General features: G+C 66.8%; 108 protein-coding genes, 2 tRNA genes and 1 pseudogene (2 of these 111 cut by a window edge). 47 read left to right on the top strand and 64 right to left on the bottom strand.

Translation table 11 applies throughout. The features are described from left to right. The 6 genes in view from glp to IG196_RS10230 are tightly spaced (at most 16 nt apart) and all read right to left on the bottom strand, a layout consistent with a single transcriptional unit that may run on beyond the window. Positions 1-69 carry the beginning of a gephyrin-like molybdotransferase Glp gene (gene glp / locus IG196_RS10255; RefSeq protein ID WP_192196048.1) on the bottom strand. 1,221 nt of this gene lie to the left of the window's left edge, so 69 of the gene's 1,290 nt are visible here — the first part of the coding sequence; the start codon lies at positions 67-69; the stop codon falls past the left edge of the window. Beyond that, positions 62-607 carry a molybdopterin-guanine dinucleotide biosynthesis protein B gene (mobB, locus tag IG196_RS10250; RefSeq protein WP_192196047.1) on the bottom strand — a complete coding sequence of 182 codons (546 nt, stop codon included), beginning with the start codon at positions 605-607 and terminating at the stop codon, positions 62-64. Before mobB ends, glp begins: the two co-directional genes overlap by 8 nt. Before the next feature lie 16 nt (positions 608-623). Beyond that, positions 624-2,039, bottom strand: coding sequence for a threonine synthase (gene thrC, locus IG196_RS10245; RefSeq protein WP_192196046.1), 1,416 nt, complete (start codon positions 2,037-2,039; stop codon positions 624-626). Beyond that, on the bottom strand, positions 2,036-3,358 hold the full coding sequence (locus IG196_RS10240) for a homoserine dehydrogenase (protein WP_101492244.1): 1,323 nt from the start codon (positions 3,356-3,358) through the stop codon (positions 2,036-2,038). The genes thrC and IG196_RS10240 overlap by 4 nt, the downstream gene beginning before the upstream one ends. A gap of 14 nt (positions 3,359-3,372) precedes the next feature. Next, positions 3,373-4,410 carry a DUF1176 domain-containing protein gene (locus IG196_RS10235; protein WP_192196045.1) on the bottom strand — a complete coding sequence of 346 codons (1,038 nt, stop codon included), beginning with the start codon at positions 4,408-4,410 and terminating at the stop codon, positions 3,373-3,375. Further along, entirely contained in the window at positions 4,407-5,639 is a 1,233-nt protein-coding gene (locus IG196_RS10230; RefSeq protein WP_101492242.1) for a pyridoxal phosphate-dependent aminotransferase, read from the bottom strand. Before IG196_RS10230 ends, IG196_RS10235 begins: the two co-directional genes overlap by 4 nt. A 100-nt stretch (positions 5,640-5,739) precedes the next feature. Between IG196_RS10230 and IG196_RS10225 the strand changes: the two genes are divergently transcribed. The 8 genes from IG196_RS10225 to IG196_RS10190 all read left to right on the top strand — a co-directional run bounded on the left by IG196_RS10225 (position 5,740) and on the right by IG196_RS10190 (position 11,455). Continuing rightward, positions 5,740-6,123 carry an Mth938-like domain-containing protein gene (locus IG196_RS10225; protein WP_101492241.1) on the top strand — a complete coding sequence of 128 codons (384 nt, stop codon included), beginning with the start codon at positions 5,740-5,742 and terminating at the stop codon, positions 6,121-6,123. Between the two features lie 144 nt (positions 6,124-6,267). Beyond that, complete coding sequence (locus tag IG196_RS10220; RefSeq protein WP_056583127.1) at positions 6,268-6,744, top strand: peroxiredoxin; 477 nt, start codon at positions 6,268-6,270, stop codon at positions 6,742-6,744. Positions 6,745-6,958: 214 nt separating this feature from the next. Continuing rightward, the gene (locus IG196_RS10215) at positions 6,959-8,761 is read left to right on the top strand and encodes a PhoH family protein (protein WP_101492240.1); all 1,803 of its coding nucleotides are present in this window, start codon (positions 6,959-6,961) and stop codon (positions 8,759-8,761) included. Positions 8,762-8,921: 160 nt separating this feature from the next. Beyond that, the gene (locus IG196_RS10210) at positions 8,922-9,293 is read left to right on the top strand and encodes a VOC family protein (RefSeq protein WP_192196044.1); all 372 of its coding nucleotides are present in this window, start codon (positions 8,922-8,924) and stop codon (positions 9,291-9,293) included. Positions 9,294-9,299: 6 nt separating this feature from the next. Next, entirely contained in the window at positions 9,300-9,749 is a 450-nt protein-coding gene (locus IG196_RS10205) for an EVE domain-containing protein (RefSeq protein ID WP_192196043.1), read from the top strand. 43 nt (positions 9,750-9,792) lie between these two features. Beyond that, positions 9,793-10,242, top strand: coding sequence for a GyrI-like domain-containing protein (locus IG196_RS10200; RefSeq protein WP_192196042.1), 450 nt, complete (start codon positions 9,793-9,795; stop codon positions 10,240-10,242). Further along, positions 10,239-10,706 carry an MGMT family protein gene (locus tag IG196_RS10195; RefSeq protein ID WP_192196041.1) on the top strand — a complete coding sequence of 156 codons (468 nt, stop codon included), beginning with the start codon at positions 10,239-10,241 and terminating at the stop codon, positions 10,704-10,706. Before IG196_RS10200 ends, IG196_RS10195 begins: the two co-directional genes overlap by 4 nt. Further along, positions 10,706-11,455 (top strand): helix-turn-helix transcriptional regulator, encoded by a 750-nt coding sequence (locus IG196_RS10190; RefSeq protein WP_192196040.1) that lies wholly within the window; start codon positions 10,706-10,708, stop codon positions 11,453-11,455. The genes IG196_RS10195 and IG196_RS10190 overlap by 1 nt, the downstream gene beginning before the upstream one ends. A 19-nt stretch (positions 11,456-11,474) precedes the next feature. Here IG196_RS10190 and dnaB read toward each other — a convergent pair whose 3' ends face one another. From dnaB to ppsA, 7 genes are all read right to left on the bottom strand, one after another. Beyond that, a complete protein-coding gene (dnaB, locus tag IG196_RS10185) occupies positions 11,475-12,881 on the bottom strand; it encodes a replicative DNA helicase (protein ID WP_192196039.1) in 1,407 nt (468 codons plus the stop codon). 172 nt (positions 12,882-13,053) lie between these two features. Beyond that, the gene (gene rplI, locus IG196_RS10180; protein ID WP_101492233.1) at positions 13,054-13,506 is read right to left on the bottom strand and encodes a 50S ribosomal protein L9; all 453 of its coding nucleotides are present in this window, start codon (positions 13,504-13,506) and stop codon (positions 13,054-13,056) included. 15 nt (positions 13,507-13,521) lie between these two features. After that, positions 13,522-13,803 (bottom strand): 30S ribosomal protein S18, encoded by a 282-nt coding sequence (rpsR, locus tag IG196_RS10175; RefSeq protein WP_007830781.1) that lies wholly within the window; start codon positions 13,801-13,803, stop codon positions 13,522-13,524. A gap of 21 nt (positions 13,804-13,824) precedes the next feature. Beyond that, a complete protein-coding gene (gene priB, locus IG196_RS10170; protein ID WP_062473014.1) occupies positions 13,825-14,139 on the bottom strand; it encodes a primosomal replication protein N in 315 nt (104 codons plus the stop codon). A 4-nt stretch (positions 14,140-14,143) separates the two neighbouring features. Continuing rightward, positions 14,144-14,518, bottom strand: a complete 375-nt coding sequence (gene rpsF / locus IG196_RS10165; RefSeq protein ID WP_062473016.1) for a 30S ribosomal protein S6 — start codon at positions 14,516-14,518, stop codon at positions 14,144-14,146. Positions 14,519-14,634: 116 nt separating this feature from the next. Then, positions 14,635-15,084 carry a hypothetical protein gene (locus IG196_RS10160; protein ID WP_192196038.1) on the bottom strand — a complete coding sequence of 150 codons (450 nt, stop codon included), beginning with the start codon at positions 15,082-15,084 and terminating at the stop codon, positions 14,635-14,637. A 195-nt stretch (positions 15,085-15,279) separates the two neighbouring features. Beyond that, positions 15,280-17,676 (bottom strand): phosphoenolpyruvate synthase, encoded by a 2,397-nt coding sequence (gene ppsA, locus IG196_RS10155; protein WP_101492230.1) that lies wholly within the window; start codon positions 17,674-17,676, stop codon positions 15,280-15,282. A 193-nt stretch (positions 17,677-17,869) separates the two neighbouring features. Between ppsA and IG196_RS10150 the strand changes: the two genes are divergently transcribed. Further along, positions 17,870-18,691, top strand: a complete 822-nt coding sequence (locus IG196_RS10150; RefSeq protein WP_056583104.1) for a pyruvate, water dikinase regulatory protein — start codon at positions 17,870-17,872, stop codon at positions 18,689-18,691. A gap of 82 nt (positions 18,692-18,773) precedes the next feature. Here the strand turns inward: IG196_RS10150 and ahpF are convergent, their stop codons facing one another. Both ahpF and ahpC read right to left on the bottom strand, forming a co-directional pair. Further along, on the bottom strand, positions 18,774-20,330 hold the full coding sequence (ahpF, locus tag IG196_RS10145; RefSeq protein ID WP_192196037.1) for an alkyl hydroperoxide reductase subunit F: 1,557 nt from the start codon (positions 20,328-20,330) through the stop codon (positions 18,774-18,776). Between the two features lie 88 nt (positions 20,331-20,418). Next, on the bottom strand, positions 20,419-20,982 hold the full coding sequence (gene ahpC, locus IG196_RS10140) for an alkyl hydroperoxide reductase subunit C (protein WP_062473036.1): 564 nt from the start codon (positions 20,980-20,982) through the stop codon (positions 20,419-20,421). A 259-nt stretch (positions 20,983-21,241) separates the two neighbouring features. Between ahpC and bfr the strand changes: the two genes are divergently transcribed. From bfr to hemP, 13 genes are all read left to right on the top strand, one after another. Continuing rightward, positions 21,242-21,718: a bacterioferritin gene (bfr, locus tag IG196_RS10135; protein ID WP_062473038.1), complete on the top strand. Its 477-nt coding sequence runs from the start codon at positions 21,242-21,244 to the stop codon at positions 21,716-21,718. A gap of 131 nt (positions 21,719-21,849) precedes the next feature. Beyond that, positions 21,850-22,497, top strand: a complete 648-nt coding sequence (locus IG196_RS10130) for a PepSY-associated TM helix domain-containing protein (protein ID WP_192196036.1) — start codon at positions 21,850-21,852, stop codon at positions 22,495-22,497. A 62-nt stretch (positions 22,498-22,559) separates the two neighbouring features. Continuing rightward, entirely contained in the window at positions 22,560-23,093 is a 534-nt protein-coding gene (locus IG196_RS10125) for a DUF2271 domain-containing protein (protein WP_101492228.1), read from the top strand. Positions 23,094-23,143: 50 nt separating this feature from the next. Next, entirely contained in the window at positions 23,144-23,953 is an 810-nt protein-coding gene (locus IG196_RS10120; protein WP_225616999.1) for a DUF4198 domain-containing protein, read from the top strand. 32 nt (positions 23,954-23,985) lie between these two features. Beyond that, positions 23,986-24,996 carry an FAD:protein FMN transferase gene (locus IG196_RS10115; RefSeq protein WP_192196035.1) on the top strand — a complete coding sequence of 337 codons (1,011 nt, stop codon included), beginning with the start codon at positions 23,986-23,988 and terminating at the stop codon, positions 24,994-24,996. Further along, complete coding sequence (locus IG196_RS10110; protein WP_192196034.1) at positions 24,993-26,357, top strand: sulfite reductase subunit alpha; 1,365 nt, start codon at positions 24,993-24,995, stop codon at positions 26,355-26,357. The genes IG196_RS10115 and IG196_RS10110 overlap by 4 nt, the downstream gene beginning before the upstream one ends. A 237-nt stretch (positions 26,358-26,594) precedes the next feature. After that, positions 26,595-28,973 (top strand): catecholate siderophore receptor Fiu, encoded by a 2,379-nt coding sequence (locus IG196_RS10105; protein ID WP_192196033.1) that lies wholly within the window; start codon positions 26,595-26,597, stop codon positions 28,971-28,973. A gap of 103 nt (positions 28,974-29,076) precedes the next feature. Continuing rightward, positions 29,077-29,757, top strand: coding sequence for a Fe2+-dependent dioxygenase (locus IG196_RS10100; protein WP_192196978.1), 681 nt, complete (start codon positions 29,077-29,079; stop codon positions 29,755-29,757). 111 nt (positions 29,758-29,868) lie between these two features. Further along, complete coding sequence (locus tag IG196_RS10095; protein WP_062473051.1) at positions 29,869-30,141, top strand: bacterioferritin-associated ferredoxin; 273 nt, start codon at positions 29,869-29,871, stop codon at positions 30,139-30,141. A 104-nt stretch (positions 30,142-30,245) separates the two neighbouring features. Further along, positions 30,246-30,935 (top strand): energy transducer TonB, encoded by a 690-nt coding sequence (locus IG196_RS10090; protein WP_412556388.1) that lies wholly within the window; start codon positions 30,246-30,248, stop codon positions 30,933-30,935. Positions 30,936-30,957: 22 nt separating this feature from the next. Further along, on the top strand, positions 30,958-31,674 hold the full coding sequence (locus tag IG196_RS10085; protein ID WP_192196032.1) for a MotA/TolQ/ExbB proton channel family protein: 717 nt from the start codon (positions 30,958-30,960) through the stop codon (positions 31,672-31,674). Positions 31,675-31,682: 8 nt separating this feature from the next. Further along, a complete protein-coding gene (locus IG196_RS10080; RefSeq protein ID WP_192196031.1) occupies positions 31,683-32,096 on the top strand; it encodes an ExbD/TolR family protein in 414 nt (137 codons plus the stop codon). Positions 32,097-32,199: 103 nt separating this feature from the next. Next, positions 32,200-32,412, top strand: a complete 213-nt coding sequence (hemP, locus tag IG196_RS10075) for a hemin uptake protein HemP (protein WP_099796208.1) — start codon at positions 32,200-32,202, stop codon at positions 32,410-32,412. A 184-nt stretch (positions 32,413-32,596) separates the two neighbouring features. On the opposite strand, the gene IG196_RS10070 is transcribed toward hemP, so the two are convergent. After that, positions 32,597-33,004: a GlcG/HbpS family heme-binding protein gene (locus tag IG196_RS10070; protein ID WP_099796207.1), complete on the bottom strand. Its 408-nt coding sequence runs from the start codon at positions 33,002-33,004 to the stop codon at positions 32,597-32,599. Between the two features lie 171 nt (positions 33,005-33,175). On the opposite strand from IG196_RS10070, the gene IG196_RS10065 reads away from it, so the two are divergent. Further along, positions 33,176-33,877, top strand: coding sequence for a Bax inhibitor-1/YccA family protein (locus tag IG196_RS10065; RefSeq protein WP_192196030.1), 702 nt, complete (start codon positions 33,176-33,178; stop codon positions 33,875-33,877). A 46-nt stretch (positions 33,878-33,923) separates the two neighbouring features. On the opposite strand, the gene rlmD is transcribed toward IG196_RS10065, so the two are convergent. The 5 genes from rlmD to surE form a co-directional block, all read right to left on the bottom strand. Further along, positions 33,924-35,360, bottom strand: coding sequence for a 23S rRNA (uracil(1939)-C(5))-methyltransferase RlmD (rlmD, locus tag IG196_RS10060; protein WP_192196029.1), 1,437 nt, complete (start codon positions 35,358-35,360; stop codon positions 33,924-33,926). A 67-nt stretch (positions 35,361-35,427) separates the two neighbouring features. Further along, positions 35,428-36,501: a sigma-70 family RNA polymerase sigma factor gene (locus IG196_RS10055; RefSeq protein ID WP_192196028.1), complete on the bottom strand. Its 1,074-nt coding sequence runs from the start codon at positions 36,499-36,501 to the stop codon at positions 35,428-35,430. Between the two features lie 4 nt (positions 36,502-36,505). Continuing rightward, on the bottom strand, positions 36,506-37,414 hold the full coding sequence (locus IG196_RS10050) for a peptidoglycan DD-metalloendopeptidase family protein (protein ID WP_192196027.1): 909 nt from the start codon (positions 37,412-37,414) through the stop codon (positions 36,506-36,508). A gap of 11 nt (positions 37,415-37,425) precedes the next feature. Beyond that, positions 37,426-38,202 carry a protein-L-isoaspartate(D-aspartate) O-methyltransferase gene (locus IG196_RS10045; RefSeq protein WP_192196026.1) on the bottom strand — a complete coding sequence of 259 codons (777 nt, stop codon included), beginning with the start codon at positions 38,200-38,202 and terminating at the stop codon, positions 37,426-37,428. 4 nt (positions 38,203-38,206) lie between these two features. Continuing rightward, positions 38,207-38,965 (bottom strand): 5'/3'-nucleotidase SurE, encoded by a 759-nt coding sequence (gene surE, locus IG196_RS10040; RefSeq protein ID WP_192196025.1) that lies wholly within the window; start codon positions 38,963-38,965, stop codon positions 38,207-38,209. Between the two features lie 128 nt (positions 38,966-39,093). Here surE and IG196_RS10035 point away from each other — a divergent pair, with 128 nt between their 5' ends. After that, a complete protein-coding gene (locus tag IG196_RS10035; protein WP_192196024.1) occupies positions 39,094-40,080 on the top strand; it encodes an NADPH:quinone oxidoreductase family protein in 987 nt (328 codons plus the stop codon). A 97-nt stretch (positions 40,081-40,177) separates the two neighbouring features. Here IG196_RS10035 and IG196_RS10030 read toward each other — a convergent pair whose 3' ends face one another. Together IG196_RS10030 and IG196_RS10025 are read right to left on the bottom strand one after the other, a co-directional pair. Beyond that, positions 40,178-40,525: an H-NS family nucleoid-associated regulatory protein gene (locus IG196_RS10030; protein ID WP_056583066.1), complete on the bottom strand. Its 348-nt coding sequence runs from the start codon at positions 40,523-40,525 to the stop codon at positions 40,178-40,180. Positions 40,526-40,810: 285 nt separating this feature from the next. Next, a tRNA-His gene (locus IG196_RS10025) sits at positions 40,811-40,886 on the bottom strand. A 279-nt stretch (positions 40,887-41,165) separates the two neighbouring features. Between IG196_RS10025 and IG196_RS10020 the strand changes: the two genes are divergently transcribed. Next, positions 41,166-41,414 carry a GlsB/YeaQ/YmgE family stress response membrane protein gene (locus IG196_RS10020; protein ID WP_180839016.1) on the top strand — a complete coding sequence of 83 codons (249 nt, stop codon included), beginning with the start codon at positions 41,166-41,168 and terminating at the stop codon, positions 41,412-41,414. Between the two features lie 93 nt (positions 41,415-41,507). After that, positions 41,508-41,840, top strand: a complete 333-nt coding sequence (locus tag IG196_RS10015) for a hypothetical protein (protein WP_192196023.1) — start codon at positions 41,508-41,510, stop codon at positions 41,838-41,840. A 6-nt stretch (positions 41,841-41,846) separates the two neighbouring features. Here IG196_RS10015 and IG196_RS10010 read toward each other — a convergent pair whose 3' ends face one another. The 6 genes from IG196_RS10010 to IG196_RS09985 form a co-directional block, all read right to left on the bottom strand. After that, the gene (locus tag IG196_RS10010; RefSeq protein ID WP_192196022.1) at positions 41,847-42,521 is read right to left on the bottom strand and encodes a histidine phosphatase family protein; all 675 of its coding nucleotides are present in this window, start codon (positions 42,519-42,521) and stop codon (positions 41,847-41,849) included. Between the two features lie 109 nt (positions 42,522-42,630). Beyond that, complete coding sequence (locus IG196_RS10005) at positions 42,631-44,550, bottom strand: SurA N-terminal domain-containing protein (RefSeq protein WP_192196021.1); 1,920 nt, start codon at positions 44,548-44,550, stop codon at positions 42,631-42,633. Positions 44,551-44,625: 75 nt separating this feature from the next. Further along, a tRNA-Val gene (locus IG196_RS10000) sits at positions 44,626-44,701 on the bottom strand. A gap of 29 nt (positions 44,702-44,730) precedes the next feature. After that, positions 44,731-45,003, bottom strand: a complete 273-nt coding sequence (locus IG196_RS09995; RefSeq protein ID WP_099796196.1) for an HU family DNA-binding protein — start codon at positions 45,001-45,003, stop codon at positions 44,731-44,733. A gap of 212 nt (positions 45,004-45,215) precedes the next feature. Further along, positions 45,216-46,301, bottom strand: coding sequence for a tartrate dehydrogenase (locus tag IG196_RS09990; protein WP_192196020.1), 1,086 nt, complete (start codon positions 46,299-46,301; stop codon positions 45,216-45,218). Beyond that, entirely contained in the window at positions 46,298-47,209 is a 912-nt protein-coding gene (locus IG196_RS09985; RefSeq protein WP_192196019.1) for an alpha/beta fold hydrolase, read from the bottom strand. The genes IG196_RS09990 and IG196_RS09985 overlap by 4 nt, the downstream gene beginning before the upstream one ends. 70 nt (positions 47,210-47,279) lie before the next feature. Between IG196_RS09985 and IG196_RS09980 the strand changes: the two genes are divergently transcribed. Beyond that, complete coding sequence (locus tag IG196_RS09980) at positions 47,280-48,242, top strand: LysR family transcriptional regulator (RefSeq protein WP_225616998.1); 963 nt, start codon at positions 47,280-47,282, stop codon at positions 48,240-48,242. 18 nt (positions 48,243-48,260) lie between these two features. Here the strand turns inward: IG196_RS09980 and IG196_RS09975 are convergent, their stop codons facing one another. The 3 genes from IG196_RS09975 to uvrC are packed head-to-tail and all read right to left on the bottom strand — an operon-like array spanning position 48,261 to position 51,742. Next, entirely contained in the window at positions 48,261-49,148 is an 888-nt protein-coding gene (locus IG196_RS09975; protein ID WP_192196018.1) for a DMT family transporter, read from the bottom strand. Next, positions 49,145-49,711, bottom strand: coding sequence for a CDP-diacylglycerol--glycerol-3-phosphate 3-phosphatidyltransferase (pgsA, locus tag IG196_RS09970; protein WP_101492206.1), 567 nt, complete (start codon positions 49,709-49,711; stop codon positions 49,145-49,147). Before pgsA ends, IG196_RS09975 begins: the two co-directional genes overlap by 4 nt. A gap of 57 nt (positions 49,712-49,768) precedes the next feature. Further along, positions 49,769-51,742, bottom strand: coding sequence for an excinuclease ABC subunit UvrC (uvrC, locus tag IG196_RS09965; RefSeq protein WP_192196017.1), 1,974 nt, complete (start codon positions 51,740-51,742; stop codon positions 49,769-49,771). A 161-nt stretch (positions 51,743-51,903) separates the two neighbouring features. Between uvrC and ggt the strand changes: the two genes are divergently transcribed. Beyond that, positions 51,904-53,955, top strand: a complete 2,052-nt coding sequence (gene ggt, locus IG196_RS09960) for a gamma-glutamyltransferase (RefSeq protein WP_225616997.1) — start codon at positions 51,904-51,906, stop codon at positions 53,953-53,955. Positions 53,956-54,019: 64 nt separating this feature from the next. Here ggt and IG196_RS09955 read toward each other — a convergent pair whose 3' ends face one another. Continuing rightward, positions 54,020-55,468, bottom strand: coding sequence for a M20/M25/M40 family metallo-hydrolase (locus IG196_RS09955; RefSeq protein WP_192196016.1), 1,449 nt, complete (start codon positions 55,466-55,468; stop codon positions 54,020-54,022). Positions 55,469-55,572: 104 nt separating this feature from the next. Between IG196_RS09955 and earP the strand changes: the two genes are divergently transcribed. The 3 genes from earP to IG196_RS09940 all read left to right on the top strand — a co-directional run bounded on the left by earP (position 55,573) and on the right by IG196_RS09940 (position 58,348). Beyond that, entirely contained in the window at positions 55,573-56,658 is a 1,086-nt protein-coding gene (gene earP / locus IG196_RS09950; protein ID WP_192196015.1) for an elongation factor P maturation arginine rhamnosyltransferase EarP, read from the top strand. 153 nt (positions 56,659-56,811) lie between these two features. After that, the gene (gene efp / locus IG196_RS09945) at positions 56,812-57,366 is read left to right on the top strand and encodes an elongation factor P (protein ID WP_093011949.1); all 555 of its coding nucleotides are present in this window, start codon (positions 56,812-56,814) and stop codon (positions 57,364-57,366) included. 118 nt (positions 57,367-57,484) lie between these two features. Next, positions 57,485-58,348, top strand: a complete 864-nt coding sequence (locus IG196_RS09940) for a TIGR00730 family Rossman fold protein (protein WP_192196014.1) — start codon at positions 57,485-57,487, stop codon at positions 58,346-58,348. A gap of 15 nt (positions 58,349-58,363) precedes the next feature. Here the strand turns inward: IG196_RS09940 and IG196_RS09935 are convergent, their stop codons facing one another. The 8 genes from IG196_RS09935 to pncB all read right to left on the bottom strand — a co-directional run bounded on the left by IG196_RS09935 (position 58,364) and on the right by pncB (position 67,526). Beyond that, complete coding sequence (locus tag IG196_RS09935; protein WP_192196013.1) at positions 58,364-59,014, bottom strand: TetR/AcrR family transcriptional regulator; 651 nt, start codon at positions 59,012-59,014, stop codon at positions 58,364-58,366. Between the two features lie 2 nt (positions 59,015-59,016). Next, complete coding sequence (locus IG196_RS09930; protein WP_192196012.1) at positions 59,017-59,475, bottom strand: hypothetical protein; 459 nt, start codon at positions 59,473-59,475, stop codon at positions 59,017-59,019. Between the two features lie 89 nt (positions 59,476-59,564). After that, positions 59,565-61,103 (bottom strand): DHA2 family efflux MFS transporter permease subunit, encoded by a 1,539-nt coding sequence (locus IG196_RS09925; protein WP_192196011.1) that lies wholly within the window; start codon positions 61,101-61,103, stop codon positions 59,565-59,567. A gap of 130 nt (positions 61,104-61,233) precedes the next feature. Then, a complete protein-coding gene (locus IG196_RS09920; RefSeq protein WP_192196010.1) occupies positions 61,234-62,397 on the bottom strand; it encodes an MFS transporter in 1,164 nt (387 codons plus the stop codon). Continuing rightward, the gene (locus IG196_RS09915) at positions 62,394-63,770 is read right to left on the bottom strand and encodes a DNA recombination protein RmuC (RefSeq protein WP_192196974.1); all 1,377 of its coding nucleotides are present in this window, start codon (positions 63,768-63,770) and stop codon (positions 62,394-62,396) included. The genes IG196_RS09920 and IG196_RS09915 overlap by 4 nt, the downstream gene beginning before the upstream one ends. Positions 63,771-63,812: 42 nt before the next feature. Next, the gene (locus IG196_RS09910; protein ID WP_192196009.1) at positions 63,813-64,805 is read right to left on the bottom strand and encodes a 2-hydroxyacid dehydrogenase; all 993 of its coding nucleotides are present in this window, start codon (positions 64,803-64,805) and stop codon (positions 63,813-63,815) included. A gap of 38 nt (positions 64,806-64,843) precedes the next feature. Further along, entirely contained in the window at positions 64,844-66,256 is a 1,413-nt protein-coding gene (locus IG196_RS09905; RefSeq protein ID WP_192196008.1) for a sodium:proton antiporter, read from the bottom strand. 49 nt (positions 66,257-66,305) lie between these two features. Then, positions 66,306-67,526, bottom strand: coding sequence for a nicotinate phosphoribosyltransferase (pncB, locus tag IG196_RS09900; protein WP_192196007.1), 1,221 nt, complete (start codon positions 67,524-67,526; stop codon positions 66,306-66,308). A gap of 185 nt (positions 67,527-67,711) precedes the next feature. On the opposite strand from pncB, the gene IG196_RS09895 reads away from it, so the two are divergent. Then, positions 67,712-67,945 carry a CsbD family protein gene (locus tag IG196_RS09895; RefSeq protein ID WP_101492195.1) on the top strand — a complete coding sequence of 78 codons (234 nt, stop codon included), beginning with the start codon at positions 67,712-67,714 and terminating at the stop codon, positions 67,943-67,945. 59 nt (positions 67,946-68,004) lie between these two features. After that, the gene (locus IG196_RS09890; RefSeq protein WP_192196006.1) at positions 68,005-68,415 is read left to right on the top strand and encodes a hypothetical protein; all 411 of its coding nucleotides are present in this window, start codon (positions 68,005-68,007) and stop codon (positions 68,413-68,415) included. Positions 68,416-68,470: 55 nt separating this feature from the next. Here the strand turns inward: IG196_RS09890 and IG196_RS09885 are convergent, their stop codons facing one another. Together IG196_RS09885 and IG196_RS09880 are read right to left on the bottom strand one after the other, a co-directional pair. Further along, the gene (locus tag IG196_RS09885; RefSeq protein WP_192196005.1) at positions 68,471-68,923 is read right to left on the bottom strand and encodes an acyl-CoA thioesterase; all 453 of its coding nucleotides are present in this window, start codon (positions 68,921-68,923) and stop codon (positions 68,471-68,473) included. Then, on the bottom strand, positions 68,920-69,846 hold the full coding sequence (locus tag IG196_RS09880) for a histone deacetylase (RefSeq protein WP_192196004.1): 927 nt from the start codon (positions 69,844-69,846) through the stop codon (positions 68,920-68,922). The genes IG196_RS09885 and IG196_RS09880 overlap by 4 nt, the downstream gene beginning before the upstream one ends. Positions 69,847-70,030: 184 nt before the next feature. On the opposite strand from IG196_RS09880, the gene IG196_RS09875 reads away from it, so the two are divergent. Further along, positions 70,031-70,582, top strand: a complete 552-nt coding sequence (locus tag IG196_RS09875) for a phasin family protein (RefSeq protein WP_095950673.1) — start codon at positions 70,031-70,033, stop codon at positions 70,580-70,582. Between the two features lie 129 nt (positions 70,583-70,711). Further along, positions 70,712-71,470 (top strand): 3-hydroxyacyl-CoA dehydrogenase, encoded by a 759-nt coding sequence (locus IG196_RS09870; protein ID WP_153285111.1) that lies wholly within the window; start codon positions 70,712-70,714, stop codon positions 71,468-71,470. Here IG196_RS09870 and IG196_RS09865 read toward each other — a convergent pair. Continuing rightward, a complete protein-coding gene (locus tag IG196_RS09865; RefSeq protein ID WP_192196003.1) occupies positions 71,418-72,365 on the bottom strand; it encodes a YihY/virulence factor BrkB family protein in 948 nt (315 codons plus the stop codon). The genes IG196_RS09870 and IG196_RS09865 overlap by 53 nt on opposite strands. A gap of 74 nt (positions 72,366-72,439) precedes the next feature. Here IG196_RS09865 and dnaG point away from each other — a divergent pair, with 74 nt between their 5' ends. From dnaG to IG196_RS09845, 4 genes are all read left to right on the top strand, one after another. Further along, entirely contained in the window at positions 72,440-74,467 is a 2,028-nt protein-coding gene (gene dnaG, locus IG196_RS09860; RefSeq protein ID WP_099796172.1) for a DNA primase, read from the top strand. Between the two features lie 296 nt (positions 74,468-74,763). Next, positions 74,764-77,130 (top strand): RNA polymerase sigma factor RpoD, encoded by a 2,367-nt coding sequence (rpoD, locus tag IG196_RS09855; RefSeq protein WP_101492150.1) that lies wholly within the window; start codon positions 74,764-74,766, stop codon positions 77,128-77,130. Between the two features lie 108 nt (positions 77,131-77,238). Next, the gene (locus IG196_RS09850; protein WP_101492149.1) at positions 77,239-78,477 is read left to right on the top strand and encodes a multidrug effflux MFS transporter; all 1,239 of its coding nucleotides are present in this window, start codon (positions 77,239-77,241) and stop codon (positions 78,475-78,477) included. A gap of 12 nt (positions 78,478-78,489) precedes the next feature. Continuing rightward, positions 78,490-79,617: an HPP family protein gene (locus tag IG196_RS09845; RefSeq protein WP_192196002.1), complete on the top strand. Its 1,128-nt coding sequence runs from the start codon at positions 78,490-78,492 to the stop codon at positions 79,615-79,617. Positions 79,618-79,759: 142 nt separating this feature from the next. On the opposite strand, the gene IG196_RS09840 is transcribed toward IG196_RS09845, so the two are convergent. From IG196_RS09840 to IG196_RS09830, 3 genes are read right to left on the bottom strand one after another with little or no spacing between them, the layout of a single operon-like run. After that, positions 79,760-80,746 carry a tripartite tricarboxylate transporter substrate binding protein gene (locus IG196_RS09840; protein ID WP_192196001.1) on the bottom strand — a complete coding sequence of 329 codons (987 nt, stop codon included), beginning with the start codon at positions 80,744-80,746 and terminating at the stop codon, positions 79,760-79,762. 34 nt (positions 80,747-80,780) lie between these two features. Further along, positions 80,781-81,980 carry a CaiB/BaiF CoA transferase family protein gene (locus IG196_RS09835; RefSeq protein ID WP_192196000.1) on the bottom strand — a complete coding sequence of 400 codons (1,200 nt, stop codon included), beginning with the start codon at positions 81,978-81,980 and terminating at the stop codon, positions 80,781-80,783. Continuing rightward, entirely contained in the window at positions 81,977-82,924 is a 948-nt protein-coding gene (locus IG196_RS09830; protein ID WP_192195999.1) for a hydroxymethylglutaryl-CoA lyase, read from the bottom strand. The genes IG196_RS09835 and IG196_RS09830 overlap by 4 nt, the downstream gene beginning before the upstream one ends. 99 nt (positions 82,925-83,023) lie before the next feature. Here IG196_RS09830 and IG196_RS09825 point away from each other — a divergent pair, with 99 nt between their 5' ends. The 3 genes and pseudogenes from IG196_RS09825 to IG196_RS09815 all read left to right on the top strand — a co-directional run bounded on the left by IG196_RS09825 (position 83,024) and on the right by IG196_RS09815 (position 85,678). After that, the gene (locus tag IG196_RS09825; RefSeq protein ID WP_192195998.1) at positions 83,024-83,941 is read left to right on the top strand and encodes a LysR family transcriptional regulator; all 918 of its coding nucleotides are present in this window, start codon (positions 83,024-83,026) and stop codon (positions 83,939-83,941) included. Between the two features lie 121 nt (positions 83,942-84,062). Next, positions 84,063-84,956, top strand: a pseudogene (locus tag IG196_RS09820) (MBL fold metallo-hydrolase); the annotation flags it as partial. Next, entirely contained in the window at positions 84,950-85,678 is a 729-nt protein-coding gene (locus IG196_RS09815) for a DsbA family protein (RefSeq protein ID WP_225616996.1), read from the top strand. The pseudogene IG196_RS09820 and the gene IG196_RS09815, both read left to right, overlap by 7 nt. On the opposite strand, the gene IG196_RS09810 is transcribed toward IG196_RS09815, so the two are convergent. From IG196_RS09810 to IG196_RS09765, 10 genes are all read right to left on the bottom strand, one after another. After that, on the bottom strand, positions 85,675-85,974 hold the full coding sequence (locus IG196_RS09810) for a putative quinol monooxygenase (protein ID WP_192195996.1): 300 nt from the start codon (positions 85,972-85,974) through the stop codon (positions 85,675-85,677). The two genes, IG196_RS09815 and IG196_RS09810, sit on opposite strands and share 4 nt — an antisense overlap. 128 nt (positions 85,975-86,102) lie before the next feature. Beyond that, positions 86,103-87,806: a tannase/feruloyl esterase family alpha/beta hydrolase gene (locus tag IG196_RS09805; protein WP_192195995.1), complete on the bottom strand. Its 1,704-nt coding sequence runs from the start codon at positions 87,804-87,806 to the stop codon at positions 86,103-86,105. Positions 87,807-87,843: 37 nt separating this feature from the next. After that, entirely contained in the window at positions 87,844-88,551 is a 708-nt protein-coding gene (locus IG196_RS09800; protein ID WP_099796161.1) for an ABC transporter ATP-binding protein, read from the bottom strand. Beyond that, the gene (locus tag IG196_RS09795; protein WP_192195994.1) at positions 88,544-89,305 is read right to left on the bottom strand and encodes an ABC transporter ATP-binding protein; all 762 of its coding nucleotides are present in this window, start codon (positions 89,303-89,305) and stop codon (positions 88,544-88,546) included. The genes IG196_RS09800 and IG196_RS09795 overlap by 8 nt, the downstream gene beginning before the upstream one ends. Further along, positions 89,302-90,297, bottom strand: coding sequence for a branched-chain amino acid ABC transporter permease (locus IG196_RS09790; protein ID WP_192195993.1), 996 nt, complete (start codon positions 90,295-90,297; stop codon positions 89,302-89,304). The genes IG196_RS09795 and IG196_RS09790 overlap by 4 nt, the downstream gene beginning before the upstream one ends. A gap of 1 nt (position 90,298) precedes the next feature. Continuing rightward, on the bottom strand, positions 90,299-91,171 hold the full coding sequence (locus IG196_RS09785; protein ID WP_192195992.1) for a branched-chain amino acid ABC transporter permease: 873 nt from the start codon (positions 91,169-91,171) through the stop codon (positions 90,299-90,301). Positions 91,172-91,508: 337 nt separating this feature from the next. Beyond that, positions 91,509-92,693: an ABC transporter substrate-binding protein gene (locus IG196_RS09780; protein WP_192195991.1), complete on the bottom strand. Its 1,185-nt coding sequence runs from the start codon at positions 92,691-92,693 to the stop codon at positions 91,509-91,511. A 155-nt stretch (positions 92,694-92,848) separates the two neighbouring features. Continuing rightward, on the bottom strand, positions 92,849-93,838 hold the full coding sequence (locus IG196_RS09775) for a PDR/VanB family oxidoreductase (RefSeq protein WP_192195990.1): 990 nt from the start codon (positions 93,836-93,838) through the stop codon (positions 92,849-92,851). A gap of 42 nt (positions 93,839-93,880) precedes the next feature. Then, positions 93,881-94,654, bottom strand: coding sequence for a GntR family transcriptional regulator (locus tag IG196_RS09770; protein WP_153285130.1), 774 nt, complete (start codon positions 94,652-94,654; stop codon positions 93,881-93,883). Continuing rightward, positions 94,654-95,763 carry an aromatic ring-hydroxylating dioxygenase subunit alpha gene (locus IG196_RS09765; protein ID WP_192195989.1) on the bottom strand — a complete coding sequence of 370 codons (1,110 nt, stop codon included), beginning with the start codon at positions 95,761-95,763 and terminating at the stop codon, positions 94,654-94,656. Before IG196_RS09765 ends, IG196_RS09770 begins: the two co-directional genes overlap by 1 nt. Positions 95,764-95,908: 145 nt before the next feature. Between IG196_RS09765 and IG196_RS09760 the strand changes: the two genes are divergently transcribed. The 4 genes from IG196_RS09760 (at position 95,909) to IG196_RS09745 (ending at position 101,508) form a co-directional block, all read left to right on the top strand. After that, the gene (locus IG196_RS09760) at positions 95,909-97,030 is read left to right on the top strand and encodes a 5-methyltetrahydropteroyltriglutamate--homocysteine S-methyltransferase (RefSeq protein ID WP_192195988.1); all 1,122 of its coding nucleotides are present in this window, start codon (positions 95,909-95,911) and stop codon (positions 97,028-97,030) included. Between the two features lie 27 nt (positions 97,031-97,057). Further along, the gene (locus IG196_RS09755; protein WP_192195987.1) at positions 97,058-97,726 is read left to right on the top strand and encodes a glutathione S-transferase family protein; all 669 of its coding nucleotides are present in this window, start codon (positions 97,058-97,060) and stop codon (positions 97,724-97,726) included. Between the two features lie 26 nt (positions 97,727-97,752). Then, a complete protein-coding gene (locus IG196_RS09750) occupies positions 97,753-99,132 on the top strand; it encodes a phospholipase D-like domain-containing protein (protein WP_192195986.1) in 1,380 nt (459 codons plus the stop codon). A 612-nt stretch (positions 99,133-99,744) separates the two neighbouring features. Next, positions 99,745-101,508 carry an Ig-like domain-containing protein gene (locus IG196_RS09745; RefSeq protein ID WP_192195985.1) on the top strand — a complete coding sequence of 588 codons (1,764 nt, stop codon included), beginning with the start codon at positions 99,745-99,747 and terminating at the stop codon, positions 101,506-101,508. A gap of 13 nt (positions 101,509-101,521) precedes the next feature. On the opposite strand, the gene IG196_RS09740 is transcribed toward IG196_RS09745, so the two are convergent. After that, positions 101,522-102,580, bottom strand: a complete 1,059-nt coding sequence (locus tag IG196_RS09740) for an ROK family protein (RefSeq protein ID WP_192195984.1) — start codon at positions 102,578-102,580, stop codon at positions 101,522-101,524. A 110-nt stretch (positions 102,581-102,690) separates the two neighbouring features. On the opposite strand from IG196_RS09740, the gene IG196_RS09735 reads away from it, so the two are divergent. Continuing rightward, on the top strand, positions 102,691-104,229 hold the full coding sequence (locus tag IG196_RS09735; protein ID WP_192195983.1) for a glycine betaine ABC transporter substrate-binding protein: 1,539 nt from the start codon (positions 102,691-102,693) through the stop codon (positions 104,227-104,229). Between the two features lie 315 nt (positions 104,230-104,544). On the opposite strand, the gene IG196_RS09730 is transcribed toward IG196_RS09735, so the two are convergent. The 6 genes in view from IG196_RS09730 to kdgD are tightly spaced (at most 55 nt apart) and all read right to left on the bottom strand, a layout consistent with a single transcriptional unit that may run on beyond the window. After that, positions 104,545-105,981, bottom strand: a complete 1,437-nt coding sequence (locus tag IG196_RS09730; protein ID WP_192195982.1) for an aldehyde dehydrogenase family protein — start codon at positions 105,979-105,981, stop codon at positions 104,545-104,547. A gap of 53 nt (positions 105,982-106,034) precedes the next feature. Next, entirely contained in the window at positions 106,035-107,132 is a 1,098-nt protein-coding gene (locus IG196_RS09725; protein ID WP_192195981.1) for an SMP-30/gluconolactonase/LRE family protein, read from the bottom strand. Positions 107,133-107,181: 49 nt separating this feature from the next. Then, positions 107,182-108,543, bottom strand: coding sequence for a glucarate dehydratase (gene gudD, locus IG196_RS09720; RefSeq protein WP_192195980.1), 1,362 nt, complete (start codon positions 108,541-108,543; stop codon positions 107,182-107,184). A gap of 16 nt (positions 108,544-108,559) precedes the next feature. Continuing rightward, positions 108,560-109,546, bottom strand: a complete 987-nt coding sequence (locus IG196_RS09715; protein ID WP_192195979.1) for a Bug family tripartite tricarboxylate transporter substrate binding protein — start codon at positions 109,544-109,546, stop codon at positions 108,560-108,562. A 14-nt stretch (positions 109,547-109,560) separates the two neighbouring features. Continuing rightward, the gene (locus IG196_RS09710; protein WP_192195978.1) at positions 109,561-110,022 is read right to left on the bottom strand and encodes a nuclear transport factor 2 family protein; all 462 of its coding nucleotides are present in this window, start codon (positions 110,020-110,022) and stop codon (positions 109,561-109,563) included. A 55-nt stretch (positions 110,023-110,077) separates the two neighbouring features. Further along, on the bottom strand, positions 110,078-110,657 hold the 3' portion of the coding sequence (kdgD, locus tag IG196_RS09705; RefSeq protein WP_192195977.1) for a 5-dehydro-4-deoxyglucarate dehydratase. It continues 332 nt past the right edge of the window; the window shows 580 of its 912 coding nt (coding positions 333-912); the start codon falls outside the window, past its right edge; the stop codon is at positions 110,078-110,080.

Raw genomic sequence — 110,657 nt, 5'->3', positions numbered from 1 at the left:
TTCATCAAGCGGCATCAGCGGCGGGCGCGAGGACGAGGCGGCGAAGGGAATGGGAGAAGAGTCAGCCATGGTGTTCGGGGTTGTAGTCGAAGCGTTCGCCGCTGTCGATCAACCACGCCGCAATGGCCTCGGCGTCGTTGAGGTCGAGCACCGGGCGCACCGTCGGCTCAGGCAGGCCGGCCGGCGCATCGGTGGCGATGGCGGTGACGAAAGGGTCGTCGATGTACAGCGCGGAGCGCGGCGCCTCGCCGTCGCCGCTCGGGCGCCAGACCTCGATCTTGTGCACGTCGCTGTGCCGGAAGCCCTCGACCAGCACCCAGTCGACCGCCGGGTGCAACTCGGCGAGCAGCTGATGCACCGTGAGATCGGCGGGCACCTCGAACTCGCGCATCAGCGCGAGCCGCTGGTCGGACGCCACGACCACCTCGAAGGCCCCGGCCTGCCGGTGGCGCCAAGTGTCCTTTCCGGCATGGTCGATGTCGAAGCGGTGGTGCGCGTGCTTCACCACAGACACGCGCAGGCCGCGCTGCTTCAGCACGGGAATCAGGCGCTCCACCAGCGTGGTCTTGCCTGCGCCGGAGTAACCGGCGAAGCCGACGACCTTCATGCCGTGGCCGCCCGCGTCAGTCGCAGTGCTCGGCGATGTAGGCCTTGACGGCCTCGGCATCGGCCGGCAGCTGGACCACGCGCTTGGGCAAGGCTTCGATGCCTTCGAACTTCTTCGGGCGTGCGGGCTCCTCGCCCAGCGCCTCGACCACCGTGGCCGCGAACTTGATCGGCAGTGCGGTTTCGAGCACCACCATCGGCACGCCGGGTACCCGTTGCTCGCGCGCGGCCTTCAGGCCGTCGGCGGTGTGCGGGTCGATCAGCGTGGCGAAGCGCTTCTCGGTGTCGCGGATCATCGCGAGCCGGTCGGCATGCGTGCTGCGGCCGCTGCGGAAGCCAAAGCGCTCGGCCGCCTGCTGGAACGCCGGATCAGCGCTCAGGTCGAAGCTGCCGCGCAGGCCCAGGTCGTCCACGAACAGCTGGCGCAGGCGAGCCGCATCGCGACCGACCAGGTCGAACACGAAGCGCTCGAAGTTGCTGGCCTTGCTGATGTCCATCGACGGGCTCGAGGTTTCGTGCGTGTCGACCGCCGCGCGCACGCGGTACACGCCGGTGCGGAAGAACTCGTCGAGCACGTCGTTCTCGTTGGTGGCGACCACCAACGTCTGGATCGGCAGGCCCATCATGCGTGCCACGTGGCCCGCGCAGACGTTGCCGAAGTTGCCCGAGGGCACGGTGAAGCTCACGGGCTTGTCGTTGCTCGCCGTGGCCTGGAAGTAGCCCGCGAAGTAGTAGACGACCTGCGCCAGCAGGCGCGCCCAGTTGATCGAGTTGACCGTGCCGATGCGGTACTTGCGCTTGAAGCCCAGGTCGTTCGACACCGCCTTGACGATGTCCTGGCAGTCGTCGAACACGCCGGTGATGGCGATGTTGTGGATGTTCTCGTCTTGCAGGCTGAACATCTGCGCCTGCTGGAACGGGCTCATGCGGCCGTCGGGCGAGGTCATGAAGACGCGCACGCCCTTCTTGCCGCGCATGGCGTACTCGGCCGCACTGCCGGTGTCGCCGCTGGTCGCGCCCAGGATGTTGAGCTCGGCGCCGCGGCGGGCCAGTTCGTACTCGAACAGGTTGCCCAGCAGCTGCATCGCCATGTCCTTGAAGGCCAGCGTGGGGCCGTTGGACAGGGCTTCGAGGTACACGCCGTCTTCGAGCTCGCGCAGCGGCACGATCTCGTCGGAGCCGAACACTTCGGCCGTGTAGGTCTTCGCGCAGATCGCCTTCAGGTCGGCTGCGGGAATGTCGTCGATGTACAGCGAGAGGATCTCGAAGGCCAGCTCGTTGTACGGCAGCGTGCGCCATTTGGCGAGCGTGGCGGTGTCGACCTGCGGGTACGTCTCGGGCAGGTACAGGCCGCCATCGGGCGCGAGGCCTTCGAGGAGGATTTCGCAGAAGCGCTTGCGGTCGGGGTGGCCGCGGGTGCTCAGGTAGTTCACTTCAACTCTTCCTTGCGGATGCGCACGATGGGTTCGAGCACGGTCGGCAGCGCCTGCAGCTCGGCCATGACGTCGTCGACGGTGCCTTCGCGCGCGTCGTGCGTGAGGATGATGAGGTCGGTCTGCGTGGAGCCTTCACCGCCCACTTCGTCGGCTTCGCGCTGCAGCACGGCGTCGATGCTGATGCCGGCGGTGGCCAGCAGGCCCGTCACCTTGGCGAGCACGCCGGCCTGGTCGGCCACGCGCAGGCGCAGGTAGTAGCTGGTGACGACTTCCGACATCGGCAGCACCTTCAGGTCGCTCATGGCATCGGGGTGGAAGGCCAGGTGCGGCACGCGGTGTGCGGCGTCGGCGGTGTGCAGGCGGGTGATGTCGACGAGGTCGGCAATGACGGCGCTGGCGGTCGGCTCGCTGCCGGCGCCCTTGCCGTAGTACAGCGTGGTGCCGACGGCGTCGCCGTGCACGACCACGGCGTTCATGGCGCCTTCGACATTCGCCAGCAGGCGCTTGGACGGCACGAGCGACGGGTGCACGCGCAGCTCGATGCCCTGGGCGGTGCGCTTGGTGATGCCCAGCAGCTTGATGCGGTAGCCGAGTTGTTCGGCGTACTTGATGTCTTGTGCGGCGAGCTTGGTGATGCCCTCGACGTGCGCCTTGTCGAACTGCACGGGGATGCCGAAGGCGATGGCGCTCATCAGCGTGACCTTGTGCGCGGCGTCGACGCCTTCGATGTCGAAGGTCGGGTCGGCTTCGGCGTAGCCCAGCCGCTGGGCTTCCTTCAGCACGGTGGCGAAATCGAGGCCCTTGTCGCGCATCTCGGACAGGATGAAGTTGGTCGTGCCGTTGATGATGCCGGCCAGCCACTGGATGCTGTTGGCGGTGAGGCCTTCGCGCAGCGCCTTGATGATCGGGATGCCGCCGGCCACCGCGGCCTCGAAGGCCACCATCACGCCCTTGGCGTGCGCGGCGGCGAAGATCTCGGTGCCGTGCACGGCGAGCAGTGCCTTGTTGGCTGTGACCACGTGCTTGCCGGCCGCGATGGCTTCGAGCACGAGCTGCTTGGCGATGCCGTAGCCGCCGATGAGCTCGATGACGATGTCGATGTCGGGGTTGGCGATGACTTCGCGCGCATCGGCGACCACGGTCACGCCTTCACCGGCCACTTCGCGAGCACGGGCGGTGTCGAGGTCGGCCACCATGGTGATCTCGATGCCGCGGCCGGCGCGGCGCTTGATTTCTTCCTGGTTGCGCTGGAGCACCTTGAAGGTGCCGCTGCCGACCGTGCCTGCGCCGAGCAGGCCTACTTGGATGGATTTCATGGGAGGGGTCGCGTTCATGGTTTGGAGGAGGTGAGGGGCGGTGCTGCGGCGTCCACGAGGCGGCTGACGTAGCGCGGCAGGCTCCAGGCGCCGCCTGCGAAGCCGCGGCACATGCCGTCGCCGGACGCGCCGGTGCGCACGAAGGTCGTGCCGTTGAAGTGCCAGGTTTCGCTCGACCAGCAGTCGCCGATGCCGCGGCCTTTCATGGCCGAGGTGACGCTGGCATCGCTGTCGTCGAAGTCGCCGTTCGCCTCGAGGGACACCGGCGCGTAGGGCGGCTTGTCGTTGGCGATCCAGAGCAGGCTCGAATAGTTGTACGCGCCCATGCCGCAGCCCATGGACAGCAGCACCTTGCTGCCGCTCAGGCGGACGATTTCGAGCGACTTGGCGCTGAAGTCCGTGCTGTTGTTGCACTGTTCCTTCACTGCGGCGATGTCGAGCGACGGAAAGATGCGTGCGGGCAGCGCGGCGTCGCCGGGCTTTGCCTTGGGCGGCTTGACGACATTGACGACGGGCATGGGCACTGGCGGCAGCACGGAAGATTCGGCCTTGGTGCCCTTGCGCACCAACGCGCCCGGGGTGCCGACGCGCCCCTGCGTTTCGTCCATTTTCAGCAGCACGGCGTTGAGGCCGGCGAGCGACAGCGTCCACTTCTTGCCGCCGTTGGCCGTGACGGTGGCGTCGTCGCTCTTGAGCAGCTCGGGCAGCACGGCGCGGATCTGGCCCTCGTCGAAGCTGGCGGTTCCCGCGTCGAGGCCGGACAGGGCCGCCTTGCCGACCTTGAAGCGCAGCAGCCCCTTGGCACCGCCGTCATCGCCGATCTGCAGCTGGATGTCGAGGGCCGTGTTCGGCCCCGCCACGCGAGTGATCAGCATCGACACCTGCTGGTGTTCCCCGCCGTCCGCCTGGTAGCCGGCGGCGCGGCAGGTGCGCGTGTTGTCGCAGACCAGCTCCCAGTCGTTGTGCGAGAACGAGACCAGCTCTTTCTTCCCGGCCGCGCCGACAGACAGTGCGCCCAGCAACAGCGCGACAGCGACGCAGGCGGATTTCATGGTCCCGTCTTGCGACGCAACCGGTACTGCTCCAGGAACTTGGCGATGCGATTGATGGCCTCGCGCAAGTCGTCTTCGTGGGGCAGGAACACGATGCGGAAGTGGTCCGGCGTGGCCCAGTTGAAGCCGGTGCCCTGCACCAGCATCACGCGGGTTTCTTTCAGCAGCTCGAGGAAGAACTGGCGGTCGTCCGCGATCGGATAGACCTCGGGGTCGAGCTTGGGAAACATGTAGAGCGCGGCGCTGGGCTTGACGCAGCTCACGCCCGGAATGGCGGTGATCAGTTCGTAGGCCAGGTCGCGCTGGCGACGCAGGCGGCCACCCTCGCACACGAGGTCGTTGATGCTCTGGTAACCGCCGAGCGCCGTCTGGATCGCCCACTGGCCCGGCACGTTGGCGCACAGGCGCATGTTCGAGAGCATGTTCAGGCCCTCGATGTAGTCCTGTGCGCTGCGCTTGTCGCCCGACACCACGAGCCAGCCGGCGCGGTAGCCGCACGAGCGGTAGCTCTTGGAGAGCGAATTGAAGGTCAGCGTGAGCACGTCGGTCGACAGGCTGGCGATGGCGGTGTGCTTGACACCGTCGTACAGCACCTTGTCGTAGACCTCGTCGGCGAAGATGACGAGGCCGTGCTCGCGGGCGATCTCGACGAGGCTCTTGAGCAGGTCGTCGGAATAGAGCGCGCCGGTCGGATTGTTCGGGTTGATGACCACGATGCCCTTGGTGCGCGGCGTGATCTTGGCGCGGATGTCGGCCAGGTTCGGCATCCAGCCGTTGTCCTCGTCGCACAGGTAGTGCACCGGCGTGCCGCCCGACAGGCTCGTGGAGGCGGTCCACAGCGGGTAGTCGGGGGCCGGCAGCAGCAGCTCGTCGCCGTCGTTGAGCAGCGCGTTGGTCGACATGGCGATCAGCTCGCTGGCGCCGTTGCCCAGGTAGATGTCATCGAGCGTGACGCCCGCGATGCCCTGCTTCTGGGTCTCGTGCATCACGGCCTTGCGCGCCGCGAAAACACCCTTGCTGTCCGAGTAACCCGCCGAGGTCGGCAGGTTGCGGATCATGTCCTGCTGGATCTCCTCAGGCGCATCGAACCCGAACACGGCCAGATTGCCGATGTTGAGCTTGATGATCTTCTGGCCTTCTTCCTCCATCTGCTTGGCGGCGTCCATGATGGGACCGCGGATGTCATAGAGGACGTTGGCCAGCTTGGCCGATTTCTTGAGCTGCTTCAAAGGGGCCCTCCCGGGCGGGTTTACTCGAAGGTCAAAGGCCCTTGCGGGCCTCGTGTCACTAGGGAAAACCTATAATTTGACCACAGTTCCCAGTGCCCCGATGAAGCTCCAGCCCGACAAATCCGACGCCCAGACCCTCACCGCACACGGCCCCGGCTGGGTCGCGATCAACAACGAAAAGGTGGAGGGCAGTGTCGTCGTGGGTTCGCGTGGCGAACGCTTTGTCTGGGATTGCACGCGTTTCGACGAGCTAGGCCCCGAACATTTCGCGCAATTGGCCTCTTTGGGCGCCGAATTGGTTATTTTCGGCAGCGGAACCCGCATCCGATTTCCCCAGCCCGCATGGCTGCAGCCCCTGATGGCGCAACGCACCGGCGTGGAGACCATGGACACCCCAGCGGCCTGCCGAACCTACAACATCCTGGCCGGCGAAGGCCGGCACGTGATCGCCGCCCTGCTCGTCGAGAGCCCGGCGGGTGGCTGAGGGAGGGGTTTTCGAGGTAAAATACCGGGTTGCGAACCGGCCAGCTACCCAGAGTTAGCAACGACCAATCCTCCGTTCATCGAGCAAGCCCGAAAAAGGCTGAGAGGGCTCGGAGAACGGAATCTAACGGAGAAAACAAGTTTCATGGCGATCGTTGTCAACAAACCCATTCCTGAATTCGACGCCAACGCCACGGGCGGCCTGAAGGTCTCGAATACCTCGCACCTCGGCCACGTGCTGGTCATGTATTTTTACCCGAAAGATAACACTCCGGGTTGCACGACCGAAGCGATGCAGTTTCGCGATCACTACAAAGACTTCGAAAAAGCAGGTGCCACCGTCTTCGGCGTGTCGCGCGACAACATGAAGTCGCACGACGAATTCAAGGCCAAGCTCGAACTCCCGTTCGAACTGATTGCCGACACCGAAGAAAAAATGTGCCACATGTTCGGCGTGGTCAAGAACAAGATCATGTACGGCAAGAAGGTCAAGGGCATCGAGCGCAGCACCTTCCTGATCGGCGCCGATGGCATCCTGAAGGCCGAATGGCGCGGACTCAAGGTCCCGGGCCATGTCGAAGACGTGCTCAAGGCTGTCAAGGCGCTCAAGAAGGCGGCCTGATCGCGCTGCAGGGCACCGGGCGTGCGCTTTTGCGTCAAGTCGTGGGAATTGCCCCACGCGGTACGCAAAGAGCCTCCGGTGCGTCTTTCGCGGTGTGCATAATGGCTTCATGCCGTTGAGCTCCACGACCGCATCCACCGAACGAAGCCGCCTGGGTTTACAGGCGGCTTTTTCGTTTTCCGGTTCCCCCCTTTTCTTGCGAGCGACCTGACCCATGCCATTGCCTCCCGCCCCCACGAAACGCGCCGCATTGCTCTCGCCGGATGCGATCGATGCACCCGCCCGCTCCTCGCACAGAAGCTCGCGCCGCTCCGGCGACGCGCGCGACGACGCTCCCGCCAAGAGCGGGCCGCAGCCGCTGGAGCTGTTCGACAACCTCGGCACCGAAGGCGGCGGCGATGCGCCGGCCGCGCGTCCGGCACGCCGATCGAAAACGAAGGCTGCGCCCGCCCCGGCGCCCACGTCGGCACCGGTGAGCGCACCGCAGCAGCAACCACAGCCCGCAATGGTGCAGGTCGAGACGCGCGTGCCCACGCCGCCGCCCGCCGCCGTCGCACCTGTCGCGTCGCTCCATAGCCCGGCGCGCCCCAAGCGCAAGTCGACCGGTCCGGCCAAGCTGTTCGTGCTCGACACGAACGTGCTGCTGCACGACCCGATGTGCTTGTTCCGCTTCGAGGAGCACGACATCTTCCTGCCGATGATCGTGCTGGAAGAGCTCGACGGCCACAAAAAAGGCACAACCGAAGTCGCACGCAACGGCCGCCAGACCAGCCGCACGCTCGATGCGTTGGCCGGTGCGCAGGACGCCGACATCGACAAGGGCCTGAAGCTCGACACCACCGGCCATCGCGAGGCCGGCGGCCGACTGTTCTTCCAGACCGCGCCGCTCGACTATTCGCTGCCGGTCAGCCTGCCCCAGGGCAAGGCCGACAACCAGATCCTGGGCGTGGTCCAGGCTCTGCGCGACGAATACGCGAAAGACCGCCCGGGCAAGGCGAAGCAGGAAGTGGTGCTGGTGTCCAAGGACATCAACATGCGCGTCAAGGCGCGCGCGCTGGGCCTGGCCACCGACGACTACCAGAACGACAAGACGCTGGAAGACGGCGACCTGCTCTACGCCGGTTCGCTCGCGCTCCCACCCGACTTCTGGACTCGCCAGAGCAAGACCGTCGAAAGCTGGCAGAGCGGAAGCAACACCTTCTACCGAATCAGCGGTCCGATCGTGCCCAACCTGTACATCAACCAGTTCGTCTTCTTCGAGGCGCCGGGCGAGCCGAGCATGTACGCGCGCGTCACCGAAATTCGCGACAAGACCGCGGTGCTCAAGACGCTCAAGGACTACAGCTCGGGCAAGAACGCCGTGTGGGGCGTGAACACGCGCAACCGCGAGCAGAACTTCGCGATGAACCTGTTGATGGACCCGGAGATCGACTTCGTCACACTGACCGGCACGGCCGGCACCGGCAAGACCCTGATGGCGCTGGCCTCGGGCCTCACGCAGGTGCTCGACGACCGCCGCTACACCGAGATCATCATGACCCGCGCCACGGTGAGCGTCGGTGAAGACATCGGCTTCCTGCCCGGCACCGAGGAAGAAAAGATGGGCCCCTGGATGGGCGCGCTCGACGACAACCTCGAGTTCCTGGCCAAGGGCGATGGCGGCGGTGCCGGCGAGTGGGGCCGCGCGGCCACCAACGAGCTGATCCGCAGCCGCATCAAGGTCAAGAGCATGAACTTCATGCGCGGACGCACCTTCCTGAACAAGTACGTGATCATCGACGAGGCACAGAACCTCACACCCAAGCAGATGAAGACGCTGATCACCCGCGCCGGCCCCGGCACGAAGATCATCTGCATGGGCAACCTCGCGCAGATCGACACGCCCTACCTCACCGAAGGCTCCTCGGGCCTGACCTTCGCGGTCGACAAGTTCAAGGGCTGGCCGCACGGCGGGCACATCACGCTAGCGCGCGGCGAACGCTCACGTCTGGCCGATTTCGCAAGCGACGTGCTCTAAGTTCATCGGCCCCGGCCAACACCAGCCCGCGCATGCTCCTGGAGCATCGCGGGCTTTTTTTTTCGTCCGCCATGACAGGCTACTGACAAGACGTTGTCAGGAGGCGGCTCGCACCATGCAGGCTCCTTCCAACGCAACAACGAACGAAAGCGAGCACCTCATGACAACCACCGCCATCACCTGGTTCGAGATTCCCGTCGCCGACCTGGACCGCGCCCAGGCCTTCTACGAAACCGTGCTCGCGCGCAAGCTGCGCCGCGAGGACTTCGGCGGCAACCCCTTGGTCGTGTTCCCCTACGACGAGCCCGCCACCGGCGGCGCGCTGAAGCCCGGTGCCAACACCAGCGCGCAGGCCGGCAGCGGCATCCGCGTCTACCTCGACTGCACCGGCATCGATGCCGTGCTCTCGCGCGTCGCGGCGGCCGGTGGACAGATCGTGGCGCCCAAGTCGGCGCTGCCGCCCGGCATGGGCTTCATCGCCCACCTGCGCGACACCGAAGGCAACGAAGTCGGCCTGCACGCCCCGGCCTGAGACACCATGGCACAACGCAACTGGATTGCGGTCGCCAGCGCCGAGCATGCCCGGCGCGGGCGGGACCACCGGCCGCTCGGGTTCATGCAACTGGGCCACGGCAAGCTCGCGCCGCTCAAGCGCGTGGCAGCGGGCGACCGCGTCGCCTACTATTCGCCGGCCACGGTATTCGGCGGCTCGGACAAGCTGCAGAGCTTCGTGTCGCTCGGCATCGTCCAGCCTGGCGATCCCTACGAGTTCGACATGGGCAACGGCTTCGTCCCGTGGCGTCGCGACGTGGCCTACGTCGCCGCGCACGAGGCGCCCATCGCCCCGTTGATCGAACGCCTCGCCTTCATCGAAACCCCGAAGCAATGGGGCTACAAATTCCGCTTCGGCCTGTTCGACATCACTGACATCGACATGAAACTGATCGCACAGACGATGAAGGCCGAACCGAAGGCGCTCCTGTTTTGAGCGCCTTCGCCCTCCTCATCCGACACCTCCGGAGAAAAAACGCATGGACCCCATCCGCCAACACCACGACGCCTTCCGGGTCTCCGGCCTCACGGCACGCACCACCAACCGCGAAGAGATCGACCCCGCCACCGCGCGCATCGGCGCACTGTGGAACCGCTTCTTCGGCGAGCAGACCTACGACTCGACGCCGCACCGCACCGGCGACACGCGCATCTTCAGCGTCTACTCCGCCTACGAATCGGATGCGCACGGCGCCTTCGACGTGACGGCCGGCGTGGCCGTCTCGGAGGGCGCAGACAGTGTCGCCATTGAAGCAGGCGACTACCTCGTGTTCACCGGCCGCGGCGAGATGCCGCAGATGGTGATCGCCACGTGGCAGCGCATCTGGCAGTATTTCGAGGCGCATCCGGAAATCGTTCGCCGCTACCGCAGCGATTTCGAAGCCTACGAGGGGCCGGACGCAGTGGCGATCCACATCGGAGTCTCATGAGTACACGCAAGGGCTGGCGCGACAGGCTGGCCGGCTACCCGAACCTGCCGAACGTGAAGGCCATTCCCCCGGCCATGCGCGCGCGGCATGGCGAGGGCACCATCGCCACGCCCTCGCCCGCCGAAGTCGAGGAGGCGATGCGCGGCGTGCCCGAAGGCCGGCTCGCGACCGTGCTCGGCATCGGCGAAGAGATCGCGGCGCGCCACCAGGCCACCATCGGCTGCACCGTGACCACAGCGATCTTCGCCCACATGGTGGCGCACGCCACCGAGGAAGCCATGACCGGCGCCGACCAAACACCCTACTGGCGCACGCTCAAGATTGGCGGCGAGCTCAACCCCAAGTACCCAGGCGGCATCGAGGCCCAGATGTCACGGCTCGAGACCGAAGGCCACACCGTGGTCCAGCGCGGCAAGCGCTACTTTGTCGAGGACTTCGCCAGGAAACTCGTCGGAACGCGTTGATGCGCCGCGCCGACCGCCTCTTCCAGCTCGTGCAGCTCATCCGCGGCCGCCGGCTCACCACGGCCGCGTTTCTGGCACAGCGCCTGGAGGTGTCGGAGCGCACGGTGTACCGCGACGTGGCCGACCTGCAGCACCAGGGTGTGCCGATCGAAGGCGAAGCCGGCGTCGGCTACCGGCTCGGCGCAGGCTTCGAATTGCCGCCGTTGATGTTCACCCAGGACGAGGCCGCAGCGCTCGTGGCCGCAGCGCGCATGACCCAGAGCTGGGTCGATCCGGCGATGGCGCGCAGCATCGAGACAGGCCTGGGAAAGATTTTGTCGGTGCTGCCGCCGGCGGCTCGCGTCTCGGCCGAGGCGCTGGCGCTGTATGCACCCGCGCTCGGCCTCGACGACGCTTTGCGCGCCCGGCTGCAGACGCTGCGCGAGGCCGTGCAGGCCCACCAGAAGCTGCGACTGCACTACCGCGACGTCTCGGGCGATACCAGCGAGCGCACGGTGCGGCCGTTGGGCTGTTTCTACTGGGGCAAGGTGTGGACGCTCTCGACATGGTGCGAGTTGCGCAACGATTTCCGCGGCTTCCGGGTCGATCGCATGGAGGCGGTGGACGTGCTCGCCACGCGCTTTCAGGACGAACCCGGCAAGACGCTGGCCGACCTGCTTCGGCAGGTGAAGGCCGAGGCGGCGCGGCACAAGGTGTGGGAGCAGAAGCCGCCAACCTCGACGCCCGAACCCGGCTGCGACGCCTGCTGACGGCCTGCCGCGCGGCCGATCAGTAGTCGTCGTTGTTGCTGTAGCCGACCAGGTTCTCGAACTTGGTGATCGGCTTCAGGAAGGCCAGCTTCACGGTGCCGGTCGGGCCATTCCGGTGCTTGCTGATGATCACCTCGGCCACGCCCGGCTCCTTCGACTCCTTGTTGTAGTAGTCGTCGCGGTAGATGAACATGATGATGTCCGCGTCCTGCTCGATGGCGCCGGATTCGCGCAAGTCGCTCATCATGGGACGCTTGTCGGTCCGGGCTTCCACGCCGCGGCTGAGCTGCGACAACGCGATCACCGGGCACTTCAGTTCCTTGGCCAGCATCTTCAGGCCGCGCGAGATTTCGCCCACGGCCGTGGCGCGGTTCTCGTCGCCCGAACTGCTGGTCGACATGAGCTGCAGGTAGTCGACCACGATCAGGCCGAGGCGCCCGTACTGGCGCGCCAGCCGGCGCGCATTGGCGCGCAACTCGCTCGACGAAAGACCCGGCGTCTCGTCGATGTGCAGCGACACCGTGCGCAGCTTCTCGATGGCTTCGGTCAGGCGCGGCCACTCTTCGTCGCTGAGCTTGCCGGTGCGCAGGTGGCCCTGGTCGATGCGGCCGATGGAACCCACGATACGCACCGCGAGCTGAGCAGCACCCATTTCCATCGAGAACACCGCGACCGGCAGCCCCTCTTCGAGCGCCACGTGCTCGGCGATGTTGATCGCCAGCGAGGTCTTGCCCATCGACGGACGCGCGGCCAGCACGATCATGTCGCCGGGCTGCAGGCCCGAGGTCATCTTGTCGAAATCGTGGAAGCCCGTGCGCACGCCCGTGATGTCGTTCGGGTTCTCGGCCATCTCGGTCACGCGGTCGAGCAGCTCGACCACCAGGGCATCCATGCTCTGGAAGCCCTGCTTCATCCGCGTGCCTTCTTCGCCGATGTTGAAGATCTTCTGTTCGGCTTCGTCCAGGATCTTGTCGACCGCCTTGCCCTGCGGATTGAAGGCATTGGTCGCGATCTCGTCGGCAGCCGACACGAGCTTGCGCAAGATGGAACGCTCGCGCACGATCTCGGCGTAGCGCCGGATGTTGCTCGCGCTCGGCACGTACTGCGCGAGCGAGTTCAGGTAGACCAGCCCGCCGATGTCGTCGGCCTTGCCGAGGTTCTGCAACTGCTCGAAGACCGTGATCACGTCGGCCGGCTTGCTGGCATTGATCAGCCCGCCGATGGCCGCGTAGATCAGCTTGTGCTCATGACGGTAGAAGTCGCCGTCGACCAGCAGGTCGCCCATGCGGTCCCAGGCGCCGTTGTCCAGCAGCAAGCCCCCCAGCACGCTGGATTCGGCCTCGATGGAATGAGGCGGAATGCGCAATTGCGCGATCTGGCGGTCGGCCGACGAATCATTGTCGGCATAGGAGAAAACGGCGGACATGGACTTCCCTTGCAACCCTGCATGCTAAGCCGCGCAGAGCGCAGCGTGTGTGGACAAGGTTGTTAATAAACAGTGAACTTCCGGTGCGGCGAGGTGGACAACTCGTGCGCAGAAAAGAAAAAGCCGCCCGAAGGCGGCTTTCTTGCGTCAGCGCACGGGGCGCTGCAAACGATCAGGCGGTTTCGCCGTAGACCGTGACGGTGATCTCGACGACCACGTCGGTGTGCAGCGAGACGCTCACGGTGTTGTCGCCGACGACCTTGATCGGGCCGTTGGGCAGACGCACTTGCGACTTCGCGACCTTGTAGCCTTGCTTGTTCAGCTCTTCGGCGATGTCGCCGTTGGTGACCGAACCGAACAGACGGCCGTCCACGCCAGCCTTTTGGGTCAGCTTGACGGTCGAGCCGGCGAGCTTTTCGCCCTGGGCTTGCGACTCGGCCAGCTTGGCGGCCGCAGCCTTTTCGAGCTCGACGCGCTTGGCTTCGAATTCGGCCTTGTTGGCAGTGGTGGCGCGACGGGCACGACCCGAGGGGATCAGGAAGTTGCGTGCGTAGCCGTCCTTGACCTTGACGATGTCGCCCAGGCCGCCGACGTTCAGAACCTTGTCCAGAAGAATGATTTGCATGGTGTGTGCTCCTTCTTAGACGCGGTGCTGGTCGCTGTACGGCACCATGGCCAGGAAGCGCGCGCGCTTGATGGCGGTGTTCAGCTGACGTTGGTAGATCGCGCGCGTGCCGGTCAGGCGTGCGGGGATGATCTTGCCGTTTTCGCTGATGAAGTCACGCAGCGTGTCGATGTCCTTGTAGTCGATTTCTTCGACGCCAGCGACAGTGAAACGGCAGAAGCGCTTGCGCTTGAACAGCAGCGACTGGGTGTTGCGCTTCGGGCGCTTGTCTTTGTTGAATTTCTTGAACGTGGCCATTGGGGGACCTCTTGTCGAAAATTAATCTTGCTGAAAATCCTGGATGTGCAGGACCGGATGCTTGCCGTTGCCCGGTGTCGCGAGAAACCCCTGGAATCGCCAGAGACTTCCCATCGACTGCGCTGCGAGCCGCTCGGCGATGGCGCCGAACGCAACGGCTTTAAGGGCCGTTTTCACCTGCCGGGGCTTTCCTGCCTCCTGGAGCGTCGACTCATGGTCGAGCTTCAGATCGAGGGCGGGAAGGCCGGCTGGCGTGTATCGCAGGGTTCCGAGTTCGGCGACAGAGGCGGTCAGCAGAAGCTGGTTGACCCCGGTCGCCGCAGCGGCAGCCGTCACGCCATCAGTTGTTGTTGGCGGCGTATTCGGCCTGCTGGGCCTTGCGGGCCTCTTCGCGCTCGACCGTCTTCATCATCGACGAAGGACCGGTGTCGGCCTTCTTCTTCTGAACGGTCAGGTGACGCAGCACGGCATCGTTGAACTTGAACGCGTGTTCCAGTTCACCCATCACGGCTTGTTCAGCTTCGATGTTGACGCACAGGTAGTGAGCCTTGTTGAGCTTGTTGATCTGGTAAGCCAGCTGACGGCGGCCCCAGTCTTCAACGCGGTGGACCTTGCCGCCGCCGGCCGTGATCAGGCCCTTGTAACGCTCCAGCATGGCCGGAACTTGTTCGCTCTGATCCGGGTGGATGAGCAAGATGATTTCGTAGTGACGCATGGCACTCCTTGTGGATTCTTCCGTGGAAGAGGAAAAGCCATCCGCAGCGTCGGGCGCGGTATGGCAAGGCAAAGCCGGCGATTATAGCCCTGTCTTGCGCGATCCGGCAAGACGCCTCAGTCGTTGAGGGCCTTGTCGAGAGCGGCGGCCTTCTCTGCACCCACGGCGGCGCGGATCTTGGGCGCCAGCGCCAGGAGGTCTTCGTAGCTCGTCGTGCCCTCGACTTGGAGGTTGAGCCGGAAGCCCATCAGTCCCAGGCTGCCGGTCAGTTGGGTGGCGATGGGATAGGCATCCTTGTAGCGCTGCTGCCGGCTGCGGCCGGAAGACACTGCAGGCGCCGGGGCTGCTGCCACGGCTGCGACTGGCTGACCGGGCAGTGGCGCCAGCAGGTCCAGCGCGATCATCTGCTCGATCTCGTCGCGCCCGATGCCCAGGCCCGAGCCGAGCACGTCGTCGATCGAGCGCTTGCCGTCGAACTGGATGAAGGCCGAGCGCTGACGCGGCGTCAACGGCACCGAGCGGTCCTTGAGGACCTGCTGTCCGGCTTCCGTCTTGACAAGAATCATGGGGGGTCTCCGGCGATGTGCTGACACGGACCCGGGCGGGCCTGTGCCGCCTCAGGTGGGCAGCCGGGATACGGCGCCTGCGAATGTCACGAGTCTGACATCGGAAACGCACTTTGTTTCATTTGCACGGGACAAGCACGGGGGAATCCCCCATGGGGATTTCCGCCATTCGCCGCGTTGCATCACGCAGCGGGCTCAGCCTCGCTGGGCCAGCTGCTGCCAGGTGTCGATCACACTGTCCGGGTTCAGCGAGATCGATTCGATGCCCTGCTCCGCCAGCCACAGCGCGAAGTCGGGGTGGTCGCTGGGGCCCTGGCCGCAGATGCCGACGTACTTGCCTTCAGCCTTGCAGGCCTTGATGACGCGGCTCAGCAGCGCCTTGATGGCCGGATCGCGCTCGTCGAAGTCGGCCGCCAGCAGCTCGAGGCCCGAGTCGCGGTCCAGGCCCAGGGTGAGCTGGGTCAGGTCGTTCGAGCCGATCGAGAAACCGTCGAAGAACTTCAGGAACTCTTCCGGCAGCACGGCATTGCTCGGCACCTCGCACATCATGATCAGCTTGAGCGAGTTTTCACCGCGCTTCAGGCCGTGCTCGCCCAGCAGCGTGGTCACGCGCTCGGCCTGGCCCAGGGTGCGCACGAAGGGCACCATGATCTGCACGTTGGTCAGGCCCATGTCGTTGCGCACGCGCTTGAGCGCCTCGCATTCCATGGCAAAGGCCTCGCCGAAGTCGGCGCTCAGGTAGCGAGCGGCACCGCGGAAGCCCAGCATCGGGTTCTCTTCTTCGGGCTCGTAGCGGCTGCCGCCGATCAGCTTGCGGTACTCGTTCGACTTGAAGTCCGAGAGGCGCACGATGACGGGCTTGGGCCAGAACGCGGCAGCGATGGTCGCAACGCCTTCGGTCACCTTGTCGACGTAGAACGCACGCGGCGAGGCATGGCCGCGGGCCACCGATTCGACGGCCTTCTTCAGGTCGTTGTCGACGTTCGGGTAGTCGAGGATCGCCTTCGGGTGCACGCCGATGTTGTTGTTGATGATGAACTCCAGGCGCGCCAGGCCCACGCCGTGGTTCGGCAGCTGCGCGAAGTCGAAGGCAAGCTGCGGGTTGCCCACGTTCATCATGATCTTCAGGTCGATCTCGGGCATCACGCCGCGCTGCACTTCGGTCACTTCGGTCTCAAGCAGGCCGTCGTAGATGAAGCCGGTGTCGCCCTCGGCGCAGCTCACGGTGACGAGCGTGCCGTCCTTCAGCAGGTCGGTGGCGTCGCCGCAGCCGACCACGGCCGGAATACCGAGTTCGCGCGCAATGATGGCCGCGTGGCAGGTGCGCCCGCCGCGGTTGGTGACGATGGCGGCAGCGCGCTTCATCACCGGTTCCCAGTTGGGGTCGGTCATGTCGGTGACGAGCACGTCGCCGGCCTGCACCTGGTCCATTTCGCTGATGTTGTGCACGATGCGCACGGCACCGGTGCCGATCTTCTGGCCGATGGCACGGCCTTCGGCCAGCACGGCGCCCTTGCCCAGCAGCTTGTAGCGCTGCTCGGCCTTGCCCTGCTGCTGGCTCTTCACGGTCTCGGGACGCGCCTGCAGGATGTAGAGGTGGCCGTCGGTGCCGTCCTTGCCCCACTCGATGTCCATCGGACGGCCGTAGTGTTCTTCGATGACCAGCGCGTAGCGGGCCAGTTGCTCGACGTCGGCGTCGCTCAGCGAGTAGCGGTTGCGCTGCTCGGCCTTGACGTCGGTGGTCTTGACCAGCTTGCCGCTCGCCTTCTTTTCTTCAGGCGTGGCGAACTCCATCTGAATCAGCTTGGAGCCGAGGTTGCGGCGAATGACGGCCTTCTTGCCGGCCTTGAGGGTCGGCTTGTGCACGTAGAACTCGTCGGGATTCACGGAGCCCTGCACCACCGTCTCGCCCAGGCCGTAGCTCGAGGTGATGAACACGACCTGGTCGAAGCCCGACTCGGTGTCGATGGTGAACATCACGCCGGCGGCGCCGAGGTCGGAGCGCACCATGCGCTGCACGCCGGCCGACAGCGCGACCACGTCGTGCTCGAAGCCCTTGTGCACGCGGTAGCTGATGGCGCGGTCGTTGTAGAGGGAGGCGAACACCTCCTTCATCTTGTGCAGCACGTCGTCGATGCCGACCACGTTCAGGAAGGTTTCCTGCTGACCGGCGAACGAAGCGTCGGGCAGGTCTTCGGCGGTGGCCGACGAACGCACGGCGAACGAGGCGGACGGATTGCCGGCGCTCAGCGTGGCGAAGGCTTCGCCGATGGCTTTCTGCAGGTCGGCCGGGAACGGCTGGGCCTCGACCATGGCGCGGATTTCGGCGCCGGCCACGGCCAGGGCGCGCACGTCTTCGGTGTCCAGCGCGGCAAGGCGCTTGCTGATCTTGTCGGCCAGGCCGTCGTGCGCCAGGAACTGACGGAACGCGTGGGCCGTGGTCGCAAAACCGGTCGGCACGCGCACGCCCTGTGGCAGCTGCGAGATCATTTCGCCGAGGCTGGCGTTCTTGCCGCCAACCGACTCGACGTCGGTCATCCTCAGGTTTTCAAATGGCACGACCAGTGCGGTCGCCTCGAAAAGTGCAGACATGGGGAAGCTCCAGAAGTTGAAACCGGCGCTGCATGCAGACGGCGCAGCACGATCGTTGTCGTTGCTTTGGGTGCGGTCGCGGTGTGCATGGAAAGAATTCGAGGGGGTTGGGAAAGCGGATTCCCGATAATGGCCCGGATTGTAGGCGTGGCAGGTCGCGCGCGCCGCAGGACTCCGCCGCAAAAGCAACACCATGCATACACGCACTGTTTTCTTCGTCTCCGACGGCACCGGCATCACCGCCGAAACCTTCGGCAATGCCGTTCTGGCCCAGTTCGAGATGAAGCCGCGCCACGTGCGGCTGCCCTTCACCGACACGGTCGACAAGGCGCACCAGGCGGTGCGGCAGATCAACCACACGGCCGAAATCGAGGGCGTGCGGCCCATCGTGTTCACCACGCTGGCCAACATGGACGTGCTGGGCGTCATCGAAACCGGCTGCAAGGGCATGCTGCTGGACATGTTCGGCACCTTCGTGCGGCCGCTCGAGATCGAGCTGGCCATGAAGTCGAACCATCGCATCGGCCGCTTCAGCGATGTCAGCAAGAGCAAGGCCTACAACGACCGCATCGCCGCCATCGACTTCAGCCTGCAGCACGACGACGGCCAGAGCAACCGCGACCTCGAAGGCGCCGACCTGATCCTGGTCGGCGTGAGCCGCAGCGGCAAGACGCCGACCTCGCTCTACCTGGCGATGCAGCACGGCCTGAAGGCGGCCAACTACCCGCTGATTCCCGAAGACTTCGACCGCCGCCAGCTCCCGCCGGCGCTGAGCCCGCACCGCAAGAAGATCTTCGGCCTGACGATCCAGCCCGAGCGGCTGAGCGAGATCCGCAACGAGCGCCGGCCCAACTCGCGCTACGCCAGCCTCGAGAACTGCCGCCACGAAGTCAGCGAGGCCGAGGCCATGATGCGGCGCGCCGGCATCCGCTGGCTCTCGACGACCACCAAGTCGATCGAGGAAATCGCCACCACGATCCTGCAGGAGCTACGGCCGGAGCGGTTGATCTACTGACCCGCCCCTCCAGTTCGCACGAGAAAAAAAAGGAGGCCATCTGTTCGATGGCCCCCCTTTTTCTTTCAAAGCCCCCCTGAACTCAGGCCGGCGCCGTCGTGCGGATTAGGTGGTCGAACGCACCGAGCGCCGCCTTCGCGCCGTCGCCGGCCGCGATGATGATCTGCTTGAACGGCACCGTGGTGACGTCGCCCGCCGCGAACACGCCGGGCACCGAGGTCTGGCCGCGCGCGTCGACAACGATCTCGCCGTGCTTCGTGAGCTCGACCGTGCCCTTGAGCCAGTCGGTGTTGGGCACGAGGCCGATCTGGATGAACACGCCTTCGAGTTCGACCTTCTTCAGCTCGCCCGATGCGCGGTCCTTGTAGACCAGCCCGTTGACCTTCTGGTCGCCGGTGATCTCGGTGGTCTGCGCGTTGGTGAAGATGTCGACGTTCTTCAGGCTCTTGAGCTTGCGCTGCAGCACGGCATCGGCGCGCAGTTGCGTGTCGAACTCGATCAGCGTGACATGGCCGACGATGCCGGCGAGGTCGATGGCGGCCTCGACACCCGAGTTGCCGCCGCCGATCACCGCCACGCGCTTGCCCTTGAACAGCGGGCCGTCGCAGTGCGGGCAATAGGCCACGCCCTTGTTCTTGAACTCGTGCTCGCCCGGCACGTTGATGTTGCGCCAACGGGCACCGGTCGAGATGATGACGGTCTTGCTCTTGAGCGACGCGCCGCTTTCGAGCTGCACCTCGATGAGGTCCTTGCCCGGCACCAGCGCCTTGGCGCGCTGCAAATTCATGATGTCGACGTCGTAGTCGCGCACGTGCTCTTCGAGCGCATGGGCGAACTTCGGTCCTTCGGTTTCCTTGATCGAGATGAAGTTCTCGATGCCCAGCGTGTCGAGCACCTGGCCGCCGAAGCGCTCCGAGGCGACACCCGTGCGGATGCCCTTGCGTGCGGCGTACACCGCGGCTGCGGCGCCGGCGGGGCCACCACCGACGATCAGCACGTCGAAGGCGTCCTTGGCGGCGATCTTCGCGGCTTCGCGCTCGACGCCACTGGTGTCGATCTTGGCGAGGATTTCTTCCAGGCTCATGCGGCCCTGGCCGAACTCGGTGCCGTTCAGGAACACCGTCGGCACGGCCATGATCTGGCGTTCCTTGACTTCCTCCTGGAAGGTGCCGCCTTCGATCATCGTGGTGCGGATGCGCGGATTCTGGATGGCCATCAGGTTCAGCGCCTGGACCACGTCGGGGCAGTTGTGGCAGGTGAGCGAGACGTAGATTTCGAACTCGAAATCGCCGTCGAGCGCCTTGATCTGGTCGAGCACGGCCTGCTCGACCTTGGGGGGGTAGCCGCCGATCTGCAACAGCGCAAGGATCAGCGACGTGAATTCATGGCCCATCGGCAGGCCGGCAAAGCGCGGGCCGTGGTTTTCGCTCGGGCGGTTGACCGAGAACGAGGGCTTGCGGTGGTTGTCGTCGCGGCTTTCGGTCAGCGTGACCAGCGGCGAGACTTCGGCAACGTCCTTCAGCAGCGACAGCATTTCGCCCGAAGCCTTGCTGTCGTCGAGCGAGGCAACGATCTCGATCGGCTGCGTGGCGCGTTCGAGGTAACTCTTCAATTGGGCTTTGGTGCTGGCGTCAAGCATGAGGGACTCACTTTCGATATCTGAAAACTATCAACTGGGGACAAAAAAGCCCGGGGCCTCGTGAGCGCCCGGGCTTTGCGCGGGGCGCTTAGATCTTGCCGACGAGGTCGAACGACGGAGCGATGGTCTTGTCGCCGTCATTCCACTTGGCCGGGCAGACTTCGTTCGGGTGCTCGGCGGTGTAGACCGCTGCCTTGAGCTTGCGCAGGGTTTCCTTGACGTCGCGGGCGATTTCGTTGGAGTGCACTTCGGCGGTCTTGATGATGCCGTCGGGGTTGATCACGAAGGTGCCGCGCAGTGCCAGGCCTTCTTCGGGGATGTGCACGCCGAACGCGTTGGTCAGCGTGTGGGTCGGGTCGCCCACGAGGGGGAACTTGGCCTTGCCGACGGCCGGCGACGTGTCGTGCCAGACCTTGTGCGAGAAGTGCGTGTCGGTGGTCACGATGTAGACCTCGGCACCCAGCTTCTGGAACTCGGGGTAGTGGTCGGCCGCGTCTTCGACTTCGGTCGGGCAGTTGAAGGTGAAGGCCGCCGGCATGAAGATCAGCACAGACCACTTGCCCTTGAGCGTCTCGTCGGACACATCGATGAACTTGCCATTGAGGTAAGCCTGGGTCTTGAAGGGTTGGACTGCGGTGTTGATCAGGGACATGTGATTCCTTGGATGCTGCGGTTGGAAAGAAAAGTGCGAGCCATGAGTATAACTACCAATATCTTGTTTTTGATAGATATCAACTATTGGAAGTATTGGAACCCGCTATGTTTGCGATCGCGCCGCGCATCGCCTTGCGCCAGGTCAATACGAACGTGTATCACCATCACACGCATGCAGACCGGCGCAGCATGGGTTTGCTTGCAAGTGCGTGTTCTCCCCTCGGACAATCACCGCTTTCAGAACAAGGAAAATAATCATGAAGGGCGACCCCAAAGTCATCGAACACCTGCAGGCGCAGCTCAAGAACGAGCTGACTGCGATCAACCAGTACTTCCTCCACTACCGCATGCTCAAGCACTGGGGCCTGGACAAGCTGGCAAAGAAGGAATACGAAGAATCCATCGGCGAGATGAAGCACGCCGACAAGCTCATGGACCGCATCTTCATGCTCGACGGCCTGCCCAACCTGCAGGACCTGGGCAAGCTGAACATCGGCGAAGACGTGCCCGAGCTGCTGCGCTGCGACCTCGGCGCCGAAACCGGCGCGCAAGCGACCATCAAGGACGGCATCGCGCATTGCGAATCGGTGCGCGACTATGTCTCGCGCGACCTGCTGCAAGAGATCCTGGACGACACCGAGGAGCACATCGACTTCCTCGAGACGCAGATCGACCTGATCGACCGCGTCGGCCTGCAGAACTACCTGCAGTTGCAGGTGGGCGAGCTCGAGTAAGCACAACGCAGCACCGCCACGGCATTGCAAACAAACGGGGCTTCGGCCCCGTTTTTTATTGCTCTTTACTTAACTTTATCCCCACTGAATAGCAGTCATTCTCATTCACGCGAATACAATTCGCGCTTTCGATGACTGCCCCCCCCCGTTCCGACAACCGCCGCCGCGCCTATTGGCTCAAGACCCTCCACGAGTGGCATTGGGTCAGTTCTGCCATCTGTCTCGTCGGGATGATCCTGTTCAGCGTCACGGGCTTCACGCTCAACCACGCGGGCCAGATCGAGGCCAAGCCGGTGGTCACGACGCACAACGGCACCGTCGACGACGCGCTGCGCGCCCGCCTCGAACAGCAACTGCCGGCCGCCAAGGCTCAACAAGGCAAGGCCCCGCTGCCCGCCGAACTGCAAGCCTGGCTGCGCAAGCAATGGGACATCGACACCGCCGGCCGCGAGGCCGAATGGTCCGACGACGAAATCTACCTCTCGCTCCCCCGCCCTGGCGGCGACGCCTGGCTGCGCCTGAGCCTGCCTGAAGGCGAGGTCGAATACGAGCGCACCGACCGCGGCTGGCTCTCCTACTTCAACGACCTGCACAAGGGCCGCAACACCGGCACCGCCTGGAGCTGGTTCATCGACATCTTCGCGGCCGCCACGCTGGTCTTCTCGGTCACCGGGCTGTTCATTCTCAAGATGCATGCGGGCAACCGCCCCTTCACCTGGCCCATGGTGGGCATGGGGCTGGTGGTGCCCGTGCTGCTCGCGCTGCTGTTCATTCACTGACCGATCCGATAGCTGGACCGGTCGGCACGTTGTTTTTGTTGATTCAGGAAAAGAGGTTTCCCGTGCACCTTCGCTACTCGCTCGCACCGATCGCCATGTCGGCGCTGTTCGCGGCTCCGGCCCTTGCCGCCGGCCTGTCGGTCAACATCGAGATTCCCCGACTCAATGTGTCGGAGTACCACCGCCCCTACGTGGCGACCTGGATCGAGCGCGCCGACAGCACGATGGCCGGCACGCTGGCCGTCTGGTACGACGTGCGCACCAAGACCAACAACCCCGAGGGCGAAGGCACCAAGTGGCTCAAGGACATGCGCCAGTGGTGGCGCCGCGGCGGCCGTGAACTGGCGGTGCCGGTCGACGGCATCACCGGCGCCTCCAAGCCCGCGGGCAAGCACCAGCTGAGCTTCACCGAAGGCTCGGGCGCTATGCCCAAGCTCGCCCCCGGCGCCTACAAGCTGGTGGTCGAAGCCGCCCGTGAAGTCGGCGGCCGCGAGGTCGTGACCATCCCGTTCCAGTGGCCGCCCACCGCCGCCGCGCAACCGGTTGCAGCCGGCAAGGAAGAGCTCGGCGAGATCAAGCTCGAACTCAAGCCCTGACTTCCGACCGATCCGCCCCCTTCGCCCGCTCTCTCATTCCAAGGACCCCCATGACCCGCTTCACCCTGCGCGCCGCCGGCCTCGCCCTCGCCCTTTCGGCCGTTGCTTCCGTGACCCAGGCGCACAACGCCTGGCTGCTGCCCTCGACCACGGTGCTGTCGAAGGCCGATACCGTGAGCGTTGACGCCGCCGTGTCGAACGACCTGTTCGTTGCCAACCACGCGCCGCTGCGCCTGGACGGCCTGCAGATCGCCGCCCCCGACGGCAGCGCCGTGAAGCCCGAATCCGAAGCCAAGCTCAAGCTGCGCAACGTGTTCGACGTGAACGTCGCGCAGGCGGGCACCTACCGCATCGCGGTGGTCAACAACGGCGCGTTCGCCGCCTGGAAGGACAAGGCCACGGGCCAGAACAAGCGCGCCCGCGGCACGGCCGAAACCATCGCCAAGGAAATCCCGGCCGACGCACAGGACGTGACCATCACCCAATCGGCCGGCCGCATCGAGACCTTCGTGACCGTCGGCAAGCCCTCGACGCTCAAGCCCATCGGCCAGGGCCTGGAACTGATCTCCGCCGGCAGCCCGACCGACCTCGTCAAGGGCGAGAAGGCGACCTTCACGCTGCACCTGGACGGCAAGCCCGCCAAGGACCTCGAAGTGACCGTGACCGCCGGCAACACCCAGTACCGCGACAAGCTCGACGAGGTCAAGCTCAAGACCGACGACAAGGGCCAGTTCAGCGTGACTTGGCCGAGCGCCGGCATGTACTGGCTCGACGCCAGCACCAAGGACAGCAAGACCACCGTGCCGCAGGCCAAGGAACGCCGCCTGAGCTACGCGGCCACGCTGGAAGTGATGCCCTGACCCTGCCGCCTGCACCGGCAGCACCCGCTCCCTTGAGCCTTTCGTTCAGCACCTGGCGCGCGGGCGGCTACGCCAACGCGGCCGTCCCCCGCCGCGCCGATCCCGCCAGCCTCCAGCAGCTCGGCGGGCAGACGATGGGCACGACCTGGTCGCTGCGCTTCGACAACCCGCAGCTGCTGCCGCTCGCGCAGGTGCGCGAGGCGGTCGAAGCCGCGCTCGCGCGCGTGATCGCGCAGATGAGCCATTGGGAGCCAGACTCCCTCATCAGCCGCTTCAACACCGCACCCGCAGGTTCGCGCCATGCGCTGCCTGCTGAATTCGCGCAGGTGATGCAGTGCGCGCTCGCGTGGGCGCAGGCCAGCAGCGGCGCGATCGATCCGACGGTCGGTGCATTGGTGGCGCGTTGGGGCTTCGGCCCCGCGGCGTCGCAGGACAACGCCCTGCCCTCGCCTGACGCGCTGGCCGCGGTCCACGCGCACGTCGGCTGGCAACGGCTGACGTTCGATGAATCCGATCACACGCTGCTGCAACCCGGCGGCGTGCAGCTCGATCTCTCGGGCATCGCCAAAGGCTTCGCAGTCGACCACGGCGTTGACGCGCTGCGCGCGCTCGGCCTCACCGACCTGCTGTTCGAGATCGGCGGCGAGCTGCGCGGCATCGGCCGACGACCCGGCGGCGCACCGTGGCAGGTCCAGGTCGACACCGAGATGCCGACCCCGCAACGCATCGCGCTGGCCGACATGGCCGTGGCCACCTCGGGCGACCGCTGGCACCGTCGCACGCTCGAAGGCCGCTGCTGGTCGCACACGATCGATCCGCGCGATGGCGAGCCGGTGGCGCATGCACTGGCCAGCGTCACGGTGTTGCATCCGCAGTGCATGCAGGCGGACGCGCTGGCCACCGTGCTGACCGTGCTCGGCCCCGACGAGGGCCTGGCCTTCGCGCGGCAGCGCGACATCGCGGCCCTGTTCATTTCCCGCGCCGACGACGGATCGATCTCCGAACGCGCCACGCCCGCGTGGCAGGCGCAGGCCGGCGCATGACCGAGACCTTGTGGCGTGCGCTGGGGGCCAGCGCGACGGTCGCGGCCTATGCCGCGCTGTGCCTGGGCATCTACGCACGGCAGCGGCGGCTGCACGCCATCGCCGCCCGCGAAGCCGCGGCGCTGTCGGCCGGTGACGGCGCGCAGACGTCGCCCACCCTCGTGCTGTTCGCCAGCCAGACCGGCCAGGCCGAAACCATCGCGTGGCAGACCGCGCGGCGACTGCGCGCGGCCGGCACCGCGGTGCGCGTGATGACACTCAACGCACTCGACAGCGCCACGCTTTCATCGGCCAGCCGCGCCCTCTTCGTGGCCAGCACTTACGGCGAAGGCGATGCGCCCGACGGCGCCAGCGTGTTCGCCGAGCGCGTGATGGGCACGCCACTGGCGCTGCCTTCGCTGCGCTACGCCGTGCTGGCACTCGGCGACCGCCAGTACGCCCACTTCTGCGGCTTCGGCCGCGCGCTCGATACGTGGCTTCACACGTCCGGCGCCGTGCGCGACTTCGACGCCATCGAGGTCGACAACAGCGACCCCGCCGCGCTCGCCGACTGGCAGTCCCGCTGGGGCGACGCATCCGAGGACACCGACGACGCCCCGGCGAGCTTTGCGCCCTGGCGGCTCACACGGCGCGAACTGCTCAATGCCGGCAGCACGGGCGGCCCCGTCTTCCATCTCGGGCTGACGCCGCAAGCCGGCGCCCTGCCGCATTGGGCGTCGGGCGACCTGGTGCAGGTTGCTGTCGCGAGCGATCCGGCACGCCCACGCGATTACTCGATCGCCTCCCTGCCCGCCGATGGTGAGCTGCAACTGCTCGTGCGACAGGAACAGCACCCCGACGGCTCGATGGGCGCTGCGTCGGGCCTGCTCACCTCGACGCTCTCGGTCGGCGACACCGTCGCGCTGCGCCTGCGGCCGCACCGCGGCTTCCGGCTCGAGGGCAACGAGAACCGTCCGCTGATCCTGATCGGCAACGGCACCGGGCTGGCCGGCCTGCGCGCCCACCTGCGCGCACGCGCCGCCGCCGGTCGGAAAGACAACTGGCTGGTGTTCGGCGAGCGCCAGTCCGCCCACGACTTTCTGTGTCGCGAGGAAATCGAGGCCTGGCAGGCCGACGGCACGCTCGCGCGGCTCGACATGGTCTTCTCGCGCGATCAGGCCGAGCGCTTCTACGTGCAGCATCGCCTGCTGCAGGTGGCCGACACGCTGCAGGCCTGGCTGCGCGACGGCGCCGCCGTCTATGTCTGCGGCAGCCTGCAGGGCATGGCGTCGGGCGTCGATGCCGCGCTGCGGCAGATCGCCGGCGACGACCTCTGGGCCGAGCTGTCGGCCAGCGGGCGCTACCGCCGCGACGTCTACTGAACGGCTCGCGCGGCGGGCTCAGTTGCGTCCCGGCAACGGGTGGCGAGAAACTTTTGGCTTAAAAGTTCACTTTTTAGCACCTTGGTATTGAGAAGCAATATCATTTGCATCGATTTGCAAAAACCCTCGCAAATCAGCTCACCCAGCCAGTCTTGCCGCCCTTTTCTCCCCTGAGAGTGCGCCGCCCGGACCCAGCCAGTCGAGCCCTGCCCGCCCGCCCTTTCTGGAGAAAACAACATGGCCTACATCAAGAGCCGCAAACACGCCGTCGCCCGCGCAGTTCCTCACCTGTCGGGTGCCGCCGCAGCCACGCTGCTGGCCCTCGCCGCCCCCGCCGCCTTTGCCCAGACCGGGCGCGCACTGCCTGAAGTCCGCGTGCAGGATTCGACGGCCGCCGACTACAAGACCGACATCTCGGCCAACCCGAAGTTCACGGCCCCGTTGGTGAACACGCCGCAGACGATCCAGGTGATCAAGGAACAGATCATTCGCGAACAGGGCGCGACCACGCTGACCGAAGCGCTGCGCAACACCGCAGGCGTCGGCACCTTCTTCCTGGGCGAGAACGGCAACACGAACACCGGCGACGCCGTGTTCATGCGCGGCTTCGACAGCTCCAGCAGCATCTTCGTGGACGGCATCCGCGACCTGGGCTCGGTCTCACGTGACATGTTCAACATCGAGCAGGTCGAGGTCGTGAAGGGCCCGTCGGGCACCGACGTGGGCCGCGCCTCGCCCACCGGCTACATCAACCTCGTGACCAAGAAGCCGAAGCTCGAAGACAGCTTCCTGGGCTCGCTCGGTTTCGGCAGCGCCGACTACAAGCGCGGCAGCCTCGACTGGAACAAGTCGCTCAGCAGCGCCAACGGCATCGGCGCGGCCTTCCGCCTGAATGCAGCGATGGAAGACGGCGGCGTGCCCGGCCGCGACTTCGTCAAGAACAAGCGCACGGCCATTGCACCGTCGATCGCGCTCGGCCTGAACTCGCCCACGCGCTTCTACTTCGACTACCTGCACGTCGACCAGGACAACGTGCCTGACGGCGGCGTGCCGACCATCGGCCTGCCCAGCTATTCGAACCCCGATCCGGTCGCCCTGGGCGCGCGTCGCCGCAGCTTCCTGAACTACGCGGCACCGGTCGATCCGAAGAACTTCTACGGCACCGCGTACGACTTCAACAAGGTGACGGCCGACATGTTCACCGCGCGCGTGGAGCACGACTTCACGCCCGACGTGACGCTGCGCAACACGACCCGCTACGGCAAGACGAAGCAGGACTACATGCTGACGTCGTTCATGCTCGCGGGCCTCGCAGCAACCGGCCGGCCCCCGGCAGCCGGCGCCGCCTTCCTGGACACGCCGATTCCGGGCCTGCCCGCGTCGTGGACGGTCACGCGCAACTCGCCGACCAACAAGAACCAGGAAAACACGATCTTCGTCAACCAGACGAACGTGACCGCCAAGTTCAACACCGGCAGCCTGAGCCACTCGCTCAGCGCCGGCGTCGAGCTGATCCGTGAAGAGCAGTCGAGCCTGGGCTACTTCAGCCCCGGCGCGACGTTCAACGGCAAGGTCGTGCAGAACGGCGCCTGGCCGGTGGCCAACCTGTACGCGCCGAACCCGTACGTGAATGGCTACAACCGCATGCTCAGCGGCGCCGACAGCAAGGGCGTGACCAACACGGTCGGCCTCTACGCCTTCGACACCGTCAAGCTCAACGAGCAATGGCAGATCACCGGCGGCCTGCGCTTCGACCACTACAACACCTCGTTCCAGAGCGCGACGCTGTCGACCGCAACGACCAACCCCGGCCTGCCGGTCGGCACGCTGGTGCCCTCGTCGCTCAAGCTGTCGGACAACCTGTTCACCGGCAAGATCGGCGTGGTCTACAAGCCCGCGAAGAACGGCAGCATCTACGCGGCCTACGGCACCTCGGCCCAGCCTCCGGGCGGCGCGAACTTCTCGCTGTCGGCCGCCGGCACGGGCAACAGCGCAGCGCGCACCGACTTCCTGCCGCAGAAGGCCAAGACCTTCGAAGTGGGCACGAAGTGGGACGTGCTGGACGACAAGCTGTCGCTGACCGGCGCGGTCTACCGCACCGACGTGACCAACGAAGTGGTGCAAGACCCGACCAACACCGCGCTGTACTACCAGAGCGGCAAGAAGCGCGTGCAGGGCATCGAGCTGGGCGTGGCGGGCACCATCACGGAACGCTGGGGCATGAGCGCCGGCTTCACGACGATGGACACCAAGGTCCAGAGCGGCCCCAACGTCACCGCCGACGGCACCAACGTGCTGACCTACACGCCGAAGAACTCGTTCACGGCATGGACCACCTACCAGTTCCCGTTCGGCCTGACGGTCGGCGGCGGCGCGCGCTACAACGGCAAGCTGCACCGCGGCACCGACGGCGCGGTGGGCACGCCGGCGTACATCGATTCTTACTGGGTGTTCGATGCCATGGCGTCGTACCGCATCAACAAGAACATCGACATCCAGCTGAACATCGCCAACCTGTTCGACAAGCAGTACGCCGCTGCCATCAACAAGAGCGGCTACCGCTATACGCCGGGCACGCCTCGCTCGGCCAAGATCACCGCGAACTTCGCGTTCTGATCCCGACGACCGCGTCGCCCCTGTGCCGGCCCCCGCGGCAGGCGCAGTGCGACACTCAAGCCCCGGCCCGCGCCGGGGCTTTTTTCTTGTGGAGTTCACCGAAATGATGCTGCATGTGCCCGACGTGCTGAGCCCAGACCAGGTGCGCGAGATGCGCGCCGCGCTCGACGCCACCCAATGGGTCGATGGCCGCGAAACCGTGGGAGACCAAGGCGCGCAGGTGAAGCGCAACCGCCAGTTGCCGGAGTCTTCGCCCGTCTCGCGCGAACTCGGCGCGACCATCCTGGCCGCGCTCTCGCGCCACGCGCTGTTCTTCTCGGCAGCACTGCCTGCGCGTTTCGTGCCGCCACTGTTCAACCGCTACGAAGGCGGCGAACACTACGGTGTGCATGTCGACGGCTCGGTTCGCGCGGTGCCGGGCAGCAGCCAGCAGCTGCGCACCGACCTGTCGTGCACCCTTTTCCTGAGCGATCCGGACGACTACGAAGGCGGCGAGCTGGAAGTAATCGACACCTACGGCTCGCACGAGGTCAAGCTGCCGGCCGGCGACCTCATCCTTTACCCGGCGAGCAGCCTGCACCGCGTGCACCCGGTCACGCGCGGGGCGCGGGTGTCCTCGTTCTTCTGGCTGCAGAGCATGGTGCGCAGCGATGCGCAGCGCGGGATGCTGTTCGAACTCGACCAGACCATCCAGAAACTGCGCGCCCGCCTGGGCGAATGCGAGGAAACCGTGGCGCTCACCGGCCACTATCACAACCTCTTGCGGCTCTGGGCCGAGGTGTAACACCGGCTTGCAAACTCCGACCGCATGTCAGTCATAGTTATTGCAAATGCGATGGATTCTTATTTATAATGAGTCACATCCAACAGCCAGCCAACTGCCGCTTTCACCACCATGATCGTTTGCGTCTGCCGCCGAGTCTCTGACCGTGAAATCGCACGTCATGTGCGAGCCGGGATGACGTTCGACGAAGTCCAGTTCGAACTCGGCGTGGCCACCCAGTGTGGCCAGTGTGAAGGTTGTGCGCGCGACATCGTGGCGCAGTGCAGCGTCTCTCACCCGGTCGCCGCCTTGAACTGCGAATCGGCGCCGAGAGCGATCCAGCTTGCCAACTCCATCAAGGAAAGCAAAGCATGGAACTCGTCTCGGCTCTCGGCGGCAGCCTGATCCTCGTCGCCGGCTCTGTCTGGTGGATTTTTCGCAAGTAGCGTCTCTGTAGCGGTTTTGCTGCAATCGGGGCACGATTTGTAGTGCCCGCATTCGAATGGTTGATCGTGTCTGACCGCTTTGCCCCCCCTCCCTCTTTCCTTGGCCTGTCGCGCACTGTCGTCATTGCCGGCGGTGTGATCCTGTTTCACGGCGCCGCGCTGTGGGCGCTGCAAAGCGGCCTGCTGCGCCGGGCCGCCGAAGTGGTGATTCCCGTCGAGATCCTGAGCCAGTTCGTCGAACCGCCGAAACCCAAGGCCGATCCGCCGCCCCCGCCTCCGCCGCCGCCGCAACCCAAGGCGAACAAGGCGCCGCCGCCGCCGCGCCCGCAGGCCATCCGCGAGCCCAAACCGACGCCTGCGCCGAGCGCGCCCGTCGGCACCACGGAGCCGCCGCCCCCGGCCGCGCCACCGGCACCGCCCGCGCCGCCAGCCCCTCCCGCACCGCCGCCGGCACCTCCGGCGCCGCCCGCCGTGCAGCTGCCGTCGAGCAATGCCGACTACCTGCAGAACCCGAAAGCGGTCTACCCCGCCATGAGCAAGCGGCTCGGCGAGCAGGGCAAGGTGATCGTGCGCGTGCTCGTGGGCGCCGACGGCCTGCCCAAGAGCGCCGAGGTCAAGAAATCCAGCGGCTTCGATCGCCTCGACGAGGCCGCCGTGGAATACATCATGAAATGCCGGTTCGTGCCCGGCAAGGTCAACGGCGTGGTGCAGGCCATGTCTTACGACGCCCCCGTCAACTACGTCCTGAACTAATTTTTCTCTGGAGCAACTTCGTATGGATTCCCATTTTGGCTTGATGAACGTCTGGAATCAGGGCGACTTCGTCACCAAGGCTGTCGCGGTTCTGTTGATCGGCATGTCCCTCGCGTCGTGGATCGTGATCATCGTGAAGGCGCTCGACGTCATCCGCTACAAGCGCTTCGCCAAGCACTCGCAAGACTTCTGGCACAGCGAAGACTTCGCCACCGCACTCAACAAGCTCGGCAAGGACGACGGAAACCCGTTCCGCGCGCTGGCGCTCGAAGGCCGCGAAGCCGCCGCCCACCACCGCAACACCAAGGCACACCTGCATGACGCGCTCGACGTGAGCGACTGGATCACGCGTTCGCTGCGCAACGGCATCGACGCCTTCACGGCACGCCTGCAGACCGGCCTTGCCATCCTCGCTTCGGTGGGTTCGACCGCGCCGTTCATCGGCCTGTTCGGCACGGTCTGGGGCATCTACCACGCGCTGATGAGCATCGGCTCTGCCGGCCAGGCGACCATCGACAAGGTGGCCGGCCCGATCGGCGAAGCGCTGATCATGACGGCCCTGGGCCTGGCGGTCGCCATCCCTGCCGTGCTGGGCTACAACGCCCTGGTGCGCGGCAACAAGTTCGTGCTGACCAAGCTCAACAGCTTCGCCCACGACCTGCACGCCTACTTCGTGACCGGCGCCCGCGTGCAAAGCGGCAGCGGTGAAGCCGTCGTGGTTCCGCTCAAGAAGGGCTGAGCAGCACCATGGCTTTCGGAACCCAAGACGAACCCGATGAGGTGATGAACGAGATCAACATGACGCCGCTGGTCGACGTCATGCTGGTGCTCCTGATCATCTTCATCATCACCGTGCCGGTCATGAAGCACGCCGTGAACATCGACCTGCCCCGCGCCAGCAGCGAGCCCGAGCAGCCCAAGCCGCAGAACATCCTGTTCAGCGTCACGGCCGACGGTTCCTATTACTGGAACGAAGAGAAGATCGACGACGGCCAACTGCCGAACCGCCTGGCCGCCGAAGCCGCCAAGGAACCGCAGCCCGAGCTGCACATCCGCGGCGACAAGGCCGTGCGCTACGAGCGCGTGGCCAAGGCCATGGCCGAGGCGCGTGAAGCCGGCGTGCGCAAGATCGGCTTCATCACCGAGCCCGACACGAAGTGATCTGAACGAATGAGCAAATGATCGAAAAAAAGTTGATCGCGACGATTGACTTTATATTGAGAATCATTATCATTCACTCATCGCTTCCATAAAGGAACTCCAGATGCCAGCCACCCCGAATGCCTTTTCTGTTCTGAACCACCCTTCGCTCGACCAATCGGGTGGCGGTCATGCATCGATCCAGGTGGCGCGCCCGGCGCCGATGGTCGAAAGCACGGAGCTTCTGAAAGGAAGCAAGACCGTGGGCATCATGCACAACGGCTCGCTCTACCGGCTTCAAGCCACCAAACTCGGCAAGCTGATCCTGACCAAGTAAGTCGATCAGCCCGCCCCTCGCGCAAGTTTCATCGTGGGGCGACTCGAGGAGATTCATCTCCGAAGGGTCGTTTTTTGCTAGCCAACGGTTCGCCGACTAGCCAAGCTTTTTTTCACGCTGAAGCACCGAAAACGAAAACGCCGACCAGATGGTCGGCGTTTTGCTTTGGGCGAAGCGAAAAGGCTTACAGGCCGAGTGCGGCGATGCCGGCCTTGGCGATCTGCGCGTCTTCGTTCGACTTCACGCCGCTCACGCCCACGGCGCCGATGACGTGGCCGTCCTTGACTATCGGCACGCCGCCTTCGAGCAGGCCTTCCACCAGGGGCGCCGTCAGGAACGCGGTGCGGCCGCCGTTGATGATGTCTTCATAGACCTTGCTGTCGCGACGGCCCATGGCGGCGGTGTGCGCCTTGGCGGGGGCGATGTGCGAGGACAGCGCGGCGGCACCGTCCAGGCGCTGCAGCCAGAGCAGGTTGCCGGCGTCGTCGGAGATGGCGATGGTCACGGCCCAGTTGTTCTTCAGGGCCTCGGCTTCCGCTGCAGCGGCGATGGCCTTGACGTCGGCGAGTTCGAGGAATGATTTGGTCTTCATGAATAAGCTCAGGTTGCGTCGAAACCCGACAGCATAACGGCGGGGCGCTGCAGCGTCCCGCCGGGGCTTAAGAACATCGGGCATACGGTCTTTGCAATACCCCCTCTTGCAGCCCCCTAGAATGCGCCCAACTGCGTGTCATTGCATGCAGCAACCTCAGGAGCTTCGGCCATGAACGACCGTGTGACCACCCTCGACACTTCCACCGGCTACGGCCAGACACTGCCGCAGGCCGAACGCCAGCGCGTGCTGCGCAACACCTACTGGCTGCTGGCGCTGAGCCTGCTGCCCACCGTGCTGGGCGCCTGGGTCGGCGTGAGCACCGGCATTACGCGCTCGCTCACCGGCGGGCTCGGCCTGATCGTCTTCCTCGGCGGCGCCTTCGGCTTCATGTTCGCGATCGAGAAGACCAAGAACTCGGCCGCCGGCGTGCCGGTGCTGCTGGGCTTCACCTTCTTCATGGGCCTGATGCTCTCGCGCCTGCTCGCGATGGTGCTCGGCTTCAAGAACGGCCCCGAACTGATCATGACGGCCTTCGGCGGCACCGCAGGCGTGTTCTTCGTGATGGCCTCGCTGGCCACGGTCATCAAGCGCGACCTGTCGGGCATGGGTAAGTTCCTGTTCGTCGGCGCGCTGGTGCTGATGCTCGGCGCGGTCATCAACGTCTTCGTGGGCTCGAGCACCGGCATGCTGGTGATCTCGGTGGCCGCCATCGGCATCTTCTCGGCCTACATGCTCTATGACCTGAAGCAGATCATGGACGGCGGCGAAACCAACTACATCAGCGCCACGCTGGCCCTGTACCTGGACATGTTCAACGTGTTCCAGAGCCTGCTGGCCCTGCTGGGCATCTTCGGCGGCGAGCGCGACTGAGCGGCGTCCCCCGACCCCAAGAAAAAAGGCCCCGTGGGGCCTTTTTTCATTCCAGCTCGAAGACCGCAATCGACTCGACGTGCGCCGTGTGCGGGAACATGTTCACCACCCCTGCGAAGGTGCAGCGGTAGCCCGCCTGGTGCACCAGCAGGCCGGCATCGCGCGCCAGCGTCGACGGGTTGCAGCTCACGTACACGATGCGCTTCGGCGGCGTCCAGCCGCTGGTGCGAAGCTCGGGCTGCAGGTGCAGGTCGGCCATCGCCTTGGCGAGCGCGAAGGCGCCTTCGCGCGGTGGGTCGACCAGCCACTTGTCGGCGCTGCCGTCGGCCACCAGCATCTCGGGCGTCATCTCGAACAGGTTGCGCGTCACGAACTGGGTGGCCGACAGCGCGCGCCGTTCGGGCGTTGCAGGCTGATTTCTCTTGAAGTTCTCGGTCGCGCGCGCCACCAGCGTGTCGCTGCCCTCGATGCCCAGCACCTCGCGCGCCTGGCTGGCCAGCGGCAGCGTGAAGTTGCCCAGGCCGCAGAACCAGTCGATCACGCGCTCTTCGGGCTTCACGTCGAGCAGGCGCAGCGCCTTGCCAACCAGCGCGCGGTTGATGTGCGGGTTGACCTGGGTGAAATCGGTGGGCTTGAACGGCATCGTCACGCCGAACGCGGGCAGGCGGTAGGCCAGCGGCATGCCGCCCTCTTCCAGCAGTTTCACGGTGTCCGGGCCCTTGGCCTGCAGCCACCATTGAACGCCTTCGTTCTCGGCCGCAAAGGCCTTGAGCCGCCCGATGTCGGCATCCGACAGCGGCTCGAGGTGCCGCAGCACCAGGGCGATGGTGCCCAGCGCGGTCGAATCCGGCGCGTCGCCGCAGGCCAGCTCGATCTGCGGGCAGGTCTCGCGCGCATCCATGGAACCGATCAGCGCGCGCAGCGGCATCAGCATGGCGCTGACCTGCTTGGGCAGCACGGGACAGACCTGCATGTCGGCCAGGTAGCGGCTCTTGCGCTCGTGGAAGCCGATCAGCACCGTGCCCTTCTTGACCACATGGCGCACCGACAGGCGCGCCCGGTAGCGGTAGTGCCAGGCCGGGCCTTCGAGCGGACGCAGCACGTTCTCGGGCTTGACCTTGCCAAGGTGCCAGAGATTGTCTTCCAGCGCCCGCTGCTTCACCGCGACCTGGGCGGCGGCGTCGAGGTGCTGCATCTTGCAGCCGCCGCACGCGCCCGTGTGGAGGCCAAAGTGCGGACAGCCGGGGCGCACGCGTTGCGAGGATTCGCGGCGGATCTGCGTGACCGTGCCCTGCTCCCAGTTGTTCTTGCGGCGATGGACGTTGAACTGCACTTCCTCGAAAGGCAGTGCGCCCTCGATGAACACGACCATGCCGTCGGACTTGTGTGAAACGCCTTGTGCGTCCAGGTCGAGCGACTCGACCTGGAGCCATTCATCGGCGGGGCTCGCGGGGACTTTCTTTTCTTCGATGGATTCCGTCATCCCCCGATTGTCTCAGCGTGGCCGAGGTGGTCCGGCCGTGACGGGTTACCTTCTTTCTGTCAGGCGGCTAGAACAACGCGTCGCGGCCGACGCCGGAGCGTGCCAGCTGCTTGCGCATCTTGGCCAGCGCCTCGTTCTGGATCTGCCGCACGCGCTCGCGCGTCAGGCCCAGCCGCACGCTCAGCACCTCGAGCGTTTCGGGTTCCCGGTCGTGCAGGCCGTAGCGGCCTTCGAGCACCTCGCGCTCCCGGGCGTTGAGGGCCTGCACCCATTGGTCGAGCAGGCGCTCCACCTCGTGCGTGTGCGTCACGCCGGCCGGGTTGCCCTGCTCGTCGTCGGAAGCCACGGTGTCGGCCAGCGTGAAGCCTTCTTCGCCGTGCGCGTCGCCTGCATCGAGCGAACGCGGCGCCTCGGCCAGCGCCAGCAGGTCGGTCACCCCCTGCACATCGCGACCGAGCAGCGCGGCCATGTCCTCGACGCGCACGCCGTCCGGGCGGCTCGCCATGAAGTCGGCGTCGCCTTCGAGCGTGCGCCGCGCCCTTAAGACTTGCTGCAGCTCGCGCACGACATGCACCGGCAGACGGATCGCCCGCGCCTGCGTGATGGCGGCGCGCTCGACCGATTGGCGGATCCACCAGGTGGCGTAGGTGGAGAAGCGGAACCCACGCTCAGGCTCGAACTTGGTGATCGCATGCATCAGCCCGAGGTTGCCTTCCTCGATGAGGTCGGACAGCGGCATGCCGCGCCCCAGGTAGTTCTTGGCGATGTTGACCACGAGCCGCAGGTTGTGCTCGATCATCGATTGCCGCGCCGCAAAGTCGCCGGCGCGCGCGGCGCAGGCGGTGGTGTATTCCTCGGCGGGGGTGAAGAGCTCGGTGCGCCGGACCTGGCGCAAGTAGATGGTCAGGGCATCGGCGCCCTCGCCACCCATGACCTCGGCGGTCGCGCCGTGAAGCGGGGTCAATGCTGCAGAGGGAATCGACGGATCCGCGGTGGGGTCGTCGGGAAGAGAGTCCGCGCTCAGCGGCTCGTCGCCGCTGTCCTGGTGGCCATTGCGACCGCCGTTGTTTTGGGGTGAAGGGCTGCCCTGCCCCGCCAGCCCGCGCACGGGCAGTGTGCGGCGAGGGCGGGAGGCAGCCATGGCATCACCGGTTGGGCAGGTAACGCGACGGGTCGACGGGCTTGCCCTGGCGGCGGATCTCGAAATGCAGCTTCACGCGATCGGCGTCGCTGTTGCCCATTTCGGCGATCTTCTGGCCCTTCTGAACCGACTGGTCTTCCTTCACGAGCAGCGTCTGGTTGTGCGCATACGCCGTGAGGTAGGTGTTGTTGTGCTTCAGGATGATCAGGTTGCCGTAGCCGCGCAGGCCGGCACCGGCGTAGACGACACGGCCGTCGGCCGCGGCCAGCACGGGATCGCCGGCCTTGCCGCTGATGTCGTAGCCCTTGTTCTTGGCTTCGTCGAACCCGGCGATGAGCGAACCGCTGGCAGGCCAGATCCAGCCCAGGTCGTCGTCGCCCGAACTGCTCGGGCCCGAGGGCGAGGCCGTGACGGGCGGCTTGGTGGAGCCACTCGCGCCGCTGGCCGGCATGGCCGGCGTGACGGACGCCTGCGGGGCCACCGGCTTGGTCGTCGCCTCAGTGGCAGACGGCGCCGTGGTGGACGGAGCCGTGGCAACCGCCGTGCTCGCGCCGCTCGGCGGAATCACGCGCAACACCTGGCCGACTTCGATCAGGTCGGGGTTGTCGAGGTTGTTCCAGCGCACGATGTCCTGCCAGCGCTGGCCCGTCTCGCTGCCGATGCGGCGGATGGAGTCGCCGGGGCGCACGGCGTAGTAGCCGGGCTTGCCGTAGTTCTCGATACCGGCGAGCGGTTTGCCGGACGCATCGGTCGTGATGGGGGGACCACCGGGCGTCGTCGCCCCGGGTGCGCGCGTCATCGTGCCCCGGTCTTCGACCGGTGCGGGACCACGCGGTGCGGAGCAGCCCGCGATCACGAGCACAACTGCCAACGTGATGCCTGCGAACAAACTCCGATTGCCAAAACCCTGCATTTGTTATTCCTTCAAGCGATGCCCGATTTTAGGGGGACAAAGTGAACCGCCTCAAGAATGCGCCGCTCGAGTCCCCGGGGGGTCTTGTCGATCACGACAAGGGCTTGTCCGCCGGTGGCGGAATGGGTTGGCGCGACGATGCGCCCGCCGACGGCGAGCTGTGTGATCCAGGCCTCGGGCACGGACTCGCCACCGGCCGCCGCGATGATGCCCGCGTACGGCGCGCCCTTGGCGTAGCCGATCATGCCGTCACCCAGCATCAGGTGAACGGTGGCCAGCCGGAAGTGCCGCAAGTTGATGCGCGCGCGCTCGTGCAGCCCGCGCAGGCGCTCGATGCTGTAGACCTCGGTGGCCACTTCGTTCAGCACCGCGGCCTGGTAGCCGCAGCCGGTGCCGATCTCGAGCACGCGGCCCAGCCGGTCCTGCGGCTTGCCGGCCAGCGCCGGCGCGCCCAGCAGCAGCTCGATCATGCGGGCCACCACGTTGGGCTTGGAAATGGTCTGCCCCAGCCCGATCGGCAAGCTGGTGTCTTCGTAGGCCTGGTTGACCAGCGCGCTGTCGACAAAACGGTGCCGCTCGACCGCGCCCATGGCACGCAGCACGCGCGCATCGCTGATGCCCTGGGCCGCGAGCCTCTGCACCATGCGCGCCCGTATGGCGTCGGAGGCCATCGAGGGCGTGGACGGCACCATCGGCTTGACCGGCACAGCGGGCATGCGCCCGCGCGTGGCGGCCGAGGCAGTGGGGGTCAGTCGAACCGGGAAACTGGGCCGTGGAGGGGTCGCCATGTCGTCAATTGCCGAGACGTGCAACCGTCTCGCGCCATTGGCCCAGGTTGGCGTGGTCCGTCAGGTCGATCTGCAACGGCGTCAGTGCGATATGGCCGGCCGCGGTCGCGTGGAAGTCCGTGCCCTCCCCGCTGTCCTTGGCGCTGCCTGCGCCGGCGATCCAGTACATAGTTTCTCCGCGCGGGCTGTCTTGCGTGATCACCTTTTCGGCGGCGTGGCGGCGGCCGAGGCGGCACACCTTGACCGGCCTCAGCTCGTCGAACGGGCGGTTCGGCACGTTCACGTTGAGCAGGAAGGCAGGACCACCAAGCATCTTTTCGCGCTCGATCTGCTGCACCAGCCGGCGCGCCACCTGGGCCGCCGCATCGACATGCGCCCAGCCCTTTTCGATCTGCGAGAACGCAATGGCCGGGATGCCGAACAGGTAGGCCTCCATCGCCGCGCCCACGGTGCCTGAATAAATGGTGTCGTCGCCCATGTTGGCGCCGTTGTTGATGCCCGAGACCACGAGGTCGGGGCGGTAGTCGAGCAGGCCCTTGAGCGCGATGTGCACGCAATCGGCCGGCGTGCCCGTCACGTAGCGGAAACCGTTGTGCGCCTTGTGCACGTACAGCGGCGCGGCCAGCGTCAGTGCGTTCGACTTGGCGCTGTTGTTGTGCTCGGGTGCCACCACCTCGACGTCGGCGATGTCCTTGAGCGCGTCGTGCAGCGCGACGATGCCCGGCGCCTGAAAGCCATCGTCATTGGAAATAAGTATCTTCATGGTGCTTCTGGGTGCAGCGGATTGTAGGTGCGGGGTGCGTCGCAGCAGGGACAACGCCGCACCACAGCGGCGCCTATCATCGCCCCGAATTCATTGCCCACACGACTCATTCGAAGGAGACCCCGAGCATGCACGCATGGCTTTGCGAAAACCCCACCGGCGTCGACGCGCTGACCTGGAAAGAACTGCCCACCCCCACGCCGGGCCCGGGCCAGGTGCTGATCGAAATCAAGGCGGCCAGCCTGAATTTCCCCGACCTGCTGATCGTGCAGAACAAGTACCAGATGAAGCCGCCGCTGCCCTTCGTTCCCGGATCGGAATATGCGGGCGTGATTCAGGCGGTGGGCGAAGGCGTGACGCACCTCAAGGTCGGCCAGAACGTGGCGTGCCTCTCGGGCACCGGCGGCTTCGGCACCCACACGCTGGCACCCGCCGCGCTGTGCATGCCGCTGCCCGAAGGCTTCGGCCACGTGGATGCCGCCGCTTTCATCATGATCTACGCCACCTCGTGGCACGCGCTGATGGACCGCGCGCAGCTCAAGGCCGGTGAAACCGTGCTGGTGCTCGGCGCGGCCGGCGGCGTGGGCACGGCGGCCATCCAGATCGCCAAGGCGGCAGGCGCCAAAGTGATTGCAGCAGCATCGACCGACGAGAAGTGCGAACTCTGCCGCTCGATCGGCGCCGACGCGACGATCAATTACACGACGCACGCACCGCCCAATGGTTTCCGCGACGCCATCAAAGCCGCAACCGACGGCAAAGGCCCGGATGTGATTTATGACCCCGTGGGTGGCGATTTCGCAGAACCGGCATTCCGCTCGATTGGCTGGCGCGGCCGTTATTTGGTGGTCGGTTTTGCGTCGGGCCCGATCCCGTCGCTGCCATTGAATCTGACGCTGCTCAAAGGCGCGTCGCTCGTGGGCGTGTTCTGGGGCGATTTCGCCAAACGCGAACCCAAGGCCAATGCACAGATGATGGCCGAATTGGCCCAGTGGTACGGCCAGGGAAAAATCAAGCCCGTGATCGACAGCACGATGCCGATGGCCGAATTGAAGGCCGCCTATGCGCACATGGGATCGCGCGGCGTCAAGGGAAAACTGGTGATGGTGAACTGATCGGACGAGCGCGCATCCGCATGTGCGCTTCCCAATAAAAAAGCCCGCCGAAGCGGGCTTTTTTATTGGGCGAATGTCCAACTGATTCTGCAGGCAATCACTTGATCTCGTAATCCGAGAGCGACTTGCCGGCTGCCAGGGCTTCCGTGACCCAGCGCGGCTTGCGGCCACGGCCACCGGACCAGGTTTCGCCCGTCGGGCCGCGGTATTTGGCGGCGGCCTTGGCGGCTGCAGGACCTGCGCTGCGCTTGGTTGCGGCGGCACGGCCACCACCGAGCTTCAGATCGGAAGCGGTCAAACCGTATTCCGCAATCTTCCTGCGCACTTCTTCGATCACGCCGGCCCGTTCCTGGTTACGCAGGTCTTCGGCCTGCTTGCGCAATTGGGCAATCTGCTCGTCGTGCTTCTGGATCTGGGAATTGATATCGGCGAGTGACGAAGCCATTGTTGGACTCCTGTTGTGAATTGAAAACGGCTGAATTCTAATTCAAACCGCTTTTGCCACAAGCGCCTTTTCAGCAGAAAAATGCAGACGCATTGGTTGAATGCAACAAGGCGCAACACGCACGCACCATTTTGGGCACTTCCAAAATCGGAGACGGCGGGGAAAGAATGCGGCGAGCAACCGGGCGCTTGAAGCGACGGCGAAGCCAGAAATGACAACGCCGGGCAAGCCCGGCGTTGGAATCCCTTGGGTGCTATTGAAAAATAGCGCAGGGACGGAATTTTTTGGGGTGGCTGATGGGACTCGAACCCACGACGACCAGAATCACAATCTGGGACTCTACCAACTGAGCTACAGCCACCGTAGAGCCTCTGATTGTAGCGTTAAAAATCGCGGCTTTCACTCTTGCGATCACCAAAGACGCCGAAATGCCACATCGACATGCGGCCCGACCACCTTCGGAGGCCGCTCGCGATGGCCTGCCGCCACACACGCGCCCTGCCCCATGGGCATAACTTCGCAGTCGCCCGTTCGATGTACGTGACCCGCGCCGACGCGCGAATGCCTCCGCTATCATGAATGCGAGCGGCCCAGCCGGGCCCGGCTCCCGCCACTTTCACTTCTTCAAAGGAACTTCTTCATGAGCATCGTCTGGACTATCCTGATCGGGTTCGTCGTGGGTCTCGTGGCGCGGGCCGTCAAGCCGGGCAACGATTCCGCTGGCTTCATCGTGACCACGCTGATCGGCATTGCAGGTTCGGTGGGCGTGACCTACCTCGGCCAGGCGATGGGCTGGTACACCGCCGGCCAGGGCGCCGGCTTCATCGCGTCCGTGCTGGGCGCGATCGTGCTGCTGGTTCTCTACGGTCTCATCAAGCGCAAGAGCTGATGCCCGTGACGCCGTGCCGCGCCACGCGGCCGGCGGCTCCGGCTGCCTGAACCCCCACACTTCTTCAGCCAGCCTCGCGAGGCCTCCCCGCCGATGCCCCGCAAACCCCGCGCCCGTCACCACGTCTATGTGATCGAACTCGACGATCGCGTCTGGAACAACGGCCGCTTCCGGCGCGCCAACCCCGACTACCAGCTCGGCAAGCCCTTCGTCTATGTCGGCATGACCGGCCTGGACCCCGACATCCGCTTCGACAAGCACAAAGCCGGCATTCAGGCCAACCGCTTCGTGCAGGAGTTCGGCGTGCGGCTGCTGCCTGCGCTCTACGAACGCCACAACCCGATGCCGTATGACGATGCGCGCCTGATGGAGGTCGACCTGGGCATCGCCCTGCGCCGCGCCGGCTATGGCGTCTGGCAGGCCTGACGCTGTTCAGGAATAAGTGACCCAGTCCTCGTACGCCGGGCCGTCGAGGTGCGGCAAGGTGTTGTAGGTCACGAGCATGTGCCGCTTCGGCGTGAAGGCAAACTCGGTCACCGAGCTGTTGCGGATGCGCAGGTTGAGTTCGATGGTCGTCTCGGCGCTGGTGCCCAGCACGTGCCCGACCGCGGTACTGATCGGCCCGCCGCTCGATACCACCAGCACCTTCGCGCCATGGTGCCGCTCGCGCACATGGTCCAGCGCCGTGGTCACGCCGGCCAGGAAGTCGATGTAGCTCGGCATGCCGACCGGCGCCGTACGGCCCTGCATCCACGCGCCCAGCCCGTCGCGCAGCAAGCGGAAGTGATGGCGGTACATCTCGGGTGAATCGGGCTTCTCAAGCTTGCCCTGGTGCACCGTCGCGATGACGGCCTCGCTGTCGTACTCGTTGAGCCCCGGCCACGGCAGCACATCGTCGCGCGACAGCCCGAGCCCCTGCGCGATGCCCTCCCAGGTCTGCTTGTGGCGCTTCAGCGTGCCGGTGATGACGGCATCAAAACGCATGCCGCGCTCGCGCCAGTACTCGCCGAGGCGCACGGCCTGCCGGTGTCCGAGCTCGCTCAGGTTGTCATAGTCGGCAGCACCGAAGCTGGCCTGTCCGTGGCGCACGAGGTAAAGGGTTCCCATGCGCCGGATTCTGGCAAGAAGCGCGAACAGCGCTTGTCCCTCGTGCGACCAAAAAAAAGCCCGGGTCGTCGGACCCGGGCTTGTTGCGAGCAGCAGTTGCTCGTCTGTATCAGCGCGCTGCTGCAGCGGTCGGCAGCGTGTCGGCCGGCTTCGGCACGAGGATCTCGACCTTGAAGCGTTGCTTCAGCAGCTCGTAGTACGCAGCGGCTTCGGCGGCGGTCACCGACTGGGCGATCTGCATGCTTTCCTGCTGCGCTTGTTCGGCGGTCGGCGGCTTGCGCGGCACGACCTTGGTCACGCGGACCACGGCGTAGCCTTGCGCGCCCAGGTCCACGCCAAGCAGCGCGGGCAGCTTGGCGCCATCGGCGCGCAATGCGGCGTCGATCACCGGTGCAGGCTGCGACTGCGCGTCGATGCGCGACACCGTGACCGGCGCGCCGAACGTGGCGCCGTCGGCCTTCACCTTCCAGGCAGCGAGCTTGGCTTCGCCCTCAGTCTTGGCGAGTGCCGCGGCGCGTTCGGTGATGAGCTGCGCGCGGATCTTGTCCTTCACCTCGGCCAGTGGAATCGGATGCGCGGCCGTGTACTGCGTCACGCGGCCCGATGCGAGCTGGCTCGGACCGACTTCGATGGCTTCGGTGTTCTGCTTGCGCTCGAGCGAGTCGGAGGCATACAACGCCTGCAGGAAGTTGCGGCTGGCCAGCGGGCCGGTGGCGCCCGGCGCGGGCGTGCGCGGCACGTTGGTCGCTGTCTGGATCGTGAGCTTCAGCTTCTCGGCGGCCGGCTTGAGGCTCTCGGGTTGTTGATACACGGTGTCCGTGAAAATTTCCGCAGCCTTCGCGAATTCCTGCGTGGCCTGTTGGGCGCGCACGTCGTTCTCGATGGTCGCGCGCACCTTCTCGAAAGGCGGCACCACGGCCGGCTTGATGTCGGTCAGGTGAATGATGTGGTAGCCGAACTCGGTCTCGACGAGGTCGCTGATGTCGCCCTTCTTGAGCGCGAACATCGCGTCTTCGAAAGGCTTGACCATCGCGCCGCGCGTGACGAAGTCGAGGTCGCCGCCCTTCTCGGCCGAGCCGGGGTCTTGCGAGTTCTTGCGTGCCACGTCGGCGAAGGTGGCGGGCGCCTTCTTCACGTCAACCAGCAGCTGTTCGGCCTTGGTCTTCGCCTTGGCGCGGTCGCCGCTGGACATGCTGGCCGGCGCGGTGATCAGGATGTGGCTCGCACGGCGCTCTTCCTTGGTGCCGAAGCGCGCGGTGTTCTGTTCGTAGTAGGTCTTGAGGTCGGCTTCGTTCGCGACGATGTTCTTCTTCGCGGCTTCGAGGTCGAGCACGAGGTACTCGATGCTGGCCTGCTCCGGCGCCTGGAACTGCGCCGTGTGGTCCTTGTAGTAGGTCTCGATGTCGCCATCGCTGACCGTGACCTTCGACGCGAAGCTCTCGGGGGCGAAGCGCGCCACCTGGATCTCGCGGCGGTCGTAGAACGCATTGACGGTGGCCGCGGTCAGTGCCGGCGGCGCGAAGCTCGTGCCGGTCACGCCCAGCAGCACCTGCTGCGACGCGAGATCGGCGCGCACCGAGGCTTCGTACTGTTCGGGCGTGCGACCGGTGGCGCGAAGGAAGGCTTCGCGGTCGAACTTGCCGTCGGCCGTGCGGAAGGCGGCCAGGCCGGCGTCCTGCGCGAACATGCGCGAGAGGCGGTCTTCAGACACCGACACGTTGGCCTTGGTCGCCGCGGTGGCCAGCACGCGATCGCGCACCATGCGCTCCAGCGTGGCGTAGCGCAGCGCGTCGGAGTCGAGCAGCGTCGGATCGACGTTGGGCGACTGCTGGCGGATGCGGTCGGTCTCGACGCGGTGCTGCTGGTCCCACTCCGGCTTGGTGATGTCGTGGCCCTCGATGCGGGCCACTTTCTCGTCGCCGCCGAGTCCCTGGTAACGCTCGACGCCGAAGAAGACGAACGAGGGAATGATCAGCAAGAACAAGAAAATCATCACGATCTTGTTGTACTTGCGGAAGGTATCAAACATGCTTGAACACTCTTTTGGACGGGCGCCGGAAGGCAATAAAAAAGGCGAACCGGTGTTCGCCTTTGCATCGGGTGGTGGTGGGTGCTGAGGGGCTCGAACCCCCGACCTACGCCTTGTAAGGGCGCCGCTCTACCAACTGAGCTAAGCACCCCACCTGAAATACTCTCCGAGTCTACAGCCTCAGTTCAGCGCGTCTTTGAGCGCCTTGCCGGGACGGAACTTCGGGATCTTGGCTGCCTTGATTTTAATCGCCTCGCCGGTGCGGGGATTCCGGCCGGTGCGGGCTGCGCGTTTACCTACTGCGAAAGTGCCGAAACCGACGAGCGACACGGAGCCGCCCTTCTTGAGCGTGGTACGAATGGCGCCAATGGTGGATTCGAGCGCACGGGTCGCTGCGGCTTTGGAAATATCGGCGTTCTTTGCGATGTGCTCAATCAGTTCGGTCTTGTTCACAAGGGCCCCTTGTCGAAGAAATAAAGTTGGTCGGCTTTCGTCAGCTGCGACCTGGCCGCGACGGGTGCGACTCAAGAACATGGCAGGCCTGACGCCTCGGCAGCGCACTGCCAGCGAGGATTACAACCACTGGTCTGCGGGGTGTCAATAAGACACGCCGCTGCGCAGCCCAGCGGAGCGCGCGATTTTAGGGGCGTTTCGCGACGTACTTTTCAAAGGGCCTCGGCAATTGCCTTTCCGAGGTCGCTGGTGCTCGCCCGACCGCCGATGTCGGGGGTGCGCGGTGCGCCGCTTTGGGGCGCAAGCACCTTCTCGATGGTCGCCAGGATCGCGTCGTGCGCGTCCTTGTGGCCGAGAAACTCCAGCATCATCGCGCCGCACCAGATCTGGCCGATCGGGTTGGCGATGCCCTGGCCGGCGATGTCGGGCGCCGAGCCGTGCACCGGCTCGAACAGCGAGGGCGTGGTGCGCTCGGGGTTGAGGTTGGCGCTCGGCGCGATGCCGATGGTGCCGGTGCAGGCCGGGCCCAGGTCGGACAGGATGTCGCCGAACAGGTTGCTTGCCACCACCACATCGAAGAAGTCGGGCCGCTGCACGAAGTGCGCCGTGAGGATGTCGATGTGGAACTTGTCGAGCGTGATGCCCGGGTAGCCCTTGGCCATTTCCACCACGCGCTCGTCCCAGTACGGCATGGTGATCGAAATGCCATTCGACTTGGTGGCGCTCGTCAGGTGCTTCTTCGGTCGCGACTGTGCAAGCTCGAACGCGAACTTCAGCACACGGTCGACGCCGATGCGCGACATCACGGTTTCCTGCACCACGATCTCGCGCGGCGTGCCCTGGTACATGCGCCCGCCGATGCTCGAGTACTCGCCCTCGGTGTTCTCGCGCACGATGTACATGTCGATCTCGCCGGGCGCGCGCGGCGAGCCGTCGCGGCGCACCACGGGCGCGATGATGCCGGGCATCAGTCGCGCGGGACGCAGGTTGATGTACTGGTCGAACTCGCGGCGGAACATCAGCAGCGAGCCCCACAGCGACACGTGGTCGGGAATCTTCTCGGGCCAGCCGACCGCGCCGAAGAAGATGGCGTCGTGACCGCCGATCTGGTCTTTCCAGTTGTCGGGCAGCATCTGGCCGTGCTTCTCGCAGTAGTCCCAGCTCGAGAAATCGAAGTGGTCGAACTTCAGGTCGATGCCGAATTTGCGCGCCGCCGCATCGAGCACGCGCAGCCCCTCGGGCATGACTTCCTTGCCGATGCCGTCGCCGGCGATGACTGCGATTCTGTGAGTGCTCATGAAGTGGCTCCTGGGTGTTCAGGGGAAACGAAAAAATTCAGCGCCTCGGCCAGCAAGGCGTCGGGGGCTTCTTCGGGGATGTAGTGGCCGCAGGGCAGCGCGCGGCCCGACACGTCGTCGGCACGCTCGCGCCACAGCGAGAGCACGTCGAACGCGCGCCCCACGGCCCCGTGTTCACCCCACAGCACGCGCAGCGGCAGTGCAAGGCGGCGGCCGGCAGCGATGTCGGCGCGGTCGTGCACGAGGTCGATGGTGGCGGAGGCGCGGTAGTCCTCGCAGATGGCTTCGGCGGTGCCGGCAATGGCGATGCAGCGTTCGTACTCGGCCAGCACCTCGGGCGCGAACGGCGCGAGCCCCGCGTGCCGCCCGCCCATCACGCTGCGTATGTAGCGCACCGGGTCGGAGGCGATCAGCGCCTCGGGCAGCGGCGGCGGCTGGATCAGGAAGAACCAGTGCCAGTAGGCCTTGGCAAACGCCTCAGAGGTGCCTTCGTACATCGCCAGCGTCGGCGCGATGTCGAGCAGCAGCATGCGCTCGACCGCGCCGGGATGGTCGGCCGCGAGCCGGTGCGCCACGCGCGCGCCGCGGTCGTGCGCGAGCACCGCGAAGCGTTCGAAGCCATGGTGACGCATGGCGGCCAGCGCGTCGCGCGCCATCTCCCGCTTGCTGTAGACCGCGTGCTCGGCGTCGGCCGCCGGGCGGCCCGAGTCGCCATAACCTCGCAGGTCCACGGCAACCACCGTGAAGCGCTCGGCCAGCGCGGGTGCCACGCGGTGCCAGATCGCATGCGTCTGCGGATGGCCGTGCAGCAGCAGCAAGGGGGCGCCCTGCCCGCCGATGCGACCGTGGATGCGCACGCCATCGCGGGCGATGTCGAAGCGGGGGAAGTCGAGGAAAGAGGCCGTCACGCCACGATTGTGCGTTGCACCCCCGCGGCCATCAAGCAACAATCAGCCAATTCATACTTTCCGTTTTGGCATGAATCCCCACGCGATGGAACGCGGCGATCTCGAACTGGTGCTGGCCATCCGCGACCAGGGCAGCCTGGCCGGCGCGGCTGCCACGCTCGACGTGGTGCCTTCGGTCGTCACCAAACGGCTCGGCGCGCTGGAGGCCCGGCTCGGGCAGCGGCTGTTCGACCGCACGACGCGGCGGCTCAGCGTCACGGCCGAAGGCGAGGCCGTGTGCCTGCATGCGCGCACGCTGCTCGAAGGCTTCGCGGCGCTCGAAAGCGAACTCGGCGAGCGGCAGAACGCGCTCATCGGCACGGTCCGCCTCGCCGCCACCTTCGGCTTCGGCCGGCGCTGGCTTGGTCCGGCCCTCGCCGACTTCCAGGCGCAGCATCCCGGCCTGCAGGTCGAACTGCGGCTGACCGAGCAGCTGCCCGACCTCGGCGCTGAAGGCTACGACGGCGCGGTCTGGCTGTGGGCGGTGCAGCAGCACCGCGCCGCCGACTGGACCACGCGCCGCATCGCGCGCAACCAGCGCGTGCTGGCCGCTTCGCCCGATTACCTTGCGCGCCGCGGCACGCCCGCCACGGTGGAAGCGCTGGCCACGCACGACTGCCTGATCGCGCGCGAGAACGGCGATGCGGCCCAGTCGCGCCAGTTCGCGCTCTGGACGCTGCGCCACGCGCGCGACGGCAGCACGGCCCGCGTGCGGGTGCAGGGCCCGCTCACGAGCAATTCAGGAGAAATGGTGCGCGACTGGTGTCTCGCGGGCCACGGCGTGATGCTGCGCAGCCTCTGGGACATCGCGCCGCAGCTGGCGAGCGGCGAGCTGGTGCGCGTGCTGCCGCAGCACGGCATGCCCGACGCCGACATCCACTGGGTCGCGCCCTGGCGGCCGAAGACGCCGCGCCGCGTGCGCCTGCTGGTCGATCACCTGGTCGAGCAGTTCCGCTCGGAGCCCTGGAAGCCGGTCAAGCCGGGCGGGCGCTGAAAGAAAAAGAAAGCGCGGTCAGCGCTCGGCGCGCACCACGAGGCTCACGCCGATGGCTGTCAGGCCGATGCCCAGCACCGTGGTCCAGGTGATCGGTTCGGCGAACAGCAGCCAGGCCATCAGCGCCGTGCACGGCGGCACGAGGTACAGCAGGCTGGTGACGGCGGTGGCCGTGCCGCGCTGGATCAACATATAGAGCAGCGAACTGCCGCCCAACGACAGCGCCAGCACCGACCACGCCATCGCGCCGATCGAATGCGTGTTCCATTCGATGGCCTGCGCCTCGAGCGCGGCAAAAGGCAGGGTCACGAGCAGCGCGGCCGCCATCTGCACCGCGCTGGCGCTGCGCACATCGCAGGGCGCAACGAAGCGCTTCTGGTACAGCGTGCCCGCCGTGATCGACAGCAGCGCCATCACGGCCAGCCCCATCGTCAGCGCGTTGACCTCGGTGCCCTGCCCCAGCTTGCGCGACACCACGAGCACCAGCCCCGCGAAGCCCAGGGCAAGCCCGGCCCATTGCCGCCCCGAAATGCGCCCGCCGTTGAAAGACAGCCAGACCGCCGTGAGCACCGGCTGGATGCCGACCAGCAGCGCGACAAGCCCCGCGCCCATGCCGGCATGCACGGCAGCCCAGACGCCACCGAGGTAGCCGGCCTGCATCAGCACGCCCGTGACCGCGAGGTGACCCCATTGCGTGCGCTTCGCCGGCCACGCCACGCGCGCGAGCATGACCCAGAGGCCGAAGCAGGCGAGCGACAGCGCATAGCGCACAGCGAGAAACTTGAGGGGCGGCGCGTAGGGCATGCCATAGCGCGCAACGATGAAACCCGTGCTCCAGATCAGCACGAAGACCGCCGGCATCGCCCGCAGCCAGCCTGCGTTGCGGGCCGAGACGGCCGCGGTCATTTGGAGTGAGCCCGAATCTCGGGAATGGCCTTCTGCAGGTAATAGACCATCGACCAGACGGTGAGCACCGCCGAGATCCAGATCAGCCACTGGCCCCAGAGGCCCGTGTCGATCACCTTGAAGAGATGCCCGTCATAGAGCAGGAAGGGAATCGCGACCATCTGCACAGTGGTCTTGACCTTGCCGATCATGTGGACCGCCACGCTCTTGCCGGCGCCGATGCGCGCCATCCATTCGCGCAGCGCCGAGATGGCGATCTCGCGGCCGATGATGATGAGCGCCACGAACACGTCGGCACGCTGCAGATGCACCAGCACCAGCAGCGCGGCGCAGACAAGAAACTTGTCGGCCACCGGATCGAGGAAAGCCCCGAAGGCCGAGGTCTGGTTGAGCTTGCGCGCCAGGTAGCCGTCGAGCCAGTCGGTGGCGGCGAACACGATGAACATCACCGTGGCGATCAGGTTGCGCATCGGCTCGCTGATCGGCAGGTAGAAAACGCCGACGATCAACGGAATCGCGACGATGCGCGTCCAGGTCATGATGGTCGGTAGGGTCCAGAACATGCGGGCGATTGTGTCATGCACGCGTGAAGCGCTGGAAGGCCGGGGGCAATCCCGTCTTCAACGCAGTGCGCGATAGATTTCCTCGGCCAGCTCGGTGGCAATGCCTTCGACCGACGCGATGTCTTCCACGCTCGCCGCCGCCACGCCGCGGATGCCGCCGAAACGCTGCAGCAGGCGCGCCCGGCGCTTCGGGCCGATGCCCGGAATGTCTTCGAGCTGGCTGCCGCCCACCCGCACCTTGGCGCGCTTGGCCCGCATGCCGGTGATGGCGAAACGGTGCGCCTCGTCGCGGATCTGGGCCACCAGCATCAGGGCCGCCGAATCCTTGCCGAGGTAGACCTTCTCGCGGCCGTCGGCGAACACGAGTTCTTCGAGCCCGACCTTGCGGCCTTCGCCCTTCTCGACGCCGACGATCAGCGACAGCGGCAGGCCCAGTTCGCTGAACACCTCGCGCGCCATCGACACCTGGCCTTTGCCGCCATCGACCAGCACCAGGTCAGGCATGCGCGCGGCCGGCGTCTTGGGCGGCGGCGCCTCGACGCCTTCGGCCCCTTCGCTTTCGGCATCGCCCGGCGCCAGCGCCTCGGTCTCGGCTGCCATCACCTCGGCCAGCTTGCCGTAGCGGCGGTGCAGCACCTGGCGCATGGCGGCATAGTCGTCGCCGGGCGTGATGCCCTCGATGTTGTAGCGGCGGTACTCGCGGTTCTGCATCGTGTGGTGCGCGAACACCACGCACGAGGCCTGCGTGGCCTCGCCCGCCGTGTGCGAGATGTCGAAGCATTCGACGCGGAAGTTGTCCAGGTCGTCGGACGCCAGCTCGAGCGCATCGGCCAGCGCGCGGGTGCGCGCCTGCTGCGAGCCCTCTTCGGCGAGCAGCCGCGCGAGCTGCAGGCCGGCATTCGTCTCGGCCATCTCGAGCCAGTGACGACGTTGTTCGTGCGGCTGGAACACCGCCGTGATGCGCGCGCCGGCCTGCTGCGAAATCGCCTCGATGAGCGCGCGGCTCACCTGCCGGCCCAGCACCAGCGTGGCGGGCACCGGCACGTCGATGTAGTGCTGCGCGATGAAGGCCTCGAGCACCTGCACCTCGATCGGGTCGGCGGCCACCGGGTCGGCGCCCTCTTCGGCGTCGAGTTCGCCATGGTGAATCTGCGCCGCGTCGTCCACGTGCACCGGAAAGTACGCGCGGTCACCCAGGTGGCGCCCGCCGCGCACCATCGCGAGGTTGACGCAGGCCTTGCCGCCCTGCACCTTGACCGCGAGGATGTCGACGTCCTTGTCGGACACCACCTCGATCGACTGCTGGTGCAGCACGCGCGAGATCGCCGACATCTGGTTGCGCAGCTCGGCCGCCTGCTCGAACTCGAGCTTCTCGGCGTGCGCCGTCATGCGCTGCTCGAGATTCGAGAGCACGAGTTGCGTGTCGCCCATGAGGAAGGCTTCGGCGCTGGCCACGTCCTGCGCGTAGTCCTCGGGCGAAACCAGCGCCACACAGGGGCCGCTGCAGCGCTTGATCTGGTACAGCAGGCAGGGCCGCGTGCGGTTGGCGTACACCGTGTCCTCGCAGGTGCGCAGGCGGAACACCTTCTGCAGCAGCTGGATCGACTCCTTCACCGCCCAGGCGCTCGGGTACGGCCCGAAGTAGCGGTGCTTCTTGTCGACCGCGCCGCGGTAGTAGGCGAGGCGCGGAAACGCGTGCGAGGCGATCTTCAGGTAGGGGTAGCTCTTGTCGTCGCGGAACAGGATGTTGTAGCGCGGCTTGAGCGTCTTGATCAGGTTGTTCTCGAGCAGCAGCGCCTCGGCCTCGGAGCGCACCACGGTGGTCTCCATGCGCGCGATCTTCGAGATCATGTGGCCGATGCGGGTACCCCCGTGGCTCTTCTGGAAGTAGTTGGCGACCCGCTTTTTCAGGTTGCGCGCCTTGCCCACATACAGCACGGCACCGGCCGCGTCGAAATAGCGGTAGACACCCGGCAACTGCGGCAGGGCCGCGACTTCACTGAGCAATTGATCGGAATGCACGTCGGACATGGCGGCTATTGTGGCGCGCGGCGTGAGGCCCCGCAGCGAACCCGGCCACACCCCGCACGCACGTGACACGGGCGGGAACGAAATGTGCTCATGATGAGCGCGGGCGCGAGGAGCGCCCGTTGTCATTCCTGTCTTTCGAATAACAGCAAAGGGAAACTCTGATGAAGAAGAACTCCGTGCGCGCGTGGTGGGCCCTGACGCCCCTTGCGCTCTCCCTGGTCGTGGCCGGCTGCGGCGGCAACAGCAACAACAACGCACAGAACAACGCCGCACTGGTCGCGGCCATCGCCGCGATCAACGCGGCCAACCAGCCCGGCCCCACGGCCCCGCCCGCCGCCGACAACGGCTGCCAGATTCCGAGCAGCGGCACCTCCGTGGTCGTCGGCTCGGGCGACCCGGGCGATCCGGCCGCGCCGGAACCCGCGTCGGGTTACGTGCCGGGCCACAAGCTGGTGTACGCCAAGAACTACATGGTGGTCGCGAACCACCCGCTGGCCACGCGCGCCGGCTGCGACGTGCTCAAGGCCGGCGGCAGCGCGGTCGATGCGGCGGTGGCGGTGCAGGCCGTGCTCGGCCTGGTCGAGCCGCAGTCGAGCGGGCTGGGTGGCGGTGCGTTCATGCTTCACTACGACGCGGCGACGAAAAAGGTGCAGGCGTACGACGGGCGCGAGACCGCGCCTGCGGCTGCCACTGAGAACTACCTGCGCTATGTGGACGATGCCACCGACACCAGCGCCCCCGTGCCCAGCGCCCGCTGGAGCGGCCGTTCCATCGGTACGCCCGGTGCCGTACGCATGCTCGACATCGCTTATCAAGACCACGGCAAACTGCCCTGGAAAGACCTGTTCGGCTACGGCATCACGCTCGCGTCCGACGGATTCCTGATCGGCGGACGCATGGCGACCGCCATCGCGGGCTCCGCAACACACCTGAAGCGCGACGCCGACGCCACTTCCTACTTCTTCAACGCCGACGGCACGCCGAAGGCGCTCGGCACCAAGCTCACGAACCCGGCCTATGCCCGGACGCTGAACGCCATCGCCACACAGGGCGCCAACGCCTTCTACACGGGCGACATCGCCAAGAGCATCGTCGACAAGATCGGTGTCACCACGGCGGCCAGCGACGGCTCGGCCATCACGCCCGGCAAGACCACGCTGACCGACCTGGCCAGCTACAAGGCCAAGCGCCGCGACCCGGTCTGCGGCACCTACCGCGATTACTACGTGTGCGGCATGTCGCCGCCATCCTCGGGCGGCATTGCGGTGATGCAGACGCTCGGCATCCTCGAGACCTTCAATCTCGGCCTGCACAAGCCGACCGCCATCGACCTCGAAGGTGGCAAGCCGAGCGTGATGGGCGTGCACCTGGTGAGCGAGGCCGAGCGCCTGGCCTATGCCGACCGCGAAAAGTACGTGGCCGACACCGACTTCGTCCCGCTGCCGTATGGCTCGATCGACTCCCTGATCAACAAGCCCTACCTGCAGGGCCGTGCCAGCCTCATCAGTCTGGCGAAGAGCATGGGCACCGCCCAGCCCGGCGATCTTGGCGACGTTCCGCTCGGCATCGACAAGACCGAAGAGCACGGCACCACGCACTTCACCATCGTCGACAAGCAGGGCAACGTGGTCGTGATGACCACCACGGTGGAAGGCGGAATGGGGTCGGCCCACATGACGCAGGGCTTCCTGCTGAACAACCAGCTGACAGATTTCTCGGACGAACCGTACGGCAAGCCCACGCAGACCTACAAGGTTGCCAACCGCGTCGCTCCGGGCAAGCGTCCGCGCAGCTCGATGGCGCCTACGCTGGTGTTCAAGAAGAACGCCGACGGCAGCATGGGCGAATTTGTGATGGGCACCGGCTCGCCCGGCGGCAGCAACATCATCCAGTACGTGGTGAAGACGCTGGTCGGAGCGCTGGACTGGGGGCTGGATGCGCAACAGGCCACGTCGCTGGTCGACTTCGGGGCTCCCAACTCCGTGACCACCAACGTCGGCGGCGAGCACCCGAACGTCGACGAGACCAACTCGGGCCTCAACGACCCGCTGGTCGCCGGGCTGATCGGGCTGGGTCACAAGGTGTCGGTGACCCCGCAGTCCAGCGGCGTGAGCACCATCCTGCGCACGAACGTCGGCGGCAAGCCCGTGCTGACCGGCGGTGCAGACCCGCGCCGCGAAGGCATCGTGCTGGGCGACACCTTCACGCCCTGAACGACAAAGGGCCGGCGCAGCCTTCAGCGCGCCGGCCCTTCGGCCTGATCACTTCTCTGTCTATTTACTTCGCGACTTCCGACACCAGCCGGTACAGGAACTCGCGCCCGTCGTACAGCCGCTGGATCTCGATGCGTTCATCGAGCCCGTGCGCGCGTGCATCGGCCGGCTCCAGGAACATGCCGGTCACGCCGTACATCGGGATGCCGGCGTTGCGCAAAAAGCGGCTGTCGGTGGCGCCGGTGCTCATGGCGGGCACCACGGGCACGCCGGGCCACATCTGCTGCGTGAGCGTTTCGACCGTCTTCACGAGGTCGCCGTTGAGCGGCGATGCCGGGCTGCGCAGCGGCTTGCCCATGTTGCGCACCACGATCTTGTCGTTGCCGACCGCCTGGGTCAGCAGGCGCTCGACTTCCTCCGGATCGTCGTGCGGCAGGATGCGGCAGTTGACCGTGGCCTTGGCCGATTGCGGCAGCGCGTTCTCGGCATGGCCGGCCTGCACCATCGTCGCGACGCAGGTGGTGCGCAACTGCGCGTTGTAGGCCGGGTTGGCCGTCATGCGCTCGAGCACGCCGGCGTCGGGGTTGCCGCTGCCGATGGCGCGCATGTCGTCGGCCAGCTGGCCGGTGGCAAAGGGGGCGCTGCGCGCGAAGTAGGTCTTGGTGACGTCCGCGAGCTTGATCGGAAACGCGTAGTTGCCCAGTCGCTCCAGGCCGGCCGAGAGCGCGTAGATCGGGTTGGTCTTGGTCGGCACCGAGCTGTGGCCGCCGACGTCGCGCATCTCGAGCATGTAGGTGGTGTACATCTTCTCGGCCACCTGCATGCGGTGCAGGTTCGGCTTGCCGCCGCGCAGCTCGCCGCCGCCGCCTTCGTTGATGCCGAACTCGGCCTGCAGCAGCTCCGGCTTGTTGCTGATGAGCCAGAAGGCGCCGTTGCTCAGCGCGTCGCCGCGCTCCTCGTCGGCCGTGAGCGCCAGGATGATGTCGCGCTTGGGCTTGAAGCCTTCCTGCTTGAGCTGCCCCAGCACGGAGACCAGCGCCGCGGCCATGGCCTTGTCGTCGATGGCGCCGCGCGCCGTGAAGTAGCCGCCGGTTTCCTGCAGTTTGAAGGGATCGGTCTTCCAGTCTTCGCGGCGGGCCTCGACCACGTCGATGTGCGCCAGGAGCAGCAGCGGCTTCTTGCTGCCGTCGCCCTTGAAGCGCAGCACCAGGTTCCCCTTCTTCGGGAAGGGCTCGAAGATCTGGATGTCGCCCGCGGCGAAGCCGGCATCGACCAGCCGCTTTTCCATGGCCCGCGCCGCGGCGGTGTTGTCACCCACCGAGTGGGTGGTGTTGATCTCGATCAGCTCCTTGTAGATCTCGCGGAAGCGCTGCTGCTGCGCGGTGAGCGGCGCGGTCTGGGCCTGGGCGCCGGCCATTCCGGCCAGGGCCAGCGAGAGCGCGAGCACGCTGCGTTTGGCGGTGCTCAAGGGCGAAGAAGAAAACGACGAACGGCGACGGGTCTGCATCCTCATGGTCTGGCTCTCTCCGATGGTTGTTGTGGCGAGGGCCAGCATAGCAATCACACGGCGTTTTCGCCTGCACCTGAGCGACCGCGAAGACGGGCACACTCGCGGCCATGGGCACGCGCATGCAATGGGACATCTTCTGCAAGGTCATCGACAACCACGGCGACCTGGGCGTCTGCTGGCGCCTGGCCTGCCAGCTCGCGGCGGCCGGCGATCGCGCGCGGCTGTGGGTCGACGACCCGACGGCGCTGCACTGGATGGCGCCGGCCGGCTGCGACGGCGTGCAGGTGATCGACTGGTCCGCCGCTGAAGCCGTGCGCCGTGCCGTTGCCGACTCGGTGCCTGACGTGCTGGTCGAAGCTTTCGGGTGCGACCCGGAACCCGAACTCGTCGCGCGATTCGCGCAGGCCCCGAGCCATGCGCAGGCCTGGATCAACCTCGAGTACCTGTCGGCCGAGCCCTATGTCGAGAAGCTGCACCGGCTGCCGTCGCCGGTGTTCAAGGGCCCGGGCGCCGGGCTGACGAAGCGTTTCTTCTACCCGGGCTTCACGCCCGCGACCGGCGGCCTGCTGCGCGAGCCCGACCTGATGGCGCGCCAGGCACGCTTCGACCGGGCGCGCTGGCTGGAGGCGCAGCAGATTCCGTGGCGCGAAGGTGACCGCCTGGTCTCGCTCTTCTGTTACGAGCCGCCGGCGCTGGCTGCCCTGCTCGACCAGTTGGCCGCAGACCCAGTGCCCACGCGCCTGCTGGTCACCGCGGGCCGGGCCGCGAGCGCCGTGCAGGCGTGCATGTCAGACCGCCCGATGGGCGTCCAAAGTTCGCTATCAATTTCATACCTCCCCTACCTCAGCCAGGCGGACTTCGACCACCTGCTGTGGGCTTGTGACCTCAACTTCGTGCGCGGTGAAGACTCGCTCGTGCGCGCCCTCTGGGCCGGCGCGCCGCTGGTCTGGCAGATCTATCCGCAGGACGACGACGCGCACCACGTCAAGCTCAACGCCTGGCTCGACTGGCTCGGCGCCCCGCTTGAGCTGCGGCTTTTTCACCACGCCTGGAACGGCTTCGGCGACGGCGCCCTGCCCCCACCCGGCCCGCTGGCGGCATGGCGCGAAACCGCCCGTGCGGCGCGCGACAGGCTGCTCACGCAGGACGATCTGCTGGCCCAGCTGCGGCAGCTGGTCGCCGGAAAAAGCTAAAATAGCGGGCTTTGCGGAATTCAGCCCTGACCGCCGTGGTCCGGGACGCCTTTCGCCAAACCTGCCGCGGGACATGTACGGCGGGGCCAGATACGACGGCACACAGCGCCGAGGGCCCCGCGCACCGAGCGGCCAACATCCAGAGAACCTGATATGAAAATCGCTCAAGAAATCCGCGCCGGCAACGTCATCATGCACGGCAAGGACCCGATGGTCGTCCTGAAGACCGAATACAGCCGCGGCGGCCGCAACAGCGCCACCGTGCGCATGAAGCTCAAGAGCCTGATCGCCAACTTCAACACCGAAGTGGTCTTCAAGGCCGACGACAAGATCGACCAGATCGTGCTCGACAAGAAGGAGTGCACCTACTCCTACTTCGCCGACCCGATGTATGTCTGCATGGACACCGAGTACAACCAGTACGAAGTCGAAGCCGAGAACATGGGCGACGCCCTGAACTACCTCGAAGACGGCATGGCTGTCGAAGTGGTGTTCTACGACGGCAAGGCCATCTCGGTCGAACTGCCGACCAGCGTCGAGCGCGAAATCACCTGGACCGAGCCGGCCGTCAAGGGCGACACCTCGGGCAAGGTCATGAAGCCCGCCAAGATCGCCACCGGCTTCGAAATCGGCGTGCCGCTCTTCGTCGCACAAGGCGACAAGATCGAAATCGACACGCGCACCGGCGAATACCGCAAGCGCGTCTGAGCGCGTTCGCACCCGGCTGACCACCACCACGAAAAGGCTCCGCAAGGAGCCTTTTTCGTTGGCGGGCACACCGCTTGCGTCGGCGCACAATGCCAAGTCAATTCAGCTCGACAGCTCCATGAACAACACGCACAACATTCACGACAAGCGCCTGGCCGATGCCTGGGCCACGCTGCAGTCCCATTCCGACCGGGGCCTTCCCCTGGACCCTGATCCTTCGCGCCTGGCCTTCGCCGATCCCGAGTTCTTGCTGCGCCGCGAAACACGCGGCATCCGCATGCAGCTCGAGCTGATGAAGCCCGACCTCGAGCAGCGCGCGCACGGCATCGAGAACACGGTGGTGGTCTTCGGCAGCGCGCGCTTCCGCAGCGAAGACGAAGCCGTCGCGCTGGTCACGCAGGCCGAAGCGGCCGGCGACACGGCCGCGGCCGACCGCTGGCGCCGGCTCGCGCGCAACTCGCACTACTACGAGAAGGCGCGCACCTTCGGCAAGCTGGTCGCGCAGTACAGCGAGAAGAAGGAACCGCAGGACAAGCTCTTCGTGTGCACGGGCGGCGGCCCCGGCATCATGCAGGCGGCCAACCGCGGCGCGCACGAAGCCGGCGGCCTCTCGGTCGGCCTGGCCATCGCGCTGCCGATGGAAGAAGAAGCCAACCCCTACGTCACGCCGGCGCTGAGCTTCAAGTTCCACTACTTCGCGATCCGCAAGATGCATTTCATGATGCGTGCGAAGGCGCTGGTGGCGTTCCCGGGCGGCTTCGGCACGCTCGACGAGCTGTTCGAAGTCATCACGCTGGTGCAGACCAAGAAGTCGAAGCCCGTGCCGATCGTGCTGTTCGGCTCGGCCTACTGGAAGAAGATGATCGACTTCGACTTCCTGGTCGACGAAGGCGTGATCTCGCCCGGCGACCTGAAGCTCTTCGAATACGTCGACGCGCCGGAAGACGCGTGGGACGCGATCAAACGCTTCTACAAACTCTGACCAACCTGATATCGATCAGGCGTCGTCGCTGTCGTCGGGCCGCAGGGCCTGCTCGAAGAAGCGCGTGAGCGCGCGGGCGCGGCGGCGCCGGTCGGCCACGGGGTTCGCGTGCGGCCCCATGGCCACGGCATCATCGGCCACGCCGTGCAGCGCATTGAAGAGGATCACGGCCGTCAGCGTCGCGTCCTCGACCTCCCACACGCCCGCGGCGTCGCCTTGCTTCAGCAGCGTCACGAGTTGCGTGATGACGACGTTGTCGTTGCGCATGCGCCGGTCTTCGGGCCGGTACTCGTGGAACACCACGTCGTGCAACGCGACGTTGTCGAGGTAGGTCTCCAGCCCCGCTTCCACCCAGGCCTTGAGCCGCGCGCGGTACTTGCCCGGCGCGTGGCGGTCCATCGCCTCCTGCAGGCGCCCGCAGAAGGTGTCGACGAAGCGCTGCTGCAACGCGCCGAGCAACGCTTCCTTCGACGGAAAGTACAGATAGAAGGTGCCCTTGGCCACCTGCGCGCCCGCCGCGATGTCGTCGATGCTGGTGGCGGCAATGCCTTTGGTGATGAACAACTGCTCGGCGGCGTCCATCAGCGCGGCGGCGCGGGTCTGCGGCGCCTTGGTGCGACGGCGTGCGGTACTGACGGGGGTGTCGTCGGGGCTGCTGTTTGTCATGCTCAAGAACCGGCCGTGGCACCGGCGCGTGCCGTGTCGATGGCAGCGCGCACAGCCGCGGCATCGAGGACCAAGCCGCGCGGCGCCATCACGCGCTCGCGCAACCAGGCCAGGGCTTCGTCGGTGCGTGCGAAGGTGCTGGCGGGAATGCCGAAGAGCTTCTCGACGTTCATCTTGCTGGTCTTCTCGAACTGGTCGGCGGGCACCACGCTCGCCATGCCCATCATGTGGCGACGGATGTCAGCGCCGCGCGCCTGCAGCCACTGCTTGGCACGCTGGGCGCTGCCCTCGGGATGCACCAGCGCGTCGGCGTCCGCGAACACGCGCAGCGAGACAAAAGGCTCGCCGCGGTCGAGCCAGCGGTTCCAGTCGTCGGTGAAGGCCTGCATGCTTTCCAGCGTCTGCAAGCCTGTCGAAACACTGATCACCAGTGGCCATTGGCTGAGTTCGTGACGGACCATGAAAGTCTCCTTCGGAATCACCAGAAGACGCCGAGCACTCCGGCGCAAAAAAGGAACGCGGACGGCGGGCATGGCGAACGGTTCCCGGCTCAGGCGCGCGTGGCAGCGGCGAGCGCGTCGGCACGCGGCCTGACGCGCAACAGCAGCCCCGCCGCCACCAACCCGGCCACACCGGCACAGGCCATCGCGGCATGGAAGCCGCCTGCGAGCGCATCGCTCAAGAGCCGCTGCGCGGTGCCGGCGTCGAGCGCCGCGAGCGCGCCGAGGTCGTGCCGCGAGACCGCAGCCACCGCCGCTTGCGATGCATCGGGCACGCCGACACGCGCGAGCGACTCGGTCATCAACGCGGTGGCGTGTGTGCGCATCAGCGTGCCGAGCAGCGCAATGCCGATCAGCATGCCGCCCTGTCGCAACGCGTTCATGGTCGCCGAGGCCATGCCCGAGCGCTGTGCGGGCACCGAGGCCATCACCGCCGTGCTCGTGGCCGGCACGGCCAGGCCTGCACCCGCACCGAGCGCGACGAAGATCAACGCCAGCGGCAGGTACGGCGTGTCGGCCGAGAACAGCGTCAGCAGCAGCATCGCCGCGCCGATCAGGCCGTATCCCGCGACCATCAGCGTGTGGACCTCGAAGCGGCGCGCCAGCCGGCCGAACTGCGAGGCCACGAGGCCCGTCGCCACGAACTGCGGCACCAGCCGCCAGCCGGTCTCGCTGGCCGACCAGCCCTGCACCTGCTGCAGAAACAGCGAGAAGAAGAACAGGCTGGCGTAGGTCGAAAAGCCCAGCACGAACGAGGCGAAGTTGGTGACCGAAAAGCGCGCGTCGCGGAACAGCGCGAGCGGCAGCAGCGGCCGTTCCACGCGCGCCTCCACGGCCAGGAACAGCGCCAAACCGACACCTGCCGCGACGAGTGCGATCACCGCGTGGCGCGAGCCCCAGCCGTGTTCGCCCGCGGCGATCAGCCCGTAGGTCAGCGCCCCAAGCCAGAGCACGCTGAGCACCTGCCCCGCCGGGTCGAGCGCCGCATGCTCGGGGTGCGACGACTCGCGCAGGCCCCACATCCCCAGCGCCACGGTCAGCACGCCGATCGGCAGGTTGATGAGGAAGATGCTCTGCCAGCCCGCGTGGTCCACCAGCAGGCCGCCGAGCATCGGCCCGAGGATCAGCGACAGCGCCGTGAACGACGACCAGCCGCCGATCACCCGCGCACGGCTCGCCGGCTCGGGGAAGGCGTGCGCCAGCAGCGAGAGCGCGCCCGGGATCATCAGCGCGCCCGCCACGCCCTGCACCGCGCGGCCCGCGAGCAGCATGGGCAGGCCCGACGCCATCGCGCACATCGCCGAGCCCACGGTGAAGACCACCACGCCGGCCAGCCAGGCGCGCTTGCGGCCGTAGCGGTCGCCGATCGGGCCGGCCGACAGCATGAAGGCCGACAGGCACAGCGCATAGATGTCGATCACCCACTGCAGCCCGGCCATGTCGGTCGCGAGCGCGCGCTGCAGCGTGGGCAGCGCGACGTTGACGATGCTCACGTCGAGCGTGGCGATGAAGCTGCCAAGGTAGACCGCGGCCACCAGGGCCAGGCGGCGGCGCGGGTCGGCAGCCGCCGACGGGGAATGGGAGTCCATGGACGCCTTCGGGTCAGGAACGAAGAAGGCGCCGATACTGACTTTGGGTCAGTATTTTGTCAATCAAATGAGAATTACTATTATTTGCAACGTGGGATTCAGGCCGCAGTCAGGCGCCCTCCCGCGCACGTCAGAGCTTCAATCCCCAGGTCGCCTTCGCGCCCAGCGCCAGCACGCCGCCCACCACCCAGAACACGCCGGTGATGCCGATCAGCGCACCGAGCGAGCCGAACAGCATCGGCATCGCGACGCTCGATGCGTTGATGGTCATGAGCCGCAGCCCCAGCGCCTCGCCATGCCGCGCATGCGGCGTGATCTGGTGCAGCATGCTCATCACCATCGGCTGCACGGCGCCTAGCGCGAAGCCCAGGATCACGGAGCAGATGCCCATGGTCCACGGCGAGTTCAGCAACGGATAGACGGCGAACACGGCAGCGGTGACGACGGTCGAGCTCAGGATCACGCTGCGTTCCGACGCACGCGACGCGATCAGCGGCAGCACCACGCGAATGATCGCCGCGGCAATCGCGAAGGCGCCGAGGATCGAGCCGATCACCGAGGCGCTGATGCCCCGGTCGTGGCCCAGCACCGGCAGCACGAAGGCGTGCACGTCCCAGCTCGACGACTGCAGCCAGTTCACGAACAGCAGGCGGCGGAACATCGGCTCGCGCAGCAGGTCCCAGGCCCGCGTGGGCGCGGCGCCCGGCACCGGCGGCACCCGCGGCGGCTCGTGCGCGCCGCGTGCCAGCAGCCAGCACAGCAGCGGTAAAAAGGCCATCACGGCAAAGCAGATGCGAAACGCCAGCAGGTCGGCCGGCGCGCGGCCAGCATGGTCGATCAGCATGCCGGCCAGGAAGGGCCCGACGAAGTTCGCCGCGGCCGGCGCGATGGCCAGCCAGCTGAACACGCGCTTGAGCTGCGTCGGGTCGGTGGCCGAGCGCCCCACGTGCCGCTGCAGCGCGATCACGGTCGCGCCGGTGGCGCCGCCGGTCAGCAGCGCGGCGATGCACATGACGGGGAACACCGGAAAGATCAGCGCCAGCCCTGCCCCGCCCGAGGCCGCGATCACCGACAGCCACAGCGGGCGCTTGAGCCCATGCCGGTCGGCAAAGCGCCCGGCCGGCAGCGCAAGAAACACCTGGGTCAGCGCGAACAGCGCGATCAGCAGGCCGACAGCCGCTGCGCTGTAGCCTTGCTGCAGCGCGAGCAGCGGAGTAGCGAGCCGCATGCCCGCCATCGTGGCGTGCAAACAGACCTGCGCCACGATGACGCGCAGCAGTTCAGAACCTTTCACGGGGTGTCGTCGCCCTCGCTGTCAGTGTCGGTATCGGCGATGGGCGGCAGCAGCCCCTGAGACTGCTCTTCGGGCAGCGCCTCGACCTTGCGCAGCGCGAGCCGCATCTGCTTGGCGCGCGTGTCGGCCTTGTCGATGGTGTCGGAGGCCTTGGCCACCTGTTCCTTGATGCGCGCCACCCATTCGCCATAGCGCTCGAACTCGGTCTTGACCGCACCGAGCACCTTCCAGACCTCGGAGGCCTGGCGCTCCAGCGCGAGTGTGCGAAAGCCCATGTGCAGGCTGTTGAGCATGGCGAGCAAGGTGGTCGGGCCGGCCAGCGTCACGCGGTGCTGGCGTTGAATGGCGTCCATCAGGCCGGGTCGGCGCAGCACCTCGGCGTAGAGGCTTTCGACCGGCAGGAACAGGATCGCGAAGTCGGTGGTGTGCGGCGCCGCGAGGTAGTTGTCGGCGATCGACTTGGCCTCGGTGCGGATGCGCGCTTCGAGTGCCTTGGCCGCGGCCTCTGCGCCGGCGGCATCGGCGCGCTCGTGAGCGTCGATGAGGCGTTCGTAGTCGTCGCGCGGAAACTTGGCGTCGATCGGCAGCCACACCGGTGCACCGTCGTCGCCGCGCCCCGGAAAGCGGATCGCGAAGTCGACGCGCTGGCCGCTGCGCGGCTTGGTCTCGATCTGGCGCGCGTACTGCTCGGGCGTGAGCACCTGCTCGAGCAGCGCCTCGAGCTGCACTTCGCCGAACACGCCGCGCGTCTTCACGTTGGTCAGCACGCGCTGCAGGCTGCCGACGCCCACGGCCAGCGCCTGCATCTCGCCCAGGCCCTTGTGCACCTGCTCGAGCCGGTCGGCCACCTGCTTGAAGCTCTCGCCCAGGCGCGCTTCGAGCGTGCTCTGCAGCTTCTCGTCGACGGTCTTGCGCATCTCGTCGAGCTTGGCGGCATTGCTCTGCTGCAGCTGGGCGAGCTGGGTTTCCATGGTCGTGCGCACCTCGGCAAGGCGGCGTGCGTTCGATTCGCTCAGGCCCTGCAGCTGGGTGTTGAGCGTGTCGGCCAGCGTTTTCTGCAGCGAGGCGAGCTGCAGCGAGAAGGCGTCGAGCTGCGCGTTCTGCGTGCGCGTGGCCTCGGCGCCCTGCTGCACCAGCGACTGCTGGAAGGTGGCGAAGGCCTGCGCGGTTTCCTGGCGTGCACCGCGCGAGTTCTCACCGATCTCGCGGCGCAGTTCGCGTTCGGTGCGCTCGTTGGCGTTGCCCATCGCGGCAAGCACGCCCAGCATCTCGCTGTGATCAGGTGCGGGTTGCCGGCGGGCCAGCAGCCAGATGACCAGCACCAGCTGCACCACGGCGAGTGCGGCCAGTACAAGAAGAATCAATTCCGTCAGTTCCAAGGTGGGGGCGTGTCGCTCTCGCGGTCAGATGTCAGGTTACTTCGCGGCCGATGGCACCGGCGTGACGGGTGTCAGCGGGCCTTTGCCGCTGCCCCAGGCGATGAGGTTGTCGGCCGCCACGTCGGCCATCGCACGGCGCGTGGGCACGGTGGCGCTGGCGATGTGCGGCGTGAGCACGACGTTGGGCACGGTCAGCAGGTCGGGGTGGACCTTCGGCTCGCCCTCGAACACGTCGAGGCCCGCGGCGGCGATGCGCTTCTCGCGCAGCGCCACGGCCAGCGCGGCGTCGTCGACGATGCCGCCGCGCGCGATGTTGATCAGCGTGGCCGTCGGCTTCATGAGCGCGATCTCGGCCGCGCCGATGGTGTGGTGCGAGGCCGGCGAGTACGGCACGACCAGCACGACGTGGTCGGCGGTCTTGAGCAGCTCTTCCTTGCCGACGTAGCGGGCCTTGCATTCGGCTTCGAGCGCAGCGTCGAGGCGCGACCGGTTGTGATAGATCACGTTCATGCCGAAGCCGTGCGCGCCGCGCTTGGCAATGCCCTGCCCGATGCGGCCCATGCCGATGATGCCGAGCGTGGCACCGTGGATGTCGGAGCCGGCGAACATGTCGTAGCTCCACTTTTCCCACTTGCCCGCGCGCAGGAAGTGTTCGCTCTCGGTGATGCGGCGCGCGGTGGCCATGAGCAGCGCAAAGCCGAAGTCGGCCGTGGTCTCGGTCAGCACGTCGGGCGCGTTGGTGCCGAGCACGCCGCGCGCGGCCATGGCGTCGACGTCGAAGTTGTTGTAGCCCACGGCCATGTTGGCGCAGATCTTCAGCTCGGGGCAGGCGTCGAGCACGGCGGCATCGATACGCTCGCTGCCGGTGGTGAAGGCGCCCTGCTTGCCTTGCAGCTTCGCGATCAGTTGGTCCTTGCTCCAGGTTTCGTCGGCCTGGTTCGACTCGACCTCGAAATGCTGCGCGAGGCGCGCGAGGGTCTCGGGGAACACCGCGCGCGCGACCAGGATCTTGGGCTTGCTGCTGCTCATGGAACGTGTCTCTTTCTTGATTGAACGTGTGGGAAGGATCAGACGAAGAAGATGAAGGTGGTCAGCACGAACAGCGGGATCAGGATCGCGCCCGACCACAGCATGTAGCCGAAGAAGCTGGGCATGCGCACGCCGCGGCTTTCGGCGATGGCCTTGACCATCAGGTTCGGCGCGTTGCCGATGTAGGTGTTCGCGCCCATGAACACGGCGCCCGCCGAGATGGCGGCCAGCGTGGTGGCGTAGGTGGTCATGAGCGCCACCGGGTCGCCGCCCGCCGTGTTGAAGAACACGAGGTAGGTGGGCGCGTTGTCCAGGAACGAACTCAGGATGCCGGTGGCCCAGAAGTACATGGCCGGGTCGGGCTGGCCGTCGGCGCGCGTCACCGCCGCGACGATGGCGCCGAACGGGCCCTGCGTGCCGGCCTTGAGCATGGCGATCACCGGGATGATGGTCAGGAAGATGCCGGCAAAGAGCTTGGCCACCTCGGCCATCGGACCCCACTCGAACTGGTTGTCGGCGTGCACCTTGGCGGCGGTGATCTTCAGCGACAGCAGCGTGATGGCAATGAGGCCCACGTCGCGCACCAGCCCCGGCAGGCCCATCTTGGAGCCGTAGATGTCGAAGGTGACCGGCGACTTCCAGAAGCCGCTGATCAGCACCAGCGCGACCACGCCGCCGAGCAGCACGAAGTTGATGGCGCCGTCGAAGCCGATGCGCTTGGTGTCGGGCGTCGGGTCGACCGGCAGCACGCCTTCCTTGCGGTAGTAGTAGCGGTCGATCAGGTAGAACAGCACAAGCAGCACGGCCAGGATGAACAGCGTGTCGGGCAGGATGTGCTTGGCGGTCCAGAAGAAGTCGACGCCCTTCAGGAAGCCCAGGAACAGCGGCGGATCGCCCAGCGGCGTGAGCGAGCCGCCCGCGTTCGAGACGATGAAGATGAAGAACACGACCACGTGCGCGCGGTTCGCCCGGTTGTCATTGGCGCGGATCAGCGGGCGAATCAGCAGCATCGAGGCGCCCGTGGTGCCCATGAAACTCGCGAGCACCGCACCGATGGCCAGGATGGCCGTGTTGAGCCCGGGCGCGCCGTGCAGGTTGCCCCGGATGTGGATGCCACCGGCCACCGTGAACAGCGCGGTGAGCAGGATGATGAAGGGGATGTATTCCTCGACCAGCGCATGCACCGTCTGCGCCCCGGCCAGCGGCGCGCCGTAGATGGCGGCGAACGGCAGCAGGAAGGCCAGCGACCAGGCCGCCGACACCTTGCCGTAGTGGTGATGCCAGAACGACGGCACCAGCAACGGCATGAGCGCGATCGACAGCAGGATGCCTGCGAAGGGCACGCCCCACAGCGGCGACAGCGTGGCACCGTTGAATTCGGCGGCCGACGCCAGGGCAGGGAACATCAGCGGCAGCAGCGCGGCCGCGGCCAGTCGGAGGGATTTTTTCATGGGGCTGTACCGTACCAGACGAAGTGCTGCACGGAGGTCGGTACAGGGTTCACACGGGGGGTTGTTCGATCTCGAACACCTGGCGCAGGTAGGCCAGGTATTTCTCGTCCTCGCACATGTTCTTGGACGGCGTGTCCGACAGCTTGGCCACCGGCTGGTCGTTGCACTGGATCATCTTGATGACGATCTGCAGCGGCTCGTAGCCGAGGTCGTTGGTGAGGTTGGTGCCGATGCCGAAGGCCAGCAGGCAGCGGCCGCGGAACTGCTGGTACAGCTCGATGGTGCGCGGCACCGTGAGGCCGTCGCTGAAGATCAGCGTCTTGGTGAGCGGATCGACCCGGTTCGCGTGGTAGTGCGCCAGCATGCGCTCGCCCCACTGGAACGGGTCGCCGCTGTCGTGGCGGGCGCCGTCGAAGAGCTTGCAGAAGTACAGGTCGAAGTCGCGCAGGAAAGCGCTCATGCCGTACACGTCGGACAGCGCAATGCCCAGGTCGCCGCGGTATTCACGCGCCCAGCTCTCGAAGCCGAAGATCTGGCTGTCGCGCAGCCGCGGGCCCAGCGCCTGGCAGGCCTGCAGGTACTCGTGCGCCATGGTGCCCAGCGGAATGAGGCCGAGCTTCATGGCGTACAGCACGTTGCTGGTGCCCGCCAGCTGCGGCAGGTGTTCGCCGGCGGGCGACTTGGCCGGCGGCGAGGCCACGGCGCCGAGCCGTTGCGTCAGCGTGCGCAGCACCTCTTCATGCCAGTCTTTCGAGAAGCGGCGGCGCGTGCCGTAGTCGGCAATCTTGAGGTCGCCCAAGCCGGCCTCTTGCAGCTGGCTGATCTTGATGTCGAGGCGACGGCGGCCTTCTTCGAAGTCGGGGTTCTTCTGCGTGTTGCGAAAGTAGACCTCGTTCACGATGGCCAGCACCGGGATCTCGAACAGGATCGTGTGCAGCCACGGGCCCTTGATGCGGATCTCGAGCTCGCCCGAGGGCTGGGGAATGACGTTGATGTACTTCTCGTTGAGCCTGAACAGCCCGAGGAAGTCGACGAAGTCGCTCTTGATGAAGCGCATCGAGCGCAGGTAGGCGAGTTCGGCGTCGCGGAACTGCAGCGAGCACAGGCTGCGGATCTCGTCGCGGATCTGGCCCGCGAACTGCGCGAGGTTGACGCCGGGGTTGCGGCACTTGAAGCGGTACTCGACCCGCGCCCCCGGAAAGTGGTGCAGGACCACCTGCATCATCGTGAACTTGTAGAGGTCGGTGTCGAGCAGGCTGTGAATGATCATGGTGCGGTGCGCGGTGTCTCGGGTCTCTGGCTGCGGCGTCCGTTCCATTATCACGGCCTGAGTCGGCCTCTGCCTACGAGGGCCGGACTGCACGTCCTACCGGCAGGGGGAATCACTCACGCGACATTGATTTCACGGCGGCGGCATGTTCCGCCGGGTCATCACTCTTACGCAAGGAGATTCGCATGAACAAGGACACCATCGAAGGCAACTGGAAGCAGCTCAAGGGCAAGGTCAAGGAGCAATGGGGCAAGCTGACCGACGACGACTTCGACGTCATCGCCGGCAAGCGCGACCAGCTGCTGGGCCGCATCCAGGAACGCCACGGCATCAGCCGCGACGAGGCCGAGAAGCAGGTCAAGGACTGGGAATCTCGCGACGGCCGCTCGCCCGACGCGCTCTGGTTCGAAAAGTACTGAGAACGAAAGCGCCCTGCGCCCTCCTTCTTCCAGCCACTCACCGCAAAGGACACAACACCATGAAAAAACAACACCTCGTCATGCTCGCCCTCGCCTCCACCTGCTTCGTTGCCAGCCAAGCCGGCGCGATGACCAAGGACGAGTACAAGGTCGCCAAGGAAAAGGTCGAGGCCGACTACAAGGTCGCCAAGACCCAGTGCGACACGATGAAGGACAACGCCAAGGACGTCTGCCAGAAGGAAGCCAAGGGCAAGGAAGAAGTGGCCAAGGCCGAACTGGAGCAGCAGTACCAGCCGAGCGACAGCCATGCCCGCAAGGTGGCCGAAGAGAAGGTGAAGGCCGCCTATGAAGTCGCGAAGGAAAAGTGCGACGACCAGCAGGGCGAGGCCAAGTCCGCCTGCGTGAAGCAGGCCAAGGCCGACGAAGCCCAGGGCAAGGCCGACATCAAGGCCATGAAGAAGACCATGTAAGCGGGGCCATGCCCCACTCACCAACGGCGCCTCGGGCGCCGTTTTTCATGGGCGCTCAGGCGCGCAGCGAATCGACCACTTGCTGCAGCGCCTCGGGCAACGGCACCGGCCGCTGCGTCGCGCGGTCGACGTACACGTGCACAAAGTGCCCTTGCGCGGCGGCGGTGTCGGCCCCTTCGGCGAACAGCGCGATCTCGTAACGCACGCTCGATCGGCCCGCCTGCGCCACGCGGATGCCTGCTTCCACCGTCTGCGGGAAGGCCACCGGCGCGAAGTAGTTGCACTGTGTCTCGACCACGAAGCCGATCGTGGAGCCGCCGTGGATGTCGAGCGCGCCGCGCTCGATCAGCAGCGCGTTCACCGCGGTGTCGAACCAGCTGTAGTAGACGACGTTGTTGACGTGGCCGTACATGTCGTTGTCGGCCCAGCGCGTCGGGATGCTGCGAAACGCCCGGTAGGCGCTGCGGGTGTGGGGCGTGGGCTTGGGGGTAGGTGTCGGGGCGCTCATCGCGCGGCATTTTGCCAGCGGCGCCAGTAGTCCAGCGCCACCCGGAAGGTGCCCAGCTGCACCTGCACCGTCTCGGCGATGTCGCTGGCGTAGCCGCCGGCCATCGCGAAGGCCGTCGGGATGCGGCGCTGCCAGGTCCAGTCGAACACGCGGCGGTCGCGCGCCTCCAGGCCGTCGAAGCTCAGCTTGAGGCGACCCAGCCGGTCGCGCTCGAAGGGGTCGGCGCCGGCCAGGTAGATCACGAGGCCGGGCGAGAAGCGGCGGTCGAGTTCGTCGAGCGCGTGCTCCAGCGCCGCGAGGTAGTCGGCGTCACCGCAGCCGTCGGGCAGCTCCACGTCGAGGTCGCTCGCCTCCTTGCGGAACGGGAAGTTCTTCTGGCCGTGCACCGACAGCGTGAACACGCTCGGGTCGCCCTGGAAGATGCGGGCGGTGCCGTTGCCCTGGTGCACGTCGAGATCGATCATCGCCACCTTGAGCAGCCGGCCGGCGCGGGCCTGCTCAGCCTGCATGAGCCGCGCGGCCACCGCTGCGTCGTTGAAGACGCAGAAGCCGCTGCCCTTGTCGGCGTAGGCGTGGTGCGTGCCGCCCGCCATGTTGGCCGACACGCCGCCCGCGAAGGCAGCGCGGCAGGCCGCGATGGTGGCGCCGGTGGAACGGCGCGAGCGCTCGACCATCGCCTCGCTCCAGGGAAAGCCGATCTCGCGCATGGCCTGCGGGCTCACGCGGCCTTCGCTGACGGCGGCGATCCATTCGGAGGTGTGGGCCAGCGCAAGCTCGTCGTCGGTGGCGCGCGGAGCCGGGTCCATCTCGACGGCCGGCAGCTGCTCTTGCAGGCGGTCGCGCAGCATCGCGTAGCGCGACATGGGAAAGCGGTGGCCCGGCGGCAGGGGCAGCACGAACTGCCCGGAATAGAAAGCACGCATGGCCGCATTCTGGCCGTGCAGGCCGGATTTAGAAGGCCACTTCTAAATTGCTGCACAGCAGCAAAAAGCACTTGATCGCTGCGATCAGCTGCCTATACTTAAGGCCATGCTGCACCGCAACATGAACGACGAGGCGCAGCGCAATGTGAATCGACCACCCCATCATCCTTTCTGGAGATCTCAAATGGCCCTGACCGCTGACCAAATCCTCGCCGCTCAAAAAGCAAACCTCGAAACCCTGTTCGGCCTGACCACCAAGGCTTTCGAAGGCGTTGAAAAGCTGGTCGAACTGAACGTGACCGCTTCCAAGGCCGCCCTGACCGAAGCCCAGAGCACCGCTCAAGCTGCCCTGAACGTCAAGGACGCCCAGGAGCTGCTGACGCTGCAAGCCAGCCTGTTCCAGCCCCTGGCCGAAAAGACCGCTGCCTACAGCCGTCACCTGTACGACATCGCCCAAGGCACCAGCACCGAATTCTCGAAGGCTTTCGAAGCCAAGGCCGCTGAAGCCCAGCAAGCCTTCGTCGGCCTCGTCGACAGCGCTTCCAAGAACGCCCCCGCCGGCTCGGAAACCGCCGTCGCCGTGCTGAAGAGCGCCGTGGCTGCCGCCAACAACGCTTTCGAATCGGTCCAGAAGGCCGTCAAGCAAGCGTCGGACGTCGCCGAAGCCAACTTCAACGCCGTGTCGACCCAAGCTGTCGCCGCTGCCAAGACGGCCACCGCTTCGCGCAAGCGCTAAGCACCGACCACCACCAGTTGTCTCCTTGGGTCCTCACGGATCCAATTCAGGGCCTCATCTTCGGATGAGGCCTTTTTTTTGGCCCGGCGACGTCTTCGATAATGCAGGTCTCATTTCTGGAGACTCTCAATGCAAATCGACGGCAAGGTTTTTATCGTGACCGGTGGCGCTTCGGGCCTCGGCGAAGGCACGGCGCGCATGCTGGCCGCCAACGGCGCCAAGGTGGTCATCGCCGACATGCAGGCTGACAAGGGCGAAGCCGTTGCAAAGGAAATCGGCGGCGTGTTCGTCAAGTGCGACGTGAGCCAGGAAGCCGACGGCCAGGCCGTGGTGGCTGCCGCCGTCAAGCTCGGCAAGCTGATGGGCCTGGTCAATTGCGCCGGCATCGCACCGGCCGAGAAGACCGTGGGCAAGAACGGCCCGCACGCGCTGGCCGTGTTCAGCAAGACCGTCACGGTCAACCTGATCGGCAGCTTCAACATGATCCGCCTGGCGGCCGACGCCATGGGCAAGAACGAGCCCGAAGCCACCGGCGAACGCGGCGTGCTGATTTCGACCGCCTCGGTCGCGGCCTACGACGGCCAGATCGGCCAGGCCGCCTACAGCGCCTCGAAGGGCGGCGTGGTCGGCATGACCCTGCCCATCGCCCGCGACCTCGCGCGCAGCGGCATCCGCAACATGACCATCGCCCCCGGCATCTTCGGCACGCCCATGCTGTTCGGCATGCCGCAGGAAGTGCAGGACGCGCTGGCCGCCAGCGTGCCCTTCCCGTCGCGCCTGGGCACGCCCGACGACTACGCCAAGCTGGCCAAGCACATCATCGAGAACGACATGCTCAATGGCGAGGTGATTCGTCTGGACGGAGCGATTCGATTGGCCCCTCGCTGATCTCGGACGCCGGCAGCTTCGTGCTGCCGGTGCGGTCCAGGCGCTCGTAGTTCGCGATCACCTGGGCCCCGAGCAGCACCAGCATGGCGGCGATTTCCAGGCTCAGCAGCACCACGATCGCCGTGGTGAGCGAGCCGTAGACGATGTTCACCTGCGACAGCGTCGAGAAGTACCAGATCAGCACGCGCCGCGTGGCCTCCCACAAGAGCGCAGCGGTCACGCCGCCCAGCAGCGCATGCCGCAATGACATGCGCCCGGCCGGCATCACGAGGTAGAGCGAGGTCAGCATGAAGATCTCGCCGCCCAGCCCCAGCAGGTACAGCAGCGCCCCCGAAATGCCCGACAGCGACCAGCTGCGCCCCAGCAGGTCGACGCTTTCCTGCCCTACCAGTTGCAGCGCCCCCGACACCAGCGTGACCAGCAACAGCCCCGCGCACAGGCTCAGGATGTAGAGATACGGCATCGCCACCGACACGAGAAAGTGGCGCTTGTGATCGTCCTTGCGGTGGTGAAAGATCACCGCCATCGCGCTTTCGAGCACGCTGAACGCCAGCGAGCTGAAGAAAATCATCGTCACCAGCAGCACCGGCCCGAGCACCGAGCGGTGGTCCAGGAAACTCGACAGCTCGGCCACGATGGCTTTCGACTGCCCCGGCAGCAGCCATTCGAGGTAGCGCCCGATGGTGCGCAGCAGCTCGCCCTGGTCGATCACGTGCGACAGCGCCATCACGCTCACGATCAGCAGCGGCACGATGGACAGCAGCGCGTAGTAGGCGACCGCCCCCGCCAGCAGCAACCCCTGGTTGGCTCGGAAGTCCTTGAGCGCGCCCCAGACGAAGCGCAGCGGATGGCGCAGCAGCGGCGCGGCGTGTTGCAAAGGCAGGGGCGTCTTCATGCGTGATGTGGATTTGCGGCGGGGTTCAGTATGCCGCCCGCGCGCTTGCGTATGATTTGCCGCTCCCCGCAGCCATGACCATCCCCGCTTCATTCATCCAGGAACTCATCGCGCGCGCCGATGTGGTCGAAATTGTCGGCCGCTACGTTCAGCTCAAGAAGGCCGGCGCCAATTTCATGGGGCTGTGCCCCTTCCACGGCGAGAAGTCGCCCTCGTTCTCGGTCAGCCCGACGAAGCAGTTCTATCACTGCTTCGGTTGCGGCGTGCACGGCAACGCCATCGGCTTCCTCATGGAACACGCGGGCATGGGCTTCGTCGAAGCCGTGCACGACCTGGCCGGCCAGTACGGCCTGGTCGTGCCCGAAGACGACGTCTCGCCCGCCGAGCGCGCCCGCGCCGCCACCCAGCGCCAGAAACAGGCCACGCTGACCGATGTGCTCGAAAAAGCCGGCGACGCCTACCGCAAGGCGCTGCGCCAGGCGCCCGGCGCCATCGACTACCTCAAGGGCCGCGGCGTCTCGGGCGAGGTCGCCAAGCAGTTCGGCATCGGCTATGCGCCGGCCGGCTGGCGCGCGCTGGCCAGTGTGTTTCCCGACTACGACGATCCGCTGCTCGCCGAGAGCGGGCTGGTGATCGTCAACAACGAGGAAGGCAAGCTCAGCGACGAGGAAGCCAAGCGCTACGACCGCTTTCGCGACCGTGTGATGTTCCCGATCCGCAACGTCAAGGGCGAGTGCATCGGGTTCGGCGGGCGCGTGCTCGGCGACGAAAAGCCCAAGTACCTGAATTCGCCCGAAACGCCCGTCTTCAGCAAGGGCCGCGAGCTCTACGGCCTGTACGAGGCCCGCGCCGCCTTCCGCGACCGCGGCTACGCGCTCGTCACCGAAGGCTACATGGACGTGGTCGCGCTGGCCCAGCTCGGCTTTCCGAACGCGGTGGCCACGCTGGGCACGGCCTGCACCACCGAGCACGTACAGAAGCTCTTCCGCTTCACCGAGTCGGTGGTGTTCAGCTTCGACGGCGACGCCGCCGGGCGCCGCGCCGCACGCAAGGCGCTCGACGGCGCCCTGCCCTATGCCACCGACACGCGCAGCATCAAGTTCTTGTTCCTGCCGGCCGAACACGACCCCGACAGCTACATCCGCGCCCACGGTGCCGAAGCCTTCGCGGGCTTCGTGGCCGAGGCCACGCCGCTGTCGCGCTTCATGCTCGAGGCCGCCCGCGAAGGTTGCGACCTGAGCTCCGCCGAAGGCCGCGCCCACATGACGAGCAACGTGCGCCCGCTCTGGAGCGCCATGCCCGACGGCGCGCTCAAGCGGCAGTTGCTCAGCGAGATCGCCACGCTGGTCCAACTCGACGCCGCGGCGCTGTCCGACCTGTGGGCCACCGCCGCGCCCGGCCCGCGCAAGGGCGCCGGTGCACCGTCGCAAGCCCCGCAGCGCCACAGCGAACCCGACAGCTACGGCAACGACCCCGGCGACTACTACCCGGACATGCCGCCGGCGCAGGACTACGAGCCACCGCGCTACGAAAACGAGAGCAAACCCAAGTTCCAGCCGCGCAAGTTCACCAAGGGCAAGCGCTGGGGCGGCAAGTTCGAGGAACCCATCGAGCCGCTGCGCGGACGCGGCAAGCCGCCGAGCCGGCCCGACGTGGCGGTGCGGCTGGTGCTGTCGAACATGGCGCAATGGGAGGCGCTGTCACACGAGCTGCACGTGATGCTGTGCGACCTGCCGGGCGAGCACGGCGCCCTCTTCACCTGGCTCGACAGCCAGTTGCACGAGCACGGCGTGCAGCCCTGGGCGGCGCTGCGCGAAGGCCTGCGCGGGCTCGATTTCGCGCCGCTGGCCGAACGCCTCATGAGCGTGTCGGAAGCCGGGCCGGTGCCCGAAGGCGAGGAAGAACAGCACCTGGCCGATGCCGCCAAGGAGCTGGCGAGCGTGCTCGACTTCATGCTCGACGACCGCCTGAAGGCCCAGCAGAGCGAGGCCATCGCGTCGGTCGGAAAAGACCCGAAAGCCCTGGAACGCTACAAGGCGCTGGAAGCCCGCCGGCTCGAATTGCGAGACCGCATTCGCGCGTCGGGGACAGATACTGCTTGAAATTTGCGCAACAGGCTATAATGTAGGGCTTCGCAACTGGCGAAATTAGGCAAGAGCGACAGCAGCACCTCCGGGCCGACCCCTAGCGCAACGCACTCCAACGGTAAATTCCGGCGGAAAGGGTCAATAACCGCAAGGACTGCATACCAAATGTTCGCCCGACATCTTGCCTGATGAGGAATTAATTCCTCATTTCCCAATTGTTCTGTCCGTGCCTGTGCACGGGCCTGGTGGTGCTGTCCGCGTGACGGCGCGCCTGTGATCCCGCTTGTCTTTTCTTGTCGTAACGAGGTCGTATGCCCAGTTCAAAGAAGCCTGCTCCTTCACTTGCAAAAAGCGTCAAAAGCGTCGCCACCAAGCCCGCAGCAGAGAAACCGTTGAAAGCCGGTGCCAAACCGGCAACCAAGACGGCTGCCGCCGCGTCCAAAACGGCAGCCGCAACGAAAGTGAAACCCGTGCCCACGAAATCGACCTCTCTCGACGATCCCAAGAAAGCCGCAGCCACTGCCACGGCTGCCCCCGCCGCCAAGAAAGTTGGCCGTCCGCCCAAGGCCGCCAGCGCTGCAGCTGCTGCGCCCGCCACCGGCGCCAAGCGTGGGCGCAAGCCCAAGGCCGCCAAGGAAGCCGGCGAGAGCGACATCGACCTGTCGGACATCGAGGAAGACCTGGCCGGTGACGAGCCCGCGGTCGTCGCGACCACCGAAGAGAAGGTCAAGCCGCTGCGCATGAAGATCAGCAAGGCGAAGGAACGCGCCTTGATGAAGGAGTTCGGCCTCGACGAGACCGTGCTCTCCGAAGAAGACCTGGCCAAGCGCCGCTCGCGCCTGAAGACCCTGATCACGCTGGGCAAGACCCGCGGCTACCTCACGCACGGCGAAATCTCCGACCACTTGCCCGACAAGCTGGTCGACGCCGAGACCATGGAAGTCGTGGTCACCATGCTCAACGACATGGGCGTGGCGGTGTACGAGCAAACGCCCGACGCCGAAACCCTGCTGCTGAACAACACCGCGCCCACCGCCACCACGGTGGAAGAAGCCGAGGAAGAAGCCGAAGCGGCTCTGTCCACTGTGGACAGCGAATTCGGCCGCACGACCGACCCCGTTCGCATGTACATGCGCGAAATGGGCACGGTCGAGCTGCTGACGCGCGAAGGCGAAATCGAAATCGCCAAGCGCATCGAAGGCGGCCTGATGGCCATGATGGAAGCCATTTCGGCCTCCCCCGCCACCATCGCCGCGATCCTCGAGATGGCCGCGACCATCCGTGAAGGCAAGGTCGTCATCTCGACCATCGTCGACGGCTTCTCGAACCCGAACGAGGCCGACGACTACGTGGCCGAAGAAGACTTCGACGAATTCGACGAAGAAGACGACGACGACGGCAAGGGCGGCTCCAAGGCCCTGACCAAGAAGCTCGAAGAGCTCAAGAACGAAGCCCTCGCGCGCTTCGACCGCATTGCCGAGATGTTCGAGAAGATCCACAAGATCTACGAGAAGGAAGGCTACGGCACGCCGGCGTACACCAAGGCCCAGCAGGCCGTGTCCGACGAGCTCATGACCATCCGCTTCACGGCCAAGACCATCGAGAAGCTGTGCGACCTGGTGCGCACGCAGGTGGACGACGTTCGCAAGAAGGAACGCGAACTGCGCCGCATCATCGTGGACAAGTGCGGCTTCCCGCAGGACGAGTTCATCCGCGACTTCAGCGGCTTCGACAAGAACGGCAACCGCATCGCCTCGAACCTGCTCAACCTCAAGTGGGTCGAGAAGCAGTCTGCGGCCGGCAAGCCCTGGAGCGCCGTGCTCGCGCGCAACATCCCGCCGGTGCAGGAACTGCAGCAAAAGCTCACCGACATCCAGTCGCGTGTGGTGGTGCCGCTGACCGAACTCAAGGACATCAACAAGCGCATGAACGAGGGCGAATCGTCCTCGCGCGATGCCAAGAAGGAAATGATCGAGGCCAACCTGCGCCTCGTGATCTCCATCGCCAAGAAGTACACCAACCGCGGCCTGCAGTTCCTGGACCTGATCCAGGAAGGCAACATCGGCCTGATGAAGGCGGTCGACAAGTTCGAATACCGTCGCGGCTACAAGTTCTCGACGTACGCCACGTGGTGGATCCGCCAGGCCATCACGCGCTCGATCGCCGACCAGGCACGCACCATCCGCATCCCGGTGCACATGATCGAGACGATCAACAAGATGAACCGCATCTCGCGCCAGCATTTGCAGGAGTTCGGCTTCGAGCCCGACGCCGGCATCCTGGCCGCCAAGATGGAGATCCCGGAAGACAAGATCCGCAAGATCATGAAGATCGCGAAAGAGCCGATCTCGATGGAAACCCCCATCGGCGACGACGACGATTCGCACCTGGGCGACTTCATCGAGGACAGCAGCAACACGGCCCCCATCGAGGCCGCGATGCAAGCCGGCCTGCGCGACGTGGTCAAGGACATCCTCGACAGCCTCACGCCGCGCGAAGCCAAGGTGCTGCGCATGCGCTTCGGCATCGAAATGTCGACCGACCACACGCTGGAAGAAGTCGGCAAGCAGTTCGACGTGACCCGCGAGCGCATCCGCCAGATCGAAGCCAAGGCGCTGCGCAAGCTGAAGCACCCGTCGCGCTCCGACAAGCTGCGCAGCTTCATCGACACCCTGTAATCCAGGTTCGCTGAAGCCCAAGCGCCCGCCTTGCCCCTCACCCGGGCGGCGGGCGTTCTCGTTTTTTCACCGACACACAACAAACAAGTACAACGGAGCCGTCTTTCCATGAATCCCGATGCAGACAAACTCTGGCAGGCCCCGCGCTGGGCGCTTGCCGTGCTGCTCGCCGTGCTGGGCATGCTCGGGCCCTTCTCCATCGACACCTACATCCCGGCGTTCGCGGGCATCGCGCACTCCATCGGCGCGACGCCGGCCGAGATGCAGCAGACGCTGTCGGCCTACCTGTTCGGTTTCGCGTTCATGAACCTGTTCCACGGCGCGCTGTCGGACAGCTTCGGGCGCCGGCCGGTGGTGCTGTGGGGGCTGGCCGTGTTCACGCTCGCCTCACTGGGCTGCGCGCTGTCGCAGAACATCACGCAGCTGGTGCTGTTCCGCGGGCTGCAGGGCCTGTCGACCGGCGCCGGCATCGTGGTGTCGCGCGCTGTCATCCGCGACATGTTCCCGCCGGCCGAGGCGCAGCGCGTGATGAGCCAGGTGACGATCTACTTCGGCGTGGCACCGGCCATTGCGCCCATCGTGGGCGGCTTCCTGTTCGTGCATGCGGGCTGGCACTCGATCTTCTGGTTCCTCGTGGCCGTCGGCGTGGTGCTGTTCGTCGCCAACTACAAGCTGCTGCCCGAGACGCTGCACAAGGACCATCGCCAGCCCTTCCAGGTGCGCCACCTGATGCGCGGCTACCGCGACCTGTGCTCCGACCCGCGTTTTCTGCTGCTGGCCTTCGCGAGCGGCGTGCCCTTCAACGGCATGTTCCTCTACGTGCTGGCCGCGCCCGCGTTCCTGGGTGACCACCTGGCGCTGCAGCCACAGCAGTTCTTCTGGTTCTTCCTGCTGACCATCGGCGGCATCATGCTCGGCGCGCGCGCCAGCGGCCGCATGGCCGGCAAGGTGGCGCCCAAGCGGCAGATCCGCGACGGCTTCCTGATCATGATGGTCACCTCGGTGGTCAACGTGGTGGCCAACATCTTCTTCCAGGCGCATGTGGCCTGGGCCGTGTGGCCGCTCGCGGTGTTCGCCTTCGGCTGGGCGCTGATGGTGCCCGTGGTCACGCTGCTGGTGCTCGACCTGCACCCCGAGCGCCGCGGCATGGCGTCGTCATTGCAGGCCGTCATCGGCTCCACCGCCAACGGCGTCGTGGCCGGCGCGGTGGCACCGCTGGTGATGCACTCCACGCTGGCACTGGCCCTCACCTCCGCGCTGATGCTCTCGATCGGGCTGGTCGCCTGGGTTTGGCTGCACCACCGTTGGCCCGACATCGGGCGTCGGGTGGCTCACGACGAAGCCTGAGGGGGACGGGGGATGCGATTCGCCGCACTGTGGACTTATCTGCGCGCCTGGCTCCCGGGCCCTTCCAACGTCAACGCGCGCGAGCGCCTGCGCGCCGTGGGCGGCGCAGGCATCGGGCTGCTGATCACCGGCCTGCTGTGCCGCTGGCTGGCCGTTCCGCTGGAGCATGCGGTGTGGCTGGTCGCGCCGATGGGCGCCACCGCCGTGCTGGTGTTCGCCGTGCCCGCCAGCCCGCTGGCCCAGCCCTGGTCGGTGATCGGCGGCAACACACTGTCGACGCTCGTGGGCATCGCCTGCGCCAGTTGGATTCCCGACACCGCCGTGGCCGCCGCCGTGGCCGTGGCGCTCGCCATCGGCCTGATGTTCTTCACGCGCTGCCTGCACCCGCCCGGCGGCGCGGCGGCATTGCTGGCGGTGCTCACGCACACCACCGACTTCTCGGCGGCGCTGTTCCCGGTGCTCGTGAACTCGGTGCTGCTGGTGCTGGCCGGCGTGGCCTACAACACGCTCACGGGGCGGCGCTATCCGCACGTGCAGGTGGCGCGCCCGCCTTCGCCTGACGCGCGCTTCAGCCAGAGCGACATCGACGCCGTGCTGGCGCGCTACAACCAGGTGCTCGACATCAGCCGCGACGACCTCGAGTCGCTGATCCAGCAGACCGAGCTCGAGTCGTACAAGCGCCGCCTGGGCACGCTGCACTGCGCCGACATCATGTCGGGCACGCCGATCTCGGTGGAGTTCGGCACGCCGCTGCAAGAGGCCTGGACGCTGATGCACCAGCACCGCATCAAGGCGCTGCCCGTCACCGACCGCACACGCCGCGTGGTCGGCATCGTCACGCAGGCCGACTTCTTTCGCCAGCTCGACCTGCAGCACCACGACGGCATCGCGGGCCGGCTGCGCGACCTGATCCGCGCCACGCGCACGGTGATCTCGAACAAGCCCGAGGTGGTCGGCCAGATCATGACCCGCCAGGTGCGCGTGGCCAGCGCCGACCGGCCAGTGGTCGAGCTGGTGCCGCTGTTCTCGGAGGGCGGGCACCACCACATTCCGATCATCGACAGCGAGAAGCGGCTGACGGGGATGATCACGCAGTCGGATTTCGTGCGGGCGCTGTACCGCGCGGTGAGCCCGGCGTAGGCCTTGCTCGTGTGTTTCTCCCTCCCCTTCCCGGGGGAGGGTCGGGGTGGGGGCACGACGGCCTCTGTGACAACGCGGCGCTTCATCGAAGGCCGCGTGCCCCCATCCCAGCCTTCCCCCGGGAGGGGAAGGAGCAAGACCTTCATTCCAAGACCACGTTCGCCTTCTTCACCAGCGCCGCATAGCGCGCGGCCTCGCTGCGGAAGTAGCTCGCGGCCTGTTCGGGCGTGGTGGGCTTGACGATGTTGCCCTGCTTGTCCATCGCCTCGCGCACCTCGGGCGCACCGAAGGCGGCCACGATGCCCTCGTGCACGCGCTTGACGTCAGCCGGCTGCATCTTCGGCGGGCCGATCACCGCGAACCAGCCTTCGACCGCGTAGTTCGGCAGCCCCTGCTCCGCGATGGTCGGCATGTCGGGCGCGGCCGGCGAGCGTGCCGGGCCGCACACGCCGATGGCGCGCAGCGCGCCGCTCTTCAGATGCGGCTGCACCGCCGGCAGCGCGACCACGCCCATCTCGACCTGCCCCGCGATCATGTCGGTCACCATCGGCCCGGTGCCCTTGTACGGAATGTGCCGCGCCTTCACGCCGGCCTCGTCCATGAACATCTCGCCGGCGAGGTGGATGATGGTGCCGTTGCCCGACGAGGCGTAGTTGTAGCCCTCGGGTTTCGCGCGCAGCAGCGCCACCAGCTCCTTCACGTTCTTCGCGGGCAGCTTCGGGTTCACGGCCAGCACCAGCGGCGTGGCGCCGACCACGCTGATCGGCGTGATGTCGTTGATCGCGTCGAAGGGCATCTTCTTGAACACGCTCGGGTTGATCACGTGGTTGTTCGACACCATGCCGAGCGTGAACCCGTCGGGCGGCGCCTTGATCACCGCCGACGTGCCGGTGATGCCGCCGGCGCCCGGCAGGTTCTCGATCACCACCGGCTGGCCCAGCGCCTTGCCGAGCGCGACCGAGGCGGCGCGCGCGATGGCGTCCACGCCCGAGCCCGCGCTGATCGGCAGGATGAAGCGGATCGGCTTGTCGGAGCCCTGCGCGAGCGTGGGGAACGCGGCGAGCGCCGCGGCGCTCGCGCCGAAGCCCAGCATCGCGCGACGGTTCATCGGAAAAAGATTCGTGGTCATGGTCTTGTCTCTCGTCTTGTTTTGGATGAAGCACTCAGGCGATGGCCGCATCGGCATGCATCGCATCCACCTGCGCGCCGGCGTAACCCAGCTCCGCCAGCAGCTCGCGCGTGTGCTCGCCCAGCGTCGGCGGATGCAGCCGCACACCCAGGCGCTCGCCGCCGAGGGTGATCGGGAACAGCGTCGTCTGCGCCATCTCGCCAGCGCGCTCGCCGTCGGGCAGGCGGATGTCCACGAGCCCGCCGGTGGCCTTCAGGTGCGGATCGGCATACAGGTCTTCGGGCCGCGTGATCGGCGCGAACGGCAGGCCGCGCGCTTCGAAGATCGCCGACAGCTCGGCGGCCGAACGGTCGGCCAGGCGCGTGCGCAGCTCGGCCAGCAAGCTGGGGCGCAGGCGCACGCGATCGTTGTTGGTCTGCAGGGTGGCGTCGGCCTTCAGGTCGTCGAAGCCCAGCGCGTCGCAGAAGGTCTTCCATTGCGCATCGCTCACAGCCGCCAGGAAGATCTGCTCGCCGTCCTTCACGGTGAACACGTCGTACAGCGCCCAGGCCGAGATGCGCTCGGGCATCGGCGCGGCCGCCTGCCCCGTGATGGCGTACTGCAGCATGTGCTGGCCGACGAGGAACACGTTGTTCTCGAACAGCGCCGACTGCACCTCCTGACCCTTGCCGGTTTCAGCGCGCTGCATCAGCGCGGCGATGGCGCCGATGGCGCCGAACATGCCGCCCATGATGTCGTTCACGCTCGTGCCCGCGCGCAGTGGATCGCCGGGGCGGCCCGTCATGTAGGCGAGCCCGCCCATCATCTGCACCACCTCGTCGAGCGCGGTGCGGTGCTCATACGGGCCGGGCAGAAAGCCCGTGTGGTTCACGTACACGAGGCGCGGATTGAGCTTGCCGAGCGCGGCATAGCCGAGACCGTACTTGTCCATCGTGCCGGGCCGGAAGTTCTGCGCCACCACGTCGGCCGTGGCGCACAGCCGCAGCGCGGCTTCGAGCCCCTGCGGATGGCGCAGGTCGAGCGCGATGCTCTTCTTGTTGCGGTTGAACATCGGGAAAAAGCCCGCGCCCGCGCCCAGCAGGTGCCGCGTGCGATCGCCCTCGATCGGCTCGACCTTGATGACTTCGGCGCCCAGGTCGGCCAGCACCATGCCGCAGGTCGGCCCCATGACCATGTGCGTGAACTCGACCACGCGGATGCCCGCGAGCGGCAGGCGTTTGGCTTCGGTGCTCATGCGGCGACGCCTTCCGCCGGTGCAAAGGTCTTCGGAAAGCCCGCGCGCCACACCGTGCCCTGCAGCGTCTCGCCATCGAGCCAGCCGGCCACGCGCTGGCGCAGGTGCAGCAGCTGCTGCAGGTCGACACCGGTCGCCACGCCCATGCTCTCGAGCATGAAGACGAGGTCTTCGGTGTCGACGTTGCCGCTCGCGCCCGGCGCATGCGGACAGCCGCCGATGCCGGCCAGGCAGGCGTCGAAGCGCGTGATGCCGACCTCCAGCGCGGCGTAGACATTGGCCAGTCCCAGCCCGCGCGTGTCGTGGAAATGCCCGCACCACAGGCGGTCGCCCGCGATGCGCAGCGCGCGCTCGAACAGGCTGCGCACCATCGCCGGATCGGCGTAGCCCACCGTGTCGGCGAGGCTCACGCGGTCGGCGCCGGCATCGAGCAGCGCCTGCATCAATCGCAGCACTTCGTCGGGATCGACATGGCCCTGGATCGTGCAGCCGAACGCCGTGCCGACGCCACCGTCGATCAGCGTCTTCGAGCCCGCCGCATCGCGCGCCGCGCGCATGCGGCCGACCTCAGCCACCACTTCGTCGGGCGTCTTGCGCAGGTTGGCGAGGCTGTGCGCGTGGCTGGCCGACAGCGGCACCATCATCAGGTCGGCCTCGCCCGCGATGGCGCGCTCCGCGCCCTTGAGGTTGGGCACCAGCACCGAGGCGAACAGCCCCGGCAGCGTCTTCGCATACGCCAGCAGCTCGGCGGTGTCCGCCAGTTGCGGCAGCAGGTGCGCCGGCACGAACGAGCCGACCTCGATCTCGCGCTGGCCGGCCGCGTGCGCGTCGCGAATCCATTCGAGCTTGTGCGCCGTGGGCAGCACGCGGGCGATGCTTTGCAGCCCGTCGCGCAGGCCCACTTCGCGAACGACCGCGCGCGGCGGCAGGAAGGCGTGAATCAAGTTTTGTCTCCGACGTGAGGGTATGGCGCCCATCGTAGGAGTTCCGATTCAGTCCTGAAGGTATATTTTGGAAGCCATTCGCTTCCCGATCGGAACTTCATGAGAGACCTCGACCTGACCACCCTGCGCCTCTTCGTCGCCGTCTGCGAGAGCCGCAGCATCGCGCGCGCGGGCGAGCAAGCGAACATCGTCGGCTCGGCGATCAGCAAGCGCCTCGCGCAACTCGAAGACACCGTCGGCACGCCGCTGCTGCTGCGCAAGCGCCGCGGCGTGGTGCCCACGCCGGCCGGCGAAACGCTGCTCGAACATGCGCGCGCCATGCTCGGCAGCGCGACCCGCATCGAGCGCGACATGGCCGCGTATGCCGGCGGCGCGCGTGGGCATGTGCGCATCCTGGCCTCGGCCTCGGTCATGGCCGAATCGCTGGCCGAGGATGTGGCGGGCTTTCTGCAAGACCCGGCGCACCGCAACATCCGCGTCGACATGGAAGAGCGCGTGAGCCCCGAGATCGTGCGCGGCATCCGCGACGGCGTGGCCTCCATCGGCCTGTGCTGGGACGCGGCCGACCTCGACGGGCTGGAGCGGCGCGACTACCGCTCGGACCACCTCGCGATCGTCGCGCACCCGTCGCACCCCGTGGCGCGCCACGACGCGGTGCGCTTCGAGCAGGTGCTCGACCACGAATTCGTCGGCATGCCCGCGCTGAGCGCGGTGCAGCTCATGCTCGCGCGCGAGGCGGCCGTGGCCGGCAAGCCGCTCGTGTACCGCGTGCTGGTGTCCAACTTCGATGCGGCGCTGCGCGTGGTGCGCGCCGGGCTGGCGATCAGCGTGGTGCCGGCGGAAGTCGCCCGGCCCTTCACCGAGGCCTTCGGGCTGCGGCTGATGCCGCTCACGGACGACTGGGCGCGCCGGCGTTTTGCGATCTGCTTTCGCAGCGAGGCGACGCTGTCGCCCTCGGCGCAGCTGCTGGTCGCGCACCTGGAGCGGTGCGCCACCGACCGCGCGGAAGCCGGCTGATTCGTCCGATAACCGAAACGATCCATTGTCTCGGCGGTGGTTTTTGTTTCGTTTCCCGCAACCTAACATCCGGTCTGTTCACGCTGTCACCCATCCAACCCACCGACCGAAAGACACCGCCATGTTCCGCAGAACCCTCGTTGCCGCCGCCGCCCTGTCCGCCGCATTCGCCCTCGTGCCGCTCGCCGCCCAGGCCGCGCAGCCGCTGAAGATCGACGTCTACAACCCCGGCACGAAGTCGATGTTCCCCGTCTCGTCGGTGCTGGTCGCCGGCACCACCGACGCCGTGCTGGTCGACGCCCAGTTCCAGCGCAACGACGCGCAGGCGCTGGTGCAGAAGATCAAGGACAGCGGCAAGAAGCTGACCACGGTCTACATCAGCCACAGCGACCCCGACTACTACTTCGGCCTCGACGTGATCCACGCCGCGTTCCCCGACGCCAAGATCGTCGCCACGCCGCAGACCGTGGCCGCCATCCAGGCCTCGAAGGACGGCAAGCTCGCGCACTGGGGCCCGATCCTCAAGGACAACGCGCCCCAGGCGCTGGTCGTGCCCGAGCCGCTGGCCGGCGACAGCCTCACGCTCGAAGGCAAAAAGATCCAGGTCGTCGGCCTCGACGGCGCCACGCCCGCGCGCAGCTTCGCGTGGATTCCCTCGCTGAAGGCGGTGGTCGGCGGCATTCCGGTGTCGGCCAACATCCACGTCTGGGTGGCCGACACGCAAACGGTGCAGTCGCGCCGCGACTGGCTCAAGACCCTCGACCGCATCGCCGCGCTGCACCCCAAGACCGTGGTGCCCGGCCACTACCTGCCGAACGCCGACGGCTCGGCGCCCTACACCGTGGCGTCGGTGAAGTTCACGCGCGACTACCTCAAGGCCTTCGAGACCGAAGCCACCAAGGCCAAGGACTCGGCCGCGCTCATCGCCGCCATGAAGCAGCGCTACCCGAAGCTCGAAGACGCCTCGTCGCTCGAACTCGGCGCCAAGGTCATCAAGGGAGAAATGAAGTGGCCGCAGTAATCAACAACAACGGCGACACCGCCACCCTGCACTACATCTTCGATCCGCTGTGCGGCTGGTGCTACGCCGCCGCGCCGCTGGTCGAAGCGGCGCGCACCGTGCCGGGCCTGCGCGTCGAATTCCACGGCGGCGGCATGATGACCGGCGCCAACCGCCGCCCCATCACGCCGCAGTGGCGCGACTACGTGATCCCGCACGACAAGCGCATCGCCGAACTCACGGGCCAGCCCTTCGGCGAGGCCTACTTCGAAGGCCTGCTGCGCGACAGCGGCGCGGTGATGGATTCCGCCCCGCCGATCACCGCCATCCTCGCCGCCGAATCGCTGCGCGCGGGCGGCGGGCTGGACATGGCACACCGCGTGCAACAGGCGCACTACGTCGAAGGCCAGCGCATCGCAGAAGCCGGCGTGCTCGCCGCGCTGGCGGTCGAGCTCGGTTTCGATGCCGAGGCTTTCACCACCGCCTTCGAGCAGCACACGGGCGACGCCACCGCACAGCACATCGCCGCGAGCCGCGACCTGCTGCAGCGCGCGGGCGGCCAGGGCTTCCCGACCTTCGTGCTCGCACAGGCCGATGGCAGCACGGGCCGCATCGACATCGGGCCGTGGCTGGGACGCGTTGACGACTGGAAGGCGCAGCTCGCGACCTTCGTCGCGCCGGCGCCATCTGCAACCGCAGCGCCCGCTGCGTGCGGCCCCGACGGCTGCGCGATCTAGGCGACCTTCTCCAGGAACACCAGCCGGATCGGCGCGTCCAGCAGTTCGCCGAACCGCTTTTCGAAGGCTTGGAAGTACGGCGTGGCGAAGTGCGCGTCGAGCGCGGCCTGGTCCTGGAACGACTCACGCATGTAGAAGCTGCCGGGTTCGTCGCGCAGCTCGAACAAGGTGTAGTCGAGGCAGCCAGGCTCCTGGCGCGTGGGCGCCACCAGCGCGCTCAAGGCGTCGCGCAACGCCACGCGCTGGCCGGTCTTGGCCTTCAATACGGCGATGCTGATGAGGGGCGTGGTGCTCATGGGTCGGTGCGCTGCGGCAAGAGGTTTTGTTGCCTGCAGTCTGCGATGACACCCGCGCATGAAAAAGCCCCCGCGCCCGGAAACTCTTTCAATCGCCCCTTGAAGATCGCGACCTCTTCAAGCGCGCGCTACCGGCTGCACTGGAAGCTCGCCGCCTGCGACGCATCGCCATTCACATAGCGCGGCCACAGCGGCCACTCGCACAGCGGACGCGCACGCGTGGTCTTGAACGGCGGCTGCACTTCCTGTTCAAGCAGCTGCAGCCCCGACGGCGCACGCCCGCGCTCGACCCAGTCGGCCAGTGCGCCGAGCATGTCGACGTTGGCCGGTGCGCCGCTGCCCACATGGTCGACACCGGGCGCGGTGTACAGGCGCATGAAGCGGTCCACGTTCTCACGGCCCATGCGCGCCACCACCGACTCGTAATAACGGATGCCCGCGAACGGGCTCTGCGCGTAGTCGGCCATGTGCTCCAGCACCAGCAGCTTGCCGCCGCGCGCGTGAAAGACGCTGAGGTCGGGGTTGGTCGAGTCCATCAGCTGCGACACGGTGGCGATGCGCGCCGCGAAGTCTTCGGCGCGGTAGTTGCGCACGTCGAGCGACGGATTGCGCGCATAGAAATACTGCAGCGCGCCACTGCCGTAGAACCACGCGATGCCGTTGCTCGGCTGCGGCGGCACGGTCGGCGCGGCAGTGCCGGTCCACCATGCGTTCCAGCCACCCATCGAAGCGAAGGCCGGCGTGCCTTCGCCGCCGATGCCCCAGCCCGGGTACTCGGTGACGCCATGCGCCAGCGGCACGGGCGAGCGCCACGGCGTGCGCAGCGTGCGCACCGCCTGCACCTGCGCGTCGTTGAGGCAGTTGTCGCCGCTCGTGCCCGACGCGCAGCGCAAGGTGGCCGGATCGAAACGCTGCAGGCAGGCCACGGGGTTCGACACGATGCGATCGGCCGCGCCATCTGCTGCGTCGCACGACGCGAGCACCGCGTTGTGCACCAGCTGCACCTGCGCGGGCCGCAGCCAGCCTTCGCCGAAGGTGGCGATGCCGTTGCGCGTGCCCGCATGCTGCAGCCCCGTCCAGTTGATCACCGGCACGCGGCTGAAGATGCCGTCGAAGTCCTGCGGATAGCGCTGCGCCATCGTGAGCGCCTCGCGCCCGCCTTCGGAGCTGCCCATGAAGTAGAGCTTCTGCGGCGCGTGGCCGTAGGCGCGTTGGGTCAACGCCACCGCCACGTCGCGCACCTTCTTGTACGAGGCATGCGCAAAGTTCACGAGCGCCTCGTCGTTGAGTGCAAAGGCCTGCGGCGGCTGGCCCTGCACGTTCTGGTGGCCCGAGTCGGTGCCGTAGGTCACGTAGCCCTGCGCGAGCGGCGTGGGCAGGTCGAAGCGTGCGGCAGGCACCAGCGCCAGCCCGGTGATCAGCGTGCCGTTGAAGCCCCCGCCGCCGTACTGCACGCTGCGCCCGTTCCATGCGAGCGGCAGATTGACCTGGAACAGGATCGGCGGCGCGCTCGCGTCAACCGGTGCGATGCGCCCGAGCACCTTGCAGTACGCAGGCATCGCGGGCGTGATGCGCGACGCAGGGCTGGGCCCGCGCTCGGCTACGGCGAGCGCGGACGCCGGCACGAGCGCCGAGGAATCGATCGTCGCCGCGCCGCTGGGCAGGCCGATGGCGGTGGCCGCCACCGGCGCGGTGAGCGCCGCGCAGGCGGGGGCCGGATCGGCGCCGAGGCCGAGGCGCGTGGGGCCGGTCGGGGCCGTGCCGCATGCGGCGAGCAAGGCGGCGGTCGCCAGCATGGCGCCCCCGCTGAACACTGTCTGGGGGATCGCCATCTGTCTGTCTCCTGGTTGTTTTTGTGATCGGCCGCCGCTACCGCGCCACGCCCAGCAGCCGGTCGAGCACCTCCGGCTGCGCGCGCAGCGCCGCCGCCGTGTCGGTGTGCACGATGGTCCCGTGGTCGAGCACCACGGCGTGGTCGGAAATCGCGAGGATCGCCTGCGGGTGCTGCTCCACGATGATCGCGGCCAGCCCCTCGTCCTGCGTGATGCGGCGAATCGCGCGCAGCAGCTCTTCCACGATGATGGGCGCGAGGCCTTCGAGCGGCTCGTCGAGCAGCAGCAGCTTGGGGTTGAGCACCAGCGCGCGGCCCACGGCCAGCATCTGCTGCTCGCCGCCCGAGAGCTGCGTACCCAGGTTGGTCTTGCGCTCGGCCAGGCGCGGGAACATCTCGTAGACGCGCTGCGGGTTCCACTTGCCCGGCCGCTCCACCGCCGTGAGGTTCTCGTGCACGGTGAGCGACTTGAAGATGTTGCGCTCCTGCGGCACCCAGCCGATGCCCGCTGCCGCGCGCTGGTGCGGCTGCAGCTTGTGCAGCGCCGCCTGCCCGCCGAGCGCGATGGTGCCGCCGTGCTGGCGCGTGGCGCCGGCCAGCGTGTTGATGAGCGTGGTCTTGCCCGTGCCGTTGCGGCCCAGCAGCGCGAGCGTCTGGCCCTCGCCGAGCGTGAAGGCCACGTCGTGCAGCACCACGGCCTCGCCGTAGCCGGCGCTCAGGTTCTCGATGCGCAAGAGTTCAGACATGGGCGTGTTCTCCGTGGCCCAGGTAGACCTCTTTCACTTTCGGATCGTTGGCGATCGTCTGGGGGTCGCCCTCGGTCAGCAACGCGCCGTTGACCAGCACCGTCATGCGGTCGGCAAAGCTGAACACCAGGTCCATGTCGTGCTCGATGAGCAGCACCGACACATCGGACGGCAGCGCGGCCACGGTCTGCAACAGCTCTTCGCGCTCGCCGGCGGGCACGCCCGCCACGGGCTCGTCGAGCAGCAGCACGCGCGGCTCGCAGGCCAGCGCGATGGCGATCTCCAGCAGGCGGCGCTTGCCGTAAGCCATGAATTTGGTCTGCTGCTGCGCCACGTCGGCGAGGTGGAACTGCTCCAGCAGTTGCCCGGCCCGCTCGGCGATGCGCTTGTCCGCACCCAGCGGTCGCCACCATTGCGCGGCGATGCCCTTCTGCTGCGACACCACGAGCGCCAGCGTTTCCAGCGGCGTCATCGAGTCGAAGAGCTGGTTGATCTGGAAGGTGCGCACCAGCCCGCGCGCCACGCGCTTGTGCGGCGCGAGCGTGGTGATGTCTTCGCCGAGCAGCGAGATGCGGCCTTCGGTCGGCGTAAGCACGCCCGTCAGCAGGTTGATCAGCGTGGTCTTGCCGGCGCCGTTCGGTCCGATGAGCGCATGGCGCGCGCCACGCTTCAATTCCATCGTGACGTTGTTCGTGGCCGTGATGCCGCCGAAGCGCATCACGAGGCCTTGGGTCGAGAGCACGGTGTCGGTCATGCCACGCCCCCCTTCTCGCTCTTCTTCTTGCCCATGCCGAACCACGTCCACGGCTTGAGCAGCCGGTCACGCCCCACGAGCACCAGCAGCACAAGGATCAGGCCGATCCAGAACATCCAGTACTGCGGCGTGACCGACGACAGCCAGTTCTGCAGCAGCTTGAAGACGATGGCGCCGGTGACGCCGCCATAGAGCCAGCCCACGCCGCCGATGACCAGCATCAGCAGCACATCGGCCGAGCGGTCGAAGGCCAGCACGTCGAGCGAGGCGAAGCCGGTGGTCTGTGCCAGCAGTGCGCCCGCCGCGCCGGCGATGCCGGCAGCCACGGTGTAGACCACGGCGAGCCGCGACACCACGGGAATGCCGATGGCCATGGCGCGCAGCCGGTTGTCGCGGATCGCCTTGAGCGTGGCGCCGAAGGGCGAGTGCACGATGCGGCGCATCACAAGGAACAGCACGAGCATCACGGCCAGCGAATACCAGGCGGCCGTGCGGCCGTAGAGGTCGAACTCGAAGAGGCCGAGCACCGGCCCCATGACCACGCCCTGCAGGCCGTCGGCGCCGCCGGTGAGCCAGTCGAGCTTGTTGGCCAGTTCGAGCAGCAGCAGCGCGGTGCCCAGCGTGACCATGAGCCGCGTGAGGTCGCTGCCACGCAAGATGGTCACGCTGGCCACGAGGCCGAGCACGGCCGACAGCACGGTGGCGAACACGAGGCCGACGGTCGGGTCGGGCATGACGAGCTTGGCGAACAGCGCGGCGGCATACGCACCGAAGCCGAAGAAGGCGGCATGGCCGAGCGACACGATGCCGGTATAGCCGAGGATCAGGTCGAGCGACATCGCGAACAGCGCGACGATGGCGATCTCGTTGACCAGCAGCGAGTGCGAAGGCATGGCCAGCGGCAGCGCGAAGGCCACGGCCCAGATCACGAACTCCCAGGGGCGCCAGCGCGCGGTGCGCAGCAGGGCCGATTCATAGGCAGGCGCGCTCATGTCAACGGCCTCCCTTGCGCGTGAACAGGCCTTGCGGCCGCCACATGAGGATCAGGATCATGAGCAGGTAGACGGTGAACGCGCCCATCTTCGGAATGAAGTACTTGCCCGCCACGTCGGCAATGCCGAGCAGCAGTGCGGCGGCGAGCGGCCCGGTGATCGACGAGGTGCCGCCGACCGAGACCACGATGAGGAAATAGATCATGTACTTGAGCGGGAAGGTCGGGTCGAGCCCGAGGATTTCCGCGCCCAGTGCGCCGCCCAGCCCGGCCAGGCCCGAGCCCACGGCGAAGGTCATGAGGAACACGATGTTGACGTTGATGCCCAGCCCGGCCGCCACGCGCGGATCGTCGACGGCGGCGCGCAGGCGGCTGCCGAAGCGCGTCTTCGAGAGGATGAGCTGCAGCACCACGGTGAGCACGGCGCACACGGCGATGATGAAGATGCGGTAGTGGCCCATGCCCAGCAGGAACGCACCGTCGCCGAATTCGCTGCGCCCGCGCAGCCACTCGGGCAGCTGCAGGTTCTGCTGCGACGAGCCAACAAAGTAGTCGACGGCCGCGACGGCCATGAACGCCAGCCCGATGGAGAACAGCACCTGGTCCAGGTGCGGCTTGCCGTACATCGGCCGGTAGAGCGTGCGCTCCAGCAGCGCGCCGGCCAGCCCGACGACGATGAACGCGAGCGGCAGGCAGGCCAGGAACGGCAAGCCCAGCTTCTGCATCGCGAACACGGTGAGGTAGCCGCCGGCCATGGCAAAGGCACCGTGCGCGAGGTTGATGAAATTCATCAACCCGAGCGTCACGGCCAGCCCCACGGCGAGGACGAAGAGCAGCATGCCGTAGGCGATGCCGTCGAAAAGAATGGTCAGCATGTCGGTTGTCTGGGTGCGTTCGTTCTGGATGCTGCTTGTTCAGGGTGATGCTGTTCAGGGCGGGTGCCCAGGCCACCGGGTACTTCCCTCCGCGAATGTCCCCCGCTTCGCTCCTCCTTGATTTCGCTGCGGGAAGCACCCAGTGCCCTGAGCACAAGGCACGCTGTCGGATCACAGCCGATCAACCAGTGCTCTGAACACGCTCACGTCGATGGGGTGCCTTGCGCAGCGAAATCAAGGAGGAGGCCGCAGGCCGGGGGACATTCGCGGAGCAAGGTTCCCCGTCGGCGGGAGCGTCGCCCTGAACGGCAGCGCTCCCACGCGACGAGTCACAAAATTACTTCGCCTTGCCCGGGTCCTTCACGCCCTTGATCACGTCGAACTCGACGTTGTAGAGCTGCCCGTCCTTCTTTTCAACCTTGCGCAGGTACACGTCCTGCACGATGTCGCGCGTCTGCGCATCGATCAGCACCTGGCCACGCGGGCTCTCGAAGACCTGGCCCTTCATGGCGGCCAGCAGTGCTTCGCCGCCGCCCTGGCCCTTGGTGGTCTTGAGGGCTTCGTAGATCACGCGCATGCCGTCATAGCCGCCCACGGCCATGAAGTTGGGGCGCATCTTGGGGTTGGCTTTCTGGAAGGCCTCGACGAACTTCTTGTTGAGCGCCGAGGGGTGCGCGGCCGAGTAGTGGTGCGAGGTGACCACGCCCAGTGCGCCGTCGCCCATGTCGTTCAGCTGATCGTCGTCGGTCACGTCGCCGGTGGCGATCATCTTGATGCCGGCCTTATCCATGCCGCGTTCGAGGAACTGCTTCATCACCGCCGCGCCCGCGCCCGAGGGCACGAAGACGAACAGCGCGTCGGGCTTGGCGTCGCGCACCTTCTGCAGGAACGGCGCGAAGTCGGGGTTGCGCAGCGGCACGCGCAGCTTCTCGAGCACCTTGCCGCCGTTGAGCTGGAAGCGCTCGCTGAAGAACTTCTCGGCGTCGTTGCCGGGGCCGTAGTCGGTGACCAGCGTCACGACCGACTTCACGCCGTTCTTGGGCGCCCAGTCGCCCATCACCACCGACACCTGCGGCAGCGTGAAGCTGCTGCGCACGATGTAGGGCGAGGCCTCGGTGATGCTCGAGGTGGCGGCGGCCATCACGACCTGCGGCGTCTTCGACTGCGTGGCCAGCGGTGCGGCGGCCAGCGCGGCCGGGGTAATGCCGAAGCCGGCGATCACGTTGACCTTCTCGTTGACGATGAGCTCCTGCGCCAGGCGCTTGGTCACGTCGGGCAGGCCGGTGTCGTCCTTCACGATCAGCTCGACCTTCTTGCCGGCCACGGTGTCGCCGTTCTGCGCCATGTACAGGCGCGCGGCGGCCTCGATCTGGCGGCCGGTGGAGGCCGACTGGCCCGTCATCGGCAGGATCAGGCCGATCTTGAACTTGTTGTCCTGGGCGCTGGCCACAGGCAGCGACAGCGCGGTGGCGAGCGCAATCGCCGAAAGGCCGGCGGTCTGGATGAGATGGCGTCTTTGCATGGAATTTTTCCTTTGAGGGACGGAACGCGAAACCGGGCGTATTTTGAACAATTCGCAACAATTGGCGGAGAAGGCAACCACCTACCCACCCGCCGCACGGGACTTTGTTGCGCGATCAATCGAATGGTTGCGCGATGATCGCGCAACCGATGTTTTCAGCAGTCGGGGCGGTACGCGGAATCGAGCGTGAGCGTACCCACGGCGCGTGACACGCAAGCGCAGATGCGCGTGGTCGCCTGCTTCTCGTGCGGGCTCAAAAACACGTCGCGGTGATCGACTTCGCCGTCGACCGCGAGCACGTCCATGGCGCACAGGCCGCACTCGCCGCGCTTGCAGTCCGACAGGGTCTGCACGCCGGCGGCATCGAGCGCGTCGAGCAAGGTGCAGTCGGCCGGCACGGTGATCGACAGGTCGTGGCGCGGAATGCGCACGGTGAAGGCCTGCGTGGCAAGCCGCCCGCTGCTGCCGAAGGTTTCGAAGCGCAGGTCGGCCAGCGGCCGGCCGGCCGCGGCCCAGGCGCGCTTGACGGCTTCGAGCATCGGCACGGGGCCGCAGGTGTAGAGCTGGCCGCCGGGCGGCAGCGCGGCGATGGCGGCGTCGAAGTCGATGGGCGCGGCGCCTTCGTGCGCCTGCACGCCGGTCTCGCCCAGCGCGTCGCGCAGGGTGTCGAGGTAGCCGAACTCGCCCGCGTGGCGCGCACCGTACAGCATGGCCACCGGCACGCCGCGGCGTTGCGCCAGCGCGCCGAGTCGCTGCGCCATCAGCACCAGCGGCGTGATGCCGATGCCGCCCGCCACCAGCAGGTAGCCGGGCGCCGCGAGGTCGAGCGGAAAGTGGTTCTGCGGCGCGCTCACCTGCAGCCGGTCGCCCACGGCCAGGCGCCACATCGCGCGCGAGCCGCCACGGCCGTCGTCCAGCCGCTTGACGGCGATGCGCCAGCAACTGCCGTCGCCCTCGCCCACCAGCGAGTAGGAGCGCGTCTGCACGCGGCCCTGCTCGGTCATCACCTGCACCTGCAGGTGGGCACCGGGCTCATGTGCGGCGACGAAGTCGGCATCGGGGCGCAGCGTGAATTCGCGCACGGTGGGCGTGACGTCGCGCAGCGCCACGATTTGCGCCTGCATCCATTGGAGATCGCTTTTCATCGGGGGAACACCAGCAGGGAAAGAAAAAAAGGAAGTCGTCGATCAGCCGCGACGGCGGATCAGTTGCACGCCCGGCAACGGGCGCTGCTCAGCGCTCGGCGTGCCGTGCAGCGCTTCGCGCAGGTTGCGCCGTGCGATGCGGCTGTGCTCGCGCATCAGCGCCTCGGCGCGCGAGCCCTCGCCGGATTCGATGGCGTCGAGCACCTGCAGGTGCTGGTCTTGCGCAATCACGAGCATGTCGCGCGCGGCCGGCGAATTGGCCTGCACGATGACGAAGCCCGAGGGCGAGGCGAATGGCAGGTTGACCACGCGTTCGAGCTGCTGCGCGATGACCGGGCTGCCCGCCATCTCGCACAGCAGCGCGTGGAATTTCTCGTTGTGCGTCACGTAGCGCGAGAACGCGGCGTCGTCGAGCGCGGGCTCGCGCAGCAGCTCGTCGATGCGCGTGAGGCAGGCGCGTGCCTCGCGCAGCACCACGGGCGCCGCGCCGCGCTCGGCCGCGAGCCGCGCCACCAGCCCTTCGAGCGTGCCGCGCAGCTCGATGGCATCGGCCACGTCGCGTTCGGAAAAGGTGCGCACCGCATAGCCGCCGTTGGGCAAGGCTTCGAGCAGGCCTTCCTGCTCGAGCCGCATGAGTGCGCTGCGCACCGGCGTGCGCGACACGCCGAGCTGCTCGGAGATGGCGACCTCGGCAATGCGCGCGCCGCCAGGCAGCTCGCCCGCCAGAATCATTTCGCGCAACCGCAGCTGCGCCTTCACGGCCTGCGAGCTGCCGCTGTCGCCGGGCTCGGCGGAAGTCAGGGGGGCGACCTTCATCACGCGGCCTGCGACGCTTCGACGGGGCGGATCGGAATCGCCGCGCGCGCGGGCCGCTCCTTCTCGATCATGCGGTCGATGAGGCGGCGTGCCCACATCGAACCGGCGTCGATGTTGAGGTTGTAGAACTGGTGGTCGGGATGCTCGTCGATGGCTTTCTGCTGCGCCTCGAGCACGATCTCGTCCTCGCGGAAGATGCCCGACACGCCCTCGCGCAGCTCGTGCGTGAGGCGCTGTTCGCCCAGGCAGTAGTTGCGCGCAAAGGCCCAGAAGTACAGGCAGGTCTTGTCGGTCTCGGGCGTGATGGTGTTGAGCACATAGCCGTTGACGCCCTTGCTGCGGTCGCCGGGGTTGTCGCCCGACGGCACCGCGCCGCTGCCCGCCTCGGCCACACCGACGTCGATGTTCACGGTGCACGGGCCTTCGAAACGGATGATCTGCCAGCGGTCGACCTTGCCCGTGTAGCCGCGCGCATGGCGGATCTGGTTGCCCCAGAACGGCGGCGCGTCGATGTTTTCCATCCAGCGCGTGACGGTGGCCGAGCGGTCGCCGTGCGTGGCCACGAAGGGCGCCTCGGCCACCTCGCGGTTGCCGATCGACGAGCCGTGCACGAAGGTCTCGTGCGTGAGGTCCATGAGGTTGTCGACCACGAGCCGGTAGTCGCAGTTCACGCGGATCATCTTGCCGTCGCCGGCCCAGGCCGGGTCGTCGTTCCAGTGCATGTCGGGCACGAGCGCGGGGTCGGCCTTGGCCGGATCGCCGGGCCAGATCCACACGAAGCGGTGCTTCTCGACCACCGGAAAGCTGCGCACGCAGGCCGAGGGGTTGAGCGTTTCCTGGCTCGGCATGTGGGTGCAGCGGCCCTGGCTGTTGTAGACGAGGCCGTGGTAGCCGCAGACCAGCTCGTCGCCTTCGAGGCGGCCCAGCGACAGCGGCATCAGCCGGTGCCAGCAGGCGTCTTCGAGCGCGGCCACCTGGCCGTCGGTGCGGCGGAACATCACCAGCTTCTGGTTGCAGATCGTGCGCGGCAGCAGCGCGTGGCGCACTTCGACGTCGTAGGCGGCGGCATACCAGGCGTTGAGCGGAAAGGCGGTCGTGGGCGTCTTCATGAATACGCAATGTATACAGAACAATGAGAAATTCCAGCGCACAACCCCTTATTTGAGGGTAAACACTGAGTTCAACGTATACAAACAAGCTTCGTGCGAAGGCGATAGGATTCCGCTCGTTCACAGTCACGACGGAGTTCATTCCATGTCCCAGCATGCCGCCCTGCCCGCCCGCTACGACCACGTGGGCAGCTTCCTGCGCCCCCAGTACCTGCTCGAAGCACGCGAGCAGAAAGCCAAGGGCCAGATCACGCCCGAGCAACTGCGCGAGGTCGAAGACAAGGCCATCACCGAGATCGTCCGCTTCCAGGAAGACATCGGGCTCAAAAGCATCACCGACGGCGAGTTCCGCCGCACCTACTTCCACATCGACTTTCTCGACCAGCTCGGCGGCGTGAAGACCGACATTCCGGTCACCATCCGCCGCCCCGACGGCACCGAGGAACTGGCGCCGCCCGCGATGCGCGTGCTCGACAAGGTGCGCCACGTGAAGGACATCCAGCTCGCCGACTTCCAGTACCTCAAGAGCCAGGTCTCGGCCGGCCGCACGCCGAAGGTGACGATCCCGTCGCCGACGATGCTGCACTTCCGCGGTGGCCGCGCCGGCATCAGCAAGGACGCGTATCCCGAGCTCGACCCCGTGTTCTATGACGACGTGGCCAAGGCCTACGGCGACGAGCTGCGCTCGCTGGCCGCGGCCGGCTGCACCTACGTGCAGATGGACGACACCAACCTCGCCTACCTGTGCGACGAGCACATGCGCGAAGCCGCCCGCAAGCGCGGTGACGACCCGAATGAGCTGCCGCACCGCTACGCCGCCTTCATCAACAAGGTGGTGGCGCAGAAGCCGCCGGGCATGCTGCTGGCCATGCACCTGTGCCGCGGCAACTTCAAGAGCACGCATGCCGCGGCCGGCAACTACGAGCCCGTGGCCGAGGCGCTCCTGAAGGAGATGGACCTCGACGCCTACTTCATGGAATACGACGACGCGCGTTCGGGCGACTTCAAGCCGTTGCGCTACCTGCCCAAGGGCAAGACGGTGGTGCTCGGCTTGGTGACCACCAAGTTCGGCGAGATGGAAGACAAGGACGAGCTCAAGCGCCGCATCGAAGAGGCCGCCAAGTACGCGCCGCTCGAACAGCTCGCGCTGTCGCCGCAGTGCGGCTTCTCGAGCACCGTGCATGGCAACAACATCGCCGTCGAAGCGCAGCGCAACAAGCTGCGCCTCGTGGTCGAAACCGCGCAGGAAGTCTGGGGCTCGACCTGACGCGCGCTTTCTGTTGAAGTCGGGGGCATGACGACGACGCAGATTTACTCCGGCCCCCTCAGCATGTTCGGCGCGAAGGTGCAGATCGCCGCGTACGAAAAAGGCATCAACTTCGAGCTCATCATGGTGCCGTTCACCACCGACGACGCCTACGAGCCCAAGCACCCCGAGGTGCTGCGCGTGAACCCGGTGAAGCAGCAGGTGCCGGTGCTGATCGACCACGAGGTCGCGTTGTTCGATTCGACGCAGATCTTCGAGTACCTCGAAGACCGTTACCCGCAGCCAGCGCTGTGGCCCGAAGGCATTGCCGACCGGGCCCGCGCGCGACAACTGGAGCAGACCTCGGACGAGGTGTTCTTCCCGAACGTCGTCAAGCTCTTCGGCTTGCAGCACGCCATGCAGAGCGCGCCGGCCGTCGCCGCATGCGCCGCCTGCGCGCGCTTCTACGAAGAGATGGAAGGCCTGCTCGCCACGCGCGAGTATCTGGCCGGGCCGTACGGCTTCGCCGACATCGCCTTCTACATGGCCCACGTGTTCGCCGACCGCAAGGGCGCCGGCATGACCGATGCCACGCCGCGCCTCGTGGCCTGGCGCGACCGCGTGGGCGCGCGGCCCGCCGTGCGCGCGGTGGTCGATCCGATGATGCGGTTCCTGGCGTCGCAAGGGCGCGGCGTGCCGGCCTTCCTTCAGCGCTGAGCGGGCACCGAGGCATCACCCGCCCCATGCCGGACACCACCTTCGACTGGCTGCCCTCCCCTTCGCAGCATTTCCTCGTCGTCACTTTTGCGCTGCTCGTCTACGTACTGACCACGCGCGCGCGCCGCGAGCAGCGCGCCCCCACCACCGCCATCGCATGGGTCATGGGGCTGGTGCTGATGCCGTATGTGATCCTTCCGATGTACCTGCTGTTCGGCCAGCGCAAGCTGCGCCCGGCCGGTGCGCCCCGGCCGCCGCGTTCGATGCCGCCGGGCCACTGGGCGGCCGACCTGATCGAGAGCTTCGGCCTGGCGCCGCCCGGGCGCTGCGCGATCCGCATGCACGCCGACGGCGAGGCCGCGCGCGAGGCGCTGTTCGAGGTGATCGACGGCGCGCGCGAACGCATCGACGTGTGCACCTTCATCATCGGCGACGACGCGCTGGGCCACGCGGTGATTGCGCGGCTCGCGCAGCGCGCACGCGAAGGCATCAAGGTGCGCGTGCTGCTCGACGGCTTCGGCGCGCTCTCGCTGCCGCGCCATCACTTCGATCGGCTGCGCGCGGCGGGCGGCGAGGTGGCGGTGTTCCGCCCCTTCTTCAGCCTGCGCCGCATCGGGCCGCGCAACCTGCGCAATCACCGCAAGCTCACCATCGCCGACGACCGCTGGCTGTGGTCGGGCGGGCGCAACCTTGCGGGCGAGTACTTCACCGGCAACGACAAACACCCCGAGGCCTGGCACGACCTGTCGTTCGATCTGCACGGCAGCGTGGCCGCCGCCGCCGCGCGCCAGTTCGACCACGACTGGAGCTCGGTGCGCGGGCGCAAGGCGCGCGCCATCACCGCCGACGACGTGCCCGCGGGCCCCGGCTGCGCGATGGCCCAGTTCCTGCCGAGCGGCCCCGATCAGACCGAAGACACGGCGCACGCGCTGCTCATCGATGCCTGCTTTCGCGCCGAGCACCGCCTGCTGGCCATCACGCCCTACTTCGTGCCCGGCGACGGCCTGCGCGACGCGCTGCGCCTCGCCGCGCGCCGCGGCGTGCAGGTGACCATCGCGATGCCCGCACAGTCGAACCACCGCCTCGCCGACTTCGTGCGCGCACGCGCCATGCGCGACCTCGCACGCGCGGGCGTGAGCTTTCGCATGCTGCCCTTCATGGCGCACGCCAAGGCCGTGGTGGTCGACGACGAACTGGCGATGTGCGGCTCGATCAACCTCGACCTGCGCAGCCTGCTGCTGAACCACGAAGCGGCCGTGGTGTTCTATGGCCGCGACGACATCGAATGGCTGGCCGAATGGATCGAGACCACCGCCTCGGCCGGCGAGCCCTACCGCGCGCGGCGCCCGGGGCTGCTGCGCGACGTGGCCGAAGGGCTGCTGCTGACGGTCGCGTTCCAGCTGTAGGTAGGCGGTGCATCACCAAGATGCATGAATGCAACACAATTGCAACCAATTGAACATTCACACTAGAATCGCCACCGGTTCCGGTGGATGACGATCTGTCGGAGCCCCCTGCATCGCGGGGCAGCCCGCCCGGGCTTGGTCTTCAAGGGCCGACCCTGGCGCCATCCGTTGGAAATCTTGCGCCCCGGCCCCGGGGAAAAACCGATGCGAGCTTTCTTCTCGCCGCACCTCCTGGGTGCTTGCACGCGCAATACCGCCGTCGTGACAAAGTGCCCAAATAACAGGCACCCACTACAGCGAGGCAAGCCCCCTTCCTACGGGGGTCAAAAATTAAGATAAAGGTTCACTGGTTATCGCAACTTCGCGTTGAGGAATGAGCGGCCTGCTCTTCCTCTCCTAGATTTGCAACCAGTCCCCCGCACTTCAGAAGCATCGGCGTCCGTCAGGGCGTATCGCCCTCGGCGACTTCGATGCGACGCAGGAGCGTGACCGGCAAAGGTGGTCGCGGCGGGGTTTGAGCGCTGGGCGCCGGGCGACACCTTCGCGCGGCCCGAAGCGATTCCCTTTGTTGTTGATCACTGCCGGATTCCCCTGAGCACGGGGAGAAAAACGATGCCCTCCATGGATTCGCTGCTGGCGCTCGCGCGCCGGCTGGGCGCAGCCTTGCCCGTCGCATTCGCCTTGCTGCTGCCGTTGTCCGCCGCCCCGACCTGGGCAGCCATGAACGAAGTCGGCCGCGCCACGCCGAGCGTGCACCGCCTGCGCTTCTTCATCGACCCGCAACTGGCGGCCGACATCGGCGCGCCCGAAGCCGGCCGCCGGCTCGCGCAGTACGTGGCCGACCTCAACACCGTGTTCCAGCGCGAGACCGTGCGCAGCTTCACCTTCGACCCCGCGAAAGACCTGCAGATCGTCGCGCCCGGCGCGGCGCCGCCCTGCGGCTTCAACGGCGTGGCCGGCGGCGAGATCGTGCTGTGCGTCGGCCCGTCCAAGCGCGGCTACAGCCACGGCGGCCTGACCACGAGCACCACCTTCCCGCCCACCGGCGTGACATGGAACCTGAACTGGACCGCCATCCACGACCCGCTGCGCCTGTCGCGCGCCATCACCTCCGCCGCGCCCGAGTCCACCGAGAAGGACTACCTCGGCCGCCAGCTCAAGACTTTGCTGCACGAGCTGGAGCATGTGTTCGGCGCCGGCTCCGGCGAGTACTACAACGCGATCGCCGTCGCCGACACCACCGAGACCGCGCCCGCCAGCGACCTCGCCCTCGTGAAGCACACCGACCGCTACTGGTGGACGCGCCAGCACTGGCGCCTCGATCCGCTGCTGGGCACCGTGTTCGAGCAGCGCTACGACCCGGCCGCCAACCGCGTCGCCACGCTCGGCCTGATCCGTTTCACCAAAGGCACCAAGGCGCAGATCAACACCGACTGGCGCGACTGGCCCAAGCTCGGCAGTTCGAAGTTCATGGCCGCGACCACCGCCACGCAGGTGCGCGTGACCGGGCGCGAGAGCGGCGCCGCACTGGCCGGCGCGCCCGTCTCGGTGTGGCGCGACCCGGGCGCCGGCAAGCCGCTGGAGCCCATCGCGCAAGGCACGACGAATGCCGACGGCCGCTTCGTGTTCGACTGGCGTTGCGGCTTCAGTTGCTTCGCCGTCGGCAAGACCACGCTGCTCGTGAAGGCCCAGGCCTCGGGCCGCGCACCGGGCGCCACCTGGTTCACCATCTTCGATGCCTTCGAGCAGAAGGCCGTGCAGGGGCAGGCAGCCTTCACCATCGAACTGCCGCTGGGCGTGCCCGACAGCCAGAAGCCGGCCGTGTCGCTGGCCGCGCCCGCGATGGCGACCGTGGGCCAGCCGGTGACGCTCGCGCCCGTGGCGGTCGACAACGTCGGCGTCTTCGGCGTGAAGGTGATCGGCACCGACAGCCTGCCGCTGTGCACCTTCACCGCGCCGCCCTACACCTGCCACTGGACGCCGACCGCACCGGGCGTGCAGATCATCCGCGTGATCGCCATCGATGCCGCGGGCAATGCCGAAGTCGCGTCGGCGCAGGTGATCGTGCGCGCGCCCGCCGACACCACGGCACCGACCGTCACGTTGAACGTGCCGCCCATGGCCTCGTCGGCCGCCGGCCTGCCGGTGCGGCTGTCGGCCAATGCGTCGGACGACGTCGGCGTGGCCGAGCTGGCCTTCATCGTCGACGGCAAGACCGTCTGTGCGCTGCGCGCCGCGCCCTACGCCTGCAGCTGGACACCCGCGCGCGCGGGCCTGGCGAACATCGAACTGCGCGCCACCGATGCAGCGGGCAATGTCGCCACCGCCTCGGCCATCGCGCGCGTCGGCGCTGAACTGCGGCCCGAGGATCTGTAAGAGGCAGAAGAACTCAGCGCCGGTTCGTGAAGCTGGCGTTGCCCAGCCCGGTGCCGATGGTCAGCACGCCCCAGTGCCGCACATCGCGCATGAAGGGCAGCTCGCTCAGGCCCTGCACCACCGCGTCGTTGTGCATGAGCACCAACGTCGCGCCCGAGCCGATGATCGGCAGGCGCTGCCACAGCGCGGCCGGCAGGTGGAAAGCGCGGCTCTCCCAGTCGCCCGGCAGGTTCTGCGCGCCGCGCGCGATCGAGCCGTCGGAGCGGATCAGCCCCGGGCAGCCGATGCCGATGAAGGGCGCGAGCCGGATCTTGCGGCGCTCGGCGTAGATCACCATGTCCTCGAGCATGTCGGCGATGCGCTCGACCATGTGGCTGCGGTTCGGGCCGTCGTCGGCGTGGCGCCACTTCTCGCGCCGGACCACTTTCGCGCGCGAGAAGTCGGGCGCCTTGCGGTGGCGCGTCTTCACGATGCCGCAGCGCACGTTGGTGCCGCCGATGTCCACCGCAAGAATCGCGTCGTGCCCCTTCAACAGCGCCCGCGGCGTCAGGTGCGCCCAGCCGATCAGCCCGCCGTCGTCGACGTTGTGCGACAGCCGCCCCAATTGCACGTGCACGCCCAGGTCTTCGAGCATCGCGCCCGCCTCCAGGATCGCGCGCTCGCCCACGTCGCTCTCAGGGAAACCGCCCCCGACCACGATGCGCTGCACCTTGCGCCACGAAGGCTGGCGCACAAAGCGCTGGATCACGAAGGCCAGCTCTTCGGCGAACTCCTCGATGGCGCCATGCATCACATCGGCGGCGGCCGTCGCGGTCTTTTCCTGCAATACGCGGTCGAGGTCCTTCTTGCTGAGGTCGCGCGAGTGGGTCTTGCCCAGCGGGTCGCGGCCCGCCTTGCGGCGGCGCTTGCGCCAGCGCTCGAGCAGTTCGCGAAACGCCGTCTGGCTGGCCTGGTCGCCGACGAAGCCGTCCTTGTCGCGCAGCTGCAGGCTGTAGCCGTCCACGCGCAGGCCGGGCAGCTCGCGCAGGCCATGGATGTCGGGACCGGGGAGCGCGTGCTTGGTTTTTTTCATGACGGCCACTATGGGCCGCTGCGCAGCCCGGGCGCATCGGCCCCGCGCACCACGGCGTGTAGGAGACGGACGGGTACGGCCGGCGCGGCGATGCCGATACACTGACTCGGATGCACCTGCTTCGCAGCTTCTGGCGCGCCGCTCTGTGGCTTCCCGCGATGCTCTGGTTGGCCGCCGCACCTTCGGCGCAGGCCGCCGACGAGACCTTGCGTGTCGGCTCCAAGCGCTTCACCGAGTCGTACATCCTGGCCGAGGTGCTGGCGCAGACCGCCGCGCCGCACACCGAATCGCCGCCCGTTCTCAAGCAGGGACTGGGCAACACGGCCATCGTCTACGAGGCGCTGCGTTCGGGCGCCATCGACATCTACGCCGAATACACCGGCACCATCGCACTCGAAATTCTCAAGGGCTCGCCCGCCGACACGCGCGAGGCGATGAACGCCGCGCTCGCGCCGCTCGGCCTCGGCGTGGCGATTCCACTGGGCTTCAATGACGGCTACGCACTGGCCGTGCGCGCCGCCGATGCCGACAAGCTCGGGCTGCGCACGCTGAGCGACCTGGCGAAGCACCCCGAGTTGCGCATCGGTCTGTCGAACGAATTCATCGGCCGCGCCGACGGATGGAAAGGCTTGGCGACAAGCTACGGCTTCACGCAGACACCGACCGGGCTCGACCACGGCCTGGCCTACGACGCGCTGACCGCCAAGCAGATCGACGCCATCGACATCTACACCACCGACGCCAAGATCGACCACCTCGGCCTGCGCGTGCTGGAAGACGACAAGAAGTACTTTCCGCGCTACGACGCCGTGGTGCTCTATCGGCTCGATCTGCCGACGCGGCTGCCGAGAGCCTGGGCCGCCTTGCAAACGCTCGAAGGCAAGATCGATGAGCACGCCATGATCGCGATGAACGCACGCGCCGAATTGCAAGGCGTGCGCTTCGACACCATCGCGCGCGACTTTCTCGCCGGCGCCACCAAAGACGGCAAGACGCCGCCGAGCGCCGCGCGCGGCTTCACGGCCAAGCTCTTCGGCCCCGACCTCTTGCCGCTCGCGCGCCAGCATCTGCTGCTGGTGGCGGTGTCGGTCGGCGTCGCCATCCTCATCGGCGTGCCGCTCGCGATCCTCGTTTTTCCGCACCTGCGGTTGCGCGCCGTGGTGCTGGGCTTTGCGAGCGTGATGCAGACCGTGCCTTCGCTCGCGCTGCTCGCTGTGCTGATCTCGCTGCTCGGTGCCATCGGCGCCCTGCCCGCGCTCATCGCACTCACGCTGTACTCGCTGCTGCCGATCATGCGCAACACCGTGACCGGCTTGACCGAAGTGCCCCACGGCCTGCGACTGGCCGGCACCGCGCTGGGCATGACACCGCCGCAAAGCCTTCAGCTGGTGCTGCTGCCTCTTGCGCTGCCCACGTTGTTGGCAGGCGTGCGAACAGCCACTGCGATCGCCATCGGCACGGCCACCATCGCGGCCTTCATCGGCGCGGGCGGTTTCGGTGAGCGCATCGTGACGGGGCTGGCGCTCAACGACCGCGAGCTGTTGATGGCCGGCGCGCTGCCGGCTGCGGCCATGGCGCTGCTCAGTGAAGGCATCTTCGAATTGATCGAATTTCTGATGCGTCGCAGTCGCAGGGCGCCATTGGCTTGAGTGGTTCAGGGCGACGCTCCCGCCGACGCGGTACCTTGCTCCGCGAATGTCCCCCGCCCTTCGGGCTCCTCCTTGGTTTCGCTGCGCAAGGCACCCCATCGACGTGAGCGTGTTCAGAGCCGTCGTTGATCGGCCCGCACCACCACAGCGCTCAGCGGGCGCAGGACACTGGGTGCTTCCCGCAGCGAAATCAAGGAGGAGCGAAGCGGGGGACATTCGCGGAGGGAAGTACCCGGTGGCCTGTGCCCGCGCCCTGAACACCGCAGACGCAAAAAAGCCCCCGAGCGGGGGCTTCCATCCATTCGAGGAAAGACGTCAGGCCAACGTGTAAGCCGTCTTCACCGTCGTGAAGAACTCCTGCGCGTACTTGCCCTGCTCACGCGGCCCGTAGCTCGAACCCTTGCGGCCACCGAACGGCACGTGATAGTCCACGCCCGCCGTCGGCAGGTTCACCATCACCATGCCCGCCTGGCTGTGGCGCTTGAAGTGCGTCGCGTACTTCAGCGAGGTGGTCGCGATGCCGGCCGACAGACCGAACTCGGTGTCGTTGGCCGTGGCCAGCGCTTCTTCGTAGTTCTTCACGCGGATCACGCTCGCCACCGGGCCGAACACTTCCTCACGGTTGATGCGCATGTGGGCTGCGGACTCGCTGAACAGCGCAGGCGACATGTAATAGCCGTCGGTCTCCAGCTTCAGCAGCTCACCGCCGGCCGCCAGCGTGGCGCCCTCGCCCTTGCCGATGGCGACGTATTCCATGTCCTGATCGAGCTGCGACTTCGACGAGACCGGGCCCACGTCGGTGCCTTGCGCGAGCGCGTCGCCGACCTTGATCTTCGCCATGCGCGTCTTCATCGCCTCGATGAACTTCGGGTAGATGCCTTCGGTCACGATGAGTCGACTCGACGCCGTGCAGCGCTGGCCGGTCGAGTAGAACGCGCTCTGCACGCTGAGCTCCACGGCCTGTGCGAGGTCGGCGTCGTCGAGCACCACCTGCGGGTTCTTGCCGCCCATTTCGAGCTGCACCTTCTTGTGGTTGGTGACGCATTGCACCGCGATGTTGCGGCCCACACCCACCGAGCCCGTGAAGCTGATCGCATGGATGCCGGGGTGATTGACCAGCGCATCGCCGATCACGCTGCCGCGGCCCATCACGAGGTTGAACACGCCGGCCGGAATGCCCGAGCGGCTGATGATCTCGGCCAGCGCCCAGGCGCAGCCCGGCACGAGGTCGGCGGGCTTGAGCACCACGCAGTTGCCGAAGGCCAGCGCGGGCGCGATCTTCCAGGCAGGAATGGCAATGGGGAAGTTCCACGGTGTGATGAGCCCCACCACGCCGACCGGCTCGCGCGTGATCTCGACGCCGATGTTCGGCCGCACCGAGGGCAGCAGCTCGCCCGACAGGCGCAGGCACTCGCCCGCGAAGAACTTGAAGATCTGGCCCGCGCGCGTGGCCTCGCCGATGCCCTCGGCCTTGGTCTTGCCTTCTTCGCGCGCGAGCAACGTGCCGAGCTCCTCCTTGCGCGCGAGGATCTCGGTGCCGATCTTGTCGAGCGCATCGGAGCGCGCCTGGATGCTGCCCGTCGCCCATGCGGGGAAGGCGGCGGTGGCAGCAGCCACGGCCGCGTCGACGTGGCCCTTGTCACCCTGCGTGTACTGGCCCAGCACGTCGGCCAGGTTGCTGGGGTTGATGTTGGGGCTGTAGCTCTGGCCGGCCAGCCATTCGCCATTGATGAGATTGTTGAATTCAGTCATCGTCGATGTCCTTGTGTGCGTGTTGCGGTGAGGAGGTTGGAAAAGTCTAAAGGCTAGGTGGCGCCTTCGGACTCCACGTAGAGGGCGTACAGCGAATGGCTGGCCGCCATGTAGAGGCGGTTGTTCTTGGGGCCGCCGAACGTCAGGTTGGCACAGCGTTCGGGCAGGCGGATGAAACCGATGGGCTTGCCTTGCGAATTGAAGATCTTGACGCCATCGAGGTCTTCGGACTTCGCCTGCGGCTGATAGACCTTCATGCCGTTGCCGGCATCGACGGGTTCGGGGGCGACCGCGCCGTTCCAGCCCCAGCCCATCCAGAGGTTGCCGTCGCGGTCGACGCGAAAGCCGTCGAGCGCCGCGGCACCCGTGCCGTCGATGAGCTTCACCTTGTTCGACACGCTGCCGTCGGCCGCCACGTCGTAGCTCCACAGGCTGCGGTTGGGCGTGCCCTTCCACTCGACGACGTAGAGCTTTTTCTCGTCCGACGAGAAGGCCAGGCCGTTCGGGTTCACGAGGTCGGTGATCACCGCCGACAGCTGGCCGTCGGGCGTGAGGCGGTACACGTTGGTCGTCGCCTGCTCGGGCGCGGCCTTCTCGCCTTCCCACGTACCCGAGATGCCGAAGAGCGGATCGGTGAACCACACGGTGTCGTCCGACTTCACCACCACGTCGTTCGGCGCATTCAGCCGCTTGCCCTGGTAGCGGTCGGCCAGCACGGTCATGCGCCCGTCAAGCTCGGTGCGCACCACGCGCCGCGTCACCGAGTGCTCGCAGCTGATGAGGCGGCCCTGCCGGTCGCGCGTGTTGCCGTTGCAGTAGCCGGCGTTCGCCTTGTGGACCTTGAACTCGCCGGTCTTTTCCTCGTAGCGCATGAGCCGGTTGTTCGGGATGTCGCTGCACACGAGGTAGCCCTCGCGCGGCAGGTACACCGGGCCCTCGGCCCAGCGCATGCCCGTGCCGACCTGCTCGAGCGTGCTGCTGTAAATGCGGTACTTCGCAAAGCTGGGGTCGAGGATCAGCACCGACGGGTCGGGGTAGCGCTGCTGCGGCTTGTAGGGAAACGACTGGGCGCCCGCGGCGGCGGCCACGGCGCCGAGTGCCGAGCCGGCAGCCGCTTGCAGCAGGCGACGGCGATCCATGTGCTTGTTCATTCGGTCTCCTTGGATGTTTCAGCCGTCAGCGCACGAAGGCGCCGGGCGCTCAGCGGACCATGCAGGGGCGCTTGTTGTCGAAGGTCCAGTTCGGAATGAGGAACTGCATCGCCTGCGCGTCGTTGCGCGCACCCAGGCCATGTTTCAGGTACAGCTGGTGCGCCTTCTCGACCTCGGCCATGTCGAGCTCGATGCCCAGGCCGCCGCGCGTGGGCACCTGCACGAGACCGCCTTCGATCTGCAGCGGCGCCTTCGTCAAGCGCTGGCCGTCCTGCCAGATCCAGTGCGTGTCGATGGCCGTGACCTTGCCGGGTGCGGCGGCGGCCACGTGCGTGAACATCGCGAGCGACACGTCGAAGTGGTTGTTCGAATGCGAGCCCCAGGTCAGGCCCCAGGCCTGGCACAGCTGCGCCACGCGCACCGAGCCCTGCATGGTCCAGAAGTGCGGGTCGGCCAGCGGAATGTCGACCGACTGCAGCGAGAGGCTGTGCACCATCTCGCGCCAGTCGGTGGCGACCATGTTGGTGGCGGTGGGCAGGCCGGTGGCACGGCGGAACTCGGCCATCACCTCGCGGCCCGAGAACACGCCTTCGGCGCCGCAGGGGTCTTCGGCATAGGCCATCACGCCGTGCAGGTCGCGGCACAGGCGGATGGCGTCGGCCAGCAGCCAGCCGCCGTTCGGGTCGAGCGTGACGCGCGCCTGCGGAAAGCGCTCGTGCAGCGCACGGATCGCTTCGACCTCTTCCTCGCCGCGCAGCACGCCGCCCTTGAGCTTGAAGTCGGTGAAGCCGTAGCGCGCGTGCGTGGCCTCGGCCAGCCGCACGATGGCCTCGGGCGTCATGGCTTCTTCGTGGCGCAGGCGGAACCAGTCGTTGTCGGCGTTCGGGTCGGTCTCGTACGCCAGGTCGGTCTTCGTGCGATCGCCCACGTAGAAAAGGTAGCCCAGCATCTGCACCGCATCGCGCTGCTGGCCTTCGCCGAGCAGCGCGGCCACGGGCACGCCCAGGTGCTGGCCCAGCAGGTCGAGCAGTGCGGCTTCGGCGGCGGTGACGGCGTGGATGGTCACGCGCAGGTCGAAGGTCTGCAGGCCGCGCCCGCCGCTGTCGCGCGCGGCAAACGCGCTGCGCATGCGGTTGAGCACGGCGTTGTGGTTGCCGATGGGCTGACCCACGATGAGGTCGCGCGCGTCTTCGAGCGTCTGGCGAATCTTCTCGCCGCCCGGCACCTCGCCCACGCCGGTGTGGCCGGCGCTGTCGGTGAGGATCAGCAGGTTGCGCGTGAAGAACGGGCCGTGCGCGCCGCTGAGGTTCATCAGCATGCTGTCGTGGCCCGCAACGGGCACGACGCGCATGGCGGTGACGACGGGCGCGCCCGACACGGCGGGGGAAGCAGCGGATTCAGGAGAGGTCATCTTCGGGCTCGGTGGCTCAGTCGGCGGTGATGTGGCGGGTGTCGATAAGCGTCTTCCATCGCGCCCATTCGCGCAACTGGAAAGCAGTGAAGTCTTCTGGGGTGCTCGCGACGATTTCCAGGCCCTGGTCGAGCATGCGTTTCTTGGTCTCGGGGTCTTGCATGGCGGCGATGACCGCGTCGCTCAGCTTCTTCTTCGTGGCGGGCGGCAGGCCCTTCGGTGCGGCCATGCCTTGCCACGAATAGACCTCGGCGCCCTTCACGCCGGCTTCGGCGAGCGTGGGCACGTCGGGCAGCACGGGCGATCGCTTGTCGCCGGTGACGGCAATCGCGCGCAGCTTGCCGGCACGGATGTGCGGCAGCACGGCGTTCACGTTCTGGAACGAAAAGTCGACCTGGTTGCCCAGCAGGTCGTTCACGGCCGGCGCGCCGCCCTTGTAGGGCACGTGCACGCCTTCGGTCTTCGATTGCTGCCAGAAGAGTTCGGCCGACAGGTGATCGGACGAGCCGTTGCCCGAGCTCGCGAACGAGACCTTGCCGGGCGTCTTGCGCAACAGCGCGAGCACATCGGCCACGGTGTGTTCGGGCCGCGCGACATTCGCCACGAGCACGTTGGGCGCCTGCACGGGCACGCTGATGTAGTCGAAGTCTTTGGTGGCGTCGTAGGGCACGCTCTTTTGCAAATGCGGCGTGACGACGAAGGCGCCGAGCGACGACACCAGCAGCGTGTAGCCGTCGGGCAGTGCGCGCCGCACGAAGCCGGTGCCGATGGTGCCGGTGGCGCCGGGTCGGTTGTCGACCACGAAGCTGCCGCCGAGCTTGCCCTGCAGCTGCTGCGCCAATGCGCGCGCCACCATGTCGGTGGAGCCGCCGGCGGGGAACGGCACGATGATCGTCACGGGCTTCTGCTGCGGCCATGTATCGGCCTGCGCCGAGGCATGCTGCGGCAGCAGCGCTGTGGCAGCGAGCGCGAGGCCCGCAGCCAGGAATTCTTTTCTCTTCATCGATCGCGCCTCCGTCAGGTCGTGAGGCGAACGGCCTGGCGTGCGAGCAGCTTCCACTCGCCGCCCTGCTTCTGCCAGATGCCGAGGATCTTCAGCGCGACCTTGCCGGGCTTGCCCGAGTCGTTGGTGTCGGCGGTGAGCGTGTGGCGCACGATGGCGGTGTTTCCGTCGACCACCTTGATGGTCTGGTCGGTGATCGCGATGGTCACGAAGTCGGACTTGCGGTCGAGCAGGTCGGCGATGAAGCTGGCCTGCGTGTCGACCTTGCCGCCCGAATGACCGTAGCTCAGGTCGTCGGCCACCAGCGCGCGCAAGGCAGCGGGTGTCGGGTCGACCATGGCGACGCGCAGCCGCTCGGCGGCCGCGGCCACTGCCGGCTCGGCCGATGCGCTGTTGCTGCTGCTGCCACCGCTGGCGGCACAACCCGCGAACACGGCGGTCGCTGCGGCGGCGAGCAGGAATTTTCTGATGAGCATGTCGTTGTCTCCTGTTTGTTTTGTGGTGCGGTCGACTACTGCGATCAGTGCCTGCTTACTGCGGGCCGAGCGTGTCGATGAGCGCCTTCAGCGCGTCCATCTCGTCGGGCTTCAGGTCGGTGAGCGGTGCGCGCACGGGGCCGGCGTCGTGGCCGACGAGCTTGGCGCCCGCCTTGACGATGCTCACGGCGTAGCCGGGCACGCGGTTGCGCAGCTCCAGGTAGGGCATGAAGAAGTTCTTCAGCAGGTGGTGCTGCGTGGCCATGTCGTCGTTGGCGACCGCGTGATAGAAGTCCATCGCCGTCTTCGGAATGAAGTTGAAGACCGCCGACGAGTACACGGGCGTGCCCATCGCCTTGTAGGCCGCGGCATACACCTCGGCGGTCGGCAGGCCGCCCAGGTAGGCGAAGCGGTCGCCCATCTTCTGGAAGATGGCGACCATCGCTTCGATGTCGCCCACGCCGTCCTTGAAGCCGACGAGGTTCGGGTTGCGCTCGGCCAGGCGGGCCAGCGTGTCGGGCTTGAGGCGGCTCGAGGCGCGGTTGTAGACGATCACGCCGAACTTCACGCTCTTGCACACGGCCTCGACGTGCGCGGCCAAGCCTTCCTGGCCGGCTTCGGTGAGGTAGTGCGGC

This window comes from Variovorax sp. 38R (assembly GCF_014843395.1).
In the GTDB taxonomy this organism is placed as follows: Bacteria; Pseudomonadota; Gammaproteobacteria; order Burkholderiales; family Burkholderiaceae_C; genus Variovorax; species Variovorax paradoxus_H.
The sequence above is the reverse complement of the archived record's forward strand: the minus strand, read 5'-3'. Positions and strand labels throughout refer to the sequence as shown.

What these genes read in the sequence shown, in the direction of transcription:
- rpsF (WP_062473016.1), bottom strand. Translation starts at nt 14,518, where the DNA reads ATGCGTCACTACGAAATCATCTTGCTCATCCACCCGGATCAGAGCGAA.
- rpoD (WP_101492150.1), top strand. Translation starts at nt 74,764, where the DNA reads ATGCCCAGTTCAAAGAAGCCTGCTCCTTCACTTGCAAAAAGCGTCAAA.
- IG196_RS10160 (WP_192196038.1), bottom strand. Translation starts at nt 15,084, where the DNA reads ATGATTCTTGTCAAGACGGAAGCCGGACAGCAGGTCCTCAAGGACCGC.
- IG196_RS09895 (WP_101492195.1), top strand. Translation starts at nt 67,712, where the DNA reads ATGAACAAGGACACCATCGAAGGCAACTGGAAGCAGCTCAAGGGCAAG.
- IG196_RS10210 (WP_192196044.1), top strand. Translation starts at nt 8,922, where the DNA reads ATGACAACCACCGCCATCACCTGGTTCGAGATTCCCGTCGCCGACCTG.
- mobB (WP_192196047.1), bottom strand. Translation starts at nt 607, where the DNA reads ATGAAGGTCGTCGGCTTCGCCGGTTACTCCGGCGCAGGCAAGACCACG.
- IG196_RS09940 (WP_192196014.1), top strand. Translation starts at nt 57,485, where the DNA reads ATGAACAACACGCACAACATTCACGACAAGCGCCTGGCCGATGCCTGG.
- IG196_RS09750 (WP_192195986.1), top strand. Translation starts at nt 97,753, where the DNA reads ATGCCGGACACCACCTTCGACTGGCTGCCCTCCCCTTCGCAGCATTTC.
- ppsA (WP_101492230.1), bottom strand. Translation starts at nt 17,676, where the DNA reads ATGTCTGCACTTTTCGAGGCGACCGCACTGGTCGTGCCATTTGAAAAC.
- IG196_RS09990 (WP_192196020.1), bottom strand. Translation starts at nt 46,301, where the DNA reads ATGAGCACTCACAGAATCGCAGTCATCGCCGGCGACGGCATCGGCAAG.
- IG196_RS10050 (WP_192196027.1), bottom strand. Translation starts at nt 37,414, where the DNA reads ATGCAGGGTTTTGGCAATCGGAGTTTGTTCGCAGGCATCACGTTGGCA.
- IG196_RS09930 (WP_192196012.1), bottom strand. Translation starts at nt 59,475, where the DNA reads ATGGTCCGTCACGAACTCAGCCAATGGCCACTGGTGATCAGTGTTTCG.
- IG196_RS10080 (WP_192196031.1), top strand. Translation starts at nt 31,683, where the DNA reads ATGGCTTTCGGAACCCAAGACGAACCCGATGAGGTGATGAACGAGATC.
- ahpC (WP_062473036.1), bottom strand. Translation starts at nt 20,982, where the DNA reads ATGTCCCTGATCAACACCGCAGTCCAACCCTTCAAGACCCAGGCTTAC.
- IG196_RS10205 (WP_192196043.1), top strand. Translation starts at nt 9,300, where the DNA reads ATGGCACAACGCAACTGGATTGCGGTCGCCAGCGCCGAGCATGCCCGG.
- IG196_RS09905 (WP_192196008.1), bottom strand. Translation starts at nt 66,256, where the DNA reads ATGAAAAAATCCCTCCGACTGGCCGCGGCCGCGCTGCTGCCGCTGATG.
- IG196_RS10015 (WP_192196023.1), top strand. Translation starts at nt 41,508, where the DNA reads ATGCCCCGCAAACCCCGCGCCCGTCACCACGTCTATGTGATCGAACTC.
- IG196_RS10130 (WP_192196036.1), top strand. Translation starts at nt 21,850, where the DNA reads ATGACTGCCCCCCCCCGTTCCGACAACCGCCGCCGCGCCTATTGGCTC.
- IG196_RS10190 (WP_192196040.1), top strand. Translation starts at nt 10,706, where the DNA reads ATGCGCCGCGCCGACCGCCTCTTCCAGCTCGTGCAGCTCATCCGCGGC.
- IG196_RS09735 (WP_192195983.1), top strand. Translation starts at nt 102,691, where the DNA reads ATGCACCTGCTTCGCAGCTTCTGGCGCGCCGCTCTGTGGCTTCCCGCG.
- IG196_RS10095 (WP_062473051.1), top strand. Translation starts at nt 29,869, where the DNA reads ATGATCGTTTGCGTCTGCCGCCGAGTCTCTGACCGTGAAATCGCACGT.
- gudD (WP_192195980.1), bottom strand. Translation starts at nt 108,543, where the DNA reads ATGACCTCTCCTGAATCCGCTGCTTCCCCCGCCGTGTCGGGCGCGCCC.
- IG196_RS10035 (WP_192196024.1), top strand. Translation starts at nt 39,094, where the DNA reads ATGCACGCATGGCTTTGCGAAAACCCCACCGGCGTCGACGCGCTGACC.
- IG196_RS09885 (WP_192196005.1), bottom strand. Translation starts at nt 68,923, where the DNA reads ATGAGCGCCCCGACACCTACCCCCAAGCCCACGCCCCACACCCGCAGC.
- IG196_RS10120 (WP_225616999.1), top strand. Translation starts at nt 23,144, where the DNA reads ATGACCCGCTTCACCCTGCGCGCCGCCGGCCTCGCCCTCGCCCTTTCG.
- IG196_RS09955 (WP_192196016.1), bottom strand. Translation starts at nt 55,468, where the DNA reads ATGAGGATGCAGACCCGTCGCCGTTCGTCGTTTTCTTCTTCGCCCTTG.
- IG196_RS09975 (WP_192196018.1), bottom strand. Translation starts at nt 49,148, where the DNA reads ATGACCGCGGCCGTCTCGGCCCGCAACGCAGGCTGGCTGCGGGCGATG.
- dnaB (WP_192196039.1), bottom strand. Translation starts at nt 12,881, where the DNA reads ATGTCCGCCGTTTTCTCCTATGCCGACAATGATTCGTCGGCCGACCGC.
- IG196_RS09840 (WP_192196001.1), bottom strand. Translation starts at nt 80,746, where the DNA reads ATGACCACGAATCTTTTTCCGATGAACCGTCGCGCGATGCTGGGCTTC.
- rpsR (WP_007830781.1), bottom strand. Translation starts at nt 13,803, where the DNA reads ATGGCCACGTTCAAGAAATTCAACAAAGACAAGCGCCCGAAGCGCAAC.
- rlmD (WP_192196029.1), bottom strand. Translation starts at nt 35,360, where the DNA reads ATGACGGAATCCATCGAAGAAAAGAAAGTCCCCGCGAGCCCCGCCGAT.
- IG196_RS09795 (WP_192195994.1), bottom strand. Translation starts at nt 89,305, where the DNA reads ATGACCGACACCGTGCTCTCGACCCAAGGCCTCGTGATGCGCTTCGGC.
- IG196_RS10005 (WP_192196021.1), bottom strand. Translation starts at nt 44,550, where the DNA reads ATGTTTGATACCTTCCGCAAGTACAACAAGATCGTGATGATTTTCTTG.
- IG196_RS09740 (WP_192195984.1), bottom strand. Translation starts at nt 102,580, where the DNA reads ATGAAAAAAACCAAGCACGCGCTCCCCGGTCCCGACATCCATGGCCTG.
- IG196_RS09845 (WP_192196002.1), top strand. Translation starts at nt 78,490, where the DNA reads ATGCGATTCGCCGCACTGTGGACTTATCTGCGCGCCTGGCTCCCGGGC.
- hemP (WP_099796208.1), top strand. Translation starts at nt 32,200, where the DNA reads ATGCCAGCCACCCCGAATGCCTTTTCTGTTCTGAACCACCCTTCGCTC.
- IG196_RS09775 (WP_192195990.1), bottom strand. Translation starts at nt 93,838, where the DNA reads ATGAAAAGCGATCTCCAATGGATGCAGGCGCAAATCGTGGCGCTGCGC.
- IG196_RS09890 (WP_192196006.1), top strand. Translation starts at nt 68,005, where the DNA reads ATGAAAAAACAACACCTCGTCATGCTCGCCCTCGCCTCCACCTGCTTC.
- ahpF (WP_192196037.1), bottom strand. Translation starts at nt 20,330, where the DNA reads ATGCTTGACGCCAGCACCAAAGCCCAATTGAAGAGTTACCTCGAACGC.
- IG196_RS10065 (WP_192196030.1), top strand. Translation starts at nt 33,176, where the DNA reads ATGAACGACCGTGTGACCACCCTCGACACTTCCACCGGCTACGGCCAG.
- IG196_RS10200 (WP_192196042.1), top strand. Translation starts at nt 9,793, where the DNA reads ATGGACCCCATCCGCCAACACCACGACGCCTTCCGGGTCTCCGGCCTC.
- IG196_RS09770 (WP_153285130.1), bottom strand. Translation starts at nt 94,654, where the DNA reads ATGAAGGTCGCCCCCCTGACTTCCGCCGAGCCCGGCGACAGCGGCAGC.
- IG196_RS10150 (WP_056583104.1), top strand. Translation starts at nt 17,870, where the DNA reads ATGCATACACGCACTGTTTTCTTCGTCTCCGACGGCACCGGCATCACC.
- IG196_RS09745 (WP_192195985.1), top strand. Translation starts at nt 99,745, where the DNA reads ATGCCCTCCATGGATTCGCTGCTGGCGCTCGCGCGCCGGCTGGGCGCA.
- IG196_RS09810 (WP_192195996.1), bottom strand. Translation starts at nt 85,974, where the DNA reads ATGAGCACCACGCCCCTCATCAGCATCGCCGTATTGAAGGCCAAGACC.
- IG196_RS09870 (WP_153285111.1), top strand. Translation starts at nt 70,712, where the DNA reads ATGCAAATCGACGGCAAGGTTTTTATCGTGACCGGTGGCGCTTCGGGC.
- IG196_RS10010 (WP_192196022.1), bottom strand. Translation starts at nt 42,521, where the DNA reads ATGGGAACCCTTTACCTCGTGCGCCACGGACAGGCCAGCTTCGGTGCT.
- IG196_RS10240 (WP_101492244.1), bottom strand. Translation starts at nt 3,358, where the DNA reads ATGAAATCCATCCAAGTAGGCCTGCTCGGCGCAGGCACGGTCGGCAGC.
- IG196_RS09925 (WP_192196011.1), bottom strand. Translation starts at nt 61,103, where the DNA reads ATGGACTCCCATTCCCCGTCGGCGGCTGCCGACCCGCGCCGCCGCCTG.
- IG196_RS09780 (WP_192195991.1), bottom strand. Translation starts at nt 92,693, where the DNA reads ATGCAAAGACGCCATCTCATCCAGACCGCCGGCCTTTCGGCGATTGCG.
- IG196_RS10030 (WP_056583066.1), bottom strand. Translation starts at nt 40,525, where the DNA reads ATGGCTTCGTCACTCGCCGATATCAATTCCCAGATCCAGAAGCACGAC.
- IG196_RS10070 (WP_099796207.1), bottom strand. Translation starts at nt 33,004, where the DNA reads ATGAAGACCAAATCATTCCTCGAACTCGCCGACGTCAAGGCCATCGCC.
- IG196_RS10045 (WP_192196026.1), bottom strand. Translation starts at nt 38,202, where the DNA reads ATGGCGACCCCTCCACGGCCCAGTTTCCCGGTTCGACTGACCCCCACT.
- IG196_RS10215 (WP_101492240.1), top strand. Translation starts at nt 6,959, where the DNA reads ATGCCATTGCCTCCCGCCCCCACGAAACGCGCCGCATTGCTCTCGCCG.
- IG196_RS10020 (WP_180839016.1), top strand. Translation starts at nt 41,166, where the DNA reads ATGAGCATCGTCTGGACTATCCTGATCGGGTTCGTCGTGGGTCTCGTG.
- IG196_RS09715 (WP_192195979.1), bottom strand. Translation starts at nt 109,546, where the DNA reads ATGAAGAGAAAAGAATTCCTGGCTGCGGGCCTCGCGCTCGCTGCCACA.
- bfr (WP_062473038.1), top strand. Translation starts at nt 21,242, where the DNA reads ATGAAGGGCGACCCCAAAGTCATCGAACACCTGCAGGCGCAGCTCAAG.
- IG196_RS09765 (WP_192195989.1), bottom strand. Translation starts at nt 95,763, where the DNA reads ATGAAGACGCCCACGACCGCCTTTCCGCTCAACGCCTGGTATGCCGCC.
- IG196_RS09980 (WP_225616998.1), top strand. Translation starts at nt 47,280, where the DNA reads ATGAATCCCCACGCGATGGAACGCGGCGATCTCGAACTGGTGCTGGCC.
- IG196_RS09785 (WP_192195992.1), bottom strand. Translation starts at nt 91,171, where the DNA reads ATGCTGACCATTCTTTTCGACGGCATCGCCTACGGCATGCTGCTCTTC.
- IG196_RS10220 (WP_056583127.1), top strand. Translation starts at nt 6,268, where the DNA reads ATGGCGATCGTTGTCAACAAACCCATTCCTGAATTCGACGCCAACGCC.
- efp (WP_093011949.1), top strand. Translation starts at nt 56,812, where the DNA reads ATGAAAATCGCTCAAGAAATCCGCGCCGGCAACGTCATCATGCACGGC.
- IG196_RS09935 (WP_192196013.1), bottom strand. Translation starts at nt 59,014, where the DNA reads ATGACAAACAGCAGCCCCGACGACACCCCCGTCAGTACCGCACGCCGT.
- IG196_RS09710 (WP_192195978.1), bottom strand. Translation starts at nt 110,022, where the DNA reads ATGCTCATCAGAAAATTCCTGCTCGCCGCCGCAGCGACCGCCGTGTTC.
- IG196_RS09880 (WP_192196004.1), bottom strand. Translation starts at nt 69,846, where the DNA reads ATGCGTGCTTTCTATTCCGGGCAGTTCGTGCTGCCCCTGCCGCCGGGC.
- rplI (WP_101492233.1), bottom strand. Translation starts at nt 13,506, where the DNA reads ATGCAAATCATTCTTCTGGACAAGGTTCTGAACGTCGGCGGCCTGGGC.
- IG196_RS09760 (WP_192195988.1), top strand. Translation starts at nt 95,909, where the DNA reads ATGTCCCAGCATGCCGCCCTGCCCGCCCGCTACGACCACGTGGGCAGC.
- IG196_RS09725 (WP_192195981.1), bottom strand. Translation starts at nt 107,132, where the DNA reads ATGAACAAGCACATGGATCGCCGTCGCCTGCTGCAAGCGGCTGCCGGC.
- pgsA (WP_101492206.1), bottom strand. Translation starts at nt 49,711, where the DNA reads ATGTTCTGGACCCTACCGACCATCATGACCTGGACGCGCATCGTCGCG.
- ggt (WP_225616997.1), top strand. Translation starts at nt 51,904, where the DNA reads ATGAAGAAGAACTCCGTGCGCGCGTGGTGGGCCCTGACGCCCCTTGCG.
- IG196_RS10195 (WP_192196041.1), top strand. Translation starts at nt 10,239, where the DNA reads ATGAGTACACGCAAGGGCTGGCGCGACAGGCTGGCCGGCTACCCGAAC.
- IG196_RS10235 (WP_192196045.1), bottom strand. Translation starts at nt 4,410, where the DNA reads ATGAAATCCGCCTGCGTCGCTGTCGCGCTGTTGCTGGGCGCACTGTCT.
- IG196_RS10225 (WP_101492241.1), top strand. Translation starts at nt 5,740, where the DNA reads ATGAAGCTCCAGCCCGACAAATCCGACGCCCAGACCCTCACCGCACAC.
- IG196_RS09865 (WP_192196003.1), bottom strand. Translation starts at nt 72,365, where the DNA reads ATGAAGACGCCCCTGCCTTTGCAACACGCCGCGCCGCTGCTGCGCCAT.
- IG196_RS09910 (WP_192196009.1), bottom strand. Translation starts at nt 64,805, where the DNA reads ATGAGCAGCAGCAAGCCCAAGATCCTGGTCGCGCGCGCGGTGTTCCCC.
- IG196_RS09805 (WP_192195995.1), bottom strand. Translation starts at nt 87,806, where the DNA reads ATGGCGATCCCCCAGACAGTGTTCAGCGGGGGCGCCATGCTGGCGACC.
- IG196_RS09850 (WP_101492149.1), top strand. Translation starts at nt 77,239, where the DNA reads ATGAATCCCGATGCAGACAAACTCTGGCAGGCCCCGCGCTGGGCGCTT.
- earP (WP_192196015.1), top strand. Translation starts at nt 55,573, where the DNA reads ATGGGCACGCGCATGCAATGGGACATCTTCTGCAAGGTCATCGACAAC.
- IG196_RS09800 (WP_099796161.1), bottom strand. Translation starts at nt 88,551, where the DNA reads ATGTCTGAACTCTTGCGCATCGAGAACCTGAGCGCCGGCTACGGCGAG.
- IG196_RS10110 (WP_192196034.1), top strand. Translation starts at nt 24,993, where the DNA reads ATGACCGAGACCTTGTGGCGTGCGCTGGGGGCCAGCGCGACGGTCGCG.
- pncB (WP_192196007.1), bottom strand. Translation starts at nt 67,526, where the DNA reads ATGATCATTCACAGCCTGCTCGACACCGACCTCTACAAGTTCACGATG.
- IG196_RS09755 (WP_192195987.1), top strand. Translation starts at nt 97,058, where the DNA reads ATGACGACGACGCAGATTTACTCCGGCCCCCTCAGCATGTTCGGCGCG.
- IG196_RS10100 (WP_192196978.1), top strand. Translation starts at nt 29,077, where the DNA reads ATGATGCTGCATGTGCCCGACGTGCTGAGCCCAGACCAGGTGCGCGAG.
- IG196_RS09835 (WP_192196000.1), bottom strand. Translation starts at nt 81,980, where the DNA reads ATGAGCACCGAAGCCAAACGCCTGCCGCTCGCGGGCATCCGCGTGGTC.
- IG196_RS09790 (WP_192195993.1), bottom strand. Translation starts at nt 90,297, where the DNA reads ATGAGCGCGCCTGCCTATGAATCGGCCCTGCTGCGCACCGCGCGCTGG.
- IG196_RS10105 (WP_192196033.1), top strand. Translation starts at nt 26,595, where the DNA reads ATGGCCTACATCAAGAGCCGCAAACACGCCGTCGCCCGCGCAGTTCCT.
- dnaG (WP_099796172.1), top strand. Translation starts at nt 72,440, where the DNA reads ATGACCATCCCCGCTTCATTCATCCAGGAACTCATCGCGCGCGCCGAT.
- IG196_RS09875 (WP_095950673.1), top strand. Translation starts at nt 70,031, where the DNA reads ATGGCCCTGACCGCTGACCAAATCCTCGCCGCTCAAAAAGCAAACCTC.
- IG196_RS10085 (WP_192196032.1), top strand. Translation starts at nt 30,958, where the DNA reads ATGGATTCCCATTTTGGCTTGATGAACGTCTGGAATCAGGGCGACTTC.
- IG196_RS10055 (WP_192196028.1), bottom strand. Translation starts at nt 36,501, where the DNA reads ATGGCTGCCTCCCGCCCTCGCCGCACACTGCCCGTGCGCGGGCTGGCG.
- uvrC (WP_192196017.1), bottom strand. Translation starts at nt 51,742, where the DNA reads ATGTCCGACGTGCATTCCGATCAATTGCTCAGTGAAGTCGCGGCCCTG.
- surE (WP_192196025.1), bottom strand. Translation starts at nt 38,965, where the DNA reads ATGAAGATACTTATTTCCAATGACGATGGCTTTCAGGCGCCGGGCATC.
- IG196_RS09825 (WP_192195998.1), top strand. Translation starts at nt 83,024, where the DNA reads ATGAGAGACCTCGACCTGACCACCCTGCGCCTCTTCGTCGCCGTCTGC.
- IG196_RS09730 (WP_192195982.1), bottom strand. Translation starts at nt 105,981, where the DNA reads ATGACTGAATTCAACAATCTCATCAATGGCGAATGGCTGGCCGGCCAG.